At 59.8% G+C, this 110,390-nt stretch carries 115 protein-coding genes and 13 pseudogenes (1 of these 128 only partly in view); 55 read left to right on the top strand and 73 right to left on the bottom strand.

Features of this window, described 5'->3' with window-relative positions; all coding sequences use genetic code 11:
- Positions 1–522: 522 nt before the first annotated feature.
- The 4 genes from AC25BC_RS28365 to AC25BC_RS28350 all read right to left on the bottom strand — a co-directional run bounded on the left by AC25BC_RS28365 (position 523) and on the right by AC25BC_RS28350 (position 3,590).
- Complete coding sequence (locus tag AC25BC_RS28365; protein ID WP_012763459.1) at positions 523–903, bottom strand: hypothetical protein; 381 nt, start codon at positions 901–903, stop codon at positions 523–525.
- A 298-nt stretch (positions 904–1,201) separates the two neighbouring features.
- Entirely contained in the window at positions 1,202–1,927 is a 726-nt protein-coding gene (locus tag AC25BC_RS28360) for a Crp/Fnr family transcriptional regulator (RefSeq protein ID WP_003553084.1), read from the bottom strand.
- Positions 1,928–2,060: 133 nt separating this feature from the next.
- Positions 2,061–2,333, bottom strand: coding sequence for a DUF6894 family protein (locus tag AC25BC_RS28355; protein ID WP_003553085.1), 273 nt, complete (start codon positions 2,331–2,333; stop codon positions 2,061–2,063).
- 780 nt (positions 2,334–3,113) lie between these two features.
- Complete coding sequence (locus tag AC25BC_RS28350; RefSeq protein WP_128439041.1) at positions 3,114–3,590, bottom strand: hypothetical protein; 477 nt, start codon at positions 3,588–3,590, stop codon at positions 3,114–3,116.
- A 442-nt stretch (positions 3,591–4,032) separates the two neighbouring features.
- Between AC25BC_RS28350 and AC25BC_RS28345 the strand changes: the two genes are divergently transcribed.
- Together AC25BC_RS28345 and AC25BC_RS28340 are read left to right on the top strand one after the other, a co-directional pair.
- Positions 4,033–4,317 carry a hypothetical protein gene (locus AC25BC_RS28345; RefSeq protein WP_012763461.1) on the top strand — a complete coding sequence of 95 codons (285 nt, stop codon included), beginning with the start codon at positions 4,033–4,035 and terminating at the stop codon, positions 4,315–4,317.
- A gap of 216 nt (positions 4,318–4,533) precedes the next feature.
- Positions 4,534–4,635: pseudogene (locus AC25BC_RS28340) on the top strand (hypothetical protein); the annotation flags it as partial.
- Between the two features lie 59 nt (positions 4,636–4,694).
- Here AC25BC_RS28340 and AC25BC_RS28335 read toward each other — a convergent pair.
- The 3 genes and pseudogenes from AC25BC_RS28335 to AC25BC_RS28325 form a co-directional block, all read right to left on the bottom strand.
- Positions 4,695–4,856: pseudogene (locus tag AC25BC_RS28335) on the bottom strand (ATP dependent DNA ligase); the annotation flags it as partial.
- A 1,246-nt stretch (positions 4,857–6,102) separates the two neighbouring features.
- Positions 6,103–6,428, bottom strand: a pseudogene (locus AC25BC_RS28330) (hypothetical protein).
- A gap of 114 nt (positions 6,429–6,542) precedes the next feature.
- Positions 6,543–6,779 (bottom strand): spike base protein, RCAP_Rcc01079 family, encoded by a 237-nt coding sequence (locus AC25BC_RS28325; RefSeq protein WP_128439156.1) that lies wholly within the window; start codon positions 6,777–6,779, stop codon positions 6,543–6,545.
- Between the two features lie 89 nt (positions 6,780–6,868).
- Between AC25BC_RS28325 and AC25BC_RS28320 the strand changes: the two genes are divergently transcribed.
- Together AC25BC_RS28320 and AC25BC_RS28315 are read left to right on the top strand one after the other, a co-directional pair.
- Positions 6,869–7,063 (top strand): hypothetical protein, encoded by a 195-nt coding sequence (locus tag AC25BC_RS28320; RefSeq protein WP_128439042.1) that lies wholly within the window; start codon positions 6,869–6,871, stop codon positions 7,061–7,063.
- Positions 7,064–7,555: 492 nt separating this feature from the next.
- Complete coding sequence (locus tag AC25BC_RS28315; protein WP_003553093.1) at positions 7,556–7,690, top strand: YHYH domain-containing protein; 135 nt, start codon at positions 7,556–7,558, stop codon at positions 7,688–7,690.
- 919 nt (positions 7,691–8,609) lie between these two features.
- Here the strand turns inward: AC25BC_RS28315 and AC25BC_RS28310 are convergent.
- On the bottom strand, positions 8,610–9,029 hold the full coding sequence (locus AC25BC_RS28310) for a hypothetical protein (RefSeq protein ID WP_244432280.1): 420 nt from the start codon (positions 9,027–9,029) through the stop codon (positions 8,610–8,612).
- Positions 9,030–9,368: 339 nt separating this feature from the next.
- Between AC25BC_RS28310 and AC25BC_RS28305 the strand changes: the two genes are divergently transcribed.
- Complete coding sequence (locus AC25BC_RS28305; RefSeq protein ID WP_012763465.1) at positions 9,369–9,551, top strand: hypothetical protein; 183 nt, start codon at positions 9,369–9,371, stop codon at positions 9,549–9,551.
- Positions 9,552–9,949: 398 nt separating this feature from the next.
- On the opposite strand, the pseudogene AC25BC_RS28300 reads toward AC25BC_RS28305, so the two are convergent.
- A pseudogene (locus tag AC25BC_RS28300) lies at positions 9,950–10,856 on the bottom strand (hypothetical protein).
- 34 nt (positions 10,857–10,890) lie between these two features.
- A complete protein-coding gene (locus AC25BC_RS28295; protein WP_003553097.1) occupies positions 10,891–11,487 on the bottom strand; it encodes an alpha/beta hydrolase in 597 nt (198 codons plus the stop codon).
- 457 nt (positions 11,488–11,944) lie between these two features.
- Here AC25BC_RS28295 and AC25BC_RS28290 point away from each other — a divergent pair, with 457 nt between their 5' ends.
- Positions 11,945–12,133, top strand: coding sequence for a helix-turn-helix domain-containing protein (locus AC25BC_RS28290; protein ID WP_128439043.1), 189 nt, complete (start codon positions 11,945–11,947; stop codon positions 12,131–12,133).
- A gap of 502 nt (positions 12,134–12,635) precedes the next feature.
- Here the strand turns inward: AC25BC_RS28290 and AC25BC_RS28285 are convergent.
- Positions 12,636–12,872, bottom strand: a complete 237-nt coding sequence (locus AC25BC_RS28285) for a helix-turn-helix domain-containing protein (RefSeq protein WP_128439044.1) — start codon at positions 12,870–12,872, stop codon at positions 12,636–12,638.
- A 124-nt stretch (positions 12,873–12,996) separates the two neighbouring features.
- Complete coding sequence (locus tag AC25BC_RS28280; protein ID WP_128439045.1) at positions 12,997–13,290, bottom strand: hypothetical protein; 294 nt, start codon at positions 13,288–13,290, stop codon at positions 12,997–12,999.
- Positions 13,291–13,943: 653 nt separating this feature from the next.
- On the opposite strand from AC25BC_RS28280, the gene AC25BC_RS28275 reads away from it, so the two are divergent.
- Positions 13,944–14,273: a hypothetical protein gene (locus AC25BC_RS28275; RefSeq protein ID WP_128439047.1), complete on the top strand. Its 330-nt coding sequence runs from the start codon at positions 13,944–13,946 to the stop codon at positions 14,271–14,273.
- Between the two features lie 101 nt (positions 14,274–14,374).
- On the opposite strand, the gene AC25BC_RS28270 is transcribed toward AC25BC_RS28275, so the two are convergent.
- The 4 genes and pseudogenes from AC25BC_RS28270 to AC25BC_RS28255 form a co-directional block, all read right to left on the bottom strand.
- The gene (locus tag AC25BC_RS28270; protein WP_017996658.1) at positions 14,375–14,500 is read right to left on the bottom strand and encodes a hypothetical protein; all 126 of its coding nucleotides are present in this window, start codon (positions 14,498–14,500) and stop codon (positions 14,375–14,377) included.
- Between the two features lie 249 nt (positions 14,501–14,749).
- A complete protein-coding gene (locus AC25BC_RS28265) occupies positions 14,750–15,148 on the bottom strand; it encodes a low affinity iron permease family protein (RefSeq protein WP_012763471.1) in 399 nt (132 codons plus the stop codon).
- 89 nt (positions 15,149–15,237) lie between these two features.
- Positions 15,238–15,712: pseudogene (locus AC25BC_RS28260) on the bottom strand (cysteine hydrolase family protein); the annotation flags it as partial.
- 70 nt (positions 15,713–15,782) lie between these two features.
- Positions 15,783–16,268 (bottom strand): annotated as a pseudogene (locus AC25BC_RS28255) (SDR family NAD(P)-dependent oxidoreductase); the annotation flags it as partial.
- 23 nt (positions 16,269–16,291) lie between these two features.
- On the opposite strand from AC25BC_RS28255, the gene AC25BC_RS28250 reads away from it, so the two are divergent.
- Positions 16,292–16,585, top strand: coding sequence for a hypothetical protein (locus AC25BC_RS28250; RefSeq protein WP_012763472.1), 294 nt, complete (start codon positions 16,292–16,294; stop codon positions 16,583–16,585).
- Between the two features lie 24 nt (positions 16,586–16,609).
- Here AC25BC_RS28250 and AC25BC_RS28245 read toward each other — a convergent pair.
- The 4 genes and pseudogenes from AC25BC_RS28245 to AC25BC_RS28230 all read right to left on the bottom strand — a co-directional run.
- A pseudogene (locus AC25BC_RS28245) lies at positions 16,610–16,905 on the bottom strand (transposase); the annotation flags it as partial.
- Between the two features lie 137 nt (positions 16,906–17,042).
- On the bottom strand, positions 17,043–17,939 hold the full coding sequence (locus AC25BC_RS28240) for a universal stress protein (RefSeq protein WP_128439050.1): 897 nt from the start codon (positions 17,937–17,939) through the stop codon (positions 17,043–17,045).
- 612 nt (positions 17,940–18,551) lie between these two features.
- Positions 18,552–19,001 carry a hypothetical protein gene (locus tag AC25BC_RS28235; RefSeq protein WP_003553728.1) on the bottom strand — a complete coding sequence of 150 codons (450 nt, stop codon included), beginning with the start codon at positions 18,999–19,001 and terminating at the stop codon, positions 18,552–18,554.
- A gap of 433 nt (positions 19,002–19,434) precedes the next feature.
- Positions 19,435–20,209: pseudogene (locus tag AC25BC_RS28230) on the bottom strand (alpha/beta fold hydrolase).
- Here AC25BC_RS28230 and AC25BC_RS28225 point away from each other — a divergent pair.
- Positions 20,160–20,843 carry an AraC family transcriptional regulator gene (locus AC25BC_RS28225; protein ID WP_245459817.1) on the top strand — a complete coding sequence of 228 codons (684 nt, stop codon included), beginning with the start codon at positions 20,160–20,162 and terminating at the stop codon, positions 20,841–20,843. The pseudogene AC25BC_RS28230 and the gene AC25BC_RS28225 overlap by 50 nt on opposite strands.
- A gap of 387 nt (positions 20,844–21,230) precedes the next feature.
- Here the strand turns inward: AC25BC_RS28225 and AC25BC_RS28220 are convergent, their stop codons facing one another.
- A complete protein-coding gene (locus AC25BC_RS28220; protein WP_431675046.1) occupies positions 21,231–21,416 on the bottom strand; it encodes a hypothetical protein in 186 nt (61 codons plus the stop codon).
- Positions 21,417–21,679: 263 nt separating this feature from the next.
- Between AC25BC_RS28220 and AC25BC_RS28215 the strand changes: the two genes are divergently transcribed.
- Positions 21,680–22,033 (top strand): RT0821/Lpp0805 family surface protein, encoded by a 354-nt coding sequence (locus AC25BC_RS28215; protein WP_128439051.1) that lies wholly within the window; start codon positions 21,680–21,682, stop codon positions 22,031–22,033.
- Between the two features lie 241 nt (positions 22,034–22,274).
- On the opposite strand, the gene AC25BC_RS28210 is transcribed toward AC25BC_RS28215, so the two are convergent.
- Positions 22,275–22,511 (bottom strand): hypothetical protein, encoded by a 237-nt coding sequence (locus tag AC25BC_RS28210; RefSeq protein WP_012763477.1) that lies wholly within the window; start codon positions 22,509–22,511, stop codon positions 22,275–22,277.
- Positions 22,512–22,663: 152 nt separating this feature from the next.
- On the bottom strand, positions 22,664–22,846 hold the full coding sequence (locus tag AC25BC_RS28205) for a DUF3606 domain-containing protein (RefSeq protein WP_012763478.1): 183 nt from the start codon (positions 22,844–22,846) through the stop codon (positions 22,664–22,666).
- A gap of 68 nt (positions 22,847–22,914) precedes the next feature.
- On the opposite strand from AC25BC_RS28205, the gene AC25BC_RS28200 reads away from it, so the two are divergent.
- The 4 genes from AC25BC_RS28200 to AC25BC_RS28185 all read left to right on the top strand — a co-directional run bounded on the left by AC25BC_RS28200 (position 22,915) and on the right by AC25BC_RS28185 (position 25,177).
- Positions 22,915–23,115 (top strand): hypothetical protein, encoded by a 201-nt coding sequence (locus AC25BC_RS28200; protein WP_128439052.1) that lies wholly within the window; start codon positions 22,915–22,917, stop codon positions 23,113–23,115.
- A gap of 61 nt (positions 23,116–23,176) precedes the next feature.
- Entirely contained in the window at positions 23,177–24,085 is a 909-nt protein-coding gene (ku, locus tag AC25BC_RS28195) for a non-homologous end joining protein Ku (protein ID WP_003553717.1), read from the top strand.
- Positions 24,086–24,096: 11 nt separating this feature from the next.
- On the top strand, positions 24,097–24,909 hold the full coding sequence (ku, locus tag AC25BC_RS28190; protein WP_128439053.1) for a non-homologous end joining protein Ku: 813 nt from the start codon (positions 24,097–24,099) through the stop codon (positions 24,907–24,909).
- Between the two features lie 4 nt (positions 24,910–24,913).
- The gene (locus AC25BC_RS28185; RefSeq protein WP_017996668.1) at positions 24,914–25,177 is read left to right on the top strand and encodes a hypothetical protein; all 264 of its coding nucleotides are present in this window, start codon (positions 24,914–24,916) and stop codon (positions 25,175–25,177) included.
- A gap of 742 nt (positions 25,178–25,919) precedes the next feature.
- On the opposite strand, the gene AC25BC_RS28180 is transcribed toward AC25BC_RS28185, so the two are convergent.
- Complete coding sequence (locus tag AC25BC_RS28180) at positions 25,920–26,810, bottom strand: LysR family transcriptional regulator (RefSeq protein WP_128439054.1); 891 nt, start codon at positions 26,808–26,810, stop codon at positions 25,920–25,922.
- Between the two features lie 119 nt (positions 26,811–26,929).
- Here AC25BC_RS28180 and AC25BC_RS28175 point away from each other — a divergent pair, with 119 nt between their 5' ends.
- On the top strand, positions 26,930–27,178 hold the full coding sequence (locus AC25BC_RS28175; protein WP_003553710.1) for a helix-turn-helix domain-containing protein: 249 nt from the start codon (positions 26,930–26,932) through the stop codon (positions 27,176–27,178).
- A 235-nt stretch (positions 27,179–27,413) separates the two neighbouring features.
- Here the strand turns inward: AC25BC_RS28175 and AC25BC_RS28170 are convergent, their stop codons facing one another.
- From AC25BC_RS28170 to AC25BC_RS28155, 4 genes are all read right to left on the bottom strand, one after another.
- Complete coding sequence (locus AC25BC_RS28170; protein ID WP_128439055.1) at positions 27,414–27,749, bottom strand: hypothetical protein; 336 nt, start codon at positions 27,747–27,749, stop codon at positions 27,414–27,416.
- A gap of 2 nt (positions 27,750–27,751) precedes the next feature.
- Positions 27,752–28,063 carry a hypothetical protein gene (locus AC25BC_RS28165; RefSeq protein WP_003553706.1) on the bottom strand — a complete coding sequence of 104 codons (312 nt, stop codon included), beginning with the start codon at positions 28,061–28,063 and terminating at the stop codon, positions 27,752–27,754.
- Positions 28,064–28,727: 664 nt separating this feature from the next.
- Entirely contained in the window at positions 28,728–29,039 is a 312-nt protein-coding gene (locus tag AC25BC_RS28160; RefSeq protein WP_003553703.1) for a hypothetical protein, read from the bottom strand.
- A gap of 119 nt (positions 29,040–29,158) precedes the next feature.
- Positions 29,159–31,402, bottom strand: coding sequence for a CDC48 family AAA ATPase (locus AC25BC_RS28155; protein WP_003553701.1), 2,244 nt, complete (start codon positions 31,400–31,402; stop codon positions 29,159–29,161).
- A gap of 439 nt (positions 31,403–31,841) precedes the next feature.
- On the opposite strand from AC25BC_RS28155, the gene AC25BC_RS28150 reads away from it, so the two are divergent.
- Together AC25BC_RS28150 and AC25BC_RS28145 are read left to right on the top strand one after the other, a co-directional pair.
- Complete coding sequence (locus tag AC25BC_RS28150) at positions 31,842–32,006, top strand: hypothetical protein (RefSeq protein ID WP_164903006.1); 165 nt, start codon at positions 31,842–31,844, stop codon at positions 32,004–32,006.
- Between the two features lie 162 nt (positions 32,007–32,168).
- A complete protein-coding gene (locus AC25BC_RS28145) occupies positions 32,169–32,429 on the top strand; it encodes a hypothetical protein (RefSeq protein ID WP_003553697.1) in 261 nt (86 codons plus the stop codon).
- Between the two features lie 94 nt (positions 32,430–32,523).
- Here the strand turns inward: AC25BC_RS28145 and AC25BC_RS28140 are convergent, their stop codons facing one another.
- The gene (locus AC25BC_RS28140; protein WP_128439057.1) at positions 32,524–34,404 is read right to left on the bottom strand and encodes a hypothetical protein; all 1,881 of its coding nucleotides are present in this window, start codon (positions 34,402–34,404) and stop codon (positions 32,524–32,526) included.
- 32 nt (positions 34,405–34,436) lie between these two features.
- Positions 34,437–35,039 carry a nuclear transport factor 2 family protein gene (locus tag AC25BC_RS28135; protein ID WP_128439058.1) on the bottom strand — a complete coding sequence of 201 codons (603 nt, stop codon included), beginning with the start codon at positions 35,037–35,039 and terminating at the stop codon, positions 34,437–34,439.
- Between the two features lie 226 nt (positions 35,040–35,265).
- Between AC25BC_RS28135 and AC25BC_RS28130 the strand changes: the two genes are divergently transcribed.
- Positions 35,266–38,406 carry an adenylate/guanylate cyclase domain-containing protein gene (locus AC25BC_RS28130; RefSeq protein WP_128439059.1) on the top strand — a complete coding sequence of 1,047 codons (3,141 nt, stop codon included), beginning with the start codon at positions 35,266–35,268 and terminating at the stop codon, positions 38,404–38,406.
- 226 nt (positions 38,407–38,632) lie between these two features.
- On the opposite strand, the pseudogene AC25BC_RS28125 reads toward AC25BC_RS28130, so the two are convergent.
- Positions 38,633–39,144 (bottom strand): annotated as a pseudogene (locus AC25BC_RS28125) (oxidoreductase); the annotation flags it as partial.
- A gap of 8 nt (positions 39,145–39,152) precedes the next feature.
- Here AC25BC_RS28125 and AC25BC_RS28120 point away from each other — a divergent pair.
- On the top strand, positions 39,153–39,257 hold the full coding sequence (locus tag AC25BC_RS28120; protein ID WP_348625840.1) for a BrnA antitoxin family protein: 105 nt from the start codon (positions 39,153–39,155) through the stop codon (positions 39,255–39,257).
- A 121-nt stretch (positions 39,258–39,378) separates the two neighbouring features.
- Here AC25BC_RS28120 and AC25BC_RS28115 read toward each other — a convergent pair whose 3' ends face one another.
- Positions 39,379–40,269, bottom strand: coding sequence for a LysR family transcriptional regulator (locus AC25BC_RS28115; RefSeq protein WP_003553689.1), 891 nt, complete (start codon positions 40,267–40,269; stop codon positions 39,379–39,381).
- A gap of 212 nt (positions 40,270–40,481) precedes the next feature.
- On the opposite strand from AC25BC_RS28115, the gene AC25BC_RS28110 reads away from it, so the two are divergent.
- From AC25BC_RS28110 to AC25BC_RS28095, 4 genes are all read left to right on the top strand, one after another.
- Positions 40,482–40,727 (top strand): helix-turn-helix domain-containing protein, encoded by a 246-nt coding sequence (locus AC25BC_RS28110; RefSeq protein ID WP_003553687.1) that lies wholly within the window; start codon positions 40,482–40,484, stop codon positions 40,725–40,727.
- Positions 40,728–41,027: 300 nt separating this feature from the next.
- On the top strand, positions 41,028–41,441 hold the full coding sequence (locus AC25BC_RS28105; protein ID WP_003553685.1) for a very short patch repair endonuclease: 414 nt from the start codon (positions 41,028–41,030) through the stop codon (positions 41,439–41,441).
- A complete protein-coding gene (locus AC25BC_RS28100) occupies positions 41,441–42,622 on the top strand; it encodes a DNA cytosine methyltransferase (protein WP_128439060.1) in 1,182 nt (393 codons plus the stop codon). Before AC25BC_RS28105 ends, AC25BC_RS28100 begins: the two co-directional genes overlap by 1 nt.
- On the top strand, positions 42,619–43,377 hold the full coding sequence (locus AC25BC_RS28095; protein WP_003553682.1) for a GIY-YIG nuclease family protein: 759 nt from the start codon (positions 42,619–42,621) through the stop codon (positions 43,375–43,377). Before AC25BC_RS28100 ends, AC25BC_RS28095 begins: the two co-directional genes overlap by 4 nt.
- A gap of 574 nt (positions 43,378–43,951) precedes the next feature.
- Here AC25BC_RS28095 and AC25BC_RS28090 read toward each other — a convergent pair.
- Entirely contained in the window at positions 43,952–44,134 is a 183-nt protein-coding gene (locus tag AC25BC_RS28090) for a hypothetical protein (protein ID WP_003548476.1), read from the bottom strand.
- 70 nt (positions 44,135–44,204) lie between these two features.
- On the opposite strand from AC25BC_RS28090, the gene AC25BC_RS28085 reads away from it, so the two are divergent.
- Complete coding sequence (locus AC25BC_RS28085; protein ID WP_128407538.1) at positions 44,205–44,846, top strand: alpha/beta hydrolase family protein; 642 nt, start codon at positions 44,205–44,207, stop codon at positions 44,844–44,846.
- Here AC25BC_RS28085 and AC25BC_RS28080 read toward each other — a convergent pair.
- Together AC25BC_RS28080 and AC25BC_RS28075 are read right to left on the bottom strand one after the other, a co-directional pair.
- The gene (locus tag AC25BC_RS28080) at positions 44,843–45,538 is read right to left on the bottom strand and encodes an RES family NAD+ phosphorylase (RefSeq protein ID WP_003553678.1); all 696 of its coding nucleotides are present in this window, start codon (positions 45,536–45,538) and stop codon (positions 44,843–44,845) included. The two genes, AC25BC_RS28085 and AC25BC_RS28080, sit on opposite strands and share 4 nt — an antisense overlap.
- Positions 45,535–46,056, bottom strand: coding sequence for an MbcA/ParS/Xre antitoxin family protein (locus AC25BC_RS28075; RefSeq protein WP_003553677.1), 522 nt, complete (start codon positions 46,054–46,056; stop codon positions 45,535–45,537). The genes AC25BC_RS28080 and AC25BC_RS28075 overlap by 4 nt, the downstream gene beginning before the upstream one ends.
- Before the next feature lie 233 nt (positions 46,057–46,289).
- Here AC25BC_RS28075 and AC25BC_RS28070 point away from each other — a divergent pair, with 233 nt between their 5' ends.
- Entirely contained in the window at positions 46,290–46,868 is a 579-nt protein-coding gene (locus AC25BC_RS28070; RefSeq protein WP_003553675.1) for an acyloxyacyl hydrolase, read from the top strand.
- A gap of 411 nt (positions 46,869–47,279) precedes the next feature.
- Here the strand turns inward: AC25BC_RS28070 and pcaQ are convergent, their stop codons facing one another.
- A complete protein-coding gene (gene pcaQ / locus AC25BC_RS28065) occupies positions 47,280–48,197 on the bottom strand; it encodes a pca operon transcription factor PcaQ (protein WP_003553674.1) in 918 nt (305 codons plus the stop codon).
- A gap of 94 nt (positions 48,198–48,291) precedes the next feature.
- On the opposite strand from pcaQ, the gene pcaD reads away from it, so the two are divergent.
- The 5 genes from pcaD to AC25BC_RS28040 all read left to right on the top strand — a co-directional run bounded on the left by pcaD (position 48,292) and on the right by AC25BC_RS28040 (position 52,124).
- Positions 48,292–49,101: a 3-oxoadipate enol-lactonase gene (gene pcaD / locus AC25BC_RS28060; RefSeq protein ID WP_003553672.1), complete on the top strand. Its 810-nt coding sequence runs from the start codon at positions 48,292–48,294 to the stop codon at positions 49,099–49,101.
- Positions 49,098–49,502: a 4-carboxymuconolactone decarboxylase gene (pcaC, locus tag AC25BC_RS28055; protein WP_003553668.1), complete on the top strand. Its 405-nt coding sequence runs from the start codon at positions 49,098–49,100 to the stop codon at positions 49,500–49,502. Before pcaD ends, pcaC begins: the two co-directional genes overlap by 4 nt.
- 9 nt (positions 49,503–49,511) lie before the next feature.
- Entirely contained in the window at positions 49,512–50,261 is a 750-nt protein-coding gene (pcaH, locus tag AC25BC_RS28050; RefSeq protein WP_003553667.1) for a protocatechuate 3,4-dioxygenase subunit beta, read from the top strand.
- A gap of 2 nt (positions 50,262–50,263) precedes the next feature.
- Positions 50,264–50,875: a protocatechuate 3,4-dioxygenase subunit alpha gene (gene pcaG, locus AC25BC_RS28045; RefSeq protein WP_003553665.1), complete on the top strand. Its 612-nt coding sequence runs from the start codon at positions 50,264–50,266 to the stop codon at positions 50,873–50,875.
- 202 nt (positions 50,876–51,077) lie between these two features.
- A complete protein-coding gene (locus tag AC25BC_RS28040; RefSeq protein WP_128439061.1) occupies positions 51,078–52,124 on the top strand; it encodes a 3-carboxy-cis,cis-muconate cycloisomerase in 1,047 nt (348 codons plus the stop codon).
- Here AC25BC_RS28040 and AC25BC_RS28035 read toward each other — a convergent pair.
- Positions 52,121–52,444, bottom strand: coding sequence for a helix-turn-helix domain-containing protein (locus tag AC25BC_RS28035; RefSeq protein ID WP_003553662.1), 324 nt, complete (start codon positions 52,442–52,444; stop codon positions 52,121–52,123). The two genes, AC25BC_RS28040 and AC25BC_RS28035, sit on opposite strands and share 4 nt — an antisense overlap.
- On the bottom strand, positions 52,374–52,643 hold the full coding sequence (locus tag AC25BC_RS28030; RefSeq protein ID WP_245459823.1) for a type II toxin-antitoxin system RelE/ParE family toxin: 270 nt from the start codon (positions 52,641–52,643) through the stop codon (positions 52,374–52,376). Before AC25BC_RS28030 ends, AC25BC_RS28035 begins: the two co-directional genes overlap by 71 nt.
- On the opposite strand from AC25BC_RS28030, the gene AC25BC_RS28025 reads away from it, so the two are divergent.
- Both AC25BC_RS28025 and AC25BC_RS28020 read left to right on the top strand, forming a co-directional pair.
- Positions 52,539–52,763 (top strand): hypothetical protein, encoded by a 225-nt coding sequence (locus tag AC25BC_RS28025; protein ID WP_245459824.1) that lies wholly within the window; start codon positions 52,539–52,541, stop codon positions 52,761–52,763. The two genes, AC25BC_RS28030 and AC25BC_RS28025, sit on opposite strands and share 105 nt — an antisense overlap.
- Positions 52,760–53,527: an SDR family oxidoreductase gene (locus AC25BC_RS28020; protein WP_003553658.1), complete on the top strand. Its 768-nt coding sequence runs from the start codon at positions 52,760–52,762 to the stop codon at positions 53,525–53,527. Before AC25BC_RS28025 ends, AC25BC_RS28020 begins: the two co-directional genes overlap by 4 nt.
- Before the next feature lie 57 nt (positions 53,528–53,584).
- On the opposite strand, the gene AC25BC_RS28015 is transcribed toward AC25BC_RS28020, so the two are convergent.
- From AC25BC_RS28015 to AC25BC_RS27985, 7 genes are all read right to left on the bottom strand, one after another.
- The gene (locus AC25BC_RS28015) at positions 53,585–54,415 is read right to left on the bottom strand and encodes a shikimate dehydrogenase family protein (protein ID WP_128439062.1); all 831 of its coding nucleotides are present in this window, start codon (positions 54,413–54,415) and stop codon (positions 53,585–53,587) included.
- A 4-nt stretch (positions 54,416–54,419) separates the two neighbouring features.
- Complete coding sequence (locus AC25BC_RS28010) at positions 54,420–55,487, bottom strand: Gfo/Idh/MocA family protein (protein WP_128439063.1); 1,068 nt, start codon at positions 55,485–55,487, stop codon at positions 54,420–54,422.
- Between the two features lie 58 nt (positions 55,488–55,545).
- The gene (locus tag AC25BC_RS28005) at positions 55,546–56,310 is read right to left on the bottom strand and encodes an amino acid ABC transporter ATP-binding protein (RefSeq protein ID WP_128407525.1); all 765 of its coding nucleotides are present in this window, start codon (positions 56,308–56,310) and stop codon (positions 55,546–55,548) included.
- 53 nt (positions 56,311–56,363) lie between these two features.
- Positions 56,364–57,005: an amino acid ABC transporter permease gene (locus AC25BC_RS28000; RefSeq protein ID WP_003553651.1), complete on the bottom strand. Its 642-nt coding sequence runs from the start codon at positions 57,003–57,005 to the stop codon at positions 56,364–56,366.
- 10 nt (positions 57,006–57,015) lie between these two features.
- The gene (locus tag AC25BC_RS27995) at positions 57,016–57,684 is read right to left on the bottom strand and encodes an amino acid ABC transporter permease (protein ID WP_003553649.1); all 669 of its coding nucleotides are present in this window, start codon (positions 57,682–57,684) and stop codon (positions 57,016–57,018) included.
- Positions 57,685–57,715: 31 nt separating this feature from the next.
- Positions 57,716–58,159, bottom strand: a complete 444-nt coding sequence (locus tag AC25BC_RS27990) for a type II 3-dehydroquinate dehydratase (protein WP_003553647.1) — start codon at positions 58,157–58,159, stop codon at positions 57,716–57,718.
- 110 nt (positions 58,160–58,269) lie between these two features.
- Positions 58,270–59,100, bottom strand: coding sequence for a transporter substrate-binding domain-containing protein (locus tag AC25BC_RS27985; protein WP_128439064.1), 831 nt, complete (start codon positions 59,098–59,100; stop codon positions 58,270–58,272).
- Between the two features lie 250 nt (positions 59,101–59,350).
- Between AC25BC_RS27985 and AC25BC_RS27980 the strand changes: the two genes are divergently transcribed.
- Complete coding sequence (locus tag AC25BC_RS27980) at positions 59,351–61,246, top strand: bifunctional sugar phosphate isomerase/epimerase/4-hydroxyphenylpyruvate dioxygenase family protein (RefSeq protein WP_128439065.1); 1,896 nt, start codon at positions 59,351–59,353, stop codon at positions 61,244–61,246.
- 112 nt (positions 61,247–61,358) lie between these two features.
- On the opposite strand, the gene AC25BC_RS27975 is transcribed toward AC25BC_RS27980, so the two are convergent.
- Entirely contained in the window at positions 61,359–62,033 is a 675-nt protein-coding gene (locus AC25BC_RS27975) for a GntR family transcriptional regulator (RefSeq protein WP_128439066.1), read from the bottom strand.
- Positions 62,034–62,107: 74 nt separating this feature from the next.
- Positions 62,108–62,776 (bottom strand): GntR family transcriptional regulator, encoded by a 669-nt coding sequence (locus tag AC25BC_RS27970; protein ID WP_003553638.1) that lies wholly within the window; start codon positions 62,774–62,776, stop codon positions 62,108–62,110.
- Positions 62,777–63,345: 569 nt separating this feature from the next.
- On the opposite strand from AC25BC_RS27970, the gene AC25BC_RS27965 reads away from it, so the two are divergent.
- Entirely contained in the window at positions 63,346–64,944 is a 1,599-nt protein-coding gene (locus AC25BC_RS27965) for a Fic family protein (RefSeq protein WP_003553636.1), read from the top strand.
- Positions 64,945–64,960: 16 nt separating this feature from the next.
- On the opposite strand, the gene AC25BC_RS27960 is transcribed toward AC25BC_RS27965, so the two are convergent.
- On the bottom strand, positions 64,961–65,461 hold the full coding sequence (locus AC25BC_RS27960) for a hypothetical protein (protein WP_128439067.1): 501 nt from the start codon (positions 65,459–65,461) through the stop codon (positions 64,961–64,963).
- Between the two features lie 174 nt (positions 65,462–65,635).
- Between AC25BC_RS27960 and AC25BC_RS27955 the strand changes: the two are divergent.
- Positions 65,636–66,121: pseudogene (locus AC25BC_RS27955) on the top strand (M41 family metallopeptidase); the annotation flags it as partial.
- Between the two features lie 196 nt (positions 66,122–66,317).
- Here the strand turns inward: AC25BC_RS27955 and AC25BC_RS27950 are convergent.
- A pseudogene (locus tag AC25BC_RS27950) lies at positions 66,318–66,755 on the bottom strand (NUDIX hydrolase); the annotation flags it as partial.
- Between the two features lie 139 nt (positions 66,756–66,894).
- Here AC25BC_RS27950 and AC25BC_RS27945 point away from each other — a divergent pair.
- Positions 66,895–68,346, top strand: coding sequence for a CYTH and CHAD domain-containing protein (locus AC25BC_RS27945; RefSeq protein WP_245459818.1), 1,452 nt, complete (start codon positions 66,895–66,897; stop codon positions 68,344–68,346).
- Positions 68,347–68,427: 81 nt separating this feature from the next.
- Complete coding sequence (locus tag AC25BC_RS27940; RefSeq protein ID WP_003553625.1) at positions 68,428–68,883, top strand: NUDIX hydrolase; 456 nt, start codon at positions 68,428–68,430, stop codon at positions 68,881–68,883.
- On the opposite strand, the gene AC25BC_RS27935 is transcribed toward AC25BC_RS27940, so the two are convergent.
- From AC25BC_RS27935 to AC25BC_RS27915, 5 genes are all read right to left on the bottom strand, one after another.
- Positions 68,880–69,602, bottom strand: a complete 723-nt coding sequence (locus AC25BC_RS27935) for a TetR/AcrR family transcriptional regulator (protein WP_003553623.1) — start codon at positions 69,600–69,602, stop codon at positions 68,880–68,882. The two genes, AC25BC_RS27940 and AC25BC_RS27935, sit on opposite strands and share 4 nt — an antisense overlap.
- 68 nt (positions 69,603–69,670) lie before the next feature.
- Positions 69,671–70,954 (bottom strand): alpha/beta hydrolase, encoded by a 1,284-nt coding sequence (locus tag AC25BC_RS27930; RefSeq protein ID WP_003553621.1) that lies wholly within the window; start codon positions 70,952–70,954, stop codon positions 69,671–69,673.
- 1 nt (position 70,955) lies between these two features.
- A complete protein-coding gene (locus AC25BC_RS27925) occupies positions 70,956–74,009 on the bottom strand; it encodes an efflux RND transporter permease subunit (RefSeq protein WP_128439068.1) in 3,054 nt (1,017 codons plus the stop codon).
- A complete protein-coding gene (locus AC25BC_RS27920; RefSeq protein WP_206642378.1) occupies positions 74,006–75,103 on the bottom strand; it encodes an efflux RND transporter periplasmic adaptor subunit in 1,098 nt (365 codons plus the stop codon). The genes AC25BC_RS27925 and AC25BC_RS27920 overlap by 4 nt, the downstream gene beginning before the upstream one ends.
- Before the next feature lies 1 nt (position 75,104).
- Positions 75,105–76,169, bottom strand: coding sequence for an efflux RND transporter periplasmic adaptor subunit (locus tag AC25BC_RS27915; RefSeq protein ID WP_128439069.1), 1,065 nt, complete (start codon positions 76,167–76,169; stop codon positions 75,105–75,107).
- Positions 76,170–76,399: 230 nt separating this feature from the next.
- Here AC25BC_RS27915 and AC25BC_RS27910 point away from each other — a divergent pair, with 230 nt between their 5' ends.
- Complete coding sequence (locus AC25BC_RS27910) at positions 76,400–77,041, top strand: TetR/AcrR family transcriptional regulator (protein ID WP_128439070.1); 642 nt, start codon at positions 76,400–76,402, stop codon at positions 77,039–77,041.
- Between the two features lie 106 nt (positions 77,042–77,147).
- Here AC25BC_RS27910 and AC25BC_RS27905 read toward each other — a convergent pair whose 3' ends face one another.
- From AC25BC_RS27905 to AC25BC_RS27885, 5 genes are all read right to left on the bottom strand, one after another.
- Positions 77,148–77,960, bottom strand: a complete 813-nt coding sequence (locus AC25BC_RS27905; RefSeq protein WP_245459819.1) for a hypothetical protein — start codon at positions 77,958–77,960, stop codon at positions 77,148–77,150.
- A 320-nt stretch (positions 77,961–78,280) separates the two neighbouring features.
- Positions 78,281–79,171: a DUF2092 domain-containing protein gene (locus AC25BC_RS27900; RefSeq protein WP_003553606.1), complete on the bottom strand. Its 891-nt coding sequence runs from the start codon at positions 79,169–79,171 to the stop codon at positions 78,281–78,283.
- A gap of 139 nt (positions 79,172–79,310) precedes the next feature.
- Positions 79,311–80,093 carry a 3-hydroxybutyrate dehydrogenase gene (locus tag AC25BC_RS27895; protein WP_003553604.1) on the bottom strand — a complete coding sequence of 261 codons (783 nt, stop codon included), beginning with the start codon at positions 80,091–80,093 and terminating at the stop codon, positions 79,311–79,313.
- Positions 80,094–80,119: 26 nt separating this feature from the next.
- Positions 80,120–80,878: an acetoacetate decarboxylase gene (locus tag AC25BC_RS27890; protein ID WP_003553602.1), complete on the bottom strand. Its 759-nt coding sequence runs from the start codon at positions 80,876–80,878 to the stop codon at positions 80,120–80,122.
- A 28-nt stretch (positions 80,879–80,906) separates the two neighbouring features.
- Complete coding sequence (locus AC25BC_RS27885; RefSeq protein WP_128439071.1) at positions 80,907–82,085, bottom strand: patatin-like phospholipase family protein; 1,179 nt, start codon at positions 82,083–82,085, stop codon at positions 80,907–80,909.
- 147 nt (positions 82,086–82,232) lie between these two features.
- On the opposite strand from AC25BC_RS27885, the gene AC25BC_RS27880 reads away from it, so the two are divergent.
- The 3 genes and pseudogenes from AC25BC_RS27880 to AC25BC_RS27870 all read left to right on the top strand — a co-directional run bounded on the left by AC25BC_RS27880 (position 82,233) and on the right by AC25BC_RS27870 (position 84,194).
- Complete coding sequence (locus tag AC25BC_RS27880) at positions 82,233–82,919, top strand: TetR/AcrR family transcriptional regulator (protein WP_128439072.1); 687 nt, start codon at positions 82,233–82,235, stop codon at positions 82,917–82,919.
- A gap of 51 nt (positions 82,920–82,970) precedes the next feature.
- Positions 82,971–83,477: a LapA family protein gene (locus tag AC25BC_RS27875; RefSeq protein WP_003553597.1), complete on the top strand. Its 507-nt coding sequence runs from the start codon at positions 82,971–82,973 to the stop codon at positions 83,475–83,477.
- A 417-nt stretch (positions 83,478–83,894) separates the two neighbouring features.
- Positions 83,895–84,194: pseudogene (locus AC25BC_RS27870) on the top strand (hypothetical protein).
- A 293-nt stretch (positions 84,195–84,487) separates the two neighbouring features.
- On the opposite strand, the gene AC25BC_RS27865 reads toward AC25BC_RS27870, so the two are convergent.
- A complete protein-coding gene (locus AC25BC_RS27865; RefSeq protein ID WP_003553588.1) occupies positions 84,488–84,790 on the bottom strand; it encodes a hypothetical protein in 303 nt (100 codons plus the stop codon).
- Positions 84,791–84,927: 137 nt separating this feature from the next.
- Here AC25BC_RS27865 and AC25BC_RS27860 point away from each other — a divergent pair, with 137 nt between their 5' ends.
- From AC25BC_RS27860 to AC25BC_RS27845, 4 genes are all read left to right on the top strand, one after another.
- Complete coding sequence (locus AC25BC_RS27860) at positions 84,928–85,158, top strand: hypothetical protein (protein WP_012763524.1); 231 nt, start codon at positions 84,928–84,930, stop codon at positions 85,156–85,158.
- Positions 85,159–85,640: 482 nt separating this feature from the next.
- Positions 85,641–86,471, top strand: a complete 831-nt coding sequence (locus AC25BC_RS27855; RefSeq protein WP_003553585.1) for an MBL fold metallo-hydrolase — start codon at positions 85,641–85,643, stop codon at positions 86,469–86,471.
- A 156-nt stretch (positions 86,472–86,627) separates the two neighbouring features.
- On the top strand, positions 86,628–87,002 hold the full coding sequence (locus AC25BC_RS27850; protein WP_003553583.1) for a GFA family protein: 375 nt from the start codon (positions 86,628–86,630) through the stop codon (positions 87,000–87,002).
- Between the two features lie 24 nt (positions 87,003–87,026).
- Complete coding sequence (locus AC25BC_RS27845; RefSeq protein WP_003553581.1) at positions 87,027–87,896, top strand: alpha/beta fold hydrolase; 870 nt, start codon at positions 87,027–87,029, stop codon at positions 87,894–87,896.
- A gap of 107 nt (positions 87,897–88,003) precedes the next feature.
- Here the strand turns inward: AC25BC_RS27845 and AC25BC_RS27840 are convergent, their stop codons facing one another.
- A complete protein-coding gene (locus AC25BC_RS27840) occupies positions 88,004–88,762 on the bottom strand; it encodes a polysaccharide deacetylase family protein (protein ID WP_003553579.1) in 759 nt (252 codons plus the stop codon).
- Positions 88,762–89,850: a glycosyltransferase family 4 protein gene (locus tag AC25BC_RS27835; protein ID WP_003553578.1), complete on the bottom strand. Its 1,089-nt coding sequence runs from the start codon at positions 89,848–89,850 to the stop codon at positions 88,762–88,764. Before AC25BC_RS27835 ends, AC25BC_RS27840 begins: the two co-directional genes overlap by 1 nt.
- 179 nt (positions 89,851–90,029) lie before the next feature.
- Between AC25BC_RS27835 and AC25BC_RS27830 the strand changes: the two genes are divergently transcribed.
- Complete coding sequence (locus tag AC25BC_RS27830) at positions 90,030–91,748, top strand: adenylate/guanylate cyclase domain-containing protein (protein ID WP_128439073.1); 1,719 nt, start codon at positions 90,030–90,032, stop codon at positions 91,746–91,748.
- Positions 91,748–92,626 (top strand): FkbM family methyltransferase, encoded by an 879-nt coding sequence (locus tag AC25BC_RS27825; protein WP_003553565.1) that lies wholly within the window; start codon positions 91,748–91,750, stop codon positions 92,624–92,626. Before AC25BC_RS27830 ends, AC25BC_RS27825 begins: the two co-directional genes overlap by 1 nt.
- Positions 92,627–92,685: 59 nt before the next feature.
- Here the strand turns inward: AC25BC_RS27825 and AC25BC_RS27820 are convergent, their stop codons facing one another.
- Together AC25BC_RS27820 and AC25BC_RS27815 are read right to left on the bottom strand one after the other, a co-directional pair.
- On the bottom strand, positions 92,686–93,063 hold the full coding sequence (locus AC25BC_RS27820; RefSeq protein WP_128439074.1) for a GFA family protein: 378 nt from the start codon (positions 93,061–93,063) through the stop codon (positions 92,686–92,688).
- 183 nt (positions 93,064–93,246) lie between these two features.
- Entirely contained in the window at positions 93,247–94,590 is a 1,344-nt protein-coding gene (locus tag AC25BC_RS27815) for a chloride channel protein (RefSeq protein ID WP_003553561.1), read from the bottom strand.
- A gap of 654 nt (positions 94,591–95,244) precedes the next feature.
- Here AC25BC_RS27815 and nhaA point away from each other — a divergent pair.
- Positions 95,245–96,435: a Na+/H+ antiporter NhaA gene (nhaA, locus tag AC25BC_RS27810; protein ID WP_128439075.1), complete on the top strand. Its 1,191-nt coding sequence runs from the start codon at positions 95,245–95,247 to the stop codon at positions 96,433–96,435.
- 311 nt (positions 96,436–96,746) lie between these two features.
- Here the strand turns inward: nhaA and AC25BC_RS27805 are convergent, their stop codons facing one another.
- Positions 96,747–97,652, bottom strand: coding sequence for an NAD(P)/FAD-dependent oxidoreductase (locus AC25BC_RS27805; protein ID WP_128439076.1), 906 nt, complete (start codon positions 97,650–97,652; stop codon positions 96,747–96,749).
- 131 nt (positions 97,653–97,783) lie between these two features.
- On the opposite strand from AC25BC_RS27805, the gene AC25BC_RS27800 reads away from it, so the two are divergent.
- The gene (locus AC25BC_RS27800; RefSeq protein ID WP_128439077.1) at positions 97,784–98,239 is read left to right on the top strand and encodes an Rrf2 family transcriptional regulator; all 456 of its coding nucleotides are present in this window, start codon (positions 97,784–97,786) and stop codon (positions 98,237–98,239) included.
- Between the two features lie 418 nt (positions 98,240–98,657).
- Positions 98,658–100,448, top strand: coding sequence for an ABC transporter ATP-binding protein (locus tag AC25BC_RS27795; RefSeq protein WP_128439078.1), 1,791 nt, complete (start codon positions 98,658–98,660; stop codon positions 100,446–100,448).
- A 127-nt stretch (positions 100,449–100,575) separates the two neighbouring features.
- Here the strand turns inward: AC25BC_RS27795 and AC25BC_RS27790 are convergent, their stop codons facing one another.
- Positions 100,576–101,055 carry a class I SAM-dependent methyltransferase gene (locus tag AC25BC_RS27790; protein WP_128407024.1) on the bottom strand — a complete coding sequence of 160 codons (480 nt, stop codon included), beginning with the start codon at positions 101,053–101,055 and terminating at the stop codon, positions 100,576–100,578.
- 224 nt (positions 101,056–101,279) lie between these two features.
- Here AC25BC_RS27790 and AC25BC_RS27785 point away from each other — a divergent pair, with 224 nt between their 5' ends.
- A complete protein-coding gene (locus AC25BC_RS27785) occupies positions 101,280–102,455 on the top strand; it encodes a DUF3095 domain-containing protein (protein ID WP_128439080.1) in 1,176 nt (391 codons plus the stop codon).
- Between the two features lie 71 nt (positions 102,456–102,526).
- Here the strand turns inward: AC25BC_RS27785 and AC25BC_RS27780 are convergent, their stop codons facing one another.
- The 5 genes from AC25BC_RS27780 to AC25BC_RS27760 form a co-directional block, all read right to left on the bottom strand.
- Positions 102,527–102,901, bottom strand: coding sequence for a tudor domain-containing protein (locus AC25BC_RS27780; RefSeq protein ID WP_128439081.1), 375 nt, complete (start codon positions 102,899–102,901; stop codon positions 102,527–102,529).
- A gap of 61 nt (positions 102,902–102,962) precedes the next feature.
- Positions 102,963–103,349, bottom strand: coding sequence for a VOC family protein (locus AC25BC_RS27775; RefSeq protein WP_245459820.1), 387 nt, complete (start codon positions 103,347–103,349; stop codon positions 102,963–102,965).
- A gap of 125 nt (positions 103,350–103,474) precedes the next feature.
- Complete coding sequence (locus AC25BC_RS27770; RefSeq protein ID WP_128407027.1) at positions 103,475–104,053, bottom strand: cysteine hydrolase family protein; 579 nt, start codon at positions 104,051–104,053, stop codon at positions 103,475–103,477.
- A gap of 64 nt (positions 104,054–104,117) precedes the next feature.
- The gene (gene nadE, locus AC25BC_RS27765) at positions 104,118–104,951 is read right to left on the bottom strand and encodes an NAD(+) synthase (protein ID WP_003553539.1); all 834 of its coding nucleotides are present in this window, start codon (positions 104,949–104,951) and stop codon (positions 104,118–104,120) included.
- Between the two features lie 44 nt (positions 104,952–104,995).
- The gene (locus AC25BC_RS27760; RefSeq protein WP_003553537.1) at positions 104,996–105,241 is read right to left on the bottom strand and encodes a hypothetical protein; all 246 of its coding nucleotides are present in this window, start codon (positions 105,239–105,241) and stop codon (positions 104,996–104,998) included.
- A 113-nt stretch (positions 105,242–105,354) separates the two neighbouring features.
- On the opposite strand from AC25BC_RS27760, the gene AC25BC_RS27755 reads away from it, so the two are divergent.
- Positions 105,355–105,888 (top strand): DUF4142 domain-containing protein, encoded by a 534-nt coding sequence (locus AC25BC_RS27755; RefSeq protein ID WP_003553535.1) that lies wholly within the window; start codon positions 105,355–105,357, stop codon positions 105,886–105,888.
- Between the two features lie 50 nt (positions 105,889–105,938).
- Positions 105,939–106,247 (top strand): LLM class flavin-dependent oxidoreductase, encoded by a 309-nt coding sequence (locus AC25BC_RS27750; protein WP_245459821.1) that lies wholly within the window; start codon positions 105,939–105,941, stop codon positions 106,245–106,247.
- A 154-nt stretch (positions 106,248–106,401) separates the two neighbouring features.
- Here AC25BC_RS27750 and repC read toward each other — a convergent pair.
- Positions 106,402–106,713, bottom strand: a pseudogene (repC, locus tag AC25BC_RS27745) (replication initiation protein RepC); the annotation flags it as partial.
- Positions 106,714–106,751: 38 nt separating this feature from the next.
- On the bottom strand, positions 106,752–108,089 hold the full coding sequence (locus AC25BC_RS27740; RefSeq protein ID WP_017996820.1) for a nucleotide sugar dehydrogenase: 1,338 nt from the start codon (positions 108,087–108,089) through the stop codon (positions 106,752–106,754).
- A gap of 475 nt (positions 108,090–108,564) precedes the next feature.
- Here AC25BC_RS27740 and AC25BC_RS27735 point away from each other — a divergent pair, with 475 nt between their 5' ends.
- Positions 108,565–109,908, top strand: a complete 1,344-nt coding sequence (locus AC25BC_RS27735; RefSeq protein ID WP_003553531.1) for an adenylate/guanylate cyclase domain-containing protein — start codon at positions 108,565–108,567, stop codon at positions 109,906–109,908.
- 154 nt (positions 109,909–110,062) lie between these two features.
- Positions 110,063–110,390 carry the beginning of an ABC transporter ATP-binding protein gene (locus tag AC25BC_RS27730; protein ID WP_128439084.1) on the top strand. Its footprint extends 1,562 nt past the window's final position, so 328 of the gene's 1,890 nt are visible here — the first part of the coding sequence; its start codon is at positions 110,063–110,065; its stop codon lies off the right edge, out of view.

Here is a 110,390-nt window from a genome sequence, read left to right as displayed (position 1 = left end):
GCTGCTCCAAAACACGAACTCGTACAGCTTAGTCCTGACGATGCGCTTTTGCCAGATTGCTCAAAGGACGATCAGGGGGCGTCCTTTTGATGTATTGCCAGCGGTGGAAGTGCAGTCCCGGGAGGTATGCCGGAGGGTCGAGGAGTATTATGAAAACTGCTGGAATCACATCGCCGGCCGCAAGGCCGATAAAAAATCTACGGGAGGGAACAATTCGGCTCCGCCGATCGTAAGGAGTCGGGTCGTGCAGAGATTTGATATGGCAGCCACCCTACACTTCAATGCGCGGCCCACCGCAACCCAAACTCGCCCCGTCCTACCTAAGGCGGGGCTTTTTTTGGCGTTTCGGCCCATCGGCTTCGACATTCCAGGAGGTTGGATGAGCGACACCGACAATCCCGCCCCCTTCTGTGCCGAGTCGCTGGTGGTGCTTAGAGCACTTCCCTCATAATCTTACGAACAGGAACAGGTGCTCAGGTGGAGCTAGAGGCGGCCGAGCTTTGATCGCGCCTTTGCTCGACACTACTTCCAGGAGTTCTTGCCGATATTCTCTTTTCCGTTCAACACGGTAACCGACTTAGGACCTGTTTTATTCCAGGTCTCACATACCTCTTTCCCAGCGTCCGTTCCGCCCTTCCACGTGCGGCAGAACTTGTTGCCAGTAATCTGCCACACGCCGTCAATGGTGATCACATCTCCGGAATCGAGTTTGACCGAACCATGTGCGGTACCGTCCTTGAGAACCGAAAGCTCGCCGTTGTAGCCTTCTTTTGGCCCGCCCAGCACAATCACCTTGCCGTCCGAAAGCAGAGCTTGAAGCTCTTTTCCAGTCATCGCGGTAGCAGCAATAGCTTGCGCTCCGAGAAACAATACGGATAGTCCAGTTAATAGAATTCTACGCATGCGCCATTCTCTCCGAGTTTTGACAAGCAACATTGTCATCCAATTCATATGAACCACAAGTTGGCGGCTGTCACGTCCCAGTTTTGTGGCCGCTACATCTATAACAAGACGGCGGCGTACTTCTGAGAGAGATATCAAATCGAGGCATTGCGAACGGCAGCACTACGTTCGGGAAATGTTTATCGCTGAACTATCTGCTATGGCTGATGTCAGCTCGTCCCCGTCCCGCGGGTCCAAATCGCAATCCCACCTAACCAGTCGCAGCGACGCATGAGAGAAGCTGCAGCTTTTTCTGAGCTCAAGCCTGCCTGATGGGAAATCCGACGAGCCGTTCGTATTCGCGCTCAGGAACACCATAGGAGCCACCGGCTATGTCCTCCAGCTTCGGCCTGTCCAGGATCCGAATATTCCCGCGCGTGGCCTTGATGGCGTGCACGCCCTCGAGGATGTGAATTTCATTGGTGACCCCCGCACGCCGGACGCCGAGCATAAGCGAGAGGAACTCGTGGGTGAGAGGCAGATTCTTGTCCCGCAGCCGGTCGTGGCACATCAGCAGCCATCGCGCCAGCCGTTCAGGCATGTTGTAGCGGGCATTGGCAAGGGCGGAATGGGCAAGCTGCAAATCGCAGCAATGCGCATATCTCAGAAGCAGGTCGTTGGCCGACGGAACCCGTTCCGCCATGGAAAGAAGCGCGGATACCGGCACCGAAATTCCGTGCCCCTCGGCCTGCATGAAGGTCCTGTTCGGAGTTTGGTTGACCTTCAGCAGCACATGAGCCCCAGCCATGCCCTCATATCCGACATGCCCGACCTCCACGGATTCGTCATCAGCGTTGGTGGCAACAACTGATGCCAAGCCGCTTTCCAGGAAGTAGGCAGCCTCGCTTGGCACATCCGGCGCGATAACTTCCAATTTCGCCGGAAGCGCTACCGGCTGCATCGCGGCCCGCAGCAGATCGAACGCTTCGGGCTCGAGCGCTCTCAGAAGTAGGTTTCGAACATCAGACTGCGAAAAGTCGGACATGGCCCAGCCTCCGGCGGGATTGAGCCCGATCTCATGTCGACGTCACGGGGACGCGTCAGCAATGTTAAGCTTATGGGTCAAAGCACTAGTACAGGCCAAGAGGGGCTGAGCCGTCTGTGCGGTTTTGACATTTCTACAATGCGCCGGGCACTTGCCCAGCGACATTCACATGATCCACGATTTGGACGGCTGCCGTGAAGGATAGAACAATGACGGTAAAGCCGCGCTCATCGGTGACGTTCATAAGCCAGGCAGAAACGTCACCCTTCGTCAACAGAGCGCCCCGCAGCCGCTCGGCTATGGTCTCCACAGCCTCGGTACGGGCGCTCTGCAGGTCCGGGTGCTCCGAGCCCAGAGTGTCCGGAATCGAGATACCGTCATGAACGTTGAAAAAGTAGCGAGCCATCCAACCATTGCTCCTGTACAGGCAAGAGCAATCGGGTTCTCTTAGCCATCCGCGCCTGGGTCGATGCCGGATGATGTCCCATCATCGCATGTAATCACGTTCTAATGAAGGCGCATTGCGCGCGGTCATCGGGGTCACTGCGAGCGAATGATGAAGAGAACCGTCAGAAGCTACTCAAGGAAGGCCAGGTCAAGACATGGATTTCGCGACAGCGGAACCAATCGAGAGGTTGGAGGCCGCCCAACGCACAGGAGACATTATGCTTGGGGTTAGCAAGTAATCGCTGAGCGGCCTACCGAATAATACTCAGTGCACGTGTAATTTGAAGAGACTTTGTCCTTCTGAGCGAAATCGTACGATATTTGCTTAACCTGTGAGCGAACCTGTGGAAAGTAATATTATTCATTGCTCACGTAGGAGGGTTATGCAAAGTAGTTGTAGCAACGCCACAATGCGTTCCTGCCTAGAAACCACCCCCCTATCTAAGCCCCGCTCTTGCGGGGATTTTTCTTGCTCTGGGCAGTTAAGCTCTGGAGGATCGGTGCAAAAGCGTACCGGGAACCGGCGTGCCCCTTGGTTGTTAGACTGGAAGGAACGCAATGGTGTGTTCCTCTAAGGCCACCGAACTTGCCCCGCCCAGGCGGGGCTTTTTTTATTACAGAGATCCCCTTCGCGTCACGGCCAGCTGATATCTGAGGGCTTTTCTGGCCAGCCCTGCAGGCCATACTGCCGGCCGCCGCTCTCATGCCGAAAGTCTGGAGATCATGACGCGGCAGGATTTCAAGCGCTCGCCCCGGTGCCCGGCCCATCGCGCGTCAAATTGTCCCCTTCGATCTTCGCATGGAACTGGGATTCATGTGCCCATTCCGTCTCTGCCGCTTCCAACTCCTCCGGGGAAAGATGGTAGATAACGAGCTTTTCAAGCACTTCGTCCACGTCCCGGGCCATGCCGAGAAGGTCCATGGACTTGCCCATATGGCCGCGCTCTCCGAACGTATCGAAGCACATGCCAGAGACCATATCTCGAAGGGCGAGAACCTTCTTCGTCGCCTCCGCCAAGAAGTGTGGTTCATCTCCAAAATCGAGTGAATCAGACACGGCCTGCGCTCGACGGGAAAGAGCTTCTGATCGAGACCTCGACCCGTCTTCCTCGAAAACGTCATAGCACTGTCTGCTGACGTGCTCCGCGTAGACCGCGAATCTCATGACATCGCGTGGCGAGATTTTCTGATCGTTTCTGTACACAATGGTGGGCATGCCAAATCCTCCACGCTGAATAGGAATATCAGGTTGCCGCAGAAATGTTGCTATTTTGTTCTTTTTGGTGAAGGAGTCAAGGGCGCTTTTTCTTCAGGACCGTCAGCCCGCTGTCGAAGTCGGCGTTGGCGGCAAGCATGAGCGCGTGGTTGTCAGCCAATTCGCGATTGTCGTTGACCTTGCCCCCAAGTTTTATCCAGTTTTGAGTTCGCTCCAGCGGTTTTTGGTTGCTGTTGTTGGTTCGCTAGCGGCGGGTTGCGGTGCGGAGCCATTTCGACTGCGCGGCACCGCATCACGTCGCGGGTTGAAACGAGACCCTGCTGGACCGGCGATTTAACGTTCAAACAGCCGATTCACCTTTTGGTGGTGGAGCCAATCCCTTTTGCCAGATGTGCGCATCGGGAATTTTGCATCAATCTTGCCATTTCACCGGAGGGACAAAATGGCGAGCAACTATCGTTTGAACGCGAGTGATACCAGTTGGGCCATAATCGATAATGCAACTGATGCACCGGCACGACTGGATGGCATACCACTCGTAACAATGGAGGCTGCGGAAGCCCGGCACATGCTTCGTATACTTGATGGCATTGATCAGATCCGGACCACCTCGAAGTGGTGGGCGAATCTCGCCCAAAAGCGGGCGAAGATGATGACCTCGTCGGGCGCTGTGCAGGCGGTGGAATTCAAGCCGCTGCGGCCGTTTGCCTCGAGCAATTGGACTTGAGACAATGAAATCACATCGCTACGCATAAATGCGCTTGGCCATACGCCCCAGCCTCTGGATGTGGCCATTAACGTCCTATTGCTCCGGCAATCCACATTTGCTTTCACCGAATTTTTTTTCGTAATCTCCACAAAGTGCCCGATAACGCCATTGGAGGATGGCAGCGGGGAATCGGGACAAGGAGGACTATCAATTTAGGTCAATCGCCGTTCATTCCTGATTGGTTCAGCCGGTGCGGCCGCCGGTCTCGCCCTTGGTGCCGGAAGCGCCATTCCCGCTTTTGCCGAAGACGCACGGCTCCGCGCCATGTGGTGGGGGTAAAGATTGTTCCCTCGTGATCCCACGGCGCAGCCCATCGAATCGCCCTGCTTCACATCTTATTCGATCTCATAAACGGCCGCATAATCCTGCTCGTTGCGCAGCCGCTTGTATGACGCATGTCAGAGCTTGCCGTCGTGGGTCCAGGCTCGATATTCAATCTCGGCAACAAGCTCCGGCCGGACGAAGACTGCGTTTCGCTTCCTGCCGGTATCCACGGCGAGATGGGGATGTGGAAGTGGAACGCCACTCACGTCCCTTGGGTGCGAGAGCATATCGTGCCTCACAGCGGATGGGAGACAACATCCCGGGAGGCATGCCGGAGGGTCGAGGAGCACTACGAAAAATTGTTGGAATTGCATGGTCGGCCAAAAGGCCGATAAAAATCGTCGGGGCGGGAACAAATGGCAGGTGTTGATCGTAGGAGCGTAGGCCGTGCGGAGATTTGTTATAACTCCAGCCACCGACACTTCGCCGTGCGGCCGGTCGTAAACCTCAACCTTAGCCCCGCTCTAAAGCGGGGCTTTTTTGAACGGCAGAATTGCATGGTCGGCGAAAACATGGTCGATAAGGGACCGCACGGAGCCCGAGGCGATGTAGGAGGCCGCCCAACGCACAGGAGACATTGTGCTTGGGGTTAGCAAGTAATCGCTGAGGGGCCTACCGAATAATACTCAGCATAACTGTAATTTGAAGTTACTTTTTCCTTCAGCGCGCAACCGTACATATTATGCTTAATTTCAGCGAAGAGCTGGGGAATCGAAATATTATTGATTGCTAAAATACACCGATCATGCAATGTAGTTGTAGCAACGCCACGATGCGTTTCTGCATAGAAACCACACCCCTACCTAAGCCCCGTTCTTTCGGGGATTTTCTTTCTCTGGGCAGTTAAGCCCTGGAGGATCGGTACAAAAGCGTACCGGGAACCGGGCGTGCCCCTTGGTTGTTAGACTGGAAGGAACGCAATGGTGTGTTCCTCTAAGGCCACCGAACTTGCCCCGCCTCGGCGGGGCATTTTTTGATCAACGAGATCAAACTCGTTTACCGAGCCATGGCTCCTCCGCTCTGATGTAACCCCCTTTAGGCATAAGGGTTCTCCCCCCGTGCGGCCTGGCATTCGCAAGAGCATCAGGCGGTCGGGCGTCCCAATGAGCTGCACCGCCGGGACAGCCGTCGGTTCTTCCCGTGCATTTAACCAAAAATCACCACAACCGTATGATTTGAACAGCGCCCCGGGAATAAACCTCAGCCACGCCAGGTCGGGGGTGATCCGCTCTCTAACTCTTGTACGGAACCGCACCGGAACATTTCCGGCAATTTATTGTTAGGCCACAGGATCGCACAGGTGGCCCCAATCCCGGGGCCGGCCGCCATCCCTTCCTTCAGCCTGTGCGATCCGCCCTTTCCCAAACTGCCCCGTTTCGACGGAGCTTCTTTTTGATCCGCCGAGCAAATCGCGAGCAATCAGTTAATCTTCAACCAATGCCGAAGCGCCGCCACTGCCCCATCGCTGGCATAGGCAATGATGCCGCCAATGGTCAGGCCCGCGAACGCGATCAGCCCTGGAATGCCATAGCCGAGGGTCTTCATTTTTTCCACTCCTCAACAGTGGGGGCGACAGCCTCGTGGTTCTTCTCGACGGTGTCCTTGAGGGTTTTGATTTCCTCGCGGATCTGCCCATCGACATTGCTGCTGACTGTTACAGTCATGTCGAGCAGATGGATCTGCTTTGCCTGCTCGTCGAGCCGCCTATGGATCACCGCCCTGCTTTCGGTTGGTCTGCCTGTCATGAGCCCCTGCCCTCTGATCGGCGGGATGGTTGGTGATGAAGATGGATCGCGACACCTTCGCGGCGCTACCCAGTATCCCGATCTCGTTCAGCGGGACGTTCTTGCCGTTCTCCATCAGAATAACGCGATGATGTTGGATGCCGTAGTCCCGGTCAGCGCCACGATGGCAGCGTGAACCGGCAGGACCGTCCCGGCCGGCACGCTATTGAAGATGACAGGATCCATGTCCCGACGCGGTGCAATGGCTACGTCACCCGCCGTACCGATGTAGAGGGCGCGCGCACCGACCATGGCGGTATCGTTCGGCGTCACCACTGCGGCCCGCGAGGCCGGAGCAATCGAAGGGTCCATCATTTTTGTCCTTCTAAAATTCTGATGCGCAGCAACAAACAGTGCATTTGGTCGTTCAGTGCGGATGGGGCTAACCTGGGGAGGACAAGATGAGACTTGTGCCGTTCCACTACGCGGGCACTAACGATCCGATTATCTTTATCAATCCGGAGCATGTGGTCGCCATCAGGGCGTTCACCAGCAGCACCCACATTTACGTCAGTGTGCTGGGGAAAGATGCCTCGCCGAGCTATTATCCCGTCAGGGAGTCGATCGATGACGTCGTTAAGCATCTAACCAGCTAGCATGCCGAACGGCCGGAACTTCTATACTGCGGCTATGTTGTAGTCGCATGAGCAACACAGATAAAAAAGCCACGCACGGCATGATCAAATTCGTGCTGACTATCTTCGTTGTCGCGATGATCATAGCGGTGGCGTACATGGCTTTCTTTACGCCGGGGCAAGTCGAGCCAGGACCGCCGAGATCACCAACCGAAAGTGAGGGCGGCCAATAACCACAACGAACGATGGCTTTAGGTATTGGTATAGGCGTCGGTCTAGGTGTGGTTCTCGGAACAACTTTATTCGGCACTAGTCCGATCGGCCTTGCGATGGGAATAGCTGTTGGTGCGGCGTGCGGGTAGGCAGCTTCCAGGCAGATGAGATAGCGGGCATCTTCTCCGCCGACCGTTTACCATCCATCAACATACCGTGTATCAGCGGTTGATATCGATTCGACTTCTAGTCGAGCGCGTGTGCTTCACTGAAGGTGTAACTGGGTGGGGAACTCAACCGATGAAAATGTTAAAAATCGCTCTCGCGGCGACCGCAATCACTTTGTCTTCAGTCAGCGCTTTTGCGCACGGCGGCGGCCTCGATAAGAACGGGTGCCATACCAACCACAAGACAGGCGACTATCACTGCCATTGATGTGGCAAGCGTCCAGCGCCTGAATTTGCCGGCAGTCTGAATCCGACCCGCGATTCGGAACTGCCGTGATACCTTACATCTTCACCCTGCCGCCATGCCGCCCCGTCCTGATCGACCAGGTGGATACTCGATTTGGACACCACCGCAGGGGCCGTCTGGTCCGATGTAGCAGCTCCCTTGGGCGGTGCCCGACAGCCAAGTGAAACCGTGCCAGGTCGAACGCGGCCCATCTGAGACGGTCTGCAGTCGTCTACGATGGACCGATGCTGCCGTGAAAGCCGGGTACAAGTCTTTCGACGGTGCTTAACCGCAACCCTCATGGGCTGCGCCGGCGTGGTCCAGAAAGGGCTTTCCCATGTGGAACGCACCTCTGTGACTGTGAAGGTCAACGTGAACGTAGCAGCCTGCCTGTTCGGTATAGCAGCTATACTTCACGTTTTCTGGTAACCGGAGGGTGCCCAGCAATGGGCACCCTTTGCAATTCGCCCGTTCCGGGCAGCTAAGTTCAGCAGGGGGCGGACATGGACACTAACGACGAACAGCTCGCCGCTGTTGCACGGTGGGCCGAACGGAATCCACTCGTAGAAGCCGTCCACCTCTTCGATAGTCGAGTGAGGCACCGCACGGGAGGACAGTGATCTTGATCTAGCCGTCGATCTTGGGTTTTCCGAAAGCGTCCTACAAACGCTGATAATTCATAAGTCGGGATGGGAGGAAGAACTGCGAGAAGCCAGGGGCCTGATGGTCAACCTCTACCTGTATCATCCCGAATGGTATCACCTTGCCGCATAGTTCCTCGATATCCGCCGGCAGATAGTTATGTGTCACCCTGCATAAGTTGCAGGTCACGACGAGAACCTGTCCCTGATCGGCCGCGGCTTTTACCGTCCAGAGCCGTAAGCGTTTGAAGGGATGGATTTCAGGCGTTGTCAGCGACGGGCGTCAACTTCCAACCGGTCGCTGGCGGCCGCTTGCCAGCCTTTGCCATCCGGTAGTCAAGTTCGATGGCGGCGTCCCTCGCCGCGTCTTTGCTGTTCGTCGCCCACGCGGAGACGACCAGCCAGCCCGCAAGAAAAGTAAATTTACTTTTGCCTGGCTTCGCTCCTGCGACGTGACCGGCGCGGAAGCAACGTCTTGCAAATGCCAAGTCGTTGATCTGCCGGACCTCCAACGGAAGCGCCGACCACCACATGTCGAAAGCCGTTTTCGTTTTGCGGGTTCCTTGACTTTGTCCAACATGATGTCGCACCAACAATGATAGTGTTGTGGCCCGTGGAAACCAAGCAAGGTGGGGCAAGGGGAAGAAACGTTCAATCGCGAGCAAACTTCCCGGCGTCAACTCGGGGCGTCCTCAGTCAGGGCCTTCCGTTTCGCCGGGAATTAGACAGTTCGGCCGGCGAGGCTGTGTCCTCCGACGCGGTCCGCGCATCTCGTTCATATCGGATACGCTCAGATCAGAGTGAATTCGGGTATTCGTCAAGAAGGTTGAAGCGCGAGCCTTCAACCGCCGACCGCGTGACTGAAGCGGCGTCCGGCGGGAACGTCCCACCTCCCCGAACCGGCGGGCGTCAAGGCGCCGATCTGCGTTCATTTAACCGTCGATACGCGCGCTTTTGCTTGTCGACAGGAACTCTCTCTGGCGCGGCGGGTTTTCTCTCACCACGGCAAGGAGAGCGAGATGGACAAGGACACGAAAGCCCAGCAGGCGATCGAGGAGACCGGCGAGAAACCAGTCGACGGTCAGGATCAACCGGCTGCGGGTCCTCATGACAAGGAGCACTTGCAAGACGAGAGCAAGACGCCCGGCGCCGGAGCATTGCCCGACAAGTGCGACGAGAGCGTGTCACCAGGAAGCGGTTAAAAAAAGGGGCGCTCGACCCGATGGGGAGCGCCCTAACCATCCCGGCGACGTTTGCGGCGGAGGCCAGAGATTGGTTGAGGAGAAGTCGGAGTGGTCGAGCAAGCGCGTCATGAACGGAGCCGGAACGACGGGTTCATTCATCTTTCTATGCACACAGGATATCCACAGCCCGCCCACAGCCTAACCGCCCGGACCGTCTCGCTTTTCACCCGATCAAACGAACTTTGGGTGCGGCCGTACTGCAACTCTTCATACGAGTTTCATCACCCCGATACAGTGATGTGCTGTTGAGGCGTATCGTGACGAACTCCTTGAGCGCCAGGCGACGGGACGCTCGGAGTCGGGAAGCGGCCGGCGGACCTCGAAGGTCGCTTCCCGAAAGGCCTGGGAAAGATACGTCACTCAGGACCTGTGGACGCTTCCTCGCCAGGTCTCAGGGAAACGGACTTTCGTCGCTCGCGGGATTTCGCTGTTCTTCTGGCATCCCGCAGTTCGTCTAGCGTCGGCTGCCACCAGCCCACGGATCTTCTCATATTCTCCCGGTGGATCTCGTAGCGGCCAGGTGTGCACCAGTTCCTCGAGCGTGGCGGCGCGCCATTCGGCCCAGACGTGTTCATCGCTCGCATCGGGGTGGTGTTCGACGACTTCTTCCGGATCGACGATCTCGCCCGTCACTTCGGTGATGACAACGATTCCGAATGCCGAGGTCGCGACGGGCCTGCTGATGGGAGGAAGGTCGTCGCTCGACACCGGCAACCGACGCTTCTTTCGCTCCTGAGTGCGACGCCGTGCCTTCGCCTCCTCTTCGGTGCCCTTACGCGCTCCGGCACGCTTGCGCCGCTCCTCGGGCTCTGCCCTCCTGGCCGCCTCTTCGATCGCCTCCCACCGGTGCTGAAGATCGTCGTACGATGCGAACGGAATTTCCCAAACCTTGTCGTCGCCGTTCCAGCGAGCGAAAGGTATCTGACGGAGCTCGTCAACGACCGTCCGGGAGAACGGCGTCTTGATTCGGAAGCCGCGGTCGTAGACCTGCAGGTATGAACTGAGGATCGGTTCGAACTGATAGGCGTCGCGCCCCCTTTCTTCTTCGAAGGGCGAGTGCCGAGCATCTTCCGAGGCAAGCCAGCGATCGATGCGGCGGCGCGCCGTCTTGCCGGGCACCGTCCATGCCTGGAGTGTGTCGCTCCACCGCGCGTTCGGGAAGACTTCCCGGAACCTGGCGACGGTCATACGGTCGAACGCGAAGGCCACCGTTTCCTGTAACGGTTCGTCTGCTCCAGATTGCTGGCGTTGCTCGTCGGTCATCAAAGGAAAACGGTCAAGTTGGCATGCGGTTCGCTCAAGGAAGGTTCTTCTTCAAGAAAGACAGGGCTTTCTGTGCGCCAGCGCTGGAGATCGTGTGTCCCGTTCCGCGCTCGACGTCCAGCTCGACCTTGAAGCCGGCCGTTCCGAGCTGCGCGGCGGCGAGCCTCGAAGCGATAGGCGGTATGGTCGTATCGTTCTCTCCATGAACGAGCAGGATCGGCGTGCTCTTGCCTGAGGGCGAAATCGGCTGCGGCGGAAGGAGACCTGAGAACGCGACGAGCGCGCCGACATGCCAGCGGCCGGAGGCAACCGCGTCGAGCGCGACGATGGCACCTTGCGAGACGCCGACGAAGGCAACCCTGTCATGAGCCTCGGCAAAACCTTCCCTGCGGACGACGTCGCTTATGAGAACGTCGAAGGCCTCGCGCGCGGTTCGGACACGTGCTGCATCGAGAGGGTTTCCCTCGGTCGAAAACCACTGGTGCCCATATCGATGATGCATCGGGGCGTCTGGAGCGACGAAGCGGGTGTTCGGAAGCTTTGGTCGCCATGATGACGCTAATGGCATGAGCTGAGCGCCAGACGCCCCGATGCCGTGCAAGAATATGACGAGGTGATCGTGAGAGGCCATGGTTTTCCGTGGATTGCTGAAATGGACCGAGGGGGCTCACCCGAAGAAGGGGAGCCGCCCTCTCACCCCGACGCGCGAGCATCGACGCGGACGCCGGCGGACATCTGCGGAGCTTCACGATTATGGGGTGGCCCGACATAGATGGGTGCCCATCGCACCCTTCGCAAGCGCCCGCTCAAGGGCGGTACGCTACCAGACACTTCGCTCAAGGTGTTGAAGCGGCTTGGCAATCCACCCATATATCGGAAAACCCTCAAGGAACATTCCAATGGTAAGCAGGATCAGACGCACTCTGACCGTGCAGGAACGCGCGGAAGCATTCGAGCGAACAAACAAGGCCGCGGCCGAAGCCGCTGAAGAGGAACGCAGACGACGCGAGGAGAAGAACGAACGCCTCCGACAGCTACGTGTCGCCTCTGAAAACTGAAGACCATTTTACAACGGAAACGGACGAGACATGGAGCAGATCTCCACTCCCAAGACCGCGGCATCTCATCGCCGCGAGGCGCGGCTCGCCAAAGGCTACAGTCTGGAAGACCTTGCTGTAGCCACAGGCCTCACTCTGGCGGAACTCGCGGCTGCGGAGAAACCTGGCGCGCAGGTTCCTGACAACCACCTCGCACGTATCGACCACGCTCTCGCGTGAGACGCGCTCGGTTGTCTCGAGCGCGACACCGGACCCGCGTATCGCAAAAATGCCTAATCACGAAACCAAGCATTACCTCGAAATGGAGCGGTTTCAGCCAATCCTCGCTTTCAAATAGCCGATCGCAAAATGGGAACGCCGCCGCCTATCAGAGCGACTTGGCGAATTCTTCTGAAGCTTCCAGGCTTGCCGACGTCCTCGAGCTTGTCGAGCACCGGGAGCCGAATTGCGTCTAATTCGTAAAGTTCGCCATGGTCTCGCATGCCTCGCCGGCTTTGTCCAACATCGTCGTTCCGTAGAAAATGCCCGCGATCAGCATTGGGTAAAGACTCGAACTTGGTTTCGAACTTGAGCACGCAGTGGAAGCTTTCCTAGACGCGCTAGCCGCGATCATGCAGTCGCGCATGGTGTGCCAAAGCGTCGATCTGGCCTTCTTCGAAGACGACCGTTCGACAGCGTCGGGAGTTGACAACAGCAACGGCGGATCGCTTCCGACCCGTTCCTATGAGGCGAGCTCATGGACGAGGCCTCCCTCCGCCGGTCCGTATGCGGGTCCCGCAAATTCTTCGAGCGCTGCCCTGTCGCGGACTGTCACCAAACTCCGGTTGGAGTATATCAAGCGCTTTCCCTCCAGTACATGCAGCGCGTCCGTGACGCCCGAGCGACCGGACGCTATCATGACAGCCAGAAACTCATGCGTGACGTCGATGTGGTTGCCATCGACACGGTCGTCGATCATCAAGATCCACCGAGCGAGTCGCGCATCGACGTGGTGCACTGCATTTGACAGCGCCGTATATGCGGTCGGCGTGAAGAGACGCGCGGTGAAGGACTCGAGCGTCTCTCTGGATGACCGGCTTTCTTCAACCAAGCGCCGGAGAGCATCCACCCGAAACCTGCATCATGAACTCGAAGGGCTGCCGGCTGGCGTCGGCCATCGTTGCCAAGGGGGTGACGCCCTCACGGCCGATAAGGCCGACTTCCGCTCGTTCGCCGACAGGGGATACCGCCACCATTGAGGCGACGCCGGCCTCCGGGAAGTAGTGATAGGCGATCGCGCTGTCCTTGTGACCGATCTGAAAGTCCCGAGGTAGATCGATCGGCTGGAGGTGGAACCAGCGCCCAGGCATCGACGGAAAGAGAAGCGAGAAGATCATTTCGAATTTCGGACTGAAGGATGACGATGCCCCCCAAGGATGTGGCAAGAGCAGAGCGTCTCCCAGTCGTGCGCGCCGGTAAAGTTACACACGATACCCGGACTATCCTGCTTCCGCGACCACAAGGACGTTCCGATCCTCTTCGTCCGGCGCCGTACGGAAACCCTCTCGTCTCTCCGACGTTCCCATGGAATGTCAACGGGAGGTTCCCATGCTATCAAGACTCTCCGTTATCGGCGCTATCGCAGGGCTGCTGTTCCTATTCGCGGGACTCGTCCATTCTGGAACATATGTAGCGGCAACCGCTATCGGCATGGCGGCGCTCCTCGCTCTGGCCTGCGTCCTCATCCGACTGAAGCAATATCGACCCGATATTCTCGGAGCCGGTCGGAAGCTGCCATGACTGAACCCGCTTCTGGCCGCGTCGGTCCCGCCTCGCCTTCCTATTTCTGCCTGGTGTCCGCCCTCACTCCTGGCGTTTGCCCTGCCGGCATCTGGACGGCCTTGAAGCGAGCATGGTGCGCTCCCAGGGTGCGGTCGGAACGAACCGCGGACGTGGAGGTTAATCGGTGCATCAGCAACCGCGTCAAGCGGGGAGAATCCGATGAACCGCCGTAACATGCTGAAGATCGCAGCCGTCGCACGTTCGCGAAGTGGGGCAGGAGACGATTGCCGACATCCTGAAGTCCATGGAGATGGGCGGCAAGGCCGAAGGTACATTGAAGCCACCGTCGAACGAGGATGTCGAGAAGATGCTCGACGCCGAAGGCGTCTCTCGAGGAGTTGAAGAACGCTTCCGGCCGGGAGTTCGACGCCGCTACCTTACCGCGCAGCTCGACGGACACAAGAAGCTGCTGACGATCCAGGAGGACTACTTGAAAGTTAGTCAGGACAGAGTGCACCTCAGCGTCACCAAGCTGGCCCGCGGTCAGATCAAGGAGCATATCGATCATCTCGACACGCTGAAGCCGAAGGCGGGCTGAATTCTTCGCGAGTTGACAATCCAACTGTCATGAGCGTCGGTGACCACGGATGTACTGGCACCACGCGCCAAGGCCGGGACCAGTTCCCGGCCTTTCGGTATCTAGCTTTCGGCGACGGCGGCAACGAGCGCCCTTTGCGACTGTGCCTGTCCGAACGGTTTGGCGAGCCTCGGCAGCGTCGATTCCTCATCGCTTGGAAGATCGCCGTAGCCTGTCGCCAGGATCACCGGAATTCCGGGGTAGCGGTCGATGATTATGCGGGCGAGATCGGACCCCGAGGGTCGCGGAGACCGATTAGTGGCGCAAATGCAGGCGCTTGTCTCCGGTTGTTTGGGCGCATCGATCCACTACATGTGTCTCCAAGCACAAAGACTTCGACGAGGTACTCGAGCTAGGTCCGTTGCCGGACGTCGTCATCACGGATCACGCGATGCCTCATACGGCGTCAATCCCAGCAATTGCGAACGCCAGGCGCGTCAGGCAGACGCGTTGTTGCGCTGCGCCTTTTCGTCCGCGACGTCCTCGACGCATTCCGCCTTTTCGGCGAGCGTCCTGCTCATCTCGCGCAAGGACTCCTCGTCGAGCCTTTCGATGCCTACAAACTTGTTTTGAGCCTGCGACGTCAGGATCAGTTCGTCCAGCTTGGCCTGTAGCGCCTTGCCGTCTCTGTTCTGCGAATTCTGAAGGACGAACACCATCAGGAAGGTAATGATCGTCGTCGAGGTGTTGATGACGAGCTGCCAGGTCTCGGAATAGCCGAAGAAAGGGCCTGAGACCGCCCAGGCAAGGACGAGCGCGGCCGCCAGCACGAAGGTGCCAGGCTTGCCGGAGAGATCTGCGATGGCAGTGGCGAATTTTGAAAAGAACTTCGACATGGTATCTCCTGTGCTCCCTGCTCAGGAAAACGTGGTCAAGCGTAAAGGAGTTCCGCACCAGGGACTTAGGTCCGGGAAAGAGGTCTCATCTAGCGGACCTGAAACAAAAAAGCAGCCGTCTCCATGATTTCTAGCTGGACGGAGAACCGCTCTCCCAGCAGTTTCTTGGATGCGTCGCGAGTCTCGTCGGCGCCGCTGCAGACGGCGTCTTTCAGCAGGATGACTTGGTAGCCCAGGTCGATGGCTCCGTAGATCGCGGCGCTTACGCAGACATCGGTTTCACCGCCGGTCACAACCAGCGTTCGGACGCGCTCGCTTTGAAGCTGGCCGTCCAGCCTTCCGTCCACCCAGGGCGAGTATGCCGATTTGTCGAAGACGCGCGCGGGCGGAACGAGACTGCGCAATTCGGGCAGGAGGTCGACAAGCTCCGAGTGCAGGTGCTCGCCCGTCATCATCCACCACTTCTCATAGTAGGCCCTCCACGTTCCGCGTGCCGCCGCCCGGTTCGGCGGCGGGCATGAACCGCGTGAAGATCGTCCTCTCCGGGTAGCCCGTGGAGAGTTCGATAACCGCGGTGACGTCCAAGTTCTAACGCAAGCTGCTCGGTCATCGCGACCTGAGCGGCCTTGGTGGCGCTGTAGGCTGTCGCACCGGGATCGGTGAACGTCCTGACACCATTGATGGACGACACAACGACGATCGCCCCGCCGCCGTTCGCCTTGAGGAGAGGAACAGTCTTGTTGAGCGCCAGGTACGTGCCGCGCAGGTTGACCCGGATAGTGGTATCCCACTCGTCAGGCGTCAGATCGTCGACAGGCGCCCAAACGCCTTTAATGCCGGCGTTGGCCACGACCGCATCCAGCCGGCCAAACCGCGTAGCGATATCCTCGGCTGCGCGGCCCATGTCAGCTTCGGACGAGAGGTCGCCACCTATGCAAAGCACGCGTTCACGGTCCACGAGAGTTGTCGCTATCGACTTCAAGGCTTCGAGGTCTTGGTCGAACAGAGCGAGGTCATGTCCGCGCGACGCGAGGAGCCGTGCAGTTGCCAGCCCTATACCTGAACCCGCGCCAGTTATGATGAAGTGGACGGGAACCCGCTCGGCATCTGTGCATTTCAACGTTTTCGAACAGGAGACATAGAATGCAGATCTTAGACACTCGCGTAGGCAATGTTCACGAAGGCACGATCACCGTTGAATTCACCGGGGAAGGTAATGAAGCAGTCTCCGTTCGCATGGCCACCGACGGCAGCGTCGACGGCGACGGTGCCGTGCGTCGGGCGAAGGCCTTGATGGTTCAGATCGCGACGTTCGGCGACGACGATGCTTCTGAGACCGATGAACCGCCCGCCATGACCGGACCTGAGGATGACGTCCTTGTCACTTCTCCCTCGGCGGCCAGCGACGCACCGGTGATGAACATGCCGCGGAACTGATTCATTGAGCTGTCCTGTCGCTTTCGCAACAGCTTTCCGCTTGGCCGCGGGCGTCACCACTTCTTTCCCAAAAGGTCTTTCAAGGCAGCATTGTCGAGCATCGCATCCGCCAGAAGCCGCTTCAGCTTCGTGTTCTCGTCCTCAAGCGTCTTCAGCCGCTTGGCCTCGGACACCTCCATGCCGCCCTACTTGGCCTTCCATTTATAGATGCTGGCATCGCTGACGCCATGCTTGCGGCAAAGCTCCGAGACCGGCGTGCCTGCCTCGTGCTCCTTCAATATGCCGATGATCTGTTCGTCTGTGAAACGATTGCGCTTCATCCTCTGGTCCTCTCAAGGGCCAGAGCTTACTTCAAAATGGATTATTTCAACGGGGCAAGGTCACGTCTCCAGGATGAACTCAGCAAACTCATCGCTATTCAGCTCAGCCCAACGTCGGCATTCCAGAGCGGAGCCCACTAAAAACTGGGAGGAACCACCAGCACATCACTCTCGATCTCATTCACAATTCGAGATGACACGCTGCCCAGGAGGAAATTCATCACGTCTGTGCGGCCATGGGTCCCAACAATGACAAGGTCGAGGTCCCCCTGGTCTACCACTGGGCGCAGGACGTCCACCACGTCACCATCTCTCACAGTGATATCGAACCTGTTCGGCGCGGCCGCGCCAGCGGCCTCGACGGCGAACCGCGCGCACTCATCGATCGCGAACTGTTCAACTTGGCGTAGGTAAGCCGCCTTATCCTCCGCCCACATCCGGTAAGGCGGATCGATTACGTGAAAAAGTCCATGCCGGCCATTGGGGAACCAATTCAGGGCAACCTGCAAAGCGGTGCTAGAGGACGCCGTTAGGTCGGTGGCCACCAACATTCGTGACCTTGTGTCGAGGAGCTTCTTCTTCACCACGAGCACCGGAACAATTGATGACCGCGCCAGAGCCATGACGGTGCTGCCCATCGGCAGTACGCCCAGTATCATGCTTCTTGCCAGGCCGGTGACGATCAGATCAGCCCGCTCTCTCGTCGCCAGTGCCTGAACCACTGTTGCCGGTCTTCCGCTTTTGACGAGAACGGACGAACGAAGACCCTCGATCCCCGCCAGATCCTCGCGCAGGCGCTTGGCTTTTCGGCGCGCAGCGATCTGATGAGCATGGCGGATCGAGGCGTTGGCAGCTATGCCGGCATCGTCGATTGCGTGAACAGCTGTGAGACTGGCACTCCATTCGATGGCAAGCTGCACCGCGCGATCCTGCGCGCGATCACATCGCGCCGTGAAGTCGGTGGCGAAAACAATATGACTTGGTATCTGGTTGACGACTGCATCGCCCGACACATCCAGTGAAGGATTGAACATGTTTCTATTCCCATGATCTGAGACGCGTCGGTCGCTTGATGCGGTCCGGCACGTCGGCGGCAGGCTTTGCCGACCGCATGGCTACGTTCTTCGCGACCGCAGATCGCTGAATGTTCCAGCACAGTTGCGGTTTCGCAAACTCGTCGCGTACAAAAGCAGGAGCTATATAGATTGAACCCAAGACGCGGGAGCGACAGAACCCGGTCCGGGTCTAGTGCTCCGCGATAGAGCAGATCCGGATGCAAGAGCAGGAGTATATCTCTCGGGTCTTCATAACTCCATCTTCGCCCGCGAGCATCAACGAGTCAAGTCGAGGGGACTGGGACGCATAAGCGAAACGGCGGGAACCCCGGTGATCCCCATGACGGCGGCGATGCTGCGCGACCAGAAGATGACGCTACCCGACGTCGGCAGCGAAGGCTTGTTTCCGACCCCATCCCCCGCGACGCTTGCGGCGAGAGCTACACTGTCGTGCAGGTGCCCGGTACAGATCCATCGTCGGCTCGAATTAACTCGTATAATTTTATTGGAAATCCTACCGCAACCATAACTTGTCCCATCTTCTTGTGGTGTATGTTTTGTTCCCTGCCGTCGCGAGATCTCGGCTCGGCGTCAATCCTGGTTTGGTAACGGCTTCCCCTCGTAGCGCACGCGAAAATTCCTTCTGTGAAAATCCTGCTCGAAGCAGACGAAGATGAGCTCCAGGTCATTGGCGCTGTCGCGCTTCCCAAGGAGGCTTAGCGTGACAACGATAACGCCGCTGTATCCGCGCGTTAGGCGGAAAGCCGCGTTGCGGATGTCAGTCCCTACCGGATCCTTCCGGTCTTCGCGGCGCTCATAGATGACCCAGAAGCGGGCAGCATCCCAAGTCTGCCGTAGGATTTGACTGACCTCTGCCTTGAACTCTTCGGCATGCATTGCCGGACCCCAAGACAATGCCGTCTCGCCCGCATCGCTCGCGACATTGAGGTAACCGTCATATTGGTAAACGCCTGACAGTGACCGCTCGATCATCTCGAATGCGGTGTTTTCGCTGATTGTTGTTTTGAAGAGAATTGCCATGAAATCGCTGCCTGCCACTGCCGATATGTCGATGAGATGGCGAGATTACTGGGTGTCGCTTGGGTCAGCAACGAAGACTTGGTCATCACGATAATCGTAACGAACGGCTGACGCGTAGAGATCGTTGTAAGGCCGTGCTCATTAACGTTCGCGCCATCTCAAAGCGACCGTCTTCTTCAGACCTTCCAACATCGTGAACAACCACCGAGCGCCGCAGTTCCCCCAGTCATGCCAGATGCCCGCCAGCAGCCTGCTCGCAGAGGCCTGCTTGGCTGGCTGTTTGGCAAGTGATACGCATGGCTCAGACCACCAAACGCTGCCATTGGGTGCCGCAAAGCGTTCGCCGACCTGTGCCTCGGCGGTCTCCCCGTTGGCCTTGCCGGCAGCGATTAGGCTCGGAATGTCGGCTCGCGCGGCGTCAGGGGATTCAATGTCATGATTGCCCGGCAGCTTCCAGAATGAGCTCGGTGATCTCATTCGGATGTGAAATGAGCGACAGATGGCTGGATTCGAGTTCGATGGCTTTAGCGCCCATGCGTCTGGCGATGAAACGCTGCAGGTCTGGATTAATCGTTCCATCTTGTGTCGAAACGGCGTAGTGGCTTGGCTTGGAACGCCAAGCAGCGTTTGAGGTTTTGCCGGTGAGCAACGCCTTTTGGAATGGTTGTTGAACGGCATAGAGAACCCTCGCCCCTGGCCTCGGGAAGTTCGCCCCCGAAATCGCGCAGGAACGCTTCCTCCGTCAGCCGTCCTTCGTCGCCGTCGAAAACAATGCCCGCGGTTGCGGGTGGTGTCGGGTAGGTTTTTGCCAAAGCTGCATAGTCCTCACCTGCATCCGGTGCTCGGGCAGCGACATAAACCAGTGAAGAGACGTTCGGATGTACGCCTGCTTCGGTGAGGATCATTCCCGAAAAGGAGTGGCCGACAAAGACGGTCGGACCGTCCTGCCGGTCGAGAATGCGCCGGGCGGCCGCCACGGCATCGGGCAGCGTAGTGAGCGGGTTCTGGACCGCCGTGCAGTTTAGGCCCCTCGCTTGCAGCAGGGCGATAATCTCGGTCCAGCACGATCCGTCGGCGAAAAGTCCATGTACGAGAACGACATTGCGCGCCTTTGGAGGCGTGGTGGCGGCCAGGCCGGCATGTGTCGCAACAAGTGACGTGGCAGCACCGACGAGCAAAGCTTTCGAAAATGTGCGTCTGTTCATCATCCACCGGCCGGCGCTCTGCATCGTGGTGCAGGGCGCGAAATGGACGACGTTCGGCGAACGAAGGCTCCATTATCGCACCAGCCAGGCCATGGTCGTCAGCGTCGAGATGCCGGGTGCAAGCCAGGTGGTGCACAGCGCACCGGATGCGCCCTATCTCAGCGCCGTCATCGAACTCGACCAGGCGATCCTACGCGAAGTTTATGAAAGCATGGAGGCACCGCCCACTCCGGCCTCCGACGAGCATGCCGCCGCCTTCGTTATGGAACTCAACGAGGCGATCCTCGGCTGCGCCGCGCGCGCCGTCAGCCTGCTTGGCGAGCCGCAGGCAATCCCGCTGCTCTATCCCGGCGTCAAGCGCGAACTCTGCTACCGCCTGCTGGCCGGGCCACATGGCGGTGTCTTCGCCCGCATGGTCGTCGGCGCGGAGCGAAACCGGCGTCTGAAGTACCTCCAGACCGGAGGAATCGCTCATGCGAGCGAGCGTGCGAAAATTAGCTGCATCCACGATAAAGTCGGTCATCTCTACGCCTCGGATGAAATAATAATTTTATGTATTCCTGCATATAGGCGCGACAAATACACAGGATTTCTTCCCTTGTACGCATCGTTTATGAAATTTCGCAGATTTATGTAATCATCAGGCACAATTATGCTAGCTGCTCTTTCTTCGTCACTTAAGCTGTAATCTTTCGGCGCCTTAGAAAGCTGCAGGGCTGCGATTCTGTAATTTTCAATCAATTTTGGTGCGTTTTGTTTTATGTATGAAAACGCTTCATTGATTTCATTTGGTGTGGGAAGTACAATCTTGGAGTTGCGCATATTTCCGCTCAAATTCGAAGAAGCAATTATATTGTTGCAGATACTTCGCGATCAGATCACAGCCATATGATTTCAGCACGACATCCTAAGCTAGGCATCAGGACTGAATGCTACTCCGCTCGCCATTAGGCGCAACAGCCACACTATATCGACATGCCTGTCTAACGCCAAAAGGATCGGAGATACTGACGCCCTACGGGCGTCAGTTCAAAGTATTCGCGTGTTGCTCGCCGTGGGCCGACGCTTGGGGGATTTTGGAGAGTTTCGCAAGAACCTCAGGATCAACGAGGTGCGCGACCATCGGGTGGATCTTGATGTTGTCTTGCTTCGCAACCTGGTGGAAATTCGTTAGCACCATCGTTGCCAGTTCGCGCGTTGGCGCGATCACGTCGAGCAGCCAAACGGTGTCACCACTCTTCCAGTCTTCCGGCTTCAGCCGGACCGGGAACCCACCCGCTTTATTGCGGTGATCGTAACGAACGGCTGAAAACGCGTAGAGATCATTGTCCGGCCGTTCTCATTGAAGGTCTCTTGACCCCTTTGGAGAACACGTTCGAGCCGTCTCAAAGCGACCGCGTCTTCTTCAAACCTCGCAACATTGTGAACCATTAGTAACTTGAAACACGACAAGCAAACCTCATTATCCGACCGATGAATCTGAAGCACTCCATCTCGACAATCAGTATCGTGGCTTTGGCGGCATGCTCGCATATCGAGCCGCTTGAGACGCCCATCGCCCAGTCAGCAATCCCGCACCAGTCGCCTTTGACCGATCAAGCGGTGATCGCAGATACGGTGGGTCACAGTGCCGTAGGAGCAACTGCGCTTGCTTGGGCCAACCCATCGACGGGCAGCGCGGGTGTTATCGAGCAGATCGATGCCAGTAACGATGGGCCTGACGGATGTCGCGGTTTTGTGACCAGTCGGCAATCTCTCGACGGCATCACCCGCTTCAACGGCGTGGCCTGTCCGTCTGGGGACAGTTGGAAGCTGGGCGGGCAATAGGGGAGCGCTCGACGTCCGGTCTCGCGTTAACGGCATCTTCGCCGTGCTCTCTTCGGACAGCGATCAGACGCACCCATGTCGATCGCAACGGTCGGCCCCAGACCCGCGGCAGCGACGCGGCCCATGCAACGGCGCGACAGCGCGAGCACCGAAAAGCTAAGACACCAAGAGTCGCAGCAAGGACTCGTTGAACGGCTAGCAGGTCGTATTCGTCGAGTCCGGTCCGATCTGATCTGGCCTGTCAATGGACTGAGTTCGAAGATGGCGCGTTTACGCGCGTGGCGGCCAGCCCGACGTAAGTGCCGATCAGAACGGTCGCCATCTCCTCTAGCGAGCGACAGCCCTCGTTGTAGAGTTCGATGGCGGCATCACACAAAAACGAGGAGGCTTGATCGTCCCACTCCACCTCGTAGTACCGATACCATTCACGGACCGCCTTCGACATCAGCAGGTGGTCGTTCTCTATGCACTTGGACATGCTTTACCCCAGACATGGAGGCGGCAGGCTTGCGTGGCTATGACTGCTTCTCGTTACGAGACACCGGCGTCGCCATTATCCCGGATTAGGAAAGCCAGGAACACCCACGGGACCTGCCTCCTCCGTGGACGAAGCAACTTCGTTCGGGTCGCCTAACGGCGGTCAATTTCGGCCTCGACCTTCCTCCTTGAGTTTCCAGCGCTCTTCACGGCCTTCTTGACGGCATCTTTCGAGACGCCCTCCTTCTTTGCTTCGTACTTGACCTCGTGATCCTGGCCGCCGGCCACGCGGGCTCGATCCTGCGCGCGGCCTCGGGATGTCGGTGTCTGTGCCATCGGGTTTCTCCTTCAAATGAACGCCCGAAGTAGAAACTCATAACGATTCCGGTGGTTCCCGGGAGATAGTGGATGATGCCGCGCTTGAAGCGGCCGCGGAATTCCCTAAGCTCCCCGGCATGGCGCTGGAGGAATCAGGTTGCTGTGGCTCTCGAACTAAACAATCTCCACCGCTTTCCACTACTGCCGGGCGCAATTCGACCAGCGGAGACGGCGGAATCAATTTGGAAGAGAATTTCCGTAAGGTATTGAAAAATGATTCGTTTTGAGTCGGAACGAATCACCCTGACACGTCTTTGAGTCGCGTATCAGTGATTCGGAGAACTCGTCATGCCCTCAGGACAGCGTGCGCAGTGGAAAGGCTTTCTGAAGTTCGGCGAGGTAAGCTGCGGCGTCGCTCTCTATACGGCTGCCTCGACCAGCGAGCGCATCACCTTCAACACCATCAACAAGGCCACGGGCAACCGCGTCAACCGCATCTTCATAGACAGCGAGACCGAGGATCCGGTGCCGAAGGAAGCCCAGACCAAGGGCTTCGAGATCGAGAACGGCCAGTACCTCATCATCGATCCCGAGGAAATTTCCGCCGCGATCCCCGAGAGCAACAAGACGCTCGAGGTCGAGGCGTTCATCCCGTGCTCCGACGTCGACGACGTCTACTTCGACAAGCCGTACTACCTCACGCCCGACAAGATGGGCGGAGACGCGTTCGCGGCTCTCCGCGATGCGATGAAGAAGTCGATGGTCGCGGCCATCGCCCGCGCCGTCCTATTCCGTCGGATGCGTACGGTGCTGATACGACCGCACGGCAAGGGCCTGATCGCTAGCACGCTCAACTACGACTACGAGGTTCGTTCCTCCGAGAAGGCTTTCGAGGAGATGCCCAAGCTCAAGATCGAGGGCGAGATGCTCGATCTCGCAAAGCACATCATCAGCACCAAGAAGGGCGAGTTCGATCCGGCGACCTTCGACGACCGCTACGAAGCCGCCCTCGCCGATCTGGTGAAGGCGAAACTGGAAGGCAAGTCGCTTCCGAAGCCGAAGAAGGTGCAGGTCTCGAAGCCAAACGATCTTCTGGCCGCGCTCCGCGAGAGTGCTGGGATGATGAAAGCCGCTGACGATAAACCGAAACGCACTGCGGCCAATGCCAATCAAGGCACTGGCAGGCAGCGCGCCGCGCGCGGAGTGGCTTCGAAAGCCGCCTCTTCCGGGGCCGCTCCGCGGCGCAAGGCCAGCTAGGGGGATAGGTCATGGCGCCGAAATATTACTGGAAAGGCTATCTCAAACTTTCCCTCGTCACCTGCCCCGTGGCCATGACCCCGGCCACCAGCGAAAGCGAGAAGGTTCGCTTCCATACACTCAACAAGGAGACGGGCAACCGCGTCGTCTCCCGCTACATCGATTCCGTCACGGGCAAGCCTGTCAAGGACGAGAACGAAGCCAAGGGCTACGCTCGCGGGGAGAACGACTACGTTATCCTCACCGAGGACGATCTGGAGGCCGTTGCGCTCGACACGGTGAAGACGATCGACATCGACAAGTTCGTCCCGGCCGACAGCATCGAGTGGATCTATCTCGAGAAGCCGCATTACCTGATGCCGGACGACGCCGTCGGCAACGAGGCATTCGCGGTGATCAGGGATGCCATGAAGGCCGACAAGGTTTTCGGCGTGTCGAAGCTCGTGATGGGCCGCCGAGAGCGGGCGGTCGTCCTGGAACCTCGCGGCGAAGGCATCGTCCTCTGGACGCTGCGTTTCGGCGACGAGGTTCGACCGGAAGAGAACTATTTCGAAGACATCGACGAGCAGGCCGATCCGGATCTCATTCCCCTTGTGCAGCAGCTTATCAAGCAGAAGACCGCGCGTTGGTCTCCGGACATGGTGAGTGATCCAATCCAGGAAAGCCTGCTCAAGCTCATCGCTGAGAAGAAGAAGGCGCTGAAGCCGAAAAAGGCGGCGAAGGGGAAGGCGGGCGAATCCGCTCCGAAGTCGAATGTGGTCAGCATCATGGACGCGCTCCGCAAGAGCGTCGAGGCAGATCTCAAAGGTAGAAAGTCAGGGTAGTCAGATGCACTTGCTGGAAACGAAGATTGTTCACGAGACAACAGGATGGCGGGTAGACTTTCTCGGCGACGACGGCGATTTGGTGTCGATCAAGGTCGCGGACGGTCATGCTGCAAGCGAAGACGAGGCCATCGAGCGTGCGAAAGAGGTCATGGTGCAGTTGACGGCATATGGCACGCGTGGCGGCGGCCGGAGCATCAACCCGTACGATGCCGCCAGCAATGGAAATTTTGACGAGGACGAGCCGTTGCTGGATACGTGGCACTGATCCGCCCGAGGAAACTCCAGCCTCTCAAACAAAAAAGGGCCGTGGCGAAACCGAACCGACCCTCCTCATCATCGCCTTCTTACCAGTGCCAGTACATCCGTGGTCAAAAGCATTTCAGCGATGCGGCCTTGCGAGCAAAGAATTTCAGTGCTCATGGATCCTGAACAAGAAACCAACCTGACCCCGCGGCGTGGTCAGCCTTGGGAAGCGGGCCAGTCGTCCGAAGGTTCGTCGATCTCGTCGGCGGGATCGTCAGTGGGACCCGGGTCGCGGTCGTACACAGCTCTCAGAGAGTCGAGTTCCCGGCGAGTTCTGGTCCCACGCCCTCACGAAAGAACGTCCCGACTACCGTTACGCCCCCACGTCCCGAACGGAACGTGGTGCTAATGTCACAGCACGCACACGCTCGAAAACTCACCTTTCCAGTCACTATCGCAAACCCAGCTCCCCACCCTCCGGCGTGATGTCTTGCATCTTCGTAACCATTTCCCTCGAACGACGGGGGCGCGCTATGATAAGTCGATTGGTTTCGGCCGCCTTGCTGTTCCGCTGCGATTGAAGGCTTTCACTGCGCGCGAACGGTAGCAAGATCGAGGAATCGATCTATCTCGCAGCAGATGACGTAGGGGCATGATCAGCGAGGCAACGGCGCCAGAACCGCCTGACGTCCCATCATCCGCCTGACCCCCTGCCCCCGGGCAAGCCGTTCCGCTTGGACCCACCATCTGTGGGCTCCCTCGCCTCACCTGCCCGGCCGCGCCAACGACCTCGCGATATCGACGATGTCGTCGCGCGAGGCGGTTGGATCCTCTTTATTCCAGGCGACGCCAAGCCCGATCCGGAAGTCGATGCCCTTCACCGCCTTCAGCTCGAAGGCCCGGTTCGGCAGGCCCTCGGTCCATTCCGGCGCAAAGCCGATGCCAAGGCCGGCAGAAACCAGCGACACCAGTGAATAGGTGTCGTCGCAGCTATAGGCGATGTTGCGGGTCAGATCATATTCCTCGAACTTCTCGTTGAAGTACCGCTCGGTGTAGGAGAGGTTCTTGCGATTGAAGGCGATGATCTTCTCCGAGCGCAGATCGTCGATACCAATCTCCGCCCGCTCCGCCAGTGGGTTGCTCCTCGCCACCGCCAGCAGGTACCGCTCATGGGCGATCGAGGAGAAGCGCAACGAGCCGATGTTTTCAACCGGTCTGATGAAGCCGAGATTGATCTGGCCGTTTTCCAGGCCGCGGATGATGTCGCCGGTATTGCCGCTTGATATATGAATGCGGATATCCGGGTACTTGCGGGCGATCTTTCCAAGGAACGCCGGCAGCACGCCGGTGGTCGCCGGATAGACGGTGCCGATCCTGATCTGCCGGATCGTCTTGCCGGCCACCGCCCTGGTGATCTCGGCACTCAGATCGACCTCGCTCAGGATCCCGACGCAACGCTCGTGGAAGATCTCCCCTGCCCTGGTCAGTTCCACCCGTCTGGTCGAGCGGATGAACAGCGCACAGCCAAGTTCTCGCTCCAACGCCTGCACGTGATTGCTGAGTGCCGGCTGGGCGATGCGCACCTTGGCAGCCGCCCGGCCGAAGTGCAGTTCCTCGGCCACCGCGACGAAGTAGGAGAGCTGGCGTAGTTCCATGAATACGCTCCGCCGCACGTCGCGTTTGTTGCAACGATGCTTCGTAAAAGGTAAGTTGCGCCAGAATAGCAGTCTGAAGTTTTGTTTTCAATACCCAACTTTCTAAAAACGAAAGTTTTATGCTGAAGCACTCGCAATGTCGCGCTGCAAGAGCGCTTTTGGATTGGACCCAAGGGGACCTGGCTGAGCGAACATCGATAAGCGCGGTTTCGATACGCGCCTTTGAAAAAGGTGGAGATATGCGTGAAAGCAATCTTCGCCTTCTGACGCTCACCTTCGAAGCCGCAGGAATCATCTTTCAGGCTGATGGCGAAGTCACCGGAGGAGGAATCGGGGTGCGGCTTCGTTCTTCTATTGATGACGCTTGATTGAGCCGAGTAAACCTCGTTTATTCGCAACTTAGCTTCCGGAAATCCTTGGTCCAATTTCAAAGGTCATAGGTTCGAATCCTGTCGGGTGCGCCATTTGTTCCATCATAAGTCTCTGTTTTACCTGCGTTAATCAGCGCCAGGCGGATGGCCGCTCCCTCGCCTCTTCCCCCAATGTGTATAGGAAGTCTTTAGACGTTAGCGGACCACCACTAGAGACATCTTGGAACTGGCTTTATCCATCCTCGGAGAAGTTGCTGTCCACTTCATCCCCGTTCAGCTCGGTGTCGCCGCCGTCCTCGTCGTTCTCGTCTTCGATTTCCAGGTCAGCCTGCTCCGAACCCACCAGCATATACCAATGCGTTTGCGTGACATGCTCAGGGGCGCCGAGGCTGGGTTCGTTGTCGTTGTCAGGTTCCAGGTTCTCGTCGCCGTCCATGAAGTCGAGAATGCCGATCAGATCCTCAATACAGGCTTCAATATTCGCACGATGGTTGACTCTGGCGACGATGCCGAGTTTTTCGGCTTCGCTCATTGAGCCAAGTATATGCACCAACCGCGAGATGCGCATGGTCACACCTCCTGACGAGGTGAAACGGCCGGCCGTTCGTCGCCCACGACGAGAACGAACTGAACCTTGTGGTCGATCACATGACGCCATGACAGCCCGGGGTGCAGCTTGGCCATTGCCTCGGTGAGGGCTTTTGCGTGAAAGCTGGCAAGTTGGGCCGGAGTTGCCTCCGCGAAGAAAGCATCCCTGTCGAAAGCCTTCATTTTAGCAGGAGTTGCGGCCGCCGGGATGATGGCGGTCACGGCTCCAAGAAGCGTTCGCCTGCTCAGTTTCGGCAACCCTTCGGCGGCTGCCAGAATCGTTTCGTTCGGCATTATCGTTTCCTCTGCTCAGGTAATTTCTATTGCATATTAACTACCGACCAGGCGCGCTTAAGCACCTCGCGCCAGTTATGGACGAGCATGGAGAGTTCTCCGATTTTGGATGTGAGAATGCCGCTCGGAGGCGGCTTGGCTTTTTAGCGCGGCAGCGCATCAAATGATGTCAGGGAGGTGGGGTAGCCAAGAACTCGACATCTTCGCCCTTCGCCATATTTCCTTAACACCATCAAGGAGGGAAATATGTTTCGAGCACTAGCCGTTTCTCTATCTGTCAGTGCCACAGCTATCCTGTGCCAGCCGGTTTTTGCAGCTGACATGATCGAGGGTTATCGCCCACCACCGGCTACGCGCCACGTCGTTTACCACCCTAAAAAGGTGTATGTCAGGAAGACCTTTCACGAGTGCGGTCAGCTATTGGTGGAGTACCGCCCGCCGTACCGTCCTCACACGGAGATTGTTACCATCTGCCATCCACGCAAGTATGTCCCTACCCGATACTGACGGCCTGGAAGGCCTACTTCATCGTTTTTTTTGTGAGGAGTTAAAATTGCTGAAGGACGAAACACGTATGACAGTTCTCCTCGCCGTCGGCATCGGGGGCGCTTTTTTGATAGCCATTCGATACGGTATACACGCCGGCTATTTGACCCCCTGACGGTTAGAGAGAAGCCGCGGCCGCAAAAAACTGATCGATCTGCTGCGACGCGAAGCCCATGGCCGCGAAGCCGGCCGCCAACATTGGGCTGTCCTTGACGAAGGTGCCGCTGTATTCGAAGGCGTCCTGGGTCTCGCCATCCTGCTGCGCCACCCATGCCTTGACCTGGTCGAGGAGGCCGGAGCGCCGAAGCATCAGGCGGAATTGTCGCGCCGATACCGACGACACGATGGGCGGGGCATTCCGAAACGCGGCAACTGCCGGATCGTCAGACAGAAATTCCTCCGCCCTGCCCTCCTGCAGTTGTTCGAACACGCTATCGATTGCGCCGTCGTCCGATCGAGGCGACGAAGCTTCCCAAACCTTTGACTACAAACGGTCGCCAGTTCAGGCGGCAACAGCAACGCGAATGCCGGCTTGTTGTCGTCTGCGTGCTATTTTCCTGAAATCTTCAACGGTGTAAATCCGATCTGCATTCGCTGGGGGTTTTCCTGTCTCAGAGTCCGAAGCATTTCCTCGTATTCGCGCTCGACCTCGGGTGTTACGGACGGCCGAACTTCTTCGAGTGCTTTAGCGAAGTTCGCACTTGTCACGATCTCGGCGTCCAGGGACTGACGAAGCGCGATCAGGCCGGCCCTACGTGTCAAGTCTTCCAGATCAGCGCCAGTAAAGCGTTCAGTCTTCGCCGCAAGGTCATCCAGGTCCACGTCAGCGGCGAGAGGCATCTTCTTGGTGTGAATTCCAAGGATTTTCAATCTCGCCTTGGTATCAGGCACGGGCACATACACAAGCTCATCGAACCGGCCTGGCCGCAGCAGGGCTGGATCCAATAGGTTGGGACGGTTGGTGGCGGCCATGACCACGACCCCCTGCATGTCTTCCAAGCCGTCCATTTCCGCCAATAGCGTATTCACCACACGCTCTGTGACCGCAGGCTCTCCGAGGCCACCTCCTCTTGCAGGGGCTAGGGAATCGATCTCGTCAATGAAAATTACCGTCGGAGCGACCTGACGTGCTCGTTCGAAGAGGCGCGACACCTGCTGCTCGGACTCGCCGTACCACTTTGACAGCAAATCCGAGGATTTGGTCGCGACAAAATTTGCCTCGGCCTCGCGGGCAACCGCCTTTGCGAGCAGCGTCTTGCCCGTGCCCGGAGGACCAAACAGCAGAAAGCCCTTGGCGGGTCGAATACCCATCCGTTTGAATGACTGTGGGGCGCGGAGGGGAAGCTCCACCCCTTCCCGCAACTTCATTTGTGCGTCATCTAGACCGCCGACATCCTCCCAGCGCACATTGGGTGCCTGGATCATGATCTCGCGCAACGCAGACGGCTGAATTCGCTTCATTGCAGACATGAAGTCGTCGTGCGAGACGATAAGCTTTTCAAGGATCTCAGGCGGGATGCCTTCCTTGAGGTTTATATCGGGCAAGACCCGCCGTAGGGCATCCATTGCGGCCTCTCGCACGAGAGCACCGAGATCTGCGCCGACGAAACCATATGTCGTCCGTGCTATTTCATCAAGATCCGCATCTTCGGTGAGCGGCATGCCGCGTGTGTGGATTGCGAGGACTTCCCTCCTGCCATTTTGGTCCGGCACACCGATGACGATTTCCCGGTCGAAGCGACCCGGCCTGCGTAGAGCCTCGTCAATGGCGTCGCGCCGGTTCGTTGCACCAATGACAACGATATTCTGACGCGGTTCCAGGCCGTCCATCAACGTCAGCAATTGCGCAACGATCCGTCGCTCGACCTCTCCTGTGACCTGTTCCCTCTTCGGAGCAATTGAGTCGATTTCGTCGATAAAGATGATTGATGGTGCGTTTTGTGATGCTTCCTGAAAGACCTGCCGAAGACGTTCTTCGGATTCCCCGTATTTGCTCCCCATAATCTCAGGGCCGGCGATGTGAAAGAAATTCGCCTCAGTTTCATTGGCGACCGCGCGAGCGAGCAGCGTCTTTCCGGTGCCGGGCGGCCCGTAAAGCAGGACACCCTTCGGCGGATCGATGCCGAGGCGTTGAAAGAGCTCGGGGTGGCGCAATGGAAGCTCCACCATCTCGCGGACTTGCTCAACCGAGGAGCCTAGCCCGCCAATATCGTCGTATGTTACATCCGCCCGCCGCGCCTCCTTGGGCTCCTCGTACTGTGGTCGCAGTTCCACAACGGTCTGCTCGTTGACTTGCACAACGCCGCGGGGATGTGTCGAGACAACCACCAGCCGGATTTCCTGGAGGCCATAGGCTTGAAGCATTCGGGGGTCTCGGCTCCTCTGCTGGACCGAGGTCGAGACCACATCCCCCGCGACCATCGGCTGACGCAAAAAGACGCGCTGCAGAGCATCGCCCGATCCTTGAAGCACAAGGTTCTTCTGAGCTGGTGCCAGTACAATCCTGGCGGCTGGTCGGGCCTCAGCTTTTCGAACTTCAATGTGGTCTCCACTCGTGGCACCAGCGTTCACCCGCTGGAGACCGTCGAGACGGATGATGTTCAGTCCCTCGTCTTCGGGGTATGGTCGCACGGCCACAGCAGCCGTGTGACGCTTGCCAACCAACTCGATTAATTCCCCTTCGCTCACTCCGATTTTGTTCATCGCTGCCGCTGAGAGCCTGGCTATCCCCGTTCCCGCATCTTGGGGCCGAGTATTTGCAACTTGTAGCGTGAGATCGTCGGAAACAGACATTTGGGGTCCAATCAGCGTTTGATATCCAAGCCAAACCTAGTGCACGGAAAAGAAAGGCAAGCCTTTAAGCCACGGTCGTCAGGAACGGACACAACGAGAAGACCTTCCGATGAAAATCAGCTGTTTGTGAAGGGAGAGGAACTACTTCTTGCCCGAAACGGCTCATGAATAAGGTTGCCACAGCGGCTTTAGAAGATTGGTGCATGCACCTGTCACGATGGAACGGGAATGTTGATCATCGCCCCTGAAGATTACCAGGGCCGACCACGCGAAGCATCTTCGGACCTGCCAGGTCAGCTCGAACCCGTTCACGCAGGAGTTCGTCTGGGTCTCCGACTTCGCGAATGGTGGTGCTTGGGTCGTATCATCCCAGCCCGAAGATCCATGCGGTGTCGTCCAACTCTCTCGTATCGAGAAGGACCGGTCCGATACCTCGGGCATGTTATGGCGGTACATCGCTCGGAAAGCGGCGACCAATCCATCCGGTACCGTGTTGCCTGGAATGATCTGCTCGGCAATCGACCAGGGGGAAAATGTCTACGACTGGATGAAGACGCGGTCGGATCACATGCAGTGCGAATTCGTCGAGTTCAGCCCGATCTGAATTGGCCTGTCAATGCACTGAGCTCGAAGAAGGCGCGTTTACGCGCGTGGCGGCAAGCCCGACGTAAGTGCCGATCAGAACGGTCGCCATCTCCTCTACCGAGCGCCAGTCCTCGTTGTAGAGCTCGATGGCCGCATCGCAAGAACAAGAAGGCTGGATGACATGCATCTGGCGGATACGAGGATCGAGCACGAAGCTGGCGGTTGGAAGATCGATTTCATCGGAGATGACGGCGACGCCGTCTCTGACAAGGTCGCCGACGAGCACGCAGTCAGCGCTGATGAAGCCCTTGAAAGAGCGAAGGCCGTGATGGTGCAGTTGACCGCATACGGAACCGGAGGTGGGGGCCGTAGCTTCAACTCATGCGACGCCGTCAGCAACGGCAATTTCGACGACGAACCGCTTCTGGACACCCGGCATTAGCTGGCGAAGGCTTCTCCCCCTCCAATCCGACGCAAAACGGAAATCTTGTCGCGTTGCTCTAGCGGCACGTGATGCCCCACTCAACTTAATGCGATTATTCGCCACAGCCGGAATCGTAAAAGGCTAGATAGTCCCGTTTGCCGGAAACGACTCCAGAGTTCTCGAAACAAAAGCGTTTCGGCAAGATGCGAAAAAGGTAGCGTTTCCCACAAACATCCGGGATGGCAATCGAGTAGCGGCGCGTTTCACTCGTTGCTGGAGCATCGGTCCATCTGCGGTGCCCCTCAAACGACACGTTGCGTATCAACAGGAAATTTTCTGCTGTGCGACTGACAACTACGCCAGGGCCTAAAGCAATGGCGGATTTGGATTCGTTCACGCCCGGGTAGTCGCTGATCTCGGGCGAAACTCTCGAAGACGGTATGTCTTCCAACTTCAGCGCCACGTCGAACCGTACATCGTCCCTTTCGGGGACCGCTCCGTATCCGTTCAAATATCTCCAAGTCAGCCTAATTGCGCTATGATCGTTGCCGTTCACCGTCGGCTGGGAAGCGACAGAGAAGTCGAAGGGTACGAACGTGTCGATGCTCTCGCCTGGTATCGGGCAGCTTGTGAACAGGGGGCGGAAGCCGCAGATATCGCCGCCGCTTCCCCATGCGCATGCACTGAGCTGTTCCCATTCCGAAGCACTTAGTTGCCCCGACCCCTCTGAGAGTCTTCCGCCGTGATTTGGTAACATCCACGGCATGATCCCTCCCTCACCGAACTCGGATGCCCATTTTGTCCGGTGATCTCGGACCATTTGAAGAGCCGCCTTTTCCTGTGCGATCGCTACGGTCTGCCCTATTGTCGGGTCTCTGACCTTGGGGGACATCCCTATTGCATCCGCGGCGAAACGCCTTCCGGACTCCAGCGTGGTCAGACTATGACAGGCAAAGCACGGGTGACCCTTTATCGCGAAGGCATTCGCGTTTCGCATCGCTCCCCTATGGGCGACGGCATAGTCCGAACCGATCACGCGAAACGGCGCGTCAACGTTGGCTACTCTGCCCGGGAAAAAACTTCCGAGACTGAACGCGGTGGTCCGCGCATCATGCCTGTCGCCCGAGAACCCCACTCGTGCCTGTTGCATATGCGGGTCGATGATCGCGGGTTTCTTGTTATCATGGCAGGATACGCAGTTAACCTCAAACGTCTTGTCGTAAAGCTCTTTTGCCTCCCGCCTTCCCATTTCGTCCTGATACGATTGTCCGCCGGGCGGCGGAAAGCGCTCTGACCAATCGAAGACGCCGCGGTCCTTGCGCCCGTCGATAAAGGCTATCTCGCCTGTTATCTCGTTGTAGCCGATCGCGCTGTAGCGCGAGAAACGCGGATCGGTCTGCGTCCAGTAGGGTTGCGCATGGACTTCGAGATCGTCGGAGGACTTCCTGCAAAGGAACAGCCATTCTACACGGTTCCGTTTTACTCTGGCGATGCGGGAGTTCAGCCCACAGAATGTCACGCCGCCAGCGAGGGAGGGTTTGTCGCACTTGGCCACAGCGCTTGTCCATTTAACTATCTGGCCACCCGCTTCCCGGTGGGCGAACTCAAGCGGGGATCCGGGCTTGGCGACATTTGGTTCCACTCCGACCGAGCTTCCGTCGACCTCGAGGCCGAGTGATCTCGATTGCGGTCCCGCGCAGGCACCGTCGGGTATGGGTCCGAACACGGATCTCGCCTCATCTCCGAACCTGGTCACGGGATCGCTGCCGCCCGTCGCCGGGGCCCAAGAATAGTCACCATTCCACTTGAGCACGAGGTCATCGAAGAGCGCCGCGTCGCCGGGCAACGTCAATCTCGCCGACAATGATCCCGAGGTGACGGCGAAGACGTTTGTTTGCGACGTATACGCATCCTGGAACCCCAGTCTTACTGAGCCGAATTGGACCGCCAGTCCGATCAACGGAATTGCGAACAGTCGCCCCAAGTGCGTCATGGACGCGGCCTTTTCGAATTAGGTATCAAGGTTCAGCGAGCTCTGATACTAATTCCGTTCTGATCCGTCAGAACGACCAGGGACCCGAACTTCAAGGTGTTGCCAAAAGAGTCCCTGACGATGGTCGCGTAGAGACTCGCCATGTAATCGACTTTTGGTGGCTCCGTACTGGTTGACGGACCCTGGGTGAATACGACAGACGAAATCAGCGCTTCGTACGTTTGATTTGCGGTGTTCTTTCGGATGAGAATGTTGCTGAACAAACGGCGCGCGCGTTTGTCACCTAACCCGGTGAATGACATCCTGAGCAAGTCTTCGAGTGTTTCGTCTTTCCCAGAATCTTTTTCATCGCTCGATCCCGTCTGACACAGCAAATAGGTGGCTCCCGGCTCGAAAAGCTCCCGCACCCCAACCGCATTTTTGTTGTCCATCAGCCATGCGTAATGCGATATGAAATCCTCCACTTCATGCCGTTCTTCTGGGGTCGGGACGGCATAGCTTCTGGATTTTTTGAGGAATTCGTCTCCGTCCCCCGCTATGTCTGCGGGGCATTGCGGAGTTTGGGCGAACGCGCTTACTGAAAAGCCGATGCTTATGGCAAATGCCAACGTCGCAATTTTAACAAGCGCAGTCATAGGTCCCTCCTTGATGATTACAGGGGGTTCGGACCGTTGGCATAGGCTTTCATCATTTGCGGACCAAACCGAAGCCTCGTCTATAAAGACGTCCTTGTCCGCCGAAGCTGACAATACAGTGAAAATCGTTCGATTGTTGAATATCGCCCTGTGCTATTGTAGCTTCAACTAAAATAATGCGCAAGTTCTAGTAGTAGCCGGCGGTTAAACATTATACGGGGCGGCGATGAGTGATGTCGGGCGTTGGCTGGCGGAAATCGGACTAGAGCATCTTGCGGAACAGTTCGCCTATGCCCAAATCGATCTGAACAATCTGCCATTGATCACCGAACATGATTTAATCGAAATGGGCGTGCGCGTGGGTCCGCGACGCACGCTACTTGCCGCGATTGCGGCAATGAAGACGCCCATGGCGAGGGAAGAGAAAAATCCTGTCGAGCGACGTCAGCTGACCATCCTTTTTTGTGACATGGTCGGATCCACGGAATTCGCGGCGCGTCTCGATCCGGAGGATTTCAGTCAGTTAACCCAGCTTTACCTCGCGCGTTGCAGCGCCATTGCCCGTTCCCATGGAGGATACGTAGCAAATTATGTGGGTGATGCGTTTCAAGTTCTGTTTGGCTATCCGACCTCGGAAGAAAACAACGCCGAGCGCGCGTTGCAGCTAGCATTCGATGTTCAGGCCGCCGTCGCGCAGTTGGAGTCTCCTGATGGAACACCCCTGCACGTGCGGATAGGAATTGCCACGGGCCTCGTTGTTGTTGGTGATATCGAAGGAGCTCCGGCTGGCGTTTCCACGGTTGCGTTCGGTCCCGTTCCGAACCTTGCACAAAGGCTGGAGACGCTAGCAGAGCCGGACGCCATACTCGTTGATCAGAATACGTACGAAGCAACGGCTACCAATTTCGAGTTCGTGGATCTCGGGCCGAAAAGCCTGAAGGGTTTCACTCGCGCGATCCACGTCCGCCGTGCGATCAAGGAGTTGTCTGGTACGTACCGATTTAGCGCGCAATCACGACTGACTCCTCTGGTAGGCCGGGACTCCGAACTGCAACGGCTGCTGACTAGCTGGCGATCAGTGGAACTCGCCGAAACCGGCGGGGTGACCGCCATCAGCGGCGAGCCCGGTATTGGCAAGTCCAGGCTCGTTTTCGAATTGCGAAGAGGGATTCAACAGAGAAAGACTTTGATAGCGCAATGTTCTCCGGCTTTTTCGAACAGCGCCCTTTATCCGTTCCTCCGGCTGCTCAAGCAGGAGGCCGGCCTCGCTGATGGCGAACCCCCGAACTTGGCGTCCGAGAAACTGACCTCGTTCCTGTCTTTGACGAGAGTACCACTGTCGGTCAGCTACCCAATCTTCGCGCGATTGCTGGCCCTGGAGCATCCCTCGTTCCCGCCGTCCGAACTCGACTCCGCCCAACAGGAGCAGACGATCACGGCTGCTTTTGTCGGCTGGCTCAAGCATCTGGCGAGCGAGGAACCGATACTATGCGTCGTCGAGGATGAACAATGGATCGACCCGTCTTCACGAAGGCTCTTGCAGGCGCTCGTGGGAGCCTCGTCGGAAGCTTGTATCCTCTTTCTCGTGACATCTCGCAATATTCCGGTGCTTAACGGGAAATTCGACCACCTAAAGCTGACAAGGCTTTCCCGGGAAGAAGCCGGAAACGTGATTGGAAGCCTGACATGCGAGACCGAGCTTGATCCAGAGGTTGTCAACAGGCTCCTGGCAAAGGCCGAAGGTGTTCCCTTGTTTCTCGAGGAACTCGCGCGTTCGACACTCGAAGACGCGGCGGAAGCGCGCGAGGACAGCTTTCAAAATGGCGACAGGCGGGCAACCATTCCAACTTCGCTGCAGTCCGCCCTGCTTTCCCGACTTGACAAGCTCGGGGGAGTAAAGGTCGTCGCCCAGACGGCGGCCGTGATCGGACGGGAGTTCGACTTGAACACGCTTGCCCATGTTGTCGGAGTGTCGACGGATGTCCTCCGGCCCCAGATCGAGCAGCTGGTAGACGTAGGCTTGGTTGCGCCGCAGCCCTTCAGCAATTGGCCACGTTATACTTTTTCCCACAGTCTGCTCCAGGAGGCGGCGCGCGGCGCGCTGCTGCGCGACAGACGACGGCAGCTTCATGCCCTGGTGGCGCAAGCGATCGAACTTACTGAACCGCGCACAGTGGTCGAGCATCCGGAGGTGCTTGCACAACACTACGACGAGGCCAGCCTGTTCGAGCGCGCCGCCGACTATTGGCTCAGCGCGGCTAGGAAGCTTGCAGCGACATGGGCCAAGGTGGAAGCCGCAAATATGTTCCTCAAGGGCGTTGAGTGCGTTCGACGGATGCCTGCCTCGACCACTCGTGATAGAAAGGAACTCGCCTTAGAATTGGAAAGAGGCGATGTCCTCTACGCCGCGTACGGCTACCTAACAGCGGACAGCAACTCCGCCTACCGCAACGTCATGCGCCTGAGCGAAACCGTCGGCGACCCCGAAGCGGCGATCAACGCGTTGGACGGCCTTTTCGGAATAGCCTTCAATTCGGGGCGCTTTCAGGACGCGGAATGGGCGAGCGACCAGTTGAAGGAGATCGGCGTCCGAGAAAACAATCTCAAGGCGCTGGTGCTTGGGCTGCAATTTGCGGGCATGTGTGCGTTTGTCCGCGGCCGATTCTCGCAGGCTCGGGAGGCGTTGGAACGAGCCCTATCACACAATTCCAGCGCCAACAGGATCGGCAGCGACTTTCCGAGCATGACGATGGTGTATCTGTCGTGGACGCTCCAGATGCTCGGCGAAGATAAACGTGCTTTTGAGCTCTTCCTTGCGGCAGAGGAAGATGCTCGAAGCCAGAGCGACTATCGAGTTGCCGCGTGTCTCGGCAATGGCTGCATTCTGATGTCCCTTAGACAGGATACCGCGACGCTTAACCGATTGGTAGACGAACTTGTCCCGCTTGCTACCCGTAACGGGTTTCAGCTCTGGCTCAAGATGGCAATTTTCTTTTCGGGCTGGCTGAAGGTGACGGAATCACATGACCCCTCCGGCATCGCACAGATGCAAAACATCTGCGACGATATGGGCGATCAGGAGGTCGATAAGACCTGTTACCTCGGCGTATTGGCGGACAGTCTGCTTCAAGTCGGCGATCTCGCCGAAGCAACTGGCGCAGTCGGAAAGGGCATGACACTCGGTGCCCGCACCGGGGAGCATTACTACACGGCCGAGCTGATGCGCCTCCGCGGTGAGGTTCTTGCCAGAGCCGGCCTTCGCTTTGAAGCCGGAAAGATGATGCAAGAAGCTCTCGAATACGCCGCTTTCCAAGGAGCGGTAGTGTGGGAAACAAGAGCAAAGCGATCGCTTGCAGCCCTGCAATAGATCGCGTCACGATGCGAGTAAGCCGCGTCAAGTCTGAAAGTTGCACTTCATCAGTCACCCGGCATTGGAAATGCATTGCGCTTGGCTGCTAAACCGTCGGCGGGCTCCAACGCGGCTTTAACTCGACGGGCAACGCCATCCACGGCGACCGGATATCGCTTTCGCTCGACGATCAAGCATGCGGAGGAACTTGGTGGCCGACCGCATTGCCTGAGCGAAGTCCCGCTTACGCTGGAACTAGCGGAGTGGCGGGCCAATCACCTTCGATAGGAACGGAGCCTTTTCGCGCGCATGGCGCGAACAAGCTCTTATACTTGGACGGCTGCGACCGAAGATATTGGTTCGGTGCGGTGACCTGCCCGCCAAGTTCCGCCGCTGCATGCCATGGCCAGCGCGGATCGCAGAGTATATCGCACGGGCGAGAGCGACGAGATCGGCGTCGCCCGTCGCAACAATAGCTTCCGCCTGCGTTGGCTCTGTTATAAGCCCAACCGCCACGACAGGAATGTTGACGGCAGCTTTGATAGTCCGTGCGAGCGGTACCTGGTAACTCGGGCTTATCGGAATGGACTGCGCGGGTGAAAGACCGCCACTTGATACGTGGATTGCATCGCACCCCTTGCCTTCCATCGCCTGGGCAAAGGCGACCGACTGTTCGATATCCAGACCTCCGTCCACTCAATCGGTCGCGGAGACCCTCATCGTTACCGCGCGATCACCAGGAAAAGAAGCTCGGATGGGTCGCCGTGAGCATTCGGCTCGATCCACAAGTGGTCGATGCTTTCACGGCCAAAGACGAAGGCTGGCAAAGCCGGATAAATGAGACACTGCGGAAGGCGGTAGGGCTATAGCACTCCGCGGCTCCGTTTGTCATTGCCCCGCAAATGCAGACTTTTAGTTTAAAACTGCTCGCGCAATGCTCTGTTGCGCGTCTCCCGCTCAGCGCCCCGCCACCCCTGGGTGCCCCTCGCCTTACTTGGAGGCGCGTGCCAATGAGCGGGCGATATCGACGATGTCATCGCGCGAGGCGGTCGGGTCGTCCTTGCTCCAGGCAACACCAAGCCCGATCCTGAAGTCGATACCCCTCACCGCCTTCAGCTCGAAGGCCCGGTTCGGCAGGCCCTCGGTCCATTCCGGCGCAAAGCCGATGCCAAGCCCGGCCGAAACCAGCGACACCAGCGAATAGGTATCATCGCAGCTATAGGCGATGTTGCGGGTCAGATCGTATTCCTCGAACTTCTCGTTGAAGTACCGCTCGGTGTAGGAGAGGTTCTTGCGATTGAAGGCGATGATCTTTTCCCCGCGCAGATCATCGATGCCAATCTCCGTCCGCTCCGCCAGTGGGTTGCTCCTCGCCACCGCCAACAGATAGCGCTCATGGGCGATCGAGGAGAAGCGCAAGGAGCCGATGTTTTCCACCGGCCGGATGAAACCGAGATTGATCTGGCCGTTTTCCAGGCCGCGGATGATGTCGCCGGTATTGCCGCTGGATATATGGATGCGGATATCCGGGTACTTGCGGGCGATCTTTCCAAGGAACGCCGGCAGCACGCCGGTGGTCGCCGGATAGACGGTGCCGATCCTGATCTGCCGGATCGTCTTGCCGGCCACCGCCCTGGTGATCTCGGCACTCAGATCGACCTCGCTCAGGATCCCGACGCAGCGCTCGTGGAAGATCTCCCCTGCCCGCGTCAGCTCCACCCGTCTGGTCGAGCGGATGAACAGCGCGCAGCCGAGCTCCCGCTCCAGCGCCTGCACATGGTTGGAGAGTGCCGGCTGGGCGATGCGCACCTTGGCGGCCGCCCGGCCGAAATGCAGTTCCTCGGCCACCGCGACGAAGTAGGAGAGCTGGCGTAGTTCCATGTGGAGAGCTCCCCTATCTCACAACCGTGTATGGACTTCACCCAGCGTGACGCCAGACAAAGTTCTGCTATTGTCGGAATCAGCCATGATCCGAGCTCCTGACAGCTTAGGTTGTGGTCAGGCCGTGTTCGGTGGCTCAAACACCGGATGCGGCTGATCTGAACCAAAATATTGCACATGAACTAAAAAGTTTCAATGAGAAATCGAAAATAATGAGCGAATTAACCGGGGCTCAGATTCGGGCGGCGAGGGCTCTACTACGATGGACAGCTGAAGATCTTGCAGAGTCGGCCAGCGTAGGGTTGTCGACGATACGGCGTGCTGAAGCGGAGGACGGTCCGCCATCGATCACAGCTGCAAATTCGAAATTAATCCGAATGACACTGGAAAACGCCGGGATTCAGTTCATCACCAGGAACGGTGGGGGAGTGGGCGTTAGGTTTAAAGATCCGAACTGAGAGGAAGCAGAGTGGTTGAAATGCGCCGCACTCGAAATGTGGCATACCTAAGAGGGTGTCGTGGGTTGAATCCCACCCTCTCCGCCATTGCTCATAATGCATTTTTTCAACGATTTGCTTAATCGCCGCGATTGCACCCGTCACTCGGGAGCGGTGATCCGTGCCTAGGAACGACAAGGTGGGATAGAACCTCGGCGTGCGGGTTCACTGCCTTGCACTCACTGGCGTTATCTCGCTAGTTCGGCAGGTAAAATTTGAAGACCGATTTTGAACGGGCAAGCAGATGAGAGTCGCCGTCGCATGGACAGCCTGACACCAGAAGAACGCAGTATACGAATGGGATTGGTGCGTGGCCGGGACACCAAGCCGGAAATGGTCGTCCGACGCCTCCTCCATCGGATGGGATATCGATATCGCTTGCATGGCAAGGGATTGCCCGGAAAGCCCGATATTGTCTTTGGAAAACGTCGCAAGGTCATTTTCATTCATGGCTGCTTTTGGCATCGTCACGACGATCCCACCTGCCGCCTCGCGCGACTGCCGAAGTCGCGGTTGGAGTTTTGGGAACCGAAATTCGAGGCGACCGTGGCGCGAGATGCCAGGGCGGAAGCCAATCTTCAGGGCCGGGGTTGGCAGGTTTTAGTTGTCTGGGAATGTGAATTGCGGAATAGTGAACCATTAGAGAACAAACTAAGGCAATTCCTGGAGGGATAATGCGGGCAATCGAACTTTTCGCCGGGGCCGGCGGCCTAGGCATGGGGGTGAGCCGCGCTGGTTTCACCCCGCAAGCCGTCGTTGAATGGGATCGCTGGTGCTGCGACACGATCCGCGAGAATCGCGAGAATGGGATCGCTTCTCTCGCAAGCTGGCCCATGCCGATCGAGGGCGACGTCCGTGGCGTCGACTTCCGCGGGTTCGAGGGCAAGCTTGATCTTGTGACTGGCGGTCCGCCATGTCAGCCGTTTTCCCTGGGGGGAAAGCACCAGGCTCACGCCGATCGCCGCGATATGTGGCCAGAGGCCGTCCGCGCGGTCCGGGAGACCCGGCCGCGCGCCTTCATCTTCGAGAATGTCAAGGGCCTGACCCGCGAGAGTTTCGCGACCTACGTCTCTCACATCGTGCTGCAGATGACCTACCCGGACATTGTCGCGAAATCCGAGGAGGGCTGGGAAGGTCACCTTCAGCGGCTAGAGCGCCACCATACCAGCCGCCGGCGGGTCGCCGGGCTAGAATACCGCGTCGTGTATCGCGTGCTCAACGCCGCCAACCATGGTGTGCCGCAGCGTCGGGAGCGCGTCGTCTTCGTGGGCTTCCGGTCGGACCTTGATATCAAGTGGGCATTTCCCGCGGAAACTCATTCCCTGGACGCCCTTCTGTGGGACCAGGTTCACGGTGATTATTGGGATCGGCATCGAGTTCGAAAGGCCGATCGGGATATAGGAGACCGCTATCGTCAACGCGTGGCGCGATTGGGTCGGCAGCCGGATACCCTGCCGTGGCGGACCACGCGCGACGCGATCGCCGACCTGCCGGATCCGGAGCGCGAGCCAAAGCAATCCATGACCTACCTCAATCACCGTTTCCAGCCCGGAGCCAGATCATATCCGGGGCATACGGGCAGTCCGCTCGACGAGCCGGCGAAGACGCTCAAGGCGGGCGTCCATGGCGTGCCTGGTGGCGAAAATATGCTGCTGCGTCCCGATGGCAGCGTCCGATATTTCACCGTGCGCGAAAGCGCGCGGCTTCAAACTTTCCCCGACGACTTCCGTTTGCATGGATCATGGTCCGAGGCCATGCGTCAGCTTGGTAATGCCGTGCCCGTTGAGCTAGCGCATGTCGTGGCGTCGAGCGTGAACGCGCATTTGCAGTTCAAGGCTTCCGGAATCGCCGCATGACAGGTTATGTCGAATTTGAGTTCGATCTTCCTGGAGCCCTGCTTGTTCGACTGATCGAGGTTTTGGACGACTTGGGTGCCGTGCCCTTGAACACCACCAACCTCGCCGCCATTCCGGAAGAACAAGGCGTTTATCAGCTTTTTCTGGACGATCAGCTTGTTTACATCGGCAAAACCGATGCCGACGCCGGCCTTCACAAGCGCCTGTCGCGCCATTCGCGCAAGGTGATGCATCGCGTCGGCCTCGACCCTGCTCGTGTAAGCTTCAAGGCGGTGCGCGTGTTCGTGTTTACCGCCGTGGATCTGGAATCTGACCTGATCCGTCATTACGGCGGCGTCAAGGCTATTGATTGGAATGGTAGTGGCTTCGGATCGAACGATCCGGGCCGCGAGCGAGACACAACCAGGGTCGATCCAAGGAACTTCGACGCAAAGTTCCCAATCGACATCGATAGGGAGATGGCGTTCGCCATCGATCAGAATGAGACCGCGGCGAGCGCGCTCGCACGGCTGAAGGATGCCCTGCCTTACACTTTCCGATATCAAGGAAAGGGCGGTGGGAGCCGAAAACCCCATATGGACCTAGCATCCGTGTCCCTCCCCGCCAAGGGCGGGCCGATGACACCACGAGAGGCGATCAAAAGCATCGTGAGCCACCTGCCCGGTGGGTGGCAAGCCACGGCCTTGCCCGGCTACATTATTCTTTACAAGGAAGAGCGGGAATACCCCCAGGCGGAAGTAATCATTTCACGATAGTGTTCATGGCGGCGCCAGGGGAGGAGATTGTCGCCCATGCTCGGCTCCCGCGTCGGAGCCTGCGAATACCGCGTTTGCATTTTGTTGTCATCGATGAAGCGGATTGCCATTAAGAACTGGACGCAGAGCCACTTCACCAGCATTCTCACACCAAGGGAATGGCGATCTAGGAAAACATCCGCCTCATCAGGTCTCTCTCGGAAAGCCTAAAAGCTCTCCGTCGAGAACGTTGATTGAGAAAATTGCGCGACTCCAGGCAAAACTCAATCGGTATGACGGAAATCGGTCGAAGAAGCGCACTGAGGTCGCGAGGCGGGCTGACGCCTTAAACACCGTGCCCTCCAGACTGGGCGGACAAGGCGAACGCAAGTAGCGGCGATGAGCACAATGGCTGTAGAGCAAAAAGGGCGCTCGACCCTTGCGGGGAGCGCCCTTATCCTGTCGGACAACGAGCAGTTCGACGACGTCGATACCACGCGCATCCATTTTTCAGGCAGGACGGGTATATGGACCCTTTCCTTCGAGGTTTCAAGAGGCGGTTCAGCGGTTCCACACGATAATCGACCGCGGTCGATCAGGAGGCGACACCAGTGATCGGATTGACCACGGGTCGTTCGCTTTTGTCCCTGACCCCAGCCGGCTGCACCACCGGCGGCGCCATCGATTCCGCGTCGGCCGGCTCCGGTTTCTCGGGAACGGCCCCGACATCCTTGGGTCGCCGCTGCTCGGGCTTTACGTTTTGATCATTCGTCGACATTGTCTGTCTCCTTTCCAGGAGGAAGTCATGACCATCGACATGGTTCCGGCGATGGGATGGAGGATTACTGATGCTTGACAGGTTTTTGCTGCTGGGGCCCGAGGACGCGCGCTTCACGATCCTTCTCGCGCATGGCGCCGGCGCGCCGATGGATTCGGCGTCGATGACATCAGCGGCAAATGCGCTCGCCGGCGTCGGCTTCCGTGTCGCCCGTTTCGAATTCGCCTATATGGCGGCCCGCCGTACCTCGGAAGGTCGTAAACCACCGCCGCGCGCCGAAACACTCAATCCCGAATACGAGGGGGCGATTGCCGAGCTCGGCGCTAGCGGCCCGCTGATCATCGGCGGCAAGTCGATGGGTGGCCGGGTCGCCAGCATGGTGGCCGACGATCTCCATCGTCGAGGAAAGATCGCCGGCCTGCTCTGCCTCGGCTATCCCTTCCATCCGCCCGGCCAGCCTGGGAAGCTGCGCACCGGCCATCTCAGGAGACTGACGACGCCGGCGCTGATCTGCCAGGGAACCCGCGACGAATTCGGTACGCGGGATGAAGTGCCGGGCTACGATCTGTCCGATAGGATCGAGATCCTCTGGCTCGAGGATGGCGACCACGATCTCAAGCCGCGCAAGACGATCTCCGGCTTCTCCACTGCCGACCACCTCGCCACGATGGCGAAGGCGGTGAAGGCATGGGCCGAGCGTCTCCCAGTCTAGGCGTTGCCTCTTGGTCGCCGCCTACTTGCAAGCTTCCTCACATCGATGCGCCGGTCGGTGGCGGAGACCGTGATTTCGAAGTGGTCGACCTGCACCACGTCGCGAATATTGCGCGGCCGGTGAGCGACAATGTTGAGGCCGCCTCTCAGCCGGACACTGTCATAGAGGATGCCGGCGCCGCCGCTCGAGCGCACCTCTTCTCCCAGCACTTGCGAGGCCGCATAGCTGGTGCCGTCATAGACATCGGGCCTTAGCGTCTGCTCTCCGCGAATATCGAGGTAATCACCAGCTAGATTGGCCGAATAGCTTCGATAGATGCGCGCCATCGTGGTAACTCCGCGCGCGACGGCCTCGCGCCTCAGGTGATGGCCGACCTCCGCGGCGGCTGCTTTCAGATTGTCGGCGGCATACCAGGCGCCGAGATCCGGGCCATTGAAGCGCATTCCGCCGGGTGCGACATGCAGGAACGCCGCCATCACTATACTGGAGTTGGGTGTGCCATAAACCCACTCTGCCTCGGGAAGCCGCCGGATGCGGTCGGCGACAAGACGGTCGTTGGTCCAGCCGACCAACTCCATCACGGCTTCGAGATCGGCCGCCCTCGTCACCGTCTCAAAAAGTCCGATCGGCGGAAATTGCGACGGAATCAGCCGGAACGACGGACGCGGCGCCTCGGCAAAACGATCTCTCACCGGAAGACGATGTCCGCATCTTCGTAAGGCGTGAACGCGTCGTCGAGGATATTTGGCTGCATGTAGAGACCACCTCGCGCGCCATCGAGAAACCGACGGACGGTCATCAACCCGTCCTGGGTCCCGTTGGTCACGATATCAAGCGGCGGGCGGCCGCCGAATACCGGCGCATGATGTGGTGCGCGCAGCCAGGCGACGCCGGCGCGTTCATCGGAAAACAGCACGCCGAGCGCCTGATGGATGCCGAGCACGGCCGAGATCCGGGTCAGCGTATCGACATCGAGCGTGAAGGAGCCGTGCTCGCGCGCCTGCTTGGCCCAATTGTGGTAAGTCGATCGCGAGGGGTAACCCAGCACGAGCAGACGCTGCTCCTCGGTCAGCCCCCAGAGATCGGCGATCGCCAGAAAGGTTCGCAGTGCCGGGGCGCTCAGCCTCTTGCGGTTGACCGGAGCGAACCGCTCAGGTTCCAACCGCTGTTCTTCCCGGCCCTCTCGTTGCACCCTTGGCGCATGCCGCATGATAAGTCTCCTGTCTCGAACTAGACTTAGTCCAGATCTGGTCTTTTTTCAAGCGCATCTGATCAAACGCCCCTGCTGATGGCTCCGATGGCTCGTATAGTCCAAGCAGCAGCCCGTGGCGGAATATAAGTTGGCAAATCACCACGCCTTTTCCCCCAAAACGTCTTTGGCAAACCGTAGCGCCAATGTTACCTCTTCCTTATTCCCGCCCGACGCGAATCAAAGGACAGCAAATGAGGGTCGACTTCGGAAAGATCGCGTTGCGTTTTTTGGGTATGGCATCATTGGCAGCGGCAGCCGCCATCTCGGTCGCGGGCTCGGCGACTGCCGGCGAGCAGATATTTGATGAACTGCGCTTCGGCGTCTCGGCCTCCGTACAATCGGGCCATTCCAGGGAAGACGGCGTCTTTCCGGAGGTTACCGCTCTCTTCGATCCCTTCGGCTACGATACGGCGGTCGGCTGGCAGCAACAGCTGCTGCATCCTCGTGTGCATCTCGGCACCTCGATCGGCACGTCAGGCGAGGCCACCCAGTTCTTCACCGGATTCACCTGGACGGTCGATTTCAACGACAAGCTTTTTGCCGAAGCCGGCTTCGGCGGCGTCATTCACACCGGCGAGCTCGACGTCGATGATGACGGCCCGGAACTCGGCTGTCGCGTCCTTTTCCACGAATATCTCGGCGCCGGCTACCGTTTCAACCCGCACTGGAATGTCATGGCCCAGATCGCCCATTCATCGCACGCCAATCTCTGCGGCGGGCCGAACGACGGCATGACGCGCGCCGGTTTGCAGGTCGGCTACAAGTTCTAAGCACAGCTGCTTTTCCCGAGCTGAGTAGTTGCCAGCCCGCAGTTGATGGCGAGCATTTTCCTGCCGCGCGCCTTCCCGACAAAGGCTAAAGAGCGGAACCCGCGCTCAGGGCTTTCGAGAGCTGATGACCATGCAGGCCATCCCGATCGAGCCGGACCTCATCGCACGCCATGGCCTGAAAGCCGGACGAGTACCAAGTTATTGCGGTCGCGAACCGACCTTCCGGAGCCTGGGTATCTTCTCGCCCTGTGGAACGATCTTCCGGCGTCATTCACCATGACGGCTCGGAAGCTTGTTTTGGCAGCATGCGCGTATTCACTAGACCGAAAGCACCACGACCAATTCCACCGTCGCTTCCATTGCCGGCCCAGATCCTTATTCTGATCCTCCATCGATCCGACCTTCGCTGCTTCATGCAACCTCGCCTGCCGCCTCCCGGATCGTCTGCATCAGGATCGATTGCGGCAGGGACGGCACGGCATCGGCGCGCATCGTCAAGCCGACCGGCCCCTTGGTCTCGCCGGTATCAACAGGCAGAAGCGCCAGCCGCCCGTCGGCGACATCGCCCGCCACCACGCCGTTGGAAATGATCCAGATCGCATCACTTGCCCTGAGAAATGCGCGGCCGAAGGAATCCGACACCGTCTCGATCTGGTTCGGCAGGCTGGAAACGCCGTTGGCGATGAGGAAATTTTCAACCACCGGCCGGATGATCGAACCCCGCGTCGGCATCAGCACCGTGTAATCGCCGAAGCTGGCGAACGGCGATTGCCGGCCGTCGAGCAGCGGATGGCCGGCCCGCACGGCAAACACCACCTGCTCGGAATAAAGATGCTCGAAGGAAAAGCCCGCCATCTTCTCGGCGCCGGCCAGACGTCCGACGACGAGGTCGACATCACCGACGCGAAGCTGCTCCAGGAGCACCGCGTTCTCGCCGGTGACGATCTTCACCCGGCTCCAGGTCTTTTCCTTGAGGAAGAGTTCCATCGCCCGCGGCATTATGCGCGATGACACCGTCGGCAGCGCGCCGATCCGGATCGGCGGCGCATCGGAAAACTGCTCCTGCGAGACGGAATCGAGACCCTGACGCAGCGCCGTCAGTGCCGCGCCAGCGTGGCGCAGGAAGACCTCGCCGTAGCGGGTGATCTTGATGCCGCGGCCGTCGCGCTCGAAGACATCGACACCCAGGACCTGTTCCAGTTCGCGGATCGTCTTGGTGACCGCCGGCTGGCTGACATGGAGCAATTCGGCGGCCTTCATGACGCTCTTCTGCCGCGCCACCTCGACAAAGGTTTGCAGATGGCGGAACTTGACCCGGCTGTCGATCATCGCTCGCATAACTCCACGGTTATCGAAACGCCAATAAATATCATTTTACTTAACCGGATCAACCAGTCAATTTGACCAACAGGAGGAGAGTGACGTGCAATTCGCCCGCATAAACGACGTGACGATCCATTATCAGATCATCGGCGCCCCCGCCGACAGGCCGGTCATCGTCTTCGCCAATTCGCTGGGCACGGATTTCCGCATCTGGCGCGACGTCGTGGTGCGGCTTGCCGGTGAATTCGCCATCGTGCTTTACGACGAGCGCGGCCACGGCCTTTCCGATGTCGGCCAGCTTCCCTCGTCGATCGAGGACCATGCGACGGATCTCGCCGGACTTCTCGATCTGCTGTCGGTCAAGGATGCCGTCATCTGCGGCCTCTCCGTCGGTGGTCTCATCGCCCAGTCGCTCTATCACCGCCGGCCGGACCTGGTCCGCGCGCTGATCCTCTGCGACACCGCCCACAAGATCGGCACGGCCGACAGCTGGAACGCCCGCATCGCCGCCGTCGAGCAAAACGGCATCGGTAGCATCGTCGACGCGGTCATGGAGCGTTGGTTCACGCCCGCCTTCCGCCGGCCCGAGAGTACCGCCTATGCCGGCTATTGCAACATGCTGACGCGCCAGCCAGTCGAAGGCTATCTCGCCGCCTGCGCCGCGATCCGCGATGCCGACTTCACCGAACTCGCAAAGACGATCACCGTGCCGACGATCTGCATCGTCGGCGACCAGGATGGCTCGACGCCGCCCGATCTCGTGCTTTCGACCGCCAAGCTGATATCGGGTAGCCGCTACGAGGTCATCCCCGAGTGCGCGCACATTCCCTGCGTCGAGCAGCCGGAGGCACTGACGGCGATCATCCGCGCCTTCCTCACATCCATTCCGCCTGGAGAAGCCAGCCCATGAATGAAATCGCGTCCCCTTCCGAGCGCTATCGCCAGGGCATGGCGACCCGCCGCGCCGTGCTCGGCGACGCCCATGTCGACCGCGCCGCCACGACTGCGACGGAGTTCGACCGTCCCTTCCAGGAGCTGATCACCGAAGCCGCCTGGGGCCATGTCTGGTCGCGCCCGGCGCTGACGAAGCGCGAGCGCTCGATCGTCACGATCGCTCTGCTCGCGGCTCTCGGCCAGGACGACGAGGTCGCCATGCATGTGCGCGCCACCGCCAATACCGGGGCGACCCGCGAGGATATCTGCGAGGCGCTGCTGCATGTGGCGATCTACGCCGGCGTTCCCGCCGCCAATCACGCGATCAAGATCGCGAAGCAGGCTTTTGAACAGATGGACGCCGAAAAGGCGGCCTGAGGGAGGAACATGTCCGAACGACCGAACCGCAAGCCCGAGACCGGCGGCTTCTTCGCCCGCGACCGCGCCTGGCATGCGCCGGCGCTGACGCCTGGCTACAAGACCTCGGTGCTACGCGCGCCGCAGCGCGCGCTGCTGTCGCTCGACGGCACGATTTCCGAGACCACCGGCCCGGTCTTCGGCCATTCGATGATCGGCGAACTCGACAACGACCTGATCCTGAACTATGCGCAGCCCGGCGAAAGTGCCATCGGCGAACGCATCATCGTCCATGGCCGCGTGCTTGACGAGCGCGCCAGGCCGGTTGCAGGCGCCTTGGTCGAGTTCTGGCAGGCCAATGCCGGCGGCCGCTATCGTCACAAGAAGGAAACCTATCTAGCGGCGATCGACCCGAATTTCGGGGGCTGCGGCCGCGCCATCACCGACGAGGATGGCCGTTATCACTTCCGCACCGTCCGCCCCGGCGCCTATCCCTGGCCGAACGGCATCAACGATTGGCGTCCCGCCCATATCCATTTCTCGATCTTCGGCCATGGCTTTGCCCAGCGCCTGATCACCCAGATGTATTTCGAAGGCGATCCGATGATCTGGAAATGTCCGATCGTCGGCACCATCCCCGACAAGGCAGCGATCGAGCAGTTGATCGCGCCGCTCGACTGGGGCAACACCATCCCGATGGATTCACGCGCCTATAAATTCGATATCGTCCTGCGCGGCCGCCGCTCGACGATGTTCGAAAACAGACCGGAGGGCAACTGACCATGCAGCAGCTCGGCTATCTCAAGGAAACCCCGTCGCAGACGGCGGGCCCCTATGTCCATATCGGCCTGACGCCGAATTTCTGCGACATATCCGGCGTCTACGACAGCGATCTCGGCATCGCGATGGTCAACGACAAGACGCTCGGCGAACGCATCACCGTCACCGGCCGGATCTTCGATGGTGCTGGCGCGCTGGTGCGCGACGCGGTCATCGAGATCTGGCAGGCCGACAGCGCCGGCCTCTACAACAGCCCCTCGGAAATGCGCGGTGCCGCCGATCCCAATTTCACCGGCTGGGGCCGCTGCCCGACCCGCGCCGAGGACGGCGTCTACAGCTTCGAGACGATCAAGCCCGGCCGCGTTCCCTTCAAGGACGGCCGCGGACAAGCCCCGCACATCACCTTCTGGATCGTCGCCCGCGGCATTAATATCGGCCTGCACACGCGCATGTATTTCCCGGAAGAGACGGAGGCCAATGCCGCCGACCCACTGCTTTCGCGCATCGAACATCGCGAGCGCGTCGCAACGATGATCGCCACCCGCGATGGCGCAACCTGTCATTTCGACATCCATCTGCAGGGTCCGAAGGAGACGGTGTTTCTCGATATCTGAGGGCGGGCCGCGCAAGTCGCTTGTTCGCAGGGCTCCGGGCAAGTAGCCTCCAGCTCACCCTACCCTCTCCCCGCGGCGGGAGGGGACGTGCCACGATATCACCTGCCCATAAAGCGCGGACGCCGCCTCGAGCCTCTTCTCCCCAGTGGGGAGAGGTGGCGGCAGCCGGATGAAGTGGCCACCACCACAAACCGAGACGATCATGACCGCATCGCCCTTCGACCATCCTTTCCTTTCCGGCCTGCTCGGCGACGACGAAATCGCGCCCTATTTCTCCGCCGAGGCCGATATACGGGCCATGCTCTCCTTCGAGGCCGCCCTCGCCAAGGCTGAAGCGGCTCATGGCCTCATTCCCGCCGAAGCGGCAAGGCGCATCGCCGACACCTGCGCTGCCTTCTCACCCGAGATCTCCAGTCTTCGATCGGCAACGGCAAGGGATGGTGTCGTCGTTCCCGACCTCGTCAAGCAGCTGCGCGATGACGTCGGCGAGGAAGCGGCCAAGAGCCTGCATCTCGGCGCGACCAGCCAGGACGTCATCGATACCAGCCTGATGATCCGCCTGAAGGCCGTCGTCTTCCTGTTTGCCGGCCGGCTTTCCACCATCGCCGCGGGGCTCGATGCGCTGGACGGCCAGTTCGGCCGGAACCAGTTGATGGGTCATACCCGCATGCAGGCGGCGATCCCGATCACCGTCTCCGATCGCCTCAACGCGTGGCGGGAGCCGCTGACGACCTATCGCGACCGCCTGACCGAGCAGGGTTTTCCCGTCCAGTTCGGAGGTGCGGCCGGCACGCTGGACAAGCTCGGATCGCAGGCCGCAGCCATCCGTGCCTCGCTCGCCCAGGAACTCGGCCTTACCGATGCGCAGCAATGGCAGAGCGGGCGTCTGCCGATCGCCGATATCGCCGGGCTGTTCGCATCGATATCGGGCAGTCTCGGCAAGATGGGCCAGGATATCGCGCTGCTTGCCCAGGCCGGCGGTGAAATCGAAATGTCGGGCGGCGGCACTTCGTCGGCGATGGCGCACAAGCAGAACCCCGTTTCCGCCGAAGTCCTCGTCTCGCTCGCCCGCTCCAACGCCACTCTCCTATCGGGCATCCACCAGTCCCTGGTCCACGAACAGGAACGCTCGGGCGCCGCCTGGACGCTCGAATGGCTGTTGCTGCCGCAAATGACGATGGCAACCGCCGCCAGCCTGCGGCTGGCCAAGGAGCTGACGGGAAATATCAAGAGGCTTGGAACGGCCTAGCTCAGAACCTGAAGTCCGTGCTTCCGCACGATCGAGAGCAGCTTCAACGCCATCCCGCTCGGCCGCTTGGCGCCGCTCTCCCACTTCTGCACGGTGGATTCACTGGTATTGAGATATCGGGCGAAAACCGGCTGGCTGACGTGATTGCTTTCCCGCAGTGCCTTGATGGCCTCGGGACCAAGTGCATGCGGCGAAACCAGACAGCTTTCATCGAAGGACCGCATCGTTTCCTTGTCGATCGTTCCTATTTTATGCATAGTCTCCGCGGAGGCGTGAATCGCCTCGAACGCATCGCTCTTGTACTTGGTGCTTCTTGCCATGTTCGATCTCCACAAAATGACCGATATCGAGTAACTCCTCAAGCTGGCTGTCGGAAAGACCGGCATAGGATTTGGCGAGTTTTGCGAACGACCGATGCTGGTTGCCGTTCAATCGCTTCTTGAAGACGCCGCCGCCCTGATCATCGGCCTTGCCTTCCGCAACCTGCCTGATAGCTTTCGACAATTCGGAATCGGATATCCGTGCTTTGCGAGCCGCCTTGGCAAACCAGCCGGTTTTAAAAGCCGTTCCGCCATGCCTCTGAGTAGCACCCGGTGCTATGTTTCTCAAGTTGACTCCTACGATGAGAGCCGCTCGTGACCTTTCCCCTCTTTGACCTCTCCGGCCGCCGCGCCCTTGTCACCGGCTCCAGCCAGGGGATCGGCCGCGCATTGGCGGTCGGGCTTGCCGAGCATGGCGCTTCGATCATCATCAACGGCCGCAACGCGCAGAAGGCGGAGGCCGCCGCCGAGGATATCCGTCGCAGCCATCGCCATGCCGTCAGCGCCGCTTTCGACGTCACCGATGCGGAGGCCAGCCGCACCGCCATCGCCTATATCGAGGCGGAGATCGGCCCGATCGATATCCTCGTCAACAATGCCGGCATGCAGTTTCGCGCACCGCTGGAGAACTTCCCGGTCGAAAAATGGGATGAGATCTTCAAGACCAACGTCTCCAGCCTGTTTTATGTCAGCCAGCCGGTCGCCCAGGCGATGATATCGCGCGGCCGCGGCAAGATCATCAACATCACCTCCGTCCAGGCCGAACTCGCCCGTCCCGGCATCGCGCCCTATACCGCGACCAAGGGCGCGGTGAAGAACCTGACGCGCGGCATGGCGACCGACTGGGCGAAACACGGTCTGCAGGTCAATGCGATCGCGCCCGGCTATTTCCGCACGCCGCTCAACCAGGCGCTTGTCGACGATCCCAAGTTTTCCGGCTGGCTGGAAACCCGCACGCCGGCCGGCCGCTGGGGCGAGGTCAAGGAGCTTGTCGGCGCCGCCGTCTTCCTGGCCTCGGATGCCTCCTCCTTCGTCAACGGCCATATGCTGACCGTCGATGGCGGCATCACCGTCTCGCTCTAGAACAGGACGCCGTCCGAAAACCGCTCACAGTTTTCGCCATCACGCTCCAAATGCGCATCATCCGAGTTTGGCGATCGCCCGCAGATTGTCGGCCGTCGTCGTCGGGAATTCGAAGAATTCGAGGTAGGCCGGGATCTGTTCGAACAACATGTCCGTACCAACCTGAAACGCACAGCCGCGCGCCCGCACGGCCTCGAGAAAAGGGGTTATCTCCTTGGTCATCACGACTTCGCCGACGAAGGTCGAGGGCGAGATGCGGTCGATATCGATCGGCAGCGGGTCACCGCGCCGCATGCCGAGAGGTGTCGCGTTGACGACGATGTCGAAACCTTCAGGATCGGCGGAGCCGACTGTCACTGCAAGCTGCGGATAGTATTTCCTCAGCCTGTCCAGCAGCGCGGTTGCGGTCGCATCTTTGGCGTCGAAGATCGCCAGATGCTCCACCCCCGCCTGTGCCAAGGACGCCGCGATCGCCGAGCCGACGCCGCCGGCACCGGCAATGAGCGCACGCGCTCCTTCGACTTGTTTGCCCTTGCGCAATACACCCCGAACGAAGCCCTCGCCATCGAACATGTCACCGATCAGCCTACCGTCCGAACCGAGACGCACTGCATTGCACGAGCCGGCGACTTTGGCGTTGGTCGACGTTTCGTCGAGCAGCGCCATCGTCGAAATCTTGTGCGGCATGGTGATCAGGGCACCGTGGATATTGGACAACCGGAACAGAAGTTTCAAAAAAACCGGATAGTCCGCCGGCCTGCAGCCCATCGGCACGACGACGGCATCAATTCCGTTCTTCTCGAAATACGGATTGTAGATCAGCGGGGCCTTGAAGGACTCCGTCGGATAGCCGAGGTGCGCGATGAGTTTGGTCGTCCCGGTGATCATGTGGTCAGACTTTCTGGGGATCGGAAGAGGCGCTGGCGCTGGAGAGGTGGATCATCTGTCCTAAGCCCGCCGATCTCTTGATCGCCTCGACGACCCTGAGCGTGGCGAGGCCCTCCCGGCCACTCACCAGAGGCGTGGCATTGCCACGAATGACGTCGCAAAAATGTCTGAGCTGAACGCAAAGGGGATCGGCTACTTGATAAGGCACGCGCTCCTCGGCAAGCGGCTCCAGCCAATCGGGCCTCGAAGGGCTCGTCCACATCGTCAGATCTGGAACTCCGAGAGAACCCTTGGTGCCGCCGATCTGGTAGCAGAATTGATCGTAATGGGGAAAAGCGGGGTTTTCGCCGGTGGTCGTCTCCCAGCTCCAGGGCGCGGCCACGGCATCACTACCGTTAAGGGTGGCAAGCACTCCGTTTGCGAAACGCAGCGTGACGACGGCCGTATCCTCGACGGCATGGTTCCGCACGGCGCGGGATTCCATCGCATGGACGGCTTCGACCTCGCCGAAGAAATATCGGAAGAGATCGACATCGTGGATCAGGTTGACGAAGACCGGGCCGGCGCCTGCTTCGCGCCGCCAGGGGATGTCGAAATAGTCGTCGGGCTTGGCGACCCAGAACGTGCCGTGCACCGTGATGATCCGGCCAAGCCTTCCGCCGTCGACGATTTGCTTGACCGCCTGGATCATCGGATTGTGGCGCCTGTGATGGCCAACCAGCAGCGGTATGCCTGCCTTCTCGCCGGCGGCAACCAGTGCTGCTGCAGCATCGACATCGTCGGCGATCGGTTTCTCGATCAGGACAGGGATGCCGGCAGCCACGATCTCCATTCCGTTCTCGACGTGAAGCTGGTTCGGCGTTGCGACGATCACGCCGTCGGGCCTGTCTTCGACGCGGATGTCTAAGAAGCTTTGGTACCATCGCGCGCCGACAGTCTCGGCAAAGTCGCGACCGGCAGCGGAAGGATCGATCACCGCCGAGAGAACGGTTCCGGGCTCGGACATGACACGCCCGACGTGGCGCCTGCCGATCAGGCCGGCTCCCATGACTGCAATCTCCAGTGGCTTCATTGCCGGCTCCTGGAATCCGCCAGAGGTATATTTGTCAGACGCATCGACCTTGAGCCCCTTATTTCCGCAGGATTTCTCCGAGGAATTTCCTGGTTCGCTCATGCTGTGGGTTTGTGAAGAACTCGGCCGGCGGGGCTTCCTCGACGATCGCGCCGCTGGCCATGAAGATCACGCGATCGGCGACCTGGCGGGCAAAGCCCATTTCGTGGGTGACGCAGATCATCGTCATGCCCTCATCGGCCAGCCCGATCATCGTATCCAGCACCTCCTTGACCATCTCCGGGTCAAGCGCCGAGGTCGGCTCATCGAACAGCATCACTTTCGGCCGCATGCAAAGCGCGCGGGCGATGGCGACGCGCTGCTGCTGGCCACCCGAAAGCTGCACCGGATATTTGTCGGCCTGCTCCAGGATCTTGACCCGCTCGAGCAGCCCGCGTGCCCGTTCCTCGGCCTCCGCCCTACTGATGCCGGCCGCCTTCATCGGCGCCAGCATGCAGTTCTGCAGCACGGTCAGATGCGGAAACAGATTGAACTGCTGGAAGACCATGCCGACCTCGCGACGGATCGCGTCGATGGTCTTGGCCTGATTGCCGAGAAGAATCCCGCCGACGCGGATTTCACCTTTCTCGTAGGTCTCGAGATGGTTGATGCAGCGAATGAGCGTCGACTTGCCGCTGCCGGAAGGCCCGCACAAGACGATCCTCTCGCCGCTGCGAACCGATATGTTGATGTCGCGCAGGGCTTGAAAAGCGCCATACCACTTCTCCACCCGCTCCATGGTGATCATGGTTTCCGCGCCTTGAGCGGGACTGGGACTGGTCATCGGTAGAACTCCATATTGGTGGGCTGGACCGCGTCGAAGACGAGGGATGCGGATCAGCGCGCGGAGGCGGCGAACCTTCGTTCGAGGCGAGCACCAAGAATCGTCAGTGGGCAGCACATCAGGAAATAGAGAATGCCGACGACGCCGAAGACCGTCAGCGGTTGGAAGATCTGGTTGGAGATGATGTTGCCGGCCCGCGTCAGCTCGGTGAAGCCGACGATCGACGCAAGCGAGGTGCCCTTGATCAGTTGCACCAGGAAGCCGATCGTGGCTGGCAGCGAAATGCGCAGCGCCTGCGGCAGGATGACATCCTTCATGCGCGAGATGTATCTGAGGCTGAGAGCCTTTGCCGCTTCCGTCTGGCCGCGCGGAACCGCTTCGATCGATCCGCGCCAGATTTCGCCGAGATAGGCGCTGGCGTGCAGCGTCAGGCCGATGGCGACGGCCACCCAGGAATCGAGCATCAGCCCCACCAGCGCCAGGCCGTAATAGACGACGAAAAGCTGCATCAGCAGCGGGGTTCCCTGGAAGACGGCGATATAGCCGGCCGTCAGACGTTCCAGCAGCGGTATGCCCGAGGCGCGCGCAAGAGCGACGCCGAGCCCCGCGATGCCGCCGCAGACAAAGCCGACGGCTGACAGGAGCACGGTCCATTTCAGGCCGATCAGGAGGAAGACGAATTCTTCTTGACCCATGGAATTCCTCCTACTTGACCGGATATTTGAAGTAGCGCGCCGAAAACAGCGCGAAGATGCGCATCATCAGCCAGGAGATCACGAAATAGAAAACCGTGACGGTGAAGTAGACCTCGAAGCTGCGGAAGCTCTCCGATTCGATGCGCTGCGAAACGGACGTCAGCTCGTAGGCCGAGATCGCCGATGCAATGCTGGTGGTCAGCGTCAACAGGACGAACTGGCTGGTCAAAGACGGATAGATCGCCCGCAATGCCGGCTTGAGAATGATCAGCCGGAAGACCTGAGCCTTGTGCAGACCAAGGGCCAAACCCGCTTCCATCTGACCCTTCGGGATCGACTGGACGCCGCCGCGGATGATCTCGATTGCGTAGGCGCCGCCGTTGATGCCAAGCGCGATAATCGCCGTCGGCGTCGGATCCAGTCTGATGCCTGTCAGCGGAAGCGCGAAGTAGATGAAGAAGATCTGCACCAGAAACGGCGTGTTGCGGATCAATTCGACGAAGGCGATGACCAGCCATCGTGCTGGCTTCAGGGCAGAGTCGCGCAGCGCAACGCCACCAATTCCGATGACGATCGCCAGCAGCATCCCACAAATGGCAAGCAGGAATGTCCCGAGGCAGCCGAGCAGAAGGTTCGGCAGGCCATCTATGACCGGGGTGAAATCCAACTTATAATTCATGGCGATCCTTCCGGTCCGTCTTCCTGAAAATTCAGTCCCGCTTGACCATTCCAGCCATCGCCTGGATAGCCAGTTCGTAGCCATCGGCCCCAAAGCCGATCATGATCGCCGTGGCAACGCGCGAGATCAGCGAATTGTGGTAGATGCTTTCGCGCGCATGGACATTGGAGATGTGCAGTTCGATCTTCGGCGGATCGAACATTTTCAAGGCATCGAGAAGAGCGATCGATGTGAAGGTATAACCGGCGGGATTGATGATGATGCCACAAGCATCGGTCCGGGCCTGGTGCACGCTTTCGACCAGTTCGCCCTCGAAATTGGTCTGCCGAAAGTCGACGTCGAACCCCAAAGACCTTGCCTTGGCGACGCATCGTTTGTTGATGTCGGCCAGCGTCGTGGTCCCGTAGATTGCCGGCTCGCGCTGACCGAGAAGATTGAGATTGGGTCCATTCAGCACAAAAATTGGCTTGTTCATGATCGCGCTCCCGGACGCGGGCCGAAGCCGGTCTCGAAACATGATGGTAGCGTTGGTGGGCATCCCCAGGGATGCCCACCTCCTCGACTAAACGCTCGATCTATGAGCTTTCACTTCGCCGCGAACGGAATGCCTTCCAGCGTTTCCGGGAATTCCGGAACCGGAACCTTCATCCACTTGTCGTAGACGGCCTTGAGCTCGCCGTTGGCCTTGATCTTGTCGATGAACGTATTGAGCGCCGCATTGATTTCCTTTTCGCCGAGACGCGTGCAAGCACCGTTGTAGAGCTTCTGGAATTCAAGCTTGTTTTCGAATTCGCCCGGACGGGCCTTCTCCAGCCGGTCCATGTAGAAGATGTTGCCGCCGAGCGTTTCGACCTGGCCGGACACCAGGGCCTGGACGCTCGCGGCGTCTCCGTCATAGCGGCGGATGGTGGTGCTGGGCGGCGCGTTCTTGGTGACCTGGGTGTCCTGAGCAGCTCCCTTGGCGACGCCGATCGTGAACTTGGCCATGTCGGCATTCGTTTTGATCTCAGCCTTTTTCGGACCGATCAGGACGATGGCATTGGCAACATAGGGCTTGCTGAACTGCACGGCTTTGGCGCGATCCGGCAACATCGCCATCGTCGCGAATAGAACGTCGACTCGGCCGGCCGTCAGTGCCGGAATGCGGTTGTTGACTTCAAGCGGCACGAACTCGACGGAAACGCCGAGTTCCTTGGCAAACAGCGTTGCGATGTCGGCGTCGAGGCCGTCCTGCTTGCCGCCGCTGGTCACAAAGCCCCAAGGCGGATTGTCGCCCTGAATTCCGACGATGATCTTGCCACGAGCCTTGAGTTCATCGGGCGTGACGGCGGCGGCCGGCTGCGCCAGGGTGACGGCTGCCACGAGGGCGGCGGCTCCGAGCATCGCGTTTCGACGCGTTAGCATAGACTTGAACATGTAATTTCTCCTCCTTGGAACGGTCCATGGACCGGACAGCCAACCTCACCTTTTGACTGTGAGAGGAATGATTGCCAGAGACGGACGCGCAAATCAACAGAGTTTTTCCAAATCATATGAGAATTTATAATAAGACACGGTATTTGAATTCCTCACGACATTTGCCATAATAGTAGCGAGCGGTTTTCTGGAACGCATCATCGTGTTCGGCGCTCGTTTTATCTCGCACAGATATCGGAAGGGCTTTGACATGAGGACCTCGATTGCGACTGTAACGATCAGCGGCGAACTTCCCGAGAAGCTCGAGGCGATCGCCCGAGCGGGCTTCGACGGCGTCGAGATCTTCGAAAATGATTTCCTCGCCTTCGACGGAAGCCCGGCCGATGTCGGAAAACTCGTCCGCGATCATGGCCTGGAGATCACCCTGTTTCAGCCGTTTCGTGATTTCGAGGGCATGCCGGAGCCGCTGCGAAGCCGAACGTTTGATCGCGCGGAACGGAAGTTCGACGTTATGCAGCAGCTCGGAACGGATCTGGTGCTGGTCTGCTCCAACGTCTCGCCGGCAGCCATCGGCGGCATCGACCGGGCGGCGGCGGACTTTCACGAACTCGGCGAGCGTGCCGCCCGGCGGGGACTGAGGGTGGGCTACGAGGCGCTTGCCTGGGGCCGGCATATCAGCGACCACCGCGACGCCTGGGAGATCGTCCGTCGCGCCGATCATCCGAATATCGGTCTTATCCTCGACAGCTTCCACACTTTATCGCGCAAGATCGACGTCAATTCCATTCGCTCAATTCCCAAAGAGAAAATCTTCATCGTCCAGCTTGCCGATGCCCCTGATATCGACATGGACCTGCTCTATTGGAGCCGCCACTTCCGAAACATGCCGGGTGAAGGCGATCTTCCCGTCACTGCGTTCACCGAAGCGGTCGCGGCGACAGGATATGATGGCTATTTCTCCCTGGAGATCTTCAACGATCAGTTCCGAGGCGGTTTGTCGCGGGCGATTGCCGCCGACGGCCACCGCTCGCTGATCTATCTTGGCGATCAGGTGCGCCGCCATCTCGGCATCGGCACCATGACCGGAGCGGCGATGCCGGAAAGGCCTTCCGTCAAGGGCGTCGGATTCGTCGAGTTTGCCACGGACGAGGAAGACGAAGTCGAGCTGGTCGCATTGCTGCGCACCCTCGGTTTCAAAAGGACGGCAATCCACCGCACGAAGAAAGTCTCTCTTTTCGAGCAGGGCGAGATACGGATCCTCGTCAATGTCGATCAGGCGGGATTCGCCAACGCCGCTTACGCCGTTCACGGTACTTTTGCATATGCCATGGCGCTGGTCGTCGACGATGCCGCCAAGGCCTATGAGCGCGCGCTCGCCTTGGATGCCGAGCCATTCACCCAGCCTGTCGCGGACGGTGAACTCGAGCTGCCCGCCATTCGGGGTGTCGGGGGCGGGATCGTCTATCTCATCGACGACAAGAGCGCATTGGGTCGCTTCTCCGAAATCGACTTTCAGCCGGTCACGGACGATACCGACGCGCCGTCCGCGGGGCTGTTGCGCATTGATCACGTCGCCCAGACGGTCGGTTACGATGAAATGCTCACCTGGCTTCTGTTCTACACGTCGATTTTCGAGACGCGGAAGACCCCAATGGTCGATATCATCGATCCGGCCGGAGTGGTGCGCAGCCAAGTCGTCGAGAACGACACCGGGGCGCTGCGCATTACCATGAACGGCGCGGAGAATCGCCGCACTCTGGCGGGACATTTCATCGCCGAGAAATTCGGGGCCGGCATACAGCACCTGGCGTTTCTGACCGACGACATCTTTGCAACCGCCGAAAGCCTTCGTGTTTGCGGCTTCAGATCGCTGCACATTTCGCCGAACTACTACGACGACGTCGAAGCACGCTTCGGCCTCGATCCGGCCCTGACCGAGCGGCTGAAGGCGGAAAACATCCTCTATGACCGCGACGAGCATGGCGAATATTTCCAGCTCTATAGCGGAACCTATGGAGAGGGGTTCTTCTTCGAGATCGTCGAGCGCCGCGGCTACCGCGGCTACGGCGCCCCGAACGCGATTTTCCGGATCGCCGCCCTGAAGAAACAGATGCGTCCGGAAGGAATACCGAAAGACGCCTTTTGAGCCACGGGTTAGGGGCGGCTCAGCTTTTCATGAAAGCGCAGAGCCGCGCTCTAACCTTTTCCTTTGCGCATTCCGGACGGAAAACTGCGTCGCACTTTTTGCTGGAATTTCTCTATGTAATCCGGCCGCTCTTGAGCACATGGTCCACGCCGCTTTGAACGTGCCGCCTGACGACGTCGGTCGCGCCAGCGACGTCGCGCCGAATGGAAAGTTCAAACAAAACCTTATGGTCATCGACGACGGGCTTTCCGCGAAAACTTTCGGCCAGCATATGGTAGCGGAGAAAGCGGTCGAAGACGGACGACAATGTCGCCATCAACGTCGCTGAATTGCAGGCCGAGACGATCGCCTGATGGAACTCCCAGTCGTATCGAACCCAGTCGACCGTCCGCGAGACGTCGCCGGCAAGGAGCTTGCGTTCCGCGGCAGCCAGCCGGTGATGGGCGGCGACGATGCGCCCCTCCCATTCAAGATTTCCCGCAGCAAAGGCAAGGCCGATCGCATGTGTTTCCAGAACAATCCTGAGGTCGGCGAGCTCCAGAAGTTCGCGGCGCGAAGCAGGGCTGACTTCAAAACCGCGCTGCCCCTCGGCAACGACGAGGTTTTCCGTGGTCAGACGGCTCAGGATTTCGCGCAGCGATGAAATGCCGATGGAGTAACGCTCCTTGGCCTGCTCCAGCTTGATCTTGGCCCCCGGCGGCAATGTCCCCGATATGATATCCTCCCGGATCTGCCGGAAGACGACATCGCTTACTGTTTCAGCCGGGTCGTGGACTTGCTTGAGCATGGCTTTTCCTGGTTTGGCCGAAATGCAATTTACGTGGTGGATCTAAAGCTCGAGTTGGAACCTCCGGACAATTTCTATCTCAGCGTCCCTCTCGCCAGCGCATGTTCGACCCCGCCTTGAATATGCAGGGCAAGCACCCGCTTGGCCGTCTCCGCGTCCCGTCGCAATGCCGCATCCAAAAGCTGCTGATGTTCATTGGCTGCGACATCGCCTCGATAGGACAAGGCAACCATCTGATATCTGAGATATCTGTCGAAGATCACCGAATGCGTCTCCATCAGCAGTTTCGACCCGCAGGCAGATATCAGGGCTTGGTGGAACTCCCAGTCGTAGCGCTTCCAGTCCTCAGCTCTGCTGGTGTCGCCGGTTGCCATCACCTGTTCCATCCGCGCCAATTTGTAATGCGCCGATACCAGCGGAGCTTCCCACTCCACGTCGCCATGCACGAACGACTGCTCCAGCGCATGTGTTTCCAAGAGAAGCCTCAGCGCCGCCGTCTCCTTGAGGTCTGAAACCGACACCGGAGACACTTCGAAACCTTTCTGTCCCTCGGCGAGGACAAGCCCCTCGGAGGAGAGCCGGTTCAGCACTTCCCGAAGTGTGCTGATGCTGGTCTCGTAGGTCTCCTTCAGGCTTTCCAGTTTCAACTTTTGTCCGGGAGGCAGCCGGCCAAAAATGATGTCGGCCCGAATGCGCCTGTAGCTGCTCTCGGCGATGGTCTCGTTGATAATCGGCGGCAACATCGCTAGTCTCTTATATTTCCCGTATCGTCGGATATATCGCTTTCTGGCACCCTAAAGCAAGGAAACATTCCCAGAAATCGGATGCACAATTTTCTCATATGATGGTGGTTTTCCCGGAGAACCAGGCGAACGGGGGTAAACGCAATACACGCGCCATAAGTCGTTTCGGCTAGGCTCTTCGCGTAACCCGCAAGATCACATGGCACTAACCGGGAATTCTGGGAATTACCGCGTCACTTTTGTTGATGAAATCGGAATTGTTTGGCGATTCGCATCCAAGTTCGGTAATTGAACTGCCCCGGCCCTCAGCGAAGGCGGCCCGCTCAGACGATGTGCAGGCTCCGAAATGCCATTTCGTTCCGAGGAATAATCATTCGGCGACATAGGCCTGCGATTCTAATCGTTTGGCGACTTCAGTAATAATACTGCGACATTTCATCCAATATCGCCCGAATAACTGTTTGGTGACATAGTTGGCGCATTCTAATCGTATCGCGACATCGGTAATTGAACTATGCAGGATGACGGCGTATATAACCGTTTCGCGACGGTTACGCGGGGATGATCAAATGCCTAGCAATCCGGCCAATCCAAGGGTCTTCAAGGAGTGGATTATCCCAGTCGGCTCAGAGCTGGCTGGATATTCCGCGCTGATCGCCATGTACGGGGTCGACGCGCCTGTCCGCGCGCCTTCCGTCGTTGCGAACGCTTCGGTCAGGGGAGGAAGGAAGCATCAGGACGGCTGGACGATCTTCGACAAGCGGTTCATGCCGGAAAATTCCCTGGCAGGCCAGCTCGCGTTCGCGTTCAGGAACGAGCAGACCGATCTCCTTGTTTTGAAGCGGCTGTTCCAGAAGGTCTCCGCTCACGATATAGCGCCCATAGTTGAGGCTGCGCCGACTGGCGCGACCACACGCAGGATCTGGTTTTTCTACGAGTGGCTCACGAACGAGAGGGTTCCCCTTCCTGACCTGGATCAAGGCAACTACGTGGAGGCTCTGGATTCAAGAGAGTACTTTACCTCGCAGCCTGTCAATTCGCCACGCCACCGGGTGCGCGACAACCTTCTTGGAACACCGTCGTTCTGTCCAATGCTCCGCCGGAGCAACTTCCTTTCGGAAACCGTCGACCACCGCTGGAACGAGGCTGCGAAGGAACTGATCGGCAAGATAGACAGGCAGGTGATCGCCAGAGCTGCGAATTTCCTTCTGCTGGCCGACAGCCAAGCCACCTACCAGATCGAAGGGGAACGCCCTCCACGCAACCGACTTGAATTGTGGATGCGCGCGGTCGCTCAAGCAGGGCGCAGACCGCTGTCAATAGACGAACTGGTGCGTCTACAGCACATCGTCATCGAGGAAGACCGGTTCATAAAGCGCGGACTACGCGACGCCGGCGGGTTCATCGGCGGCCGCGACTGGAATAACGATCCCAGCCCTGAGCACGTGCCCGCCCGGCACGAGGATGTCGCCGATCTTCTCCAAGGGGTGATCGCCTGCGGCGAGCGGATGGCAAAGAGCGACGTCGACGCAGTCTTGCAGGCGTCGGTCATGGCATTCGCCTTCGTCTTCATCCATCCGTTCGAGGATGGCAACGGGCGACTTCACCGGTATATGATCCACCACGTACTCTCCGAGCGCGGCTACACTCCGACGGGCATGATCTTTCCTGTATCGTCAGTGCTTCTGAAGCGTCAGGCCGAATACGGCGAGGAACTTCGAGCCTTCACTGGACCACTGCTCCAGTTCGTTGAATGGGTGCCTACCGACAAGCAGAACGTCCGCGTGATCAACGACACCGCCGATCTCTACCGCTTCGGAGACTATACCGAGATCACCGAGTTCCTGTACGAATGCGTCGTGACTACGATCGAGCACGACCTGCCAAGGGAGATCGAGTATCTCGCCCGTTTTGATGAAGCAAAGGGGCGGATACAGAGCTTCATCGAGATGCCTGATGGGATGATCTCCTCGCTGATCAATTTCGTCCGGCAGAACGACGGCGTCCTGGCGAAGAAGCGCCGCCGGCGGGAGTTCGAAAAGATGACAGACCTCGAAGTCGAGGCGGCGGAAGCGGTCGTGCGCGACGTGTTCGAGATGAACGTTCCGGAAGACGGCCCCGAACTGCTGGAACAAGTCGATCCACCGGCGGCACCGGGCCGGCGTTGAGAAGCTGTGCTGCCCGTCAGGAAAAAGACGGGGCAGCGCACAGCTCCACCGGTGCATCGTCCCTGCCCTCCTGAAACGCCTGCCGGAGTTCGCTCCACACAGGATTCGGGAACGACCACTTCCCCGCATACGGCCGCCATCCAAAGAAGATTCGAGCCTCCTCCGACATATCCGCCCGTATGGATTCAATCTCTTCGACAACAGCCGTAACCTCACGGAGGAACAGCAGGTTTCGCGACATCTGGTGCAGCTCGTCCTGCGCCATCGACAAGTCTTCGTCCGCGTCGATGTAGTCCTGATCGAGGAACTGGAAGACCTGCGCCGCGGCGACGCCGTTCCGGTAAGCGACATGCCGGAGGTCGTCGAGGATCCGGTCGGCCGCCGCCCGATCGAAGCGGGTTCGTCCCCTCGTCCGGAACAAGGATGTCTTCAGCCGTTCGAAGTGGGCGGCGTCGCTTAGCCCTTTCCAACCGGTGACCTTCGGCAGTTCGACAGTCGTCATGGATTCGATTGTCATGCTTGCTCTCCTTATCCGTCAAGGCGTTGTCTGATCTTCCGGCGCGTTTTCGGCGTCGGCAGATCGGCTGTGGTTTTGTCGGGTCGCAGGCCGTCGACGATCTGCTGATCGGTGAGATGCCCGCCCCCGATTAGCTCGAGCCACAGTTCTTCAAGCGAGGTCCGGTGGGATTCGATGATGATCTTCGCGCGGCCCAGTTGTTCCTGCAGGATTGGCTCGATCCTTTTAAGAAGCGGCCCATCGCTCCTACGGACGCTGTCGATCAGTCGCTCGTCGATGATTGCCCGCCTCGTAAGGCTGGCACGACGGGTGGCCCGTCGTCATCGTCGGGCAGTCACCGTCGAGGACGTCATGGCGAGTCTACCCAGTCGTGTCGCGCTGTCGGAGAAGTTCTGCTGGGCGGTGGCGATCCACGAGCTGGGACATGCCGCCGTCGCCGTCGCGACAGGCGCTCGGAAGGTGTGGGCCGTCTCCATGGAGAGCAAGGCGTCCGCCACCGTGGAGCGACAGATCCTAGGCGGCGCAGTCATGGAAGCTGGCGAGTTCGAGAACCACGGGAAGCAGTTCTATCTCGACAACATCGCCATCCATCTGGGCGGCATGGCTGCCGAACAGGTCTTCTTGGGCGAACACGGGGACGGCGTCGCTTCCGATCTCGATGGGGCGACCCGTCTGGCGATGATCCTGGATCGGCATCTCGGCATGAACGGTGTCCTCAAAGCTTGGCCAGCCGGCACGCCCGACGTTTCGTCCCGGACGGGCGATCGCACGCCTCATGTCGTCGTCGAGCCGCAGGAAGATCTCCGCCTGCTTGTCGGTGATCGCCACCTTGTCCCGCCACTGGAAGACGCCCTTCTAAACTTGCGAGTAGCATCCGCAAGCCCGGCTGCGCCGCTTGCCGCAGCGCGCTCTCCAAGGGGAACCATCGCGTCTTTCGGACATCCTTCTCCGGAAACTTGTCCGCTATCCTCGAGACCTGAAGAAGGTGGACGGCCACGTGGTAGCAGTTGGGACTGGTGTCCTTCCTGTACGAAAACGTACGGAACACCGTCGTATCGACGACGCCTTCGACCCCGGCCTCTTCGAACGCCTCTCGCAGCGCCGCGGCGCTGCTGGCCTCACCACCTTCGACGTGCCCCTTCGGAATGCCCCATCGACCGTTCCGTCGGCTGCCCACAAGAAGGATTTCAACTCCACCGTTTTCGTTCCGACGGTAGCACAGAGCACCAGCCTGCGCGACATCGCGACCAGACGTTGTTTTCGTGAGTTCCGTAAGGGCGTTTTCGTTGAGCATCGTCCGCCTCCGGTTTCGAAGCCCGCGCAAGCTAGCCGGGCGACGTTCGAGAGTCCAGTTGCTTCATCAGGTCGTGACGCTACCGAACTATGACAGGACCTCCAGCGTTGATGAGCATCCAATCAGAATGGAGCCTGCCTTGCCATCGGAAATCGAAATCAAACTCGACCTCTCCAACGAAGCCCTTGAGAGCCTTTTGGGTTCCGATCTTCTCGGAGAGCCTGACGACGCACTGCAGCAGTCATCGACCTACTTCGAGACGGATGATCGTCGGCTGTCGCAGAAGGGGTTCTCTCTGCGTATCCGCTCTACCGGCACTTCCCACGTCCAGGCTGTGAAGGCATCCGGACCTGCGAAATCACTATTTGTCCGTTCAGAATGGGAGACTCCCATTGAAGGCAATGAACCCGTCCTCGACCATACGAGCCCTCTGATAAGCGAGTTCGGACCGGAACTTGAGGTGGAAGCCGCTTTCACCGTGTTCATTGAGCGCCGCGTCTGGAACATCGAATTGAACGGCTCTCGGCTGGAGGTGGTCGTCGACCGGGGAGACGTAGTGTCCGGCAACAGGCGCTCGCCAGTTCAGGAAATCGAAGTCGAACTGAAGGACGGCGATACGAAGGACCTGTTCGTATTCATTCGCAAGATCGACGCGATCGCACCTTTCCGGTTCGGCATTCAGTCCAAGTCCGAACGCGGTCTCGCGCTTCTTGACAGGCAGCAATTCATGTTCAAGGCAGAGCGCCTCGATCTCGAACGAAACATCAAGGCGTCTGCCGCCTTTCGAGAGATCGCCATGACCTGCTTTCGGCAGTTCCGTCTCAACGAAGATATCCTTCTCCAGCGACGAAATTCGGAAGGCCTTCATCAGGCGCGGGTAGCTCTGCGGCGTCTCCGCTCCGCGTTCTCGCTGTTCAAGCCGCTCTTGAAGGGCGACGAGCCGAGTAGGCTGCAGGGGGAGTTTCGGTGGCTCGCCGGCGTCCTCGGCGAAGCGCGTAATCTCGACGTCCTGCTGACGAAGGCGAAGGACTCCGACCTTCGGGCCCAGCTCAAGGATGCCCGCAACAAGGCGTACGGTGACGCTGTCGAGGCGCTGGAGTCGGCGAGCGCGCGCGCGCTGATGCTCGATTTCAACGAGTGGCTTCAATGTGACACCGATCTCGCTGGCGGCCGAGGCGTAACTTCCGAGGACGCGTCGGCTTCGGAGTTTGCCGCGAAGGCCCTCGACAAGATGCGTAAGAAGCTGAAAAAGCATGGCAGTGCGCTGGCCGAGACCGACGACGAGCATCGTCACCAGGTTCGCAAGGACGCTAAAAAGCTTCGCTACGCGGCCGAGTTCTTCGGATCGCTGTTCGACGACAAGCGCGGCGCCCGTCGGTACCGGAAATTTATCGCAGCGATGGAGGAGCTGCAGGACCATCTTGGAGCATTGAACGATCTGGCTACGGGTCCGGACGTGCTTGAGCAGCATGGACTGGCCGACCACCCTGCTCGGGAATCTGTCGTTTCCCACGATGACAAAAATGCGTTGATCCGCATGGCGCAGTCCTCAGTAGACGAGGTCATCGACACCAAGCGCTTCTGGCGCTGACATGAGGACACCACGAACCTTGAGCGAAGGACCTCGGTCTATCCGGCACGATCGAGACGTCGATGAACATGAGCAGACACGATGAATGAGATTGACGTCTATCCGAAGCCGATCCGGCAGTATGGCGCATTGTGTTTCCGAAACACACCCAGGGGGCCACGGGTGCTTCTCATCACGACACGAGAGACCAGGCGTTGGATGATCCCGAAGGGCTGGCCGATTTCGGGTCTGAAGCCGCGCAAGGTCGGCGAACGTGAGGCTTGGGAGGAAGCAGGTGTCATCGGCAAGGCGATTAAAAAGCCCTTTGGGGAGTTCGTCTATGACAAACTGATGCAGGACGGAAGTGGAGCGCGACCGGTCGTTGCCGTCTTCCTGTTGGAGGTCCGGCGTTGCCGGAAGCGTTTTCCGGAGATGGCGGAGCGAGAGTCCGTGTGGCTGACACCATCTGAGGCCGCCCGCCGCATCGAGGAACCGGATCTCGAGCGCCTGCTGCTGAAGTTTGGACGGATGGTCGAGCGCGCCGGACGACTTCGCTAGCTCGATCGATCGCGGGGAATTCCGGTTCCGCCCTTCGCGGGCGGCGAGTTCCTGGAATATGCCGGCGCAGGCGCCGCGTTGCTATCCATCTGTGATCCGTCGCCGATGGAATGAACTTGGCGAAGTCCTGACACTGCGAAGGAGGCGAGCGCATGAGCTGACAGCTCACACTGGCTTGAAGGCAGTGCGCCAATAATTCTGGGGTCCCAAAAGGAGATGATAGATGCGCAAAAGCAGGCAGCGGCCACGTCAACATTCCTCGGACCGAACTCTTCACTCGCGATGCCGGTGGAAACGAGCTGCCGCACCTTCGCTTTAAGTCGCGTCAAGTGGTCCCTGAACGATGGCCAACTGCCTTCCGCGGCGAGAACAACGAGGTCGAACATCTGGCTGTCGCCGTGACGTGCCTGAAGCATCAGGCGATGTTGTCCGAGCGCGGTTTCTTTCAGGCGGCTCGCCGCAGTGGTGAGCTCGACGTCGGCAGACAGCGTGAAGCAGAGATCAGTTTCGAAGAAATTCCCGGCAACGGCGTCCCAAATCGCCGCCTTGGAGGGGAAGATTTTGTACACGCTTGCCGGCGACTTCCCCAAGAGTCGAGCGATGTCGACGACGTTTGTTTTCGACGGCCCATACAGCCGGCACGCCGCCGTGCCGGCTTCGACGATCGAGGAGACGTAATCAGCTCTCTGCTGGTTTCTTACAGTCGTGCCAACTTCCATTTTGCCAATCCTATCTAGTCCAAATGCTGGGCGGGGTCTCAGACCGCTCTGATCGAGGCGTCCGACGATCAGTACGCGATCTGACCATCCACCATCTTTCCCCCATTCGAGGAGAGCTCCCGCTTCAGGATCTCTCGCGCCTCCGGGCTGATGACCGCGACGGGAGCCGCAACGGCTACGCGCACTGCCGAGCCGGCGAAATTGGCCGCTGTCATCCCGATCTGATCGGCAACGCTTGCCTTTCCGCCCTCGAGGCTCTGCCCTGCCAGCCGCCGTCCAAGCAGGCGCACGACCTCGGGACTGTCGGCGAAGGCGTTGTGGCCGAGCGGATCGTTCGTCGCGATGGCGCTGGTGTCGATGACCGAAACGCCGAGTTCGTCGAGAAGAGGCGCGTAGGGTCTAAGATCGGATCCGCCGACGCGGTCGATGCCACCAGATAGCCAGCCGGAGACCTCCAGCGCCTTGTCGCGTGTCGACGTCAAGATCACAAAGTGCGGCCGCTTCGGCCCCATCTCGGTGAACTGGCGACGGAACACGTCGATGTCGATGTCCGGCGATGCGAGAACGACGTTCTTGACCTTCGTCGGGATTGATTTTTCGCGCATGGCGACGCCGCGCAACGCCTCGGCCGCAAGCCAGCCGCCCATGGAATGGGCGAGGATCGTCACATCGGAGACATCGGGACTTTTCGCAGCCTGGAGGATCAGATCCTCCAGAGCGCGACGCGAATAGTTGGCGCTCTCCTTGTCGTAGAGGTAGTCGAAGACACGGCCTCTTGATGGCCAGGTGAAGAGGATCGGTGCGGCGTCGGTTCCGGAGTCATGGACGATCTGCGCGAAACGGAAGACCGCGTCGGCGTAGGTGTTGTTGAAGCCATGCACGAAAATGACGACCTGATGCTTCTTGTTTCGATTCTTCCGGTACCAGTCGAACGCCTGGCCCTCGGATTGCACCTTGGCAACCTGCGTGACCGCAAACTCCTTTTGCGGGTTGGGCGGCATGCGAGACGGCCACTGGACCTCTCCGATCTTGCGGTTCCGATCGGGCGGGATGGACACGTCGACGCTGTTAAGCGAAATCGCCGTCCCGCGGTCGCCGGAATAAAGCTTGCCGGGATCCTCCAAAGGCTTGCGTGTCGTAGCGACCAGCATGGTGACCCGGCTTGTGCCGGTCGGGGTCACGGCGAGAGGTTGGAGGACATCCTGCACCCGGCTGGCGCAACCCGATGTAACAAGGGATAGGGCCACAAGAACCGGGACGGCGCGGCCCAAGCGGGCAGCGATCGCCTCGGCGACCCCAAACCCGGTGAGACCCTGGGCAATGCGCCCAGGGAGTGAGAGCGATGTGGTCATCTCAGTTCTGCTCGACTTCGCGAGGAATCCGGAACCAGGCGACGTAGAGCGCCGGCAGGAAGAGAAGTGTCAGCGCCGTCCCGACGACGATCCCACCCATCATCGCGTAGGCCATGGGACCCCAGAAAATCTCATGCGAGATCGGGATCAGGGCCAGGGTCGCGGCTGCGGCAGTGAGCATGATCGGCCGCATGCGGTGTTCGGTCGCCTCCACCACCGCCTTCCACGCCGATATTCCCTCTGCGCGCAACTCCTCGATCTGCACGATCAGGATCACGGAGTTGCGGATGAGAATTCCGACCAGCGCGAGCACACCCAGGAGTGCGACGAACCCAAGCGGCGAGTTGCTGGCGAGCAGCGCCACGACGACGCCGATGAGGGCCAGCGGCGCTACCGAGAAGACTAGGAACAGCCTGTGGAAGCTCTGAAGCTGGATCATCAGCAGCGTCGCCATGATGACGAACATGGCCGGCGCCACCTTGGCGATCGGGCCTTGCGACTTAGCGCTTTCCTCGACCGCGCCGCCGATCTTCACGGAATACCCTGCCGGCATCGTCTTTTCGAAAGCCGAAACCTTGTCGGAGAGCGCCTTCACAACGGCCGCCGGCTGCGTCGCATCGCCGATGCCGGCCTTGATCGTGATGGTCGGAACTCTGTCGCGCCGCCAGATCGTCGGCTGCTCAAGCTCGTAACGGAAGGTTGCGACGGATGACAGCGGGACGGATTGACCACTGCTGCTCTGCAGTTGCAGGTCAAGCAGGGTGTCGATCGAGCCGCGCTCCTTTTCCGCGGCACGGCCGATGACATCGACCAGATAGATGTCGTCCCGAACCTGCGTTACGGCATTCCCTTGTACGACGGTGTTGAGCGCCATTGCGATGTCCTGGGACGAGACGCCGAGCTGTCGGGCCTTGTCCTGCAGCACGTCAATCTTCACGACACGGGCCGGCTCGTTCCAGTCGAAGGCGATGTTCCTGAGGGAAGGATAGGTGCCGACGATCGAGCCCAGCTTCTGTGCCAGGTCGCGCACCGTCTGCAGATTTTCGCCGGACACACGGTACTGGATCGGCTTGCCAACCGGAGGCCCGATGTCCAGAAGCTTCACGTAAGCGTCCGTTCCCGGAAACGTCTTCTGAAGGTAGGTGTCCATCTGCTGCTTCAGCTTGTCCCTGATGTCGAGGTCCTTGGTGACAACGACCGTCTGGCCGAAAGAAACGTCAGCCGGCTGCACGTCGAAGGAAAGAACGAAGCGCGGCGCACCCCTACCAACGTAAGTCGACCAATGTTCGACGCCAGCGTTGCCAGTCAGCATCTCACGCTCGAACTGGGCCATCTGGCGGCTCGTTTCGGCGATCGAACTGTTCTGCGGCAGGTTCCAGTCGACGATCAGTTCCGGACGGTCGGAGCTCGGGAAAAACTGCTGCTGCACCATCGACAGGCCGACGATCGATCCCGCAAAGAGAAGAACCGTCGCGACGATCGTCATCCAGCGCCAGCGCAGGCAGAACTGCAGCAGGCCTGAAAACACCCTGGCAAAGCGCCCCTTATGCTCGGCGTGCTTCTTCATCGTTTTTGGAAGAATGGTCACACCGATCAGGGGCGTGAACACGACCGCGACCACCCACGAAACGACGAGCGAAACCGCGATGACGACAAAGAGCGAGAAGGTGAACTCGCCGGCGTTGCTCTTGTTAAAAGCGACGGGGATGAAACCCGCGACGGTGACGAGCGTGCCCGTCAGCATCGGGAAGGCCGTGGATGTGTAGACGTAGGTGGCCGCTTTCGTGAGACTGTCGCCCGTTTCCAGCCGTGCAACCATCATCTCGACGGCGATCATGGCGTCGTCGACAAGGAGGCCGAGCGCGATGATCAGCGCTCCGAGCGAGATGCGCTGCAGCGATATGCCGGTGTAGAACATGACCATGAAGGTGATGGCGAGAACGAGCGGGATCGCGATTGCCACCACCAGGCCCGCCCTCATCCCCAGACTGATGAAGCTTATCGCGAGCACGATCGCGACCGCCTCGAACAGAGCTTTTGTGAAGCCGCCGACTGCCTCTTCAACCACCTTCGGCTGGTCGGATACCTGTTCGACGGAGACGCCGACCGGAAGCTCCTGGGTGATTTTGCTCATCGTCTTGTCAAGCGATGCCCCGAAGGCAAGCACATTGCCGCCCGTCTTCATACCAATCGCGAGCCCGATGGCGGGCTTTCCGTTGAAGCGGAAGAGCGACGTCGGCGGGTCGACATAGCCGCGGGTGATCGTGGCGACGTCGGTCAGCGGGAAGAAGCGGTCGTTTACCCGAAGATTGATCCCGCGCAAGGTGTCTTCGGAGATGAAGCGCCCGCCGACCCGCAAGGCGACCCGCTCCGGTCCGGTTTCGACAAAGCCGGACTGGGTGACGGCGTTCTGCGCCTGCAGCGTGGCAATGATGGCGGAGCGGTCGATGCCGAGGGCGGCGATCTTGCGGGTCGAGAATTCGAGGTAGATCACCTCGTCCTGCGCGCCGACGATGTCGACCTTGCCGACGTCGGGGATGCTGAGGATCTGCGTCCGGGCATTCTCGGCGAAATCGCGCAATTCCCTCTGGCTAAGTCCGCTGTCGCCCGTGAAGGCGAAGATGTTGCCATAGACATCGCCGAACTGGTCATCGAAGAAGGGTCCGACGACGCCTTGGGGGAATTCGTGCTTGATATCGTCAATCAGGTTGCGGACGCGCGACCAGGTGGGCTTTACGTCCAGCGCGTTTGTATCCGGCAGCAAATCAACGAAGACGATCGTTTGACCGGCCGTCGTAATGCTGCGGGTATGTTCCAGTTTGTCGAGTTCCTGGAGCTTCTTTTCGATGCGGTCGGTAACCTGCTGCGTCACCTCCTGAGCAGAAGCGCCTGGCCATTGGGCCTGGATTACCATCGTCTTGATCGTGAAGGATGGATCTTCTTCGCGGCCGAGCCCAAGATAAGCAAAGCCGCCCGCCACCGCGAACATGATCATGAAGTACCAGACAAGCGAACGATGCTCGAGCGCCCAGTCCGAAAGGTTGAATTTATTCACGGGCGTGGCTCCTGTCCGAGTTGCACTTTCTGTCCATCGGTGAGCTCATCGACTCCGGCGATGACGATCTCTTCCCCTTCCCGCAGGCCCGCTTGAACCAGGACCGAACGGGGGGCGGACGCGGGACCTTCCAGTTCAACCGGCCTCAGGGCGACCTGGGCCGTGGAGCGATCCACCACCCATACCTGGCTGGCACCGTCTTTATGACGGATGGCGGAGAGCGGCAGCGTGATCGCCTGCTTCCCTTCTCCGACAAGCGGCGTAACGGTGACTACGGCGCCAAGGCGGAAGATGTCCGGCGCCTGATCGATCCCGACCTTCAGCCGATAGGTGCGGGTATTGGGGTCGGCCTGCGGCGCGATCTCGCGGACCACGCCAGTGGCCTGGATCCTACTGTCGAGCTGGAGGGCGACGCTGAAGCGGTCGTCCAGGCGAATGCGACTGAACTGCGCTTCCGGCACGTCGACGACCACGTCGCGCTGCTCGAGGCGTGCCAGTTTCAAGACCGGCTGGCCCGCTGAAACCGTCTGGCCCATTTCTGCGGACGTGGCGGTCACGACGCCATCGAACTCGGCCCTCAGCTCGGCGTAGCCTAGCTGCTCATTCGCCTTGGCAAGGCTAGCGGTTGCTTTCGCGGCATTGGCGGTAGCCGACTTGAGCTGCTGTTCGGCAAGATCGTGATCGGCAACGCTTGCTGCGCTGCTCTGCATAAGCTTTCGCTTGCGCGTTTCGGTCGTCGCGGCGTTCTCCAACTGCGCCTGGGCGTTGCGCAGTTCGGCTTCCGCACTCCTGACTGCGAGCTGCAGCGTGAGAGGATCGATTTCCGCCAGGACATCGCCCTTGTGCACCAGGTCGCCGACATCGACCTTGCGAGACACCATTCGCCCGAGCGTCCGAAACGCCAGGTCAGTCTCGATGCGAGCCCGCACCACGCCGGGCGAGCTTGCGATTTTGTCCTGTTCGGCCGTAGCCATGACAACTTTGACTGGACGCGGCGTCGCCTGCTCTCCTGCTTCCGTACTTTGGTCGCAACCGACAAGCAGGGAGATCGATAGAAGAAATGGAAGAGAGGTACATATGCGGTCGAGGGTCATCTCACTTGCCTTCCCAGGCGACTGCCTGGCCTTCCTTGAGAAATTTTCCGCCTTCGGTGACGATCAGGTCTTGTGCGGCGACGCCGCCGGTGACGACGAAATCGCTCTGGCGGTATCGGTCGACCGAAATCTTCCGGAGCGAAACGGAATGGTTTTGAGTGTTGACGAGCCACACGGCGGGTTCGCCTTCGGCTGATGCGATCGAGGTATAGGGGAGCACGATTCCGTCGCGCGGCGAGGCGCGCAGCTTGCCCACGACAGGCGTGCCGAGCGGCCATGGCGCGCCCTCCTGGAGCCCCACCTTGATCCGGATCGTGCCTGCCTTCGCGTCGATGACGGGCGAAACCTCGCGTATGCTGGCATGAACGTCGCGCGAGGGGTCGGAGACCGGTGCGACCTCGACGTCGCTTAGCGGCCGGCCATCCAGAAAGAAGGCCTCGAAGACATCGAACACCGCATCCCGCGGTCCGTCATGGGCGAGCGTGAAGGCCGACTGCGCTGCTGACACCACCTGCCCGGCTTCGATGCCGCGCGCCGTGATGATGCCGTCCGCGGCGGCCTTCAACTCAGTGTAGGACAGCGCGTCCTCGGCCGTCGCGAGCGCGGCGTCGGCGGCCTCGAGGGAAGCCTGCGCACTCAGCAGCTCCTTCTGCGCATCGTCAAAGACCGCCCGCGGAACAGCCTGCGACTGCAGGAGCGACTTCGCCCGGTCGAAGGCGAGTATCTTCTGCCTGGTGACGGCCTGCGCCGACTCCAGCGCCGCGCGGGCGACGCTGACGTCCGCCTGTTGTTCCGTGTCGTTGAGCCTAGCAAGGACGTCGCCGGCGTGGACATGCGATCCGACGTCGACCTTTCTCTCAAGAACCCGGCCGCTGACGCGAAAGGAGAGTTCGGTCTGAACCCTTGCCTTCACCTCGCCGGTGATTTCCGCACCCGGTTGATACCGAGCCTCGGCGGCCGCAACGACGCGGACCTGCTGCGGCGGCGGCGCAACTTCAGCTTTTTCTTCGCAGGCAGCCAGAACTGCGCAAGCGAGGCCAATTCCCAGCAATCGAAAGGACTGCATTTTTTGCTCCTTACAGGCCATCGCCCGATGTTGACAACGCCCACTTAATGGGTAAAGTAGACGATGTCAACATATCCAGATCAAAAATGTTGACACGCGCAACATCGAGACAAGATGAGCGGGTACGGTCAAATCGCGGCTGCCACTGCAGATCGCGCCACCACCAAGGATCCTGAGCGGACCACCAAAGCCGTGTCTCCGGATATCCTCAAAGAATTCAAAGGGATGTGATGAAACGGGTTGAAAAGAAAACATCGCGGGCGGAGCGGAAGGCTAGGCGTCCTGATGAAATACTAGAGGCCGCGTTCGAGCAGTTCGCGGCGAAAGGTTATGCGGCGACGCGTGTCGAAGACGTCGCAGCCCGACTGGGGATAACAAAGGGAACGATCTACTTCTATTTCCCGACCAAGGAAGTTCTTTTCCAGGAAACGTTTAGCCACGCTTCCACGTCATACGCGGATCCCTCGACCGCCATCGGCAGCCTTCGTGGATCCACCGCCGACCGGATACGGGCCCTGCTGCTGATCTCCTATGAAAGTACGGCCAACGACCGGAAGACGGGAGACCTCCTGCGCTTGTCCCTCGCCGAAGGCACTCGCTTTCCCGAAGCGGTCGATTGCTATCATGGCCGCTTCATCACGCCGACGCTTGCTGCCCTCGCGGCCCTAATCGAGCAAGGCGTGAAATCGGGAGAGTTTTGCCAACACGCGGCGGCCTATGCGCGGGACGTGCTCGCGAGTTCGATTTTTCAAGTTGCCGTCTGGCGTCTCATGTTTGCGGATCGAACACCTATCGACGGCAAGGCGCTTCTTGAGGCGCACATCGACCTCGTGATGAGCGGGCTCATGCAGCGTTCGGAACGCAGATACTGATTTGGTGAATTGTGTCAGAGTGGACGGAGCTTCGCAGTCTTCGATGCGTGGCAAGGCCGGATGCCTCATGCGACGTCCGGCCTGAGCCTCCCGTGCCGAGCGGAAGCTAATTCCCGCCAGGCCCGCGACCATAATTCGGCGGCGGAACTTCGCCCGTGACCACGATATTTTCCTGGATCCTATAGACGATCCGCAGATTGGCGGCAGCGGCCTGAAGCCAGGCGACCGCATCTTCGGACGTCCATGCCGCGCCCTCCGGCGGCAGACTCTCAAACAGGCCAACGATCAGAGGATTCACAGACCGGCAGCTGCTATCGCCGCCCTTCTGGTCCGTTCCGCCGCCGACGACGACGGCCGGGTCCGAACGGCTCTGATCGGAAGAGTTCACATATATCCCGCCGGAAGAGCCTGAAGACCTGGCGAGAGACGAACCCGAAGAGCCGCCGTGATGCGAACCCGACGACGCCGCGTTGGCAGAGCCCCCGCTGCCTTGGGATGAACTCGAGGACGCTACGCCAGAGGAACTCGTAGTGGATCCAGACTGATCTCCATAGGAATACGTCGTTCCGCCTGTGCTCGAAGCTGCCGCAGCACCGACGGCGACGCCTGCCGCATACCCGCCCAGGACGTAGGCTTCGCGGCGATAGTATCCACGGCCATAGTCTCCACGGCCGTATCCGCGCCCATAGTCTCCACCGCCATGCTCTCCGTGACCATGGCCGCCGACGCCGTCTCCACGACCATAATATCCACGGCCAAAGTATCCGTTGCCGTTGCCCGAGACCTTGAGATCGCCGGTATTGTTAACGGTGAGGTTGCCGGAGTCCTTCGCGACGATATTGCCCCCGGAGTTCATGAAGGCGCGGTTCCCGTTGACGTTACCGACCGAGTTCAGCGTGTTGCGGATATTTCCGGACACGTTGTCCCCTCCGAGGCCGGGTCTTTGCGCCAATCGCCCCTTTGCGCGACCGACATTTGGAATACGAGTACGGCGGTTCACCGGAGGACGGTTCTGCGCGCTCACCGGCGGCCGGCCGTGGCTGGCCATCGGCGGACGCGGTGTGCGGCCTATCTGCGGACGTGGCGGCCCTCCCGGCCCTCCCGACGGCAGGTGGGGTGGGCCTCCAGATGGCAGGGGCGGCGGACCACCAGGGGGCGGTCCAAACTGACCGAAGGCCGCGTCCGATGTAATGGCCGTGAAAGCGAGAAAGGCAAAGCAGGTGCGCTTCAGATAGTTCATCACTTGCTTCCTTTCGTTCCCGACGCGACGGCTGGTGTCGGGTCGATCTTTTTCACATCGGCGGGAGGTTCAAAGGTGAATTCGGAGTCGGACAGAGGGGGTTTGGTCTTCCAGCTGGTGAATTCGGCGACGAAGCTTGGTTGGCCCTGCAGCAACGGGTAGGTGACGACCAGACGATGCGGCGTCGCCGCGGCATTGTTCTCGACCCACAATTCGAGATCGATGCCGGACTTCTGAGAGAAAAACAGATGCCGGCACTCGACCCCGTCGATGGTAGCCGTCCCCACCTGCCAGCCGGCCATGGCATCGCTCAACAAGACTCTGTCCGGAGAGGCTGCAAAAAGCACGCCGAGCGGAAAATCGACGTCCAGTTTGGTTGCCGCCTCGTTGAGCGCGGATGGTATGTCGCCCGATGCCGGGATCGTCGCGTAGTTCTTGCTGTCGGGAAAGAAGACCGAGGCCGCCTTGCCGTCGTAGAACAGATCGTGCCTACCATCATCGCCGATAAACTCGACGGCGATCCGGTCTGGACGACGCACGGTGATTTTCATCGTATGGAAGATGTGAAGCGGTTGTCCGGACTGATCCAGGTAAATGCTGATCGTTCTCGCCGTGATCGTCAGGTCCCTGGCAAGGAGCGACTTTCCCATCTGCGAAACGGCGGTCGCGGCCTCGTCGCTGACCGCTTTTTTTACGGGCGGAGTCGGCTCATCCGCTCGGGCTGTCGGCAGCGCGGCGAATCCTAAGCACATGCCGAGCGCAGTAGTCTGGACAGCGTTCCGCAGTATCGCAGTCACTCCGCGCACGCATGCGCCGTCGACAGAGCGACTCGTGGCCACCGAAGGTCGCCGGGCCTTCAAGGCCCGCCGCAAACAATTAAAGACTTCCATGTTCATTTCCTTTGATACTCAAGAACGAGATAGCGCGAGCCCACTGCGGCTCGTCGCGAGATAGAGTTGGTCCGGGGTGCTGGAGCGTTCCTGTCGCACGGCGCCGCAAAGGGTGTCGTGCGTCTGTCCGCAATCGAGCCTACTGCATGAACCAGCCGTGGCTCACAACCATCGACTGACCCGTCACGGCATTGGACTTGGCCCCCGCGAAATAGAGAACAGCGTCGGCCACGTCATCGGTGCTGGTAAACTCGCCGTCGACCGTATCCTTGAGCATCACCGTCTTGACCACCTGCTCCTCGCTGATGCCGAGTTCCCGCGCCTGCTCGGGGATCTGTTTGTCGACGAGCGGCGTGCGCACGAAGCCGGGGCAGACCACGTTGGCCGTGACGTTGTGCTCGGCTCCCTCCTTTGCCAGTACCTTGGCCAGTCCGATCAGTCCGTGCTTGGCCGTGACATAGGGACCCTTCAGCTTCGAGGCTTCCTTGGAGTGCACGGAACCCATGTAGATCACCCGGCCATAATTGGCGGCATACATGTGCTTGAGGCAGGCGCGAGTGGTCAGAAAGGCGCCGTCGAGATGGATCGAAAGCAGCTTTCTCCAGTCCGCAAAGGGAAAGTCGACCAGCGGCTTGACGATCTGGATGCCGGCGTTGCTGACCAACACGTCGATCTTGCCGAACCTGGTGACCACCTCGCCAACCGCCTTTTCCACCTGCTCTTCGTCGGCAACGTTCATCGCCACGGCGAAGGCGTCGCTGCCCTTGCTCTTGATCTCGGCGGCCGTTGCGTTTGCGGCGTCGAGATTGAGGTCGGCGATCACGGGAATGCCGCCTTCGGCTGCGACGCGAAGCGCGATTTCCTTGCCGATGCCGCTCGCGGCTCCGGTGATAATCGCTACTCTTCCATCAAATCGAGACATGGATAGTTCCTTTTAGTTGCGGGAGATCAGTCGTTTTGGAGGTAGTCGAATACGACCTCGCCGAGGCCGAGCGTCAGGTCGGCAACGTAATGGCTGGCCGACGTGACCTCGCGCACGGGTAGACGCGCGACGTCGCACATCGCGTGTTCGAACAATTGCAGGGCTGCCGGCCCGGCCCATGCGCCCTTCAGCGTCACATCCTCAAGATAGTAGCGCACCAGTTCGCAAATCCGGGGCGAACCGTCGACGTGCGGGATGACCTTCAGCACGAAGGCGGGCTTCGCCATCGCCTTTGCCAGCGGCTCCAGCGGAAGTTCGCGATGCTTGTAGCCCATGGTCGCCGTCACGCACATAACCGAGCCGTAGTGGAGGGTCCCGACGAGCGTCTCCTGCTCGTGCGACAACTTCGGCGTCGCCAGCTTCTTCGGAAAGCCCCAGATCTCGCGGCCGCCAGCGATCGGCGAGTTGTCGTCAAGATACATGGCATGCACGTAGCTGCCTTCCTGCACCCTGCCCGATCGTGTCGTGAAACGCACCGGAATGACCTGCCCGGTTTCCGTATAGTCGCCGAAGCCGGTCGAATCCGGCATGCGGATGAATTCATAGGCGACGGTGTCGCCGATCACTTCCAGCGGCTCCGGCACAACGGCGCGAAGGGCCTCCGGATCGGTCCGGTAGTTGATGACGACAAATTCGCGGTTGTAGAATTTGTAGGGTGGCCTCGGATAGGCCGGGTTGTTGAGCGGCATCGCGAAGGCATTTTCGCGGACTGCGGCGATCTTCATGGTCGTGCTCTTCTCTTTGGGTGAAATCTCAATCGAAGTCGAAAATGGCGACGCCGTCCGGCGTGCCGGGCCGCTGCAACACGTCGGGGTGGCGCAATGTTTGAAGGGCGTCGTTGTAGCCGGAGGCCCAGTGCTCCTCCATCGTCAGCCGGGAGAACTCGTAATCCTTGGAGCTCGCTTCGTATTTCTTGGCGCGATATATAAGCTGGACGATGTTGTAGACCTTCTCGTCGGCTTGATCGACGAGCAGCTTGATCTCCGGATCGGCTTGCAGCAGCGCGTCCTGCGGGACGAGTTCGACCAGATGGCCGAGTGCGCGGCGCAGCCGCTGCTGCGTCTTGAATTGGTCGGTCGCCACGCGTGTGCGGCTCGAGAAGCGGATATCCTTCTGCCGCAGTTCGATTCCGAGAAGGTCACGCGGGAACTCGCCACTCGCGCTCCAGAGATCGACCTGAAAGGCCAGCGTGTCCTGGCGCGGCGCGTTATCGAGGACCCATTGCAGCGGCGTGTTGGAGATAAGGCCGCCGTCCCAGTAACACTCGCCGTCGATCCTCGTGGCCGGGAAACCCGGCGGCAAGGCGCCGCTCGCCATAATGTGTTCGGGGCGGATAGTGTGGCTCGTGGTGTCGAAGTACTCGAAGTTGCCGGTGCGCACGTTGACGGCGCCGACGCTGAAACGCATGGCCCCTGTATTGATGCGATCGAAGTCCACCAGCAGTTCCAGCGTCGCCTTCAGCGGTGCGACGTCGTAGAAGCTTTCCGCCTCGATGCTGCCAGCGGCGGAAAAGAAGGGTGGCACCGGACGGGGCGTGAAGAAGCCCGCGGCGCCGTCCATAAGGGTGGCGAAGGCGTGTGCCTGATTGAGCAGGCCACGCGCGAAATCACCCTGGAGCCCCATCGCCCCCAGCATCGCCGAAAACAGAGTGGGAAACCCGTGCGCCGGGGCGGTTACCGTCTCCCAGAAGCTCCGGAGCGCCTCCACCCGCCTTTCAGGCGGATTGCCCGCAATCAGGGCACTGTTGATGGCACCGATGGAAATGCCGGCGACCCAATCAGGATGCAGACCGGCTTCGGCCAGTGCTTGATAGACGCCGGCCTGATATGAGCCGAGCGCTCCTCCGCCTTGCAACAACAGCGCGATACGCTCGAATGGCGGACGCTCCGCCATGCGGTGCGTCTTGTTTTTGACGAGATGTTGAGTGGCCATGCAGTTTACCTCGGTTGTTGATCCCGCTGCCGTTCCAGAGCGGCCACAGCATATGTTGACATCGCCCACTTACGTGCTAGAGTGGACAATGTCAACATCCATCGGCAGAATGTTGACATGAGCAACTTAACAACCTAAATGGATGGCATGACCCAAGACATTTCCACGAAAGACCAGCGCCCGTACCACCATGGCGACCTGCAGAGGGCGATCGTAGAGGCCGCGCTCGACGTCCTCAGCGAGTCTCAAAGCACGGAGTTTTCGCTTCGTGAGCTCGCCCGACGCGCGGGCGTCAGCCACAACGCCCCGTACAAGCACTTCGCCGACAAGCGCGAATTGCTGGCTGCCGTTTCGGCGGTCGGGTTCGAACTGCTGGCGAAGCGGATGGCCGAAGCGACTAAGGAACTCGACAGTCCGCGCGAGCGGCTAGCAGCCATGGCGAGCGCATATGTCTGCGGCGGCGTCAACAATCCGGCGCTCTACAGATTGATGTTCGGCGGCTACCTTGCCGGTCAGGACGATGGGCGTCCCGCGATCGAAAGAACTGCGGCCTACAACATGAAAGCCCTTGTCGTCGAGGCGATTTCCGACGGCGCTCTCGGGCGCCCAATTGCAGATACCGAGGCCAACACCCGCACAATCGATGGTGCGATTCTCGTTTTTTGGTCCCAAATGCACGGTCTAACTTTGCTGCTAGCGGACCGACTCGTCGGCCCCGGCGACAAGACAAAGGAGCTGACCGCGAACGTCCTGCAAGGAATGCTCGACGGATTGGTGAACAGCATCCCCGCAGTACCAGAAGGCGTATGGGTAGGTCCTCCGCTGGCGGGGTAGGATCGTAGCCACGTCGTTGGTGAGCCCGATCGTTGCGAAAGGCAAATTCTCATGGACCCATACATCTCCGCCCTGATGGGCCTCGCCGGCGTCGTTATCGGCGGTCTCGCCTCGTTCGCCACCGCCTGGATGACGCACCGTTCACAAGTGAGGGAAAAACAGCGAGAGCTCGAGGCCGCCAAGCGGGAAAAGCTTTTTTCCGACTTCATAGCTGAAGCGACGCGACTTTACGCCGACGCGATAAGCCACCAGAAGGACGATGTTTCCGATCTCGTGCTACTTTACGCACTGGTCGCCCAGATGCGTCTGATCTCGTCGAGACGGGTCGTGGATGCAGCCGAACTGGCGATGGCAAGGATCGTCGAAACCTACCTGACCCCCAATCGCTCGCTTTCGGAAATGCGGGACCTTGCGCATTCCGGCGCGATGAACTTTCTCCTGGATTTCGGTGAGGCTTGCCGCGCGGAACTGGCGACCGGGCGAGCAGCCTCGGGAATGATGTTCCATGAACCTCGCGGACTAAAACACGCTCAACATCCCACGCCTTCACTTTCATAACCCAACAAATCACCTGTCGCCGTCATTGCGGAACCTAACACTGGCGCCCTCGTTGTGCCATCATGTCTGAAACGTATGAAACAACCACAGTAGGAATCATCCAGCGCGATACCTTGATGCGCTTGGGACCACGTTTGCGTGGTCTGCCAGAGTTCTCATTGCCCACCGACTGCGAAGATGTTTTCGGCGACTTACTGAAAAAGCTGGACGCTGCGGCGAGAGAAAACCAGGCACCAAGGCATTGAGGTGGGCCGGCTGACGTCTTGATCAATCTGATCAGACAGCATCCGAGTTAATGTCGTCCACCGTCATTCTACCGCCTGTGCGACGATGGCGGCGCTCGATCCACACATTCAGGATGGATCGCTGACGGCGCTGGCACCGAGGAACTTCCCGTCGCGAGGCCGGTTAACCAGGATGCGGTATCTCGTCGAAATCCTCCTTCCAGTTCCACACCCTCGTGGGAGCCGGCCGAACGTCGACCTTGTCCGAGACGAACTCACGGCGAAGTTCGGCGGGGTCACCCTTCACATCAACTCACCCGCCGAAGGACTGTGGTGCGACGACGACGAAATCGAGCAGGACCGCATCGTTGTCGCCGAGTTAATGACCCCCGATCTCGACCGCGTCTGGTGATCGTCCTACCGCAAGAAACTGGAGGCGCGGTTCCGTGAGGAGGAGATCGTCATTCGCGTGATTGAAATCGAACGCCTTTGACGTTGGTCGCGTTGCTGCCAATCCGAAAGCAACTGTGGACGAGTCGGCCATCTCTACGGGCTAACGCGACATCTCTTCGCGAATCAGACCTGATCTAACGTTATTGATTTTGCGCTCTCCCCGGCCTGAGGATCGCTCCGCCCTCTTTTGGGGAATGGAGATTCCATTCCTCTCGATATTAGAAGTCTCTACCTGTGCGAACGGGATAGGCCTTTCGATAAAGGCCCCCGCTATAGTCGACAGACCACCTGAGCGTTCGACCGCCGCTTTGACATCGCCCTGGCCGCCGGTCCCTACTGTCCGAGCCACTGATACTCGGCAATGGACGCCTTGCCCGACTTCTTGTCGTACAGACAGATGAGGTTCACTAGCTTCTTCGACTTCGAGCTCTTCTCGCGGAGAAGAATTGCTACCTTGCCAGTCGCATCGTCGAAGACCACCGGCGCGGTCGCTTCCGGTGACACCATGCGCGACTGACCGATGCAGGTCCCGTTCGCCTTCGCGAACAGTGCGTTCCATGCGCTGTCGCTGGAAGCGCTGGCGAACTGGGTAAGGGCAAGCAACGTTGTCGTCGCGACCAATGTGGTCTTCAGCATATCAAACTCCTCATTTCATTCAGAATCACGCCTCGGCGTGGCGGGTGTTGATCGCGAAAAAGGATGGCAGGATCACGACGGCGGCGGGTGGAACCGCGTCGGCGTCTGCGAGTTCCTTCTCCAGAAGGAGAACCAACATGACGACGAACTCAATCCCCAGTTCCGCCAAGCTTCCTCCAAAGTCGCTGAACGAAGACACGCAGGACGACGAGCTTCCAGAGATCAACGTCGACGAACAGCGCGCCCCGCCCGTGAACATGGGCAACAGCCGCGAGGCCGGTGACGGCGTCGCCGACGCCGAACCAGAGACTGGTCGGTCCGATGCGAAGACGCGCATCCCCGCGCCGCAGACGGCAAACCGCGAGTGACGATGTCGAAGGTCAGCACCGGCCTAGACGACCGCCCGAAGGATTCCACGATCGCGCAGAGCGGCCCGCCCTATAGTTGAACTTGGACCAGACGTTCCAGACAAAGCCGCGAGATGCAAAATGAAAGAAGGCTGATTGTCAGAGCCCAGTCAGCCGTCGTCGGATATAGCGGTCCCCCCGACCTTCGGAACTGGATTTTCGGCTCGACAGGGCGGTAATTGTTTTTTCAATCGCGCGCAACCATCTAATAGGCATGACTTACGGGAAAATGTCCCCCGCCCTGAGCAGCGCGTATACCGAAAACCAACCATACTGGCTTGCTTTCCGAACCGAAAGCCGATTGCTTAGGAAAATCTACTTCTTCTTCCGCTATCGGTTGGGAGAATACAAAGGGGAACAGACAAACCCGTGGAATTCTGCTGCTTCGCATCGGGACGAACTATGACTACGATGGCGATGCGGGAAGGCCGGTTTGAAGAACGATGACGACAGAACTGTTTCAGGTAAAATTTTGGGGCGTCCGCGGCAGTATTCCCGTGTCTGGCCCCGAGTTCGATCGCTACGGCGGTAACACTTCCTGCATCGAGATTCGCTGCGGAGAACATCGGATGATCTTCGACGCTGGCTCCGGCCTGCGCGAGGCGGGGCTGTCGTTGCTCGCCGACAGCGTCAGCGACGTCGACCTGTTCTTCAGCCACTGCCATTACGACCACATCATCGGCCTGCCGTTCTTCAAGGCGATCTATTATCCCTCGATCAACGTCAACATCTGGTCCGGCCATCTCGATGGCAAGATGAGCACGCGGGAAATGGTCGAGCAGTTCATCAGCCCGCCCTGGTTTCCCGTCAAGACCGACATCTGTCAGGCGACGATGAATTTCAGCGATTTTCATGCAGGCCAGGTGCTGAACCCGCGCCCGGGCGTCAAGATCAAGACCTTCATGCTGAACCATCCGGGCGGCGCCATAGGCTACCGCATCGAATGGCAGGGCCGTTCGGTCGCTCTCATCTACGATATCGAACATATTCCCGGCAACTACGATCCGGTCTCGCTCGAAATGATGCAGGACGCCGATCTCGTCGTCTACGACTGCACCTATAATGAAGACGAGATGCAGCGTTTCAAGGGCTTCGGCCATTCGACCTGGCAGCACGGCACCGAGCTCGCGAAGATCGCGGGCGCCAAGCGCTTCGCGCTCTTCCACCACGCTCCCTCCCGCACCGACGAACAGCTGGCGCAGATGGAAACGCAGGCGCAGGCGGCCTTCCCTGAATCCTTTGCCGCGCGCGACAATCAGATCGTGATGATCTAGCAGGCCGCTGAAGCCGCCTTCATCTTGTCCAGTCTGACGCTCTTCGACAGAGTATCCTATTCGTCGAGCCGAGCAGGCCTGCGACGTCACGACGGAACAGATGCCCGGCCGGACCGTTTTCCCGGCAGCGAAAAATCAACGAAACAGGGATCCGTCATGACCGTGCTTTCCGGAAAGTGTCTTTGCGGGCAGGTGCATGTTTCTGTCCGGGGCGAACCCTTGCGCGTTGGAATCTGTCATTGCACCGACTGCCGGCAAGAAAGCGGTTCGGCCTTTACCTTCTATGGGATCTGGCCCGCCGGCCAGTTCGAACATTCAGGGAAAACCGGCGAGTTCCAGGGTCGACATTTCTGCACCGGTTGCGGCTCGCGGCTGTTTTCCGCCGATGACCAGGAGGCCGAAATCAAGCTCGGCATCCTTTCCGAGGCCCCGACGCCTCTTGTGCCGAGCTACGAACTCTGGATCAAACGCCGCGAGCCGTGGCTGCGACCGGTGGAAGGCGCACAGCAGCATGACGAAGACCGAACGTGAAGAACGGTTCCGAGGAGCTTGTCCATGACCACTCTCGTCCGACATCGCTGGATGACGGTTGCAGGCGTCGAGACTTTTTACCGCGAGGCCGGCCGGGAAGATGCTCCGGTCTTGTTGCTGCCGCACGGATATCCCTGCTCGTCCCATGAATTTCGCAATCTCATGCCGCGCCTTGCCGACCAGTGGCGCCTGATCGCGCCGGATTTCCCAGGCGCGGGCTATAGCGGCACGCCTGATGATTTCGACTACAGTTTCGATGGTTACGCTGCCTGGCTGGAGGCCTTCGTCGGCGCCCTAGGTGTCGACCGGTTCGTCCTCTACCTCCACGACTTCGGCTCGCCGATCGGTGCCCGCTTGGCGATCAGGGCCCCTCAACGCATCGTGGCGCTGATCATCCAGAATGGCGACATACCCTATGAAGATGCCCTCGGACCAAAATATGCGGATATCGAGGCGACCTGGACGCTTCCGAGATCGGAGATGAGGAAGGTGCTGGCGGAGGCGGTCAGCGAGGAGACTTTCAAGGAGGAATTCCTCAACGACTTGCCGCCTCCTCTGGCCGATGCGATCCCGCCAGACCTCTGGAAGCTGCATTGGTCGCTGATCACGCCACGGCGCAAGGACATCGCCATGGACCTGATCGCCGGACTGAAGGAGAACCGGGCCTGGTTCCCGGAACACCGCAAATACCTGCGGGAATACCAGCCTCCGACCTTGATCGTCTGGGGTCCGAACGACCACTACATGCCGGAAAAATCGGCGCGAGCGTACCTGCGGGATCTGCCGGACGCCGAACTGCATCTGCTCGGCGGCGGCCACTGGCTGCTCGAGACACATCTCGAAGAAGTCGTCGCACTCATGCGAGACTTCCTCGGGCGCGTTCATGCCACCTGATCGACAATGTCTAATGCCCTATATCGTGTCGCGATCTTTGAGATTCGCTCCTCGCGCTTCAGGTCTTGGTTTTGCGCATGTCGCTATCGCAACACCGCGGCCCAGTTTCACGCGATATGCTCTAGCAGTTCCGACGCCGATGACCAGCGGACGGCCGGATGTCGGGTCGTCACCGCGAACAAGGCCGACAGGAAATCCCATGCCGCTACGTCATGCACCAGATGGTGGGTGAGCACGCCGAGAGGCTCGTCGCCGCCGGCAAACCGGTCGTCAAGCTCGGCCACCAGTTCGGCCACCAATTCCGCCTCGCCCCGTCCGCCGCGCGTGCCATGCCAGTCGATGATGTCGACATGGGTGTTGAGGAGCGGCATCGGGCCGTCCTGCTTGGCTCGCCCATAGACCGAAAGGGCTGCAAATCCGAGCGCCGGAAGCGCCGGGATGAGGGCGGCGTCGACCCGGTTCCACGGCGGCACCAGCACCGGCAGGAAGCGGGCCGGATGCAGCCGCCGCAGCAGCCGGAACCCCTCACCCAACTCGCCGAGCACGGCCTCCGCCGGCCGCTCGCCGCCGAGTTCCTGCTTCTTGCCTTGCGGCCCGGCATGGTTGGTATGAGACCAGCCATGCACGGCGACAGCGACGGATGTTTCCTCCGCCAGCCGCGCGGCCAACGCCTCACCGGTCAGGCCGGGAATGACCGCGAGCATCAGCGGAACCTCGCTTTCGCCCGTCAGCGCCAACAGCGTCTCCAGCGGCTGCGTCGGCTCGACGGCGTCGTCATCTCGCAGCCAGAACCGCGCCACGCGGCCGGCGGCCTGCCAGCGGTCTAGCTCGCGGCGCAGGGGGTCCCAGGCTATCGCGTCGGTCATCACGTCACTCCTGTTGCTGCGCTGTCGCGCAAAATTCCGTCCAATACCTGCGCCGCCATCGCAAGCGAGCGTTGCCCAAGCACCAAGCGCCGCGCCGCCTGCCCCATGGCGTCGCGCCTTTGCCCGTCGTCAAGCAGGTCAGCCACGGCCTCGGCATAGGCGGCGACATCGCCCTCCGGCGTCAGCAGCCCGGTCACGCCAGCCTCGACCACCGCTGGCACGCCTGCCGTTTCCTGCGCGACGACAGGCAGGCCAGCGGCTTGGGCCTCCAGATAGGCGAGACCGTAGGCCTCGCCGCAGCCGGGCCAGACATAGAGGCCGCCGCGCCCGAGCAGTTCGGCGATCTCGCCGGGATTGCGCTCGCCCAGCCATTCGATGCGGCCGGGAAAGTCGGCAAACAGCGCCCGCACCTCTTGCCGCATCGGACCATCGCCGATGACGGCCAGCGTCCAGGGCCGGTCTTCGATCAGCCTCAACGCATTTGCAAGCATGACATAACTGTCCATCTTGTCGCCGGCTCGCATCATCGCGACCGTCATCAGCCGGCGCGGATCAGGCGCCGGCGACACCTTCTCGAACAGCGCCGTGTCGATGAAGGGGTTAAGCCTGGCGAGGCGCGCCTGCGCGAAGGCGGCGGCAAGCCCGTCCTGGTCGCGCCCGGTGAAGCTGATATTGACCGCCGCCCGAATGATCGCCTCGCCCACCAGCTTCTGCGAAGCTGCCCAGCCGGTTCGATCGCGTTTTGCCGCATAGGAGGCTTCGGCGGTGACGTAGGGAATGGCGAATTCGGCGGATATCGCCGGCCCGAAGGGATCGGGCGATTTATAATAGGGGTGGTAGCAGAACCAGAGGTCCGGCCGCGGCGCGGATTTCCATCTTAGCCGCAGCCGCTCCAACTCGGCGCCGATGGCGGGTTCGAGCGCCCGTGCCGCGTCCGGTGTCGAGGCATAGGCGCGGAATTCGGAGGCGACGTCGACCTGATGCCCGCCAAGCTCCAGTGCCCGGATCAGCAGTCGCGCCATCAGCCGGTCGCCCGACGGTACCGGATGGTTCGGCGATTTCATCGGCGCGTAGAAAGCCACCCGCATTGGGACACCTCAGGTAAGACACACTGTTTACAACTTTCACGCCTGTCGGGAAAATTCCGCTATTGTCCCTTTGCCGAAAACTTGCGCATAAGCATATGGAATGTGATCGCGATCGAAGCAATTCCGCCTCTTTCTCAATCTCTATGGGCCTGCGGTTACATCGACAAGAACGGGAATGAATGACGACGGTCTCGGCCACAGGGATTTTTTCGGAACGTACGATCAGAAGGGCGAGGCTCGGTTCCGGCCTCGTCATTTTCATCTTCGTCCTCTTGCATTTGTCGAACCATGCGATTGGCCTGATTTCAGTCGCCGCCGCCGATAAAGCCGCCCACCTCTTCCTGGCGATCTGGCGCAATCCTCTGGGGACCGCCATCTTCTATTCATCGGTGCTCATCCATATCGCGCTGGTGCTGCGCGCCATCTACATGCGCCGCAGCCTCGTCATGCCGAAGGGGGAAATGGCCCAGATCGTGCTCGGCCTGATGATCCCGCTGTTGCTTATGGATCATGTCATCGGCACACGCATTGCTCACGAATTCTACGGCTACATCGATGACTACGAGACGGTTGTCGGCATGCTCTGGATCAAGAACCCGGCGAACGGATTGCGGCAGGCGCTCGCCGTCGTCGCCGTCTGGATCCACGGCTGTATCGGCATCCATTTCTGGTTGCGCTACCGCTCCTGGTACCCGGACTTCGCTCCGCTGCTGCTGGCGATTGCGATCCTCGTGCCGGTGCTTTCGCTACTCGGCTTCGTCGAGATGGGCCGAACGCTCGCCGACCCTTCCTACCAGCAGTCAATGACGGTCAGCGCCTACAAGGAGGGCATCAACACCCGTTACGCCTCGAACCCGCAAGTTCACCGCGAGGTCGCCATGATCCGCGCCGGGCTCTACGGCGCCTTCTCGGCCTCGCTGCTCATCGTCGTCATCGCGCGTGCCCGGCGCAAGCTGAAGGAGCGGCTTGACCAAGTCGCCGTGAACTATCCTGGCGGCGAGGTGATCCGCGTGCCGCGCGGCTTCTCGGTGCTGGAAGCGAGCCGGCTCGGCGGCCTGCCGCATTATGCCGTCTGCGGCGGCAAGGGCCAGTGCTCCACCTGCCGCGTGCAGATCCTTGGCGACTACGACAGCCTGCCGATCCCCGACAAGATGGAGCAGACGACGCTGAAGCGCATCAATGCCGGCCCGGATGTCCGGCTCGCCTGCCAGCTTCGTCCGAACCGCGACGTTGCCGTCGCGCCACTTCTCGTGCCGGCGATCGAGGCGGCCCTTCCCGCCAACAGCCAGGAGACGAGCCCGGGCCGCGAGCGCGAGATCGCCGTGCTCTTCGTCGATATTCGCCATTTCACCACACTGACGGAAACCCGCCTGCCCTTCGACGTCGTCTTCCTGCTGAACCGCTATTTCGCCATCATCGGCAAGGCGGTGGAGCAGTCGGGCGGACGGCTCGACAAGTTCATCGGCGACGGCGCCATGGCGCTCTTCGGGCTCAACACCGCGCCGGAGGAAGCCTGCCGCCAGGCGCTCAACGCTGCAGCAGCGATCGTCGCCGAGATCGAGAAACTCGCGGCGGAACTCGCCGACGAACTGGCGCTGCCGCTGCGTATCGCGATCGGCATTCACACCGGCCCGGCCGTCGTCGGCACGATGGGATACGGCCGGGTGCGCAGTATGACGGCGATCGGCGATACCGTGAATGTCGCGAGCCGTTTGGAAACAGCCGCCAAGGAATTCGAAGCGGCGATCGTCATCTCCGAACCGGTGGCGAGCCTTTCGGGTGCTAACCTTTCCGGCATCGAAAGCCGTGAAATCAGCGTGCGCGGCCGGGCCCTGCCCTTGAAAGTCTACGTCATTCCAAGAGAGAAAGCGGCAGAGCCGCTCGAAGGAAAAACCTGATGCCCGGCAAGCCCTGGCTGACCGCCAAATACTGGAGCCGCCTGTTTCGCAAGGCCCGCAACGCCGCCGCTTCGCGCTTCTTCGACACCCGCTTTGGCCGCCGACTGCTGATCGAGAATATCGGCCCGCGTGTCGTCTCGATGACGGTCGACGCGGGCGATCACCTGATGACCTTCTCGCCCGCCGACTATATCGGCCGCAAGGTGTTCCGGAAGGGCCATTTCGAACGCGAGGCCGTCGACCGACTGATCGTCATCCTGCGCGAGCGCGGCCTCGTGAGAAAGGACGCAACGCTGCTCGAGATCGGCGGCAATATAGGCACCCAGACCGTCTATTTCGCCCTCAGCGACACCTACGCCCATATCGTCAGCGTGGAGCCCGATCCGCGCAATTTCCCGCTGCTTGCCCTCAACATCCGCCAGAATCGGCTGGAGGCGAAGGTCCGCCTCGTCAACTGCGCCGCCGGCGAGCACGAAGGCGAGATCGACTTCTTTCTCAACCTCAACAATCACGGCAAGAGCAGCGCCATTCGCCAAAGCCCGAGCGACAGGAAGATAAGCGTGCCGGTGAAGCCGGTTTCCGAGATCCTTGCCGGACTTTCGATCGACCCGGCAGCGATCGGCCTCGTCTGGATGGATATCGAAGGCTACGAGCCGGTCGCCTGCCGCTCGATGCAGCCGCTGCTTGCCCGCCGCGTGCCGCTCTACATGGAATTCACCCCGCTCTTTTACGGAGCAGAAGGAACGAAATCCTTCATATCGATGCTGTCGGGGTTCTACGAGAACTGCCTCGTCATCTTCGAGGATCGCGAAGAGGAGATGAAGGTCCGCGACCTGCCGGGCGAATTCGATCAGTACAACGTGCTGTTTTTGCCTTAGAGGCTGCTTGTTACCGGCATTCGGGGCAGTATCTGTTAACGTGTCATTCTGTACGGCATCTAGGTCAAATCGAACGACACCCATTCCAGACGACTTTCCTCGTAGACGCTTTGCGTTGGCGCGAGCGATGAGGGATCGGCGAAGCATCCCAATGCGACGGCTACCAGCTCTTTCCTGAATTCCGGTATCCAGAAAACTGTCGACCCGCATGCCGGGCAGAAGCAGAATTCGACCGATTTGCCGCTGTCGCCCCATCGCACGTAGCTGGTCGAAACCCCGGACGTCTCTATTTGATCGGCGTGGAAGAAGACGGCTACTCCGAACGCGCTGCCGGTGCGACGTTGGCAGGCCCGGCAATGGCAGGCGGAGATTTTGACAGGTTCTCCGTCGGCGGTGATCGAAAGCTGGCGGCATGAACAACTGGCTACTCGAATCATTCCCCTGCTCCGCTAAAATGATGTCCGCGAGAGCAAACGCACGCACTTGGTAGCGGTTTTGGAGGCCGCCGCCAGGCCGCCGGACAGATCGAACAGTGCCATCAGGCGTCAGTTCCATGTTCGTAGCAAACTACTCGGCAGATGATCGCGCGTATTCGCCGGTCGTCTGTGCAGAACTGAAAGTTACTCCGACTCCCTTTCGACCGCACGCCGCGCCCGGATAGCCGCGGCGATGAAGACGCGCGAAAGGCCATGATAAAGCGGTTCGCGCGAAAGAATGCGCGAAGTCACGTAACCGATCATCGACACTGCCATGATCGGGATGACTGCCTGGTGGTCGCCGGTCATTTCCAGGATGATGACGAAGGCCGTCATCGGCGCCTGCACGACGCCCGCGAAATAGCCGGCCATGCCGAGGATGGCCGCCAGCGCGACGCCGGTGCCGAGCAGGGAGCCGACGGTGCTGCCGAAACCGGCGCCGACGGCGAGCGACGGCGCAAAGATGCCGCCCGGAATACCTGACAGCATCGACAGGAAGCTTGCGGCGAACTTCTCGACGAAGAAGAGCAGAGGCAAGGCGTTGCCTTCGACCGCAGTTCGTGCCTGCTCATAGCCGGTACCGAAGGTCGTGCCACCTGATGCCACTCCGATAACTGCGATCGTCAGTCCGCAGGTGCCTGCAAGAGCCAGCATGCGCTTCAGCGGCTGTGGCTGCGCCCAGCGGCGGATCTTCTGGCCAAAGTGCAGCGCGAAACCGCTGAAGGCTGCCCCGAGCGCGCCGCCGCCGACGCCGCAGATCAGAACCAGTCCCCAGTCGCGAAGCTCCGTGGGCGCAGCCGATGCCATGCCGAAGTAATTGTAGCTTCCGGAAATCCCGAGCGCGGCAAGGCCGGAGAGGATGACTGCCGTGAGCACCAGTCCGTTGGCCCGAGACTCGTAGGTCCGACTCATTTCCTCGATCGCGAAGACGATGCCGGCGAGCGGCGTGTTGAAGGCGGCCGCAATGCCCGCCGCCGATCCGGCAAGGATCAGCCCGCGCGCCTGCGCCATGCCACTGAACCGGGCAACAGCGAGCATGATCGACGCGCCGACCTGGACAGTCGGTCCCTCGCGGCCGATCGAGGCGCCGGAGAAGAGCCCGAGCACCGTCAGTACGATCTTGCCGCAGGCGATCTTCAGCGACAGCAGCCGGGTTCGGTCTTCGTCGTCCCTCAGGTGCCTGGCGGCAATCGCCTGCGGAATGCCGCTGCCCTGCGAGTTCGGAAACAGCCTCGCCGCCAGATAGGCCGAGAGCATGAAGCCAAGCGGGGTCAGCGCAAGTGGCAGCAGGAAGGCCCATTCACCGGAGGAGGTGAGAGACCCGAAGCCCTTCTGCGCCAGATCCGCAAGCTTCGCAAAGCCGACGCTGATCACCCCGATTGCCAAGGCCCCGCACCAAAACACCAGTCTTGGCCGCCAAATTGAGAAAGTGCCCCATAAGACGCGGGAGCGGCGAAAGAGCTTGGAATATCGATAGGATGGCGGCATGTCGGGCTCGGCGATGCGGGGCGGGGTTGTCCTTTACTAGCGCTATCGCGCCCGAAGATCACCCCCATTTGCAGCATGTCGATCGCGGGCACGACTGCGGGCGCGCGCGCCGAGCACGGAGGCTCACGTTCAACCGTTCCGTCCAGGCTTCCCTAGGTCGGAATTGGTCGCATGGGAGCAGGCAGCCAGCCTACATTTTCGTCGGCGGATCCAATGAAGATCGCGGCGAACCATGGTTCATCTCTCGAGGTGGCTTTCGGACCTATCAGAGCCGCCGATAATTTTACTTCGCATGACCGTGGGTGTAATCTGAGGATGCTCTCCTGAGGCGTTTGAACGCCAAGGGCACCTGACTCGCTCCGTGGTTCCCCCGCTGGAGCGGGTTTTTTTCTGCCGGTCAACTCGGAAGAACTTAAGATAAGGCAGTGATAGACGCGGCATCCAAAGCTCCATCTCCTATTATGAGAAGCGCTGATCGACACTGGATGTCCATCATCATCGATTGTTGCGACACTGGAACGATGTCGGAGGGGCCTCTGGAAATCCCTGCTGCTTTTAGGTATCCCTTTCCGGATGGCGTGTGCTGCGTGCGCCGCGGGCTTCCCCGAAATCGACGGAGACGAAGATCAACCTTCCAGAAGGGAGCGCGAAACCATGTCCTTGCCGATCACGACCGGTCGCATTCAATCCACTCTCCGCGGATATCTTGACAACGAGGCCTCCGGCGGCGTCGTCTTGATGGCAGCCGCGGCCATGGCCCTTGCGGTGGCGAACTCGCCGCTGGCGGGCGCATATTTTCATGCCCTCCATCTTTACCTCGGGCCACTGAGCTTGCAGCACTGGATCAATGACGCCCTGATGGCCGTGTTCTTCCTGCTCGTCGGTCTGGAGATCAAGCGCGAAATGCTCGATGGCCAGCTCTCGACCTGGAGCAGGCGAATTCTTCCCGGTGCCGCCGCGGCCGGAGGAATGCTCGCCCCAGCACTCGTCTATCTGGCTTTCAATGCCGGGACGTCAGCTAGCCTCCGCGGTTGGGCGATCCCGACGGCCACCGACATTGCCTTCGCGCTCGGAGTGCTGTCGCTCTTTGGCAACCGCGTTCCGGCGTCCCTGAAAATCTTTCTGGCGGCGCTTGCCATTATCGACGACCTCGGCGCCGTCCTCGTCATCGCACTCTTCTATACAAACGGTCTCAACCTCCTGGCCCTTGCCGGAGCCGCCGCGGTTCTTGCCCTGCTGTTTTTCATGAACCGAGCCGGCGTGAAGACGCTGACGCTTTATCTCGGCCTTGGCGTCGCCTTGTGGGTGCTGATGTTCACCTCCGGGATCCACGCCACGCTTGCTGGCGTGCTGCTGGCCTTGACGATACCGATTAAGCTTTCTCCCGGCGCTCCGGAGGCTAGCGACGAAGAATCTCCGCTGCACCGGCTCGAACACCTGCTTCATCGACCAGTGGCATTCATCATCGTCCCACTCTTTGGCTTGGCCAACGCCGGCGTTTCCCTTCGCGGCACGTCCATCTCGAGTTTGGGAGACCCTCATACAATTGGCGTCGCCGCCGGACTGTTTGCTGGCAAGTTGGTTGGGGTTCTCTCCGTCGTTGGTCTCCTGGTCAAGCTACGTTTTGCGCAGCTTCCGGCAATGGCGAACTGGACGCAGATGACCGGTGTCGCGCTTCTTTGCGGCATCGGCTTCACAATGAGTCTCTTTATCGGTCTTCTCGCTTTCGATGACCCAGCCGTACAGGACAAGGTCAAGATCGGCATTCTGCTCGGTTCGGCGATCTCTGGCGTGGCCGGATCCGCGGTTCTGATGGCGAGCCGGCGGAAAAGCAGCCGGTTGTAGTCATCTACGAGTTCGCGGCGACGGCACTCGTGGACATCAAGTTCTTCGCAGGGGTCTGCGCGCCGCGCCTCTTTGGATCCCACCTTCTCCGCCGCTTTCCTCGCTGCTGGAACAGGCGAACGCCTTGCCATGTCAAAACATAAAAGACCGCACGAAGAGCGCGGCGAGCGGAAGGCAGGCCAGCATGTCTTTCGAGCACGCACATTGCGGCAATGCTATAGTTTATCGCCCTCTCCCGATCTTGCCCGCTTGGCACGAATGGCCTCTCGACCGGCCAATTGCCCGAGCCGCCCGAACGTGATGTTTGCGCCCTATGCGACCGACTGCATGACAAGCGATTGATGGCAATGCACGCCAGCGAGCACGCCTGAGGCGGAGGCGAGTGTGGCATTGTGCATGGCGCTTGCCGCATCACCGGCGGCGAAGACACCCTTAGTGGTCGTTTCCTTGTTATCACCGGTGCGGATAACGGGTCCAAACGGGCCGTCGTCGAAGGCGCAGCCGAGCTGTTCGGCAACCGGGCTCGCCATCGTCGTTTTCGGCGCGACGAAGACGGCATCGAGCGGCAGGATGCGGCCATCGGCGAGGCGAACGGCCTCAAGCTTCGGATCGTCGCCCAACAATTCCACGATTGGGCTGCGCTCGATCCGGACGCCACGGCCAGTCAACTTCACCAACTGCTCTTCATCGGGCTCGAACAGCCCTTGAGTGAAAAAGGTCGTCGCACCCCAGTCCGGGATCATTACGGCCGAATGGGCCGAATGCGGATGGTTTGCGAGAACGCCGAGCTTGCCGCCGCTGACCTCAAAACCGTGACAATAAGGGCAGTGCAGCGCGGAGCGGCCCCATCGCTCCTTCAGCCCGGGGATTTCGGGCAGCGTGTCGCTGACGCCGGTTGCAAGCACGATGCGCGCGGCTCGTTCTTCGCCGCCGTCTTCGGTGACGACAATGAACATGTCACCATCGCCCCGCGCGCGGACGACTTTCCCCTCGCGGATGGTGATCGTCGGATAAAGCGAAAGCTGCCGTTTGCCCTCCTGCATGATCGCCGCCGGCGTTTGGCCGTCCTGGCCCAAGAACCCGTGCGAGGCTTCAGAAAACCGATTGCGCGGCGCGCCGGCGTCAACGAGCAGAACCCGCCGCCGCGCCCGGGCGAGCTGCATGGCGGCCGAAAGGCCGGCGAAGTTTCCGCCGATGATGATGGCGTCGAACGACATGGGACTCACCCTTGATACTAAACTCATGACTCAACATAAGTTACATGAACTGGCGCCGTCAAGCATCATGTTACTTGTCTTGTTACGACCTGCTTGCGATAATGGCCCGCCCGATCGACAGGAAGAGAACCATGCGCAATGACAGCCGCCTTTCACGCATGCTGCACGTGTTGATCCACATGGATAAGCACCAGCATTCGGCGACCTCAGACATGATAGCCAAGATGCTGAACACCAATCCCGTCGTCGTCCGCCGCACCATGGCCGGCCTTCGCGAACAGGGCTACGTCCGCTCCGAAAAGGGCCATGGTGGCGGCTGGACGCTGGTGCGTCCGCTGTCCGAGATCACCCTGCTCGACGTCTACCGCGCCATCGGCGAACCGCACCTCTTCGCCATCGGCCCAGCCGACGATCAGCCACAGTGTCTTGTGGAACAGGCGGTGAATGTCGTTCTCGGCGACGCGATGAAGGAGGCCCAGGCCCTGCTGCTGCAGCGATTGGACAGCGTGACGCTGGACAAGATCGCCGCCGACTTCGAGGCAAAACTCACCGCGCGCCCGGTCACATCCTATTCCTGCGCTTCCTAAGCGGGGATTACGTCCTGCGGTAGTGGAATAACGGTCTTTGTCGATGCCGTTTTGGGCGAACGAGCCGGCCGAACCGTCACCTTGCAAGCGCACAAGCTGTGTCGTTTCCGCATCACTTTCTGTAAGGTTGCAAATATCCGCTTGGCAATGGCGAAATGCTTCGGTACAAAACGCTCACCGCTTTAGTTCAAACATAGGGAGGCGTTGCATGCCAGCAATCATCGAAACCTTCCCTTGCGGAATGTCCCGACACTAGGTCATTTCCACTCGCGGCCCGCCGCAAGCGCGCCCGACACGCGGTTTTCCCTTAATTCATAGCCCGATTGATCTGACGGGGTCATTTCGTCTCCCGCTTGGGCCGTGCCATCCAACTCTCTATCCTGAGGACCGGCTGCCGACACGGCGCCGAGCGATTAAAATGACTCGCAAGAAGCTCGATTTCCGCGCCGATGCCTATCACCATGTGCTCGGCTTTGTTTTCCATCATTGGAGCCATCGGCCTGTACTGGTGGGCATTATTGTCGTGCTGGTCATTGCCAGCACCCTGGCCGAAGTCATGGTGCCGGTGTTTTCCGGCCAGATCGTCGATGCCATCGCCGGCGGCAACGCGGCTGACCGGGCGCTGCGCGCCTTCGTCGTTGTCGTGGCGCTCGGCCTGACCAGCGTGGCACTGCGCTGGTTCATCTTCAACGGCATCATTCGGCTGACGCTGCGCACCATGGCGGATGTGACGAATAACGGTTTCCACAAGGTGCAGCGGTTTTCGACCGACTGGCACGCCAATAGCTTTGCCGGTTCGACAGTGCGCAAGATCACCCGCGGCATGTGGGCACTCGACCAGCTCAACGACCTGCTGCTGGTCGCACTGCTGCCCTCGATCGTCATGCTGGTCGGCGCCAGTATCGTGCTCGGCAGCTACTGGCCGATCATGGGCCTGATCGTGGCCGCGGGCTCGCTGATCTACATCGGCGTGACCGTGGCGCTTTCCATGGGCTTCGTGTCGCCGGCGGCACGGCTTGCCAATGCCTGGGACACCAAGCTTGGCGGCGCGCTGGCGGATGCCATCAGCTGCAATTCGGTGGTCAAGGCCTTCGGCGCCGAAGGCCGTGAAGAGGTGCGCCTGCGCCAGGTGATGGCCAGATGGGACAGCCGGACGCGCCGGACTTGGAAGCGCGGCACGTTGAGCGGCACGATCCAGGGTTTCCTGATGGTTTCCATGCAGGCCGGTATTCTGGGAACGGGCCTGATCATGTGGCGGCAGGGGCTGGCGACGCCTGGCGACATCACCTTCGTGCTGGCGATGTTCTTCGTCCTACAAGGTTATCTGCGCAATGTCGGCCAGGATATCCGCAATCTGCAGCGTGCCGTCAACGACATGGAGGAACTGGTGCTGCTCGACAAGATGCCGCTCGGTATCGAGGACAAGCCCAACGCCACGCCGATCGAGATTGGCGAGGGCGAGATCGTCTTCGATCGCATCACCTTCCAGTATGGCGCCCATCCCACGCCGCTTTATGACGACTTTTCGGTCACCATCAAGCCGGGTGAGCGCGTCGGCCTGGTGGGACATTCGGGTTCGGGCAAGACGACCTTCGTCAAGCTCATCCAGCGCCTCTATGACGTCAACTCGGGCCAAATCCGCATCGACGGACAGGATATCGCAGCGGTCAGGCAATCAAGCCTGCGCGGCCAGATCGCCATCGTGCAGCAGGAGCCCATCCTGTTTCACCGTACGCTGGCGGAAAACATCGCCTATTCCAGGCCGAACGCCTCGCGGCGCGAGATCGAACAGGCGGCAAAACAGGCGAGCGCCCACGACTTCATCATGGACCTTCCCAAGGGCTATGAGACGATGGTGGGCGAACGCGGCGTCAAGCTGTCGGGCGGCGAGCGGCAGCGTGTCGCCATTGCCCGTGCCTTCCTGGCCGATGCACCGGTGCTGATCCTCGACGAGGCGACATCGAGCCTCGACAGCGAAAGCGAAGTGCAGATCCAGCAGGCCATGGAACGCCTGATGAACGGCCGCACGACGCTGGTGATCGCCCATCGGCTGTCCACGGTGCGGGCGCTCGACCGGCTGCTGGTCTTCGACAAGGGAAAGATTGTCGAGGAAGGCGACCACCAGGCGCTGATCCGGCTCAATAACGGTATCTATCGCCGGCTGTTCGAGCGCCAGGCGCTGGAACTGACCAAGGGTCTGGTGGCGTGAACCAAAACGCGAGAGCGCCGCGTCTTTTCGAGAGCCGCGGCGCTGTAGCACTTTGAATGGCTGCATGATTTTATCCCTAAATCGGTGGCGATTTCAGGGATCACGCAAGTCAGGCCGATGCTGTCCTTTACGTCTTCCGGTAAAGGAAATAACGGCCTTCCTTGATGCCGTCAGGCAGCGGCAGCCCCACCAGCTCCGGATGCTCCAGCGGCAGCCCGCTGACGGCGATGCCGTTGTGGGCAAGCACGCCGGCCATCAGTTGCGGCAGCCAGGTCAGCGTCACCGCGTCGATCTCGTCATGGCCGGTGCCGATATCGGCATGGGCAAGGGCCGCGCCGATGCCGACGAAGGCCTGGCCGGACTCGCGGATATTGCCGGTCACCATGTCTTCTGCCGCTGGTGTCGAGGCCGAATAGGAACGGACTTCCCAGTCGAAAGCGACGATGCGCCGGCCGGGAAAGTTCTCGCGCAGATGATCATAGGTGCGGCCGTTGCCAAGGCCTAACTCCAGCACCGGGCCTGGCGTTTCCCCCACCAGATCGATGATCGAGTTCAAAATGTCTCGCTGGGCCGTCAACCGGCGAATGAAGCTGTCGAGGCGGCTCATCTAATCTATATCCGTCATGAAATCGTCGGCGGTCCTGGTGGAATTCCAGCAAAAGTGCGAGAGCGGTTTTGCGTCCGGAATTGCGTAAAAACAAAAAGATAGAGCGTTTCCGTGGGTCCGAAAAAGCACGAAATGCTCTAGCACATGAAACCTTGCCACGTCGATTGCCGTAAATGGGAATTGGCGTTGCAGTGGCGACATGGGTCTGTGCTAAGCTGGACGATATGAAAACCGTGACCGACGAAGATTTCTTTGCCGAAGTGCCGCTCTTCAACAAATTCGAGGGCGTGACCGACGCCGCCAACTACCGGCCGCTGCCGGATGGTTGGGTGCTGGCGCTGGCCGACATCGTCGGCTCGACGCCGGCGATCGCCGCCGGCCGTTACAAGGACGTCAACATGGCGGGCGCCAGTGTGATTTCAGCGGTGTTGAATTCCGTCGGCAAGGGCGATTATCCCTTCGTCTTCGGCGGCGACGGCGCGCTGATTGCGCTTCCGGGATCGTTGGAAAAGCCGGCGCGCGACGCCCTTGCCGCCGTGCAGGTCTGGGTCGAGGAGGATCTGGGCCTGACGCTGCGCATCGCCATCGTGCCGGTCGCCGATACCCGCGCCGAGGGCCTCGACGTCCGTGTCGCGCGTTACTCCGTAAGCCCTCATGTCACCTATGCGATGTTCTGGGGCGGCGGCACCAGCTGGGCCGAAAGACAGATGAAGCTCGGCCGGTACGGCATTGATCGCGCGGCCCCGGGTACGCGCCCGGATCTCACCGGCCTTTCCTGCCGCTGGAGCCCGATCGACGCCAGGCACGGCGAGATCGTCTCGATCATCGCGGTGCCTGGCGAAGGCCGGCCGGGACAGGAATTTCGGGACCTCGTCAACGGCATCGTCGCCATCACCACCGAGCAGAACCGGGACAGCCACCCGGTGCCGGCGGATGGTCCGGACCTTGCCTTCTCGCTGCACGGCATCAACCGCGAGGCCAAGGCCACCGCGCCGGCTGGTCGGCGATTGCGGCAGAAGCTCATCATCTTCCTGCAGCTCGCCATCACGGTCGTGTTCTACAGGCTCGGCATTCCACTCGGCCGCTTCGACGCCCGCCGCTACAAGCGCGACGTCGCCGGCAATTCCGATTTCCGCAAGTTCGATGACGGTCTGAAGATGACGATCGACGTCGACGCCGAACATCTGAAACGGATCGAGACGCTGCTGGAAGCGGCACGCGTCAAGGGCATTGCCCGCTACGGCCTGCATCGTCAGGCCTCGGCGCTGATGACCTGCTTCGTGCCGACGCCGATCTCGCGCGACCACATGCATTTCATCGACGGCGCGGCCGGCGGTTACGCGGTGGCCGCAAGCCGGATGACCGGCAAGGCGCTTGCGACGGCGCCGCATCAAACGTGATCGCCCGAAGAAAAATAAACCCATCGCTTTGACGGCGACGGGCTGATCTCGCATTGGTTCAAGCAAAGACTTTATCGTGAACGGCAGCGACCGGTCCGCGTGGTTTCCTTGTCGCCGTCATCATAGGCAATACCGATCTTCTCGCCGCCAAGCGAGGTGATCTTGCCCGCATACCAATCGCCAGCATTCTTGTAGTTGCACTCTACCTTCATCCCGATGACCCAGTCGTAAGGACGCACATCGCTCAAGGAAACAGTTTCCTTATCGCCGTCATCATATCGGATCGTGACCTTCCCGCCCGAGGCGCTGTCGATAACGCCAGGGAACCAATAACCGGCCCCCTTGTAGTTTCCGAGAACCCAGTCGCCTTTGGTCTGCGCGGATGCGACAGAAGCCCAGGAGCACATGACACCGATTGCGATCGCCGCGGCAACAAAACTCTTCAAGATAGTCCTCCCTCGGAACTCATCCAATCCGCCCCGAAATGGTTGTGGCAAGATCAGCAGCTTAAAGCGCGGTGATGAAGTCTGCCTTAACAACAGAAAGGGAGTAAGTCGGCTCACCATCGGAGAAGATTGCGGTTGGCGTCGTAGCTATAGGCTTGCCAGAAAGCGTCGTGATTTGATTAAGGTGGTGGCTGGTCGAAAGGCCGGTGTTGACGATACCGGACAGACGGGGGTCGTGCGTGTTGTCAAGGTAGCATGTCGCCCGCAAACCATTGATCGGGCGCCGGAGAGCGAACCGCGGCCAACGCCTTTCGCGTTTACGCCGGATGATACCTGCCACGTCTTCTAACTCGACGACTCGCCGCGGATCGAGTGGTGCCAAGACATCGTCGAAAAATGAAACCATTGTCTCAAGGTCGCGAGCGCCGATCATGATGTGACTGAACATGGTGAGTTCCCGTGTCAAAAAGTCCGCGACGCGCCGCGAATCTACGGTCCTTGTAGGGATGGGAGATCTGACTGCCCTGTCCGGCAAGAGAAGGTAGCTGCGCGCCGGAAGATTCCAGCGCTTGTTCATAACTGGCGGAGAACGTCCTCCGTCGACGAGATTTCCAACTGCACCGAGAACCTATCCCCCAACAATTCGAGCGAGGCGTCATGAGTATCATCGGCACCGCTACAAACGGCGTCCTTCAGAAGGATGACACGATAGCCAAGGTCAATAGCTCCAAGGGCTGCGGCCAGCACACATACGTCCGTCTCCCCGCCCGAGATCGCGAGGGTCTGAACCCCTTCCCCTGCCAGGACGCGGTGAAGCTCGCCGGTGGTCCACGGAGAATAGGTCATCTTGTCGAAGATCCGGGCGGGTGGAACCAACGCCTTGAGTGACGGGACGAGATCGACCATGTCTGGTCCCAGTCGTTCGAGGGTCATGGTGTCCCATTTCTCGTAGTAGCTCCGCCACATGCCATGCATGTCCTCTGCCCGCTTCGGCGGCACGAAGCGCGTGAACACCGTGCGCTGCGGATAGCGCCGCGAAATTTCCTGGATCTGAGGCGAGACCTCCTTCATCCACGGCACATGCCAGGGCGTGTTTTCCGCGAACATCCGCTGCATATCGATGCACAAGTGAATCCAGTGGCTGTCGTTCATCGTCTCCTCCCTCCAACACGAACCAACATCACAGACTGCGGTTCCCAACGGCGGCCGACGCTTTTCACCCCGCTCTTTCGTCGATCGGCGCCACGGGCAGCGCGCGTTTGTGCGCACTTGCCCAGTAAGTTTTGAGAATACGCTTCCTTGCTGGCTCGGCGATCGCCTTCCCCTCGAGAAAATCATCAATGTTGTCGTAGGTGACGCCATAGACATCTTCATCGGGACGAAGAGGCGCGTCAGATTCAAGGTCCGCAGTCGGCACCTTGAATACCAGTTCCCGCGGAGCGCCCATATGCTCGGCCATGGCCCTCACCCGTCGCTTGGTCAGGCCGGCAAGCGGCAATATGTCAGCTGCTCCATCGCCGAACTTTGTGAAGAACCCCATGAGAGCTTCGGCCGCTTGATCAGTCCCGATTACCAATCCTCTGGTTAACCCAGCCAGCGCGTACTGCGCGACCATTCGCTGGCGTGCTTTGATGTTGCCGAGATGGAAATGTTTGCGAGCCGGCTCCACCAGATCTTCTCCCTCGGCCATGACCGCGTCGAGCATGGCGTCTGCTGCTGGCTGTATATCGACCGTGACGACACGATCCGGGCCAATGACGTCTAGCGACTTTTGCGCGTCTGTCTCGTCGGCCTGGACACCATACGGCAGTCGAACTGCAATGAACTGCGCATCGCATCCATCCGCTCGAACTTCCGAGACTGCGGCTTGCGCGAGTAGACCGGCGACAAGCGAGTCGACGCCACCGCTTATCCCAAGAACGAAAGTTCGGCAGGAAGCCTGGCGCAGATAACGGCCCAGGAAATCGATGCGACGCCGAACCTCAAGCGCCGCATCGAAATCGGCGGTGACCCCGAGTGTCCGAGATATTGACAGCTGGTCTTGGTCCATTTGATCCGTAGCCTGTTTGGCTTATCGTTATCTGCCGAGGTAACTCAGGACAGCAGAGGCTGCTCTTTCTTCCAGTCCCGGTAAGGGGTCAGCATTTGCCCAGGAAAGCGCCGCTCGATCTCTTCTTCCACGAGCGTAATCCGTGAAAGGGTTTCCTCCCTATCCCTGATGTCATGCTCGCTATGCTTTTCCAGCGAGCTCATGGCAGCAAAAACCTCATCGCTCGTCATCGCCTCAAGCCGGGTCGCGAAATCCGAAACGTCTTCGTTCAAAATGTCATTGGCTACCATTACTGCTCTCCCTGCTTGCGCTGCAAACCATGGGGATATGAAATTGTTCCTTCTCTCGGAACTCGATTGCGTCGCGAAAGTTTATGGGGCGATCGACAACGGGAGCATCCTGCATGAAAAAAACCCTCATTCTGGCATCTATCCTCATGGCAACCGCCGGATCCGCTACCTTCGCCCAGTCCACAGCCGAGAAAACCGGCGTCAACTCCGTGATGGGTGTCGCACCGAAGACCGAAGATTTCGTCGTCGAGGCGGCCAGCAGCGACATGTTCGAGATTGAATCCAGCAAGCTCGCCCTGGAACGGTCGGACGACAAGACCAAGGCATTTGCACAGCAGATGCTGACCGACCACCAGAAGACGTCGGACGAGTTGAAGGCTATGGTCACATCCGGAAAGGTGAAGGGGACGATCCCCGCAGCCATGTCCTCTTCTCATCAGGGAATGCTAGACGATCTGGCGAAACTTCAGGGCGATGACTTCACCAAGCAGTATCATTCTGACCAGGAAGACGTGCATGAGGACGCGGTCGATCTATTCAAGCGTTACGGCGACGAGGGTGAAAATGCCGAGCTGAAGGCTTGGGCGGCAAAAACCCGGCCGGCTTTGGAGCATCATCTTCAGATGGCAACGGAGCTGAACAAGTAATCGTGTACCCGCCCCCGCTAGTATGGCGGGGGCTTTTTCTTGGTCAAGCTATGCTGATCGGCTACCACGCTTCGCACGAGCAATTCTCTCCTAGGCAGCTCCTGGAGCGCGTCCAGGCAGCGGAGGGGGCCGGATTTCAGGCTGTGATAACCTCGGATCACCTTGCGCCGTGGAGCTCGAGGCAGGGGAATTCCGGGAATAACTGGGCCTGGCTCGGCGCAGTCATGGCGAAAACAACAGTCCCGTTCGGGAGCCTCGCCATACCGGGAAGCTGGTGCTGGCTCACCCCATCGCAATCCTGTCCGAAATGTTCCCGGATCGATTGCGCTGGGTCGCCATGGGCAGTGGCGAAGCGTTGAATGAGACGGCCGTCGGCCGCGGATGGCAGAGAAGGCGGAACGGAACGGAACCTCAGGACAGAGGCTGGCGCCGAGATGATCAGACGCCTGCTAACGGGAGACGTTTTGAATTGCGATGCCTTGGCTGCGTAAACACATCGGCTCTTGCGAAAACTCGCCGCGCCTTCGCTGTCAAATCCCGAAGGTGGCCGCCAGCCGAATTGATGTGGCCCGCCCGTTCGTGGATGCAGGCGATTGCGTTCGCCGCCCCGACTTGCCCGAGGGCTTCACAGGCCTCCTCGTAGGCCGATGGGCTGACCCCAACATTTGCCGGATGGTGACGGCAGCCGCCATCATGTCCCGCCCGCTCCTGATCGAGCCGCCTGGCCCATATGCGGTTATCTCGGGGCAGGCCCCGCAAAACCATCGACAACGGAAAGACTTCCGGTTCGCCCTTTCCGCTCTGCTCGCTTGTTTGGCTCGGATCTTTCGCCCTTGAATTGATTCCGAGCAAAGGCGTTTCCATCATGCCTTGATGACGTGATCGGCCGAAAGTCCGAGCCGGTTGAATACGTTGCGCGTGTCGATGATCAGCGGGGCGCTATTTGCGAGCGCCGTATAATCCACCCTGTCGTGATCGGTCGAGACCAGCACCGCATCATAGCCGGCAATGGTATCAGGCGTCAGCGTGACCGACTTGCGGCCTTTCAGCGCCTGGTATTCGCGCGTCGGCGGTATCTCGGCGACGAAGGGATCATGGTAGTCCGCGTGTCCGCCACGCTCCTCGATGATCTCGATCAGCCGCAGCGACGGGCTCTCGCGGATATCGGCGACGTTCTTCTTATAGGCAAGCCCGAGCACCAGCACCCTGCTGCGGCTCAGCGCCTTGCCGGCGCGGATGTCGAGTGCTTCGGCAAGTTTGCCGACGATATAACGCGGCATTGCCGAATTGATCTCGCCGGCGAGCTCGATGAAGCGGGTCGGCAGCTCGTATTCGCGCGATTTCCAGGTGAGGTAGAAGGGATCGATCGGGATGCAATGACCGCCAAGGCCGGGGCCGGGATAAAACGGCATGTAGCCGAAGGGCTTGGTCTTGGCGGCGTCGATGACTTCCCAGACGTCGATGCCCATGGCCGCGTAGACGGTCTTCAGTTCGTTGACGAGAGCGATATTGACCGAGCGGAAGATGTTTTCGGTGAGCTTCACGGCCTCGGCCGTCGCATTCGAAGAGACGGGAACGACCGAGGATACCGCCGCACCATAGAATGCCTTCATCAGCGCCAGCGCCTCGGGCCCGTCGCCGGCGACGACCTTCGGGATCGTGGCGGTATGATAATGCTGGTTGCCGGGATCCTCGCGCTCCGGCGAGAAGCCGACGAAGAAGTCCGAGCCGGATTTCAGCCCGGTGCCTTCGAGAATGACCTTCACCACGTCATCGGTCGTGCCGGGATAGGTGGTCGATTCCAACACGACGAGCTGACCGGGGCGCAAATGCGCGGCGATCGAGCGCGACGTCGCCTCGACGAAGGAAAGGTCGGGATCGCGATGCTTGGTGAGCGGCGTCGGCACGCAGATGATGACAACGTCGCACTCGGCAAGTCCGGCGAAATCGTTCGTCGCCTTGAAGCGGCCGGCATCGATCTCGGCCGAAAGTGCTGCGTCGGTCACCGAGTCGATATAGGAGCGGCGGGCATCGAGCGCCACCATCTTGCCCGGGTCGATGTCGAAGCCGGTGACAGCAAAGCCGCTGCGCGCCACCGCCATCGCCAGCGGCAGGCCGACATAGCCAAGCCCGATGATGCCGGCGCGAGCCGTGCGAGTTTCGATCTTCTGCAAAAGCGTATCGAAGGAGGAGCTGGCCAAGGCGGGATCTTTCAAACGGGGAAGAGAAGGTTGATCTAATGCATGATCCAGGCAAATTAAACCCAGGCGCGGATCTTCCTCTTGCGCTGGCGGTGCTGCTGTCCTGTTCGCGTCGATGACTGCCCCTCGTCAGCCGATCCCCTAACAGCACAAGGCCCTTGGTCGGGTGTTGCGGAAATGACTCAGGCCATGCTGTTTGCTGCAACTTCAGCGCACAAAAAAATATAGATCCCATTGTTTCGCACTTGCAGCATCCCTATTTTGACTTTCGATATTGAACCACCTGGAAAGGATTACCCGTCCGATCCCGCCATGGGGAGTCGAGGGGCGCCGCCGCCGGGCTTTCGGCGGATCCGTTGACACAATAATACCGCTCGTACATCCTGATTTCCTTGTGACCTGCGCATGAAAATGGGCCGGCCGGGGGGACTTTTGGCTCTTGGGGATGGCGTGCCTTATGAGGATCATACCGAGAATGAGCACGATCGAATCCAGCGTGTCGTCCATCCTGTTGGACCGGGTCGCTGAATGGCTGACGAACTCTTCGCTGGCCGGAGACGAGCTTGAAAACATTGTCCGCGGTTTTTGCGAAAGGCTGACTGCCGCGGGCCTGCCGCTCGCGCGCGTGCATCTTTCCTTTTCGATGCTGCACCCGCTCTACGATGCGCTGAGCTTCACCTGGCGGCGCGCCAGCGGCGTCACCATCGAGGGCTTTCGCATGCCCGCGGGGCAAAAGCCGGACCGCTTCCTGCAGAGCCCATATTATTACCTGCTCGACAACAATCTGCAGCACATCCGCCGCCGGCTGATCCAGGATGGGCCGAACGAATTTCCGATTTTCGAGGACCTGCGCAAGGACGGCATCACCGATTACCTCGCCTTCGTGCAGCCCTTCGGCGACGGCTCGGTGCAGGGCATGATGGGTTCCTGGTCGACGGACCACAATACCGGCTTTTCCGACGACATGATCGATGCGCTGCTCAGGATGCAGAACCATCTGGCGGTCGCCGCCAAGATGGCGGTGCTCGGCAAGCTCGCCAACAACATGCTGACCACCTATCTCGGCGGCGACGCCGGCAAGCGGGTGCTGAACGGCCAGATCCGCCGCGGCGACGGTGAGACGATCCGCGCCGCCCTCGTCATGGGCGACATGCGCGAATCCACCGTCTATGCCGAAAAGGAAGGCCGGCAGGCCTATATCGACACGCTGAACCAGTTCTTCGACGCGATCGCAGCCCCCTTCAACCGCAATGGCGGCGAGATCCTGAGTTTCCTCGGCGACGGCTTTCTCGCCGTCTATCCTTGCGGACGCCATAAGGACCCATCGAAAATTGCCTGCGAGGCGGCGCTTTCGGCCGTGCATCAGGCGCAGGCGCGGGTCGCCGAACTCAACAGGGACCGCGAGCAGAAGGGCCTGACCAGGGTCGGCTACGGCATCGGCCTGCATGTCGGCAACGTCATGTTCGGCAATGTCGGCCTCAAGGACCGCCTGACCTTCTCGGCCTTCGGCTCGGCGGTCAACGAGGTCCAACGTCTGCAGATCCTGACCAAGAAATATGGCCGCGAGGTCGTCGCCAGCCAGGCCTTCGCCGGCTATTGCGGCGGCGAGTGGACGACGCTCGGCGAAGAGAAGCTGCGCGGCATCCGCCAGAAGGTGACGGTGCTGCAGCCGCGCGCGCCGGCGCCGGCGATCAACGTCGACGAGAGCTTCCGCGAGGCCGTGCAGAACGGGCTTTCGGAAGCCGAGCAGGTCATTCTGTTGCATCGCGACGCCAAGAAACATGTCGAGCGCACCAGCATGGAGAAATTCATCCAGTAACGGCCTAGAACCCTTGTCATAATCCGCGCGCCTCGCCTTGGGAACTTCGGCGGGACGTGGGGGTTTTTCTATGATTGTCATCAGCTAGACACCCCGTTTGCGGTACGATAGTGTGACTTAACGGGAACATAGAAGACTGGGGAATTTCATTGGCATGGCGTCTGCAGCGGATCTGTTGCGTATTGAAAATCTCGACGTCTCCTTCTCGGTTTTCGGTGACCGGTTACGGGTCGTAAAACAAGCCAATCTTCGCATTCTTCCGGGTAAGGTCACCGCTCTCGTCGGTGAATCCGGCTCGGGAAAATCGGTGATCAGCCAGTCGATCATGGGGATCCTGCCCAATCCGGCCAAGGCCACGGGCAGCATCCTGTTCACCGATCCGCTCGACGGCTCCACGACCGATATCCTGTCCTTTCCGCGCGACAGCGAGGAAATGCGCGACCTGCGTGGCCGGCGCATGGCGACGATCTTCCAGGAGCCGA

This window comes from Rhizobium sp. WSM409 (assembly GCF_057653825.1).
The sequence above is the reverse complement of the archived record's forward strand: the minus strand, read 5'-3'. Positions and strand labels throughout refer to the sequence as shown.

Coding starts and splice junctions, on each gene's coding strand:
- AC25BC_RS28365 (WP_012763459.1), bottom strand. CDS start 903: ATGCGTAGAATTCTATTAACTGGACTATCCGTATTGTTTCTCGGAGCG.
- AC25BC_RS28360 (WP_003553084.1), bottom strand. CDS start 1,927: ATGTCCGACTTTTCGCAGTCTGATGTTCGAAACCTACTTCTGAGAGCG.
- AC25BC_RS28355 (WP_003553085.1), bottom strand. CDS start 2,333: ATGGCTCGCTACTTTTTCAACGTTCATGACGGTATCTCGATTCCGGAC.
- AC25BC_RS28350 (WP_128439041.1), bottom strand. CDS start 3,590: ATGCCCACCATTGTGTACAGAAACGATCAGAAAATCTCGCCACGCGAT.
- AC25BC_RS28345 (WP_012763461.1), top strand. CDS start 4,033: ATGGCGAGCAACTATCGTTTGAACGCGAGTGATACCAGTTGGGCCATA.
- AC25BC_RS28325 (WP_128439156.1), bottom strand. CDS start 6,779: ATGGACCCTTCGATTGCTCCGGCCTCGCGGGCCGCAGTGGTGACGCCG.
- AC25BC_RS28320 (WP_128439042.1), top strand. CDS start 6,869: ATGAGACTTGTGCCGTTCCACTACGCGGGCACTAACGATCCGATTATC.
- AC25BC_RS28315 (WP_003553093.1), top strand. CDS start 7,556: ATGAAAATGTTAAAAATCGCTCTCGCGGCGACCGCAATCACTTTGTCT.
- AC25BC_RS28305 (WP_012763465.1), top strand. CDS start 9,369: ATGGACAAGGACACGAAAGCCCAGCAGGCGATCGAGGAGACCGGCGAG.
- AC25BC_RS28295 (WP_003553097.1), bottom strand. CDS start 11,487: ATGGCCTCTCACGATCACCTCGTCATATTCTTGCACGGCATCGGGGCG.
- AC25BC_RS28290 (WP_128439043.1), top strand. CDS start 11,945: ATGGAGCAGATCTCCACTCCCAAGACCGCGGCATCTCATCGCCGCGAG.
- AC25BC_RS28285 (WP_128439044.1), bottom strand. CDS start 12,872: ATGATCGACGACCGTGTCGATGGCAACCACATCGACGTCACGCATGAG.
- AC25BC_RS28280 (WP_128439045.1), bottom strand. CDS start 13,290: ATGATCTTCTCGCTTCTCTTTCCGTCGATGCCTGGGCGCTGGTTCCAC.
- AC25BC_RS28265 (WP_012763471.1), bottom strand. CDS start 15,148: ATGTCGAAGTTCTTTTCAAAATTCGCCACTGCCATCGCAGATCTCTCC.
- AC25BC_RS28250 (WP_012763472.1), top strand. CDS start 16,292: ATGCAGATCTTAGACACTCGCGTAGGCAATGTTCACGAAGGCACGATC.
- AC25BC_RS28240 (WP_128439050.1), bottom strand. CDS start 17,939: ATGTTCAATCCTTCACTGGATGTGTCGGGCGATGCAGTCGTCAACCAG.
- AC25BC_RS28235 (WP_003553728.1), bottom strand. CDS start 19,001: ATGGCAATTCTCTTCAAAACAACAATCAGCGAAAACACCGCATTCGAG.
- AC25BC_RS28215 (WP_128439051.1), top strand. CDS start 21,680: ATGAATCTGAAGCACTCCATCTCGACAATCAGTATCGTGGCTTTGGCG.
- AC25BC_RS28210 (WP_012763477.1), bottom strand. CDS start 22,511: ATGTCCAAGTGCATAGAGAACGACCACCTGCTGATGTCGAAGGCGGTC.
- AC25BC_RS28205 (WP_012763478.1), bottom strand. CDS start 22,846: ATGGCACAGACACCGACATCCCGAGGCCGCGCGCAGGATCGAGCCCGC.
- ku (WP_003553717.1), top strand. CDS start 23,177: ATGCCCTCAGGACAGCGTGCGCAGTGGAAAGGCTTTCTGAAGTTCGGC.
- ku (WP_128439053.1), top strand. CDS start 24,097: ATGGCGCCGAAATATTACTGGAAAGGCTATCTCAAACTTTCCCTCGTC.
- AC25BC_RS28185 (WP_017996668.1), top strand. CDS start 24,914: ATGCACTTGCTGGAAACGAAGATTGTTCACGAGACAACAGGATGGCGG.
- AC25BC_RS28180 (WP_128439054.1), bottom strand. CDS start 26,810: ATGGAACTACGCCAGCTCTCCTACTTCGTCGCGGTGGCCGAGGAACTG.
- AC25BC_RS28175 (WP_003553710.1), top strand. CDS start 26,930: ATGCTGAAGCACTCGCAATGTCGCGCTGCAAGAGCGCTTTTGGATTGG.
- AC25BC_RS28170 (WP_128439055.1), bottom strand. CDS start 27,749: ATGCGCATCTCGCGGTTGGTGCATATACTTGGCTCAATGAGCGAAGCC.
- AC25BC_RS28165 (WP_003553706.1), bottom strand. CDS start 28,063: ATGCCGAACGAAACGATTCTGGCAGCCGCCGAAGGGTTGCCGAAACTG.
- AC25BC_RS28155 (WP_003553701.1), bottom strand. CDS start 31,402: ATGTCTGTTTCCGACGATCTCACGCTACAAGTTGCAAATACTCGGCCC.
- AC25BC_RS28150 (WP_164903006.1), top strand. CDS start 31,842: ATGTTATGGCGGTACATCGCTCGGAAAGCGGCGACCAATCCATCCGGT.
- AC25BC_RS28145 (WP_003553697.1), top strand. CDS start 32,169: ATGCATCTGGCGGATACGAGGATCGAGCACGAAGCTGGCGGTTGGAAG.
- AC25BC_RS28140 (WP_128439057.1), bottom strand. CDS start 34,404: ATGACGCACTTGGGGCGACTGTTCGCAATTCCGTTGATCGGACTGGCG.
- AC25BC_RS28135 (WP_128439058.1), bottom strand. CDS start 35,039: ATGACTGCGCTTGTTAAAATTGCGACGTTGGCATTTGCCATAAGCATC.
- AC25BC_RS28130 (WP_128439059.1), top strand. CDS start 35,266: ATGAGTGATGTCGGGCGTTGGCTGGCGGAAATCGGACTAGAGCATCTT.
- AC25BC_RS28115 (WP_003553689.1), bottom strand. CDS start 40,269: ATGGAACTACGCCAGCTCTCCTACTTCGTCGCGGTGGCCGAGGAACTG.
- AC25BC_RS28110 (WP_003553687.1), top strand. CDS start 40,482: ATGAGCGAATTAACCGGGGCTCAGATTCGGGCGGCGAGGGCTCTACTA.
- AC25BC_RS28105 (WP_003553685.1), top strand. CDS start 41,028: ATGGACAGCCTGACACCAGAAGAACGCAGTATACGAATGGGATTGGTG.
- AC25BC_RS28100 (WP_128439060.1), top strand. CDS start 41,441: ATGCGGGCAATCGAACTTTTCGCCGGGGCCGGCGGCCTAGGCATGGGG.
- AC25BC_RS28095 (WP_003553682.1), top strand. CDS start 42,619: ATGACAGGTTATGTCGAATTTGAGTTCGATCTTCCTGGAGCCCTGCTT.
- AC25BC_RS28090 (WP_003548476.1), bottom strand. CDS start 44,134: ATGTCGACGAATGATCAAAACGTAAAGCCCGAGCAGCGGCGACCCAAG.
- AC25BC_RS28085 (WP_128407538.1), top strand. CDS start 44,205: ATGCTTGACAGGTTTTTGCTGCTGGGGCCCGAGGACGCGCGCTTCACG.
- AC25BC_RS28075 (WP_003553677.1), bottom strand. CDS start 46,056: ATGCGGCATGCGCCAAGGGTGCAACGAGAGGGCCGGGAAGAACAGCGG.
- AC25BC_RS28070 (WP_003553675.1), top strand. CDS start 46,290: ATGAGGGTCGACTTCGGAAAGATCGCGTTGCGTTTTTTGGGTATGGCA.
- pcaQ (WP_003553674.1), bottom strand. CDS start 48,197: ATGATCGACAGCCGGGTCAAGTTCCGCCATCTGCAAACCTTTGTCGAG.
- pcaC (WP_003553668.1), top strand. CDS start 49,098: ATGAATGAAATCGCGTCCCCTTCCGAGCGCTATCGCCAGGGCATGGCG.
- pcaH (WP_003553667.1), top strand. CDS start 49,512: ATGTCCGAACGACCGAACCGCAAGCCCGAGACCGGCGGCTTCTTCGCC.
- pcaG (WP_003553665.1), top strand. CDS start 50,264: ATGCAGCAGCTCGGCTATCTCAAGGAAACCCCGTCGCAGACGGCGGGC.
- AC25BC_RS28040 (WP_128439061.1), top strand. CDS start 51,078: ATGACCGCATCGCCCTTCGACCATCCTTTCCTTTCCGGCCTGCTCGGC.
- AC25BC_RS28035 (WP_003553662.1), bottom strand. CDS start 52,444: ATGGCAAGAAGCACCAAGTACAAGAGCGATGCGTTCGAGGCGATTCAC.
- AC25BC_RS28025 (WP_245459824.1), top strand. CDS start 52,539: ATGCTGGTTGCCGTTCAATCGCTTCTTGAAGACGCCGCCGCCCTGATC.
- AC25BC_RS28015 (WP_128439062.1), bottom strand. CDS start 54,415: ATGATCACCGGGACGACCAAACTCATCGCGCACCTCGGCTATCCGACG.
- AC25BC_RS28010 (WP_128439063.1), bottom strand. CDS start 55,487: ATGAAGCCACTGGAGATTGCAGTCATGGGAGCCGGCCTGATCGGCAGG.
- AC25BC_RS28005 (WP_128407525.1), bottom strand. CDS start 56,310: ATGACCAGTCCCAGTCCCGCTCAAGGCGCGGAAACCATGATCACCATG.
- AC25BC_RS28000 (WP_003553651.1), bottom strand. CDS start 57,005: ATGGGTCAAGAAGAATTCGTCTTCCTCCTGATCGGCCTGAAATGGACC.
- AC25BC_RS27995 (WP_003553649.1), bottom strand. CDS start 57,684: ATGAATTATAAGTTGGATTTCACCCCGGTCATAGATGGCCTGCCGAAC.
- AC25BC_RS27990 (WP_003553647.1), bottom strand. CDS start 58,159: ATGAACAAGCCAATTTTTGTGCTGAATGGACCCAATCTCAATCTTCTC.
- AC25BC_RS27985 (WP_128439064.1), bottom strand. CDS start 59,100: ATGTTCAAGTCTATGCTAACGCGTCGAAACGCGATGCTCGGAGCCGCC.
- AC25BC_RS27980 (WP_128439065.1), top strand. CDS start 59,351: ATGAGGACCTCGATTGCGACTGTAACGATCAGCGGCGAACTTCCCGAG.
- AC25BC_RS27975 (WP_128439066.1), bottom strand. CDS start 62,033: ATGCTCAAGCAAGTCCACGACCCGGCTGAAACAGTAAGCGATGTCGTC.
- AC25BC_RS27970 (WP_003553638.1), bottom strand. CDS start 62,776: ATGTTGCCGCCGATTATCAACGAGACCATCGCCGAGAGCAGCTACAGG.
- AC25BC_RS27965 (WP_003553636.1), top strand. CDS start 63,346: ATGCCTAGCAATCCGGCCAATCCAAGGGTCTTCAAGGAGTGGATTATC.
- AC25BC_RS27960 (WP_128439067.1), bottom strand. CDS start 65,461: ATGACAATCGAATCCATGACGACTGTCGAACTGCCGAAGGTCACCGGT.
- AC25BC_RS27940 (WP_003553625.1), top strand. CDS start 68,428: ATGAATGAGATTGACGTCTATCCGAAGCCGATCCGGCAGTATGGCGCA.
- AC25BC_RS27935 (WP_003553623.1), bottom strand. CDS start 69,602: ATGGAAGTTGGCACGACTGTAAGAAACCAGCAGAGAGCTGATTACGTC.
- AC25BC_RS27930 (WP_003553621.1), bottom strand. CDS start 70,954: ATGACCACATCGCTCTCACTCCCTGGGCGCATTGCCCAGGGTCTCACC.
- AC25BC_RS27920 (WP_206642378.1), bottom strand. CDS start 75,103: ATGACCCTCGACCGCATATGTACCTCTCTTCCATTTCTTCTATCGATC.
- AC25BC_RS27915 (WP_128439069.1), bottom strand. CDS start 76,169: ATGCAGTCCTTTCGATTGCTGGGAATTGGCCTCGCTTGCGCAGTTCTG.
- AC25BC_RS27910 (WP_128439070.1), top strand. CDS start 76,400: ATGAAACGGGTTGAAAAGAAAACATCGCGGGCGGAGCGGAAGGCTAGG.
- AC25BC_RS27900 (WP_003553606.1), bottom strand. CDS start 79,171: ATGGAAGTCTTTAATTGTTTGCGGCGGGCCTTGAAGGCCCGGCGACCT.
- AC25BC_RS27895 (WP_003553604.1), bottom strand. CDS start 80,093: ATGTCTCGATTTGATGGAAGAGTAGCGATTATCACCGGAGCCGCGAGC.
- AC25BC_RS27890 (WP_003553602.1), bottom strand. CDS start 80,878: ATGAAGATCGCCGCAGTCCGCGAAAATGCCTTCGCGATGCCGCTCAAC.
- AC25BC_RS27885 (WP_128439071.1), bottom strand. CDS start 82,085: ATGGCCACTCAACATCTCGTCAAAAACAAGACGCACCGCATGGCGGAG.
- AC25BC_RS27880 (WP_128439072.1), top strand. CDS start 82,233: ATGACCCAAGACATTTCCACGAAAGACCAGCGCCCGTACCACCATGGC.
- AC25BC_RS27875 (WP_003553597.1), top strand. CDS start 82,971: ATGGACCCATACATCTCCGCCCTGATGGGCCTCGCCGGCGTCGTTATC.
- AC25BC_RS27865 (WP_003553588.1), bottom strand. CDS start 84,790: ATGCTGAAGACCACATTGGTCGCGACGACAACGTTGCTTGCCCTTACC.
- AC25BC_RS27860 (WP_012763524.1), top strand. CDS start 84,928: ATGACGACGAACTCAATCCCCAGTTCCGCCAAGCTTCCTCCAAAGTCG.
- AC25BC_RS27855 (WP_003553585.1), top strand. CDS start 85,641: ATGACGACAGAACTGTTTCAGGTAAAATTTTGGGGCGTCCGCGGCAGT.
- AC25BC_RS27850 (WP_003553583.1), top strand. CDS start 86,628: ATGACCGTGCTTTCCGGAAAGTGTCTTTGCGGGCAGGTGCATGTTTCT.
- AC25BC_RS27845 (WP_003553581.1), top strand. CDS start 87,027: ATGACCACTCTCGTCCGACATCGCTGGATGACGGTTGCAGGCGTCGAG.
- AC25BC_RS27840 (WP_003553579.1), bottom strand. CDS start 88,762: ATGACCGACGCGATAGCCTGGGACCCCCTGCGCCGCGAGCTAGACCGC.
- AC25BC_RS27835 (WP_003553578.1), bottom strand. CDS start 89,850: ATGCGGGTGGCTTTCTACGCGCCGATGAAATCGCCGAACCATCCGGTA.
- AC25BC_RS27830 (WP_128439073.1), top strand. CDS start 90,030: ATGACGACGGTCTCGGCCACAGGGATTTTTTCGGAACGTACGATCAGA.
- AC25BC_RS27825 (WP_003553565.1), top strand. CDS start 91,748: ATGCCCGGCAAGCCCTGGCTGACCGCCAAATACTGGAGCCGCCTGTTT.
- AC25BC_RS27820 (WP_128439074.1), bottom strand. CDS start 93,063: ATGATTCGAGTAGCCAGTTGTTCATGCCGCCAGCTTTCGATCACCGCC.
- AC25BC_RS27815 (WP_003553561.1), bottom strand. CDS start 94,590: ATGCCGCCATCCTATCGATATTCCAAGCTCTTTCGCCGCTCCCGCGTC.
- nhaA (WP_128439075.1), top strand. CDS start 95,245: ATGTCCTTGCCGATCACGACCGGTCGCATTCAATCCACTCTCCGCGGA.
- AC25BC_RS27805 (WP_128439076.1), bottom strand. CDS start 97,652: ATGTCGTTCGACGCCATCATCATCGGCGGAAACTTCGCCGGCCTTTCG.
- AC25BC_RS27800 (WP_128439077.1), top strand. CDS start 97,784: ATGCGCAATGACAGCCGCCTTTCACGCATGCTGCACGTGTTGATCCAC.
- AC25BC_RS27795 (WP_128439078.1), top strand. CDS start 98,658: ATGACTCGCAAGAAGCTCGATTTCCGCGCCGATGCCTATCACCATGTG.
- AC25BC_RS27790 (WP_128407024.1), bottom strand. CDS start 101,055: ATGAGCCGCCTCGACAGCTTCATTCGCCGGTTGACGGCCCAGCGAGAC.
- AC25BC_RS27785 (WP_128439080.1), top strand. CDS start 101,280: ATGAAAACCGTGACCGACGAAGATTTCTTTGCCGAAGTGCCGCTCTTC.
- AC25BC_RS27775 (WP_245459820.1), bottom strand. CDS start 103,349: ATGTTCAGTCACATCATGATCGGCGCTCGCGACCTTGAGACAATGGTT.
- AC25BC_RS27770 (WP_128407027.1), bottom strand. CDS start 104,053: ATGAACGACAGCCACTGGATTCACTTGTGCATCGATATGCAGCGGATG.
- nadE (WP_003553539.1), bottom strand. CDS start 104,951: ATGGACCAAGACCAGCTGTCAATATCTCGGACACTCGGGGTCACCGCC.
- AC25BC_RS27760 (WP_003553537.1), bottom strand. CDS start 105,241: ATGGTAGCCAATGACATTTTGAACGAAGACGTTTCGGATTTCGCGACC.
- AC25BC_RS27755 (WP_003553535.1), top strand. CDS start 105,355: ATGAAAAAAACCCTCATTCTGGCATCTATCCTCATGGCAACCGCCGGA.
- AC25BC_RS27750 (WP_245459821.1), top strand. CDS start 105,939: ATGCTGATCGGCTACCACGCTTCGCACGAGCAATTCTCTCCTAGGCAG.
- AC25BC_RS27735 (WP_003553531.1), top strand. CDS start 108,565: ATGAGCACGATCGAATCCAGCGTGTCGTCCATCCTGTTGGACCGGGTC.